Source organism: Urbifossiella limnaea, assembly GCF_007747215.1.
GTDB classification, from domain to species: Bacteria; Planctomycetota; Planctomycetia; order Gemmatales; family Gemmataceae; genus Urbifossiella; species Urbifossiella limnaea.
In genome coordinates this window covers 4,402,666-4,516,557 of record NZ_CP036273.1, presented here as the reverse complement: position 1 = coordinate 4,516,557, position 113,892 = coordinate 4,402,666, and the positions used below count along the sequence as shown (strand labels likewise).

The 113,892-nt window shown below is 69.6% G+C and carries 102 protein-coding genes and 2 pseudogenes (2 of these 104 cut by a window edge); 40 read left to right on the top strand and 64 right to left on the bottom strand.

Annotated features, from left to right (window positions below; translation table 11 throughout):
* The 4 genes from ETAA1_RS18570 to ETAA1_RS18550 form a co-directional block, all read right to left on the bottom strand.
* A protein-coding gene (locus ETAA1_RS18570) for a tyrosine-type recombinase/integrase (RefSeq protein WP_145241062.1) crosses the window boundary here: on the bottom strand, positions 1-1,149 show its 5' portion. The gene continues 93 nt to the left of window position 1, outside the view; 1,149 of the gene's 1,242 nt are visible here — the first part of the coding sequence; the start codon lies at positions 1,147-1,149; the stop codon falls past the left edge of the window.
* Positions 1,150-1,588: 439 nt separating this feature from the next.
* Entirely contained in the window at positions 1,589-3,811 is a 2,223-nt protein-coding gene (locus ETAA1_RS18560; protein WP_202920226.1) for a recombinase zinc beta ribbon domain-containing protein, read from the bottom strand.
* A 13-nt stretch (positions 3,812-3,824) separates the two neighbouring features.
* The gene (locus tag ETAA1_RS18555) at positions 3,825-4,097 is read right to left on the bottom strand and encodes a hypothetical protein (protein ID WP_145241058.1); all 273 of its coding nucleotides are present in this window, start codon (positions 4,095-4,097) and stop codon (positions 3,825-3,827) included.
* Positions 4,098-4,214: 117 nt separating this feature from the next.
* Entirely contained in the window at positions 4,215-5,582 is a 1,368-nt protein-coding gene (locus tag ETAA1_RS18550; protein ID WP_145241056.1) for a hypothetical protein, read from the bottom strand.
* A 139-nt stretch (positions 5,583-5,721) separates the two neighbouring features.
* Between ETAA1_RS18550 and ETAA1_RS18545 the strand changes: the two genes are divergently transcribed.
* Entirely contained in the window at positions 5,722-7,215 is a 1,494-nt protein-coding gene (locus ETAA1_RS18545; RefSeq protein ID WP_145241054.1) for a site-specific integrase, read from the top strand.
* A 395-nt stretch (positions 7,216-7,610) separates the two neighbouring features.
* Here ETAA1_RS18545 and ETAA1_RS18540 read toward each other — a convergent pair whose 3' ends face one another.
* The 6 genes from ETAA1_RS18540 to ETAA1_RS18515 form a co-directional block, all read right to left on the bottom strand.
* Complete coding sequence (locus tag ETAA1_RS18540) at positions 7,611-8,210, bottom strand: hypothetical protein (protein WP_145241052.1); 600 nt, start codon at positions 8,208-8,210, stop codon at positions 7,611-7,613.
* A 174-nt stretch (positions 8,211-8,384) separates the two neighbouring features.
* Positions 8,385-8,936: a hypothetical protein gene (locus ETAA1_RS18535; RefSeq protein WP_145241050.1), complete on the bottom strand. Its 552-nt coding sequence runs from the start codon at positions 8,934-8,936 to the stop codon at positions 8,385-8,387.
* On the bottom strand, positions 8,933-9,148 hold the full coding sequence (locus ETAA1_RS18530) for a hypothetical protein (RefSeq protein ID WP_145241048.1): 216 nt from the start codon (positions 9,146-9,148) through the stop codon (positions 8,933-8,935). The genes ETAA1_RS18535 and ETAA1_RS18530 overlap by 4 nt, the downstream gene beginning before the upstream one ends.
* Positions 9,149-9,197: 49 nt before the next feature.
* Complete coding sequence (locus ETAA1_RS18525) at positions 9,198-9,908, bottom strand: GP88 family protein (protein ID WP_145241046.1); 711 nt, start codon at positions 9,906-9,908, stop codon at positions 9,198-9,200.
* Between the two features lie 103 nt (positions 9,909-10,011).
* Complete coding sequence (locus tag ETAA1_RS18520) at positions 10,012-10,773, bottom strand: 3'-5' exonuclease (protein ID WP_145241044.1); 762 nt, start codon at positions 10,771-10,773, stop codon at positions 10,012-10,014.
* Between the two features lie 75 nt (positions 10,774-10,848).
* Positions 10,849-11,427 carry a hypothetical protein gene (locus ETAA1_RS18515; RefSeq protein ID WP_145241042.1) on the bottom strand — a complete coding sequence of 193 codons (579 nt, stop codon included), beginning with the start codon at positions 11,425-11,427 and terminating at the stop codon, positions 10,849-10,851.
* A 479-nt stretch (positions 11,428-11,906) separates the two neighbouring features.
* Here ETAA1_RS18515 and ETAA1_RS18510 point away from each other — a divergent pair, with 479 nt between their 5' ends.
* Positions 11,907-12,368: a site-specific integrase gene (locus ETAA1_RS18510; protein ID WP_145241041.1), complete on the top strand. Its 462-nt coding sequence runs from the start codon at positions 11,907-11,909 to the stop codon at positions 12,366-12,368.
* Between the two features lie 334 nt (positions 12,369-12,702).
* Here the strand turns inward: ETAA1_RS18510 and ETAA1_RS18505 are convergent, their stop codons facing one another.
* From ETAA1_RS18505 to ETAA1_RS18490, 4 genes are all read right to left on the bottom strand, one after another.
* A complete protein-coding gene (locus tag ETAA1_RS18505; protein WP_145241039.1) occupies positions 12,703-14,064 on the bottom strand; it encodes a tyrosine-type recombinase/integrase in 1,362 nt (453 codons plus the stop codon).
* 420 nt (positions 14,065-14,484) lie between these two features.
* A complete protein-coding gene (locus tag ETAA1_RS18500) occupies positions 14,485-14,805 on the bottom strand; it encodes a hypothetical protein (protein WP_145241037.1) in 321 nt (106 codons plus the stop codon).
* A 155-nt stretch (positions 14,806-14,960) separates the two neighbouring features.
* Positions 14,961-16,373 (bottom strand): hypothetical protein, encoded by a 1,413-nt coding sequence (locus tag ETAA1_RS18495; protein WP_145241035.1) that lies wholly within the window; start codon positions 16,371-16,373, stop codon positions 14,961-14,963.
* Between the two features lie 218 nt (positions 16,374-16,591).
* Positions 16,592-16,822: a helix-turn-helix domain-containing protein gene (locus ETAA1_RS18490; RefSeq protein ID WP_145241033.1), complete on the bottom strand. Its 231-nt coding sequence runs from the start codon at positions 16,820-16,822 to the stop codon at positions 16,592-16,594.
* Between the two features lie 108 nt (positions 16,823-16,930).
* Here ETAA1_RS18490 and ETAA1_RS18485 point away from each other — a divergent pair, with 108 nt between their 5' ends.
* The 5 genes from ETAA1_RS18485 to ETAA1_RS18465 all read left to right on the top strand — a co-directional run bounded on the left by ETAA1_RS18485 (position 16,931) and on the right by ETAA1_RS18465 (position 21,904).
* Complete coding sequence (locus tag ETAA1_RS18485) at positions 16,931-17,764, top strand: hypothetical protein (protein WP_145241031.1); 834 nt, start codon at positions 16,931-16,933, stop codon at positions 17,762-17,764.
* 213 nt (positions 17,765-17,977) lie between these two features.
* Positions 17,978-19,144, top strand: coding sequence for an AAA family ATPase (locus ETAA1_RS18480; RefSeq protein ID WP_202920225.1), 1,167 nt, complete (start codon positions 17,978-17,980; stop codon positions 19,142-19,144).
* 153 nt (positions 19,145-19,297) lie between these two features.
* Entirely contained in the window at positions 19,298-19,576 is a 279-nt protein-coding gene (locus ETAA1_RS18475) for a hypothetical protein (RefSeq protein WP_145241027.1), read from the top strand.
* A 228-nt stretch (positions 19,577-19,804) separates the two neighbouring features.
* A complete protein-coding gene (locus tag ETAA1_RS18470) occupies positions 19,805-20,689 on the top strand; it encodes a hypothetical protein (RefSeq protein WP_145241025.1) in 885 nt (294 codons plus the stop codon).
* 402 nt (positions 20,690-21,091) lie between these two features.
* Positions 21,092-21,904, top strand: a complete 813-nt coding sequence (locus ETAA1_RS18465) for a hypothetical protein (protein ID WP_145241023.1) — start codon at positions 21,092-21,094, stop codon at positions 21,902-21,904.
* A gap of 363 nt (positions 21,905-22,267) precedes the next feature.
* On the opposite strand, the gene ETAA1_RS18460 is transcribed toward ETAA1_RS18465, so the two are convergent.
* Positions 22,268-22,975, bottom strand: a complete 708-nt coding sequence (locus ETAA1_RS18460) for a hypothetical protein (RefSeq protein WP_145241021.1) — start codon at positions 22,973-22,975, stop codon at positions 22,268-22,270.
* Between the two features lie 334 nt (positions 22,976-23,309).
* On the opposite strand from ETAA1_RS18460, the gene ETAA1_RS18455 reads away from it, so the two are divergent.
* Positions 23,310-24,221 carry a WD40 repeat domain-containing protein gene (locus tag ETAA1_RS18455; protein ID WP_202920224.1) on the top strand — a complete coding sequence of 304 codons (912 nt, stop codon included), beginning with the start codon at positions 23,310-23,312 and terminating at the stop codon, positions 24,219-24,221.
* A 214-nt stretch (positions 24,222-24,435) separates the two neighbouring features.
* Here the strand turns inward: ETAA1_RS18455 and ETAA1_RS18450 are convergent, their stop codons facing one another.
* Positions 24,436-24,996, bottom strand: coding sequence for a hypothetical protein (locus ETAA1_RS18450; RefSeq protein ID WP_202920223.1), 561 nt, complete (start codon positions 24,994-24,996; stop codon positions 24,436-24,438).
* Positions 24,989-25,303 carry a hypothetical protein gene (locus tag ETAA1_RS18445; RefSeq protein WP_145241015.1) on the bottom strand — a complete coding sequence of 105 codons (315 nt, stop codon included), beginning with the start codon at positions 25,301-25,303 and terminating at the stop codon, positions 24,989-24,991. The genes ETAA1_RS18450 and ETAA1_RS18445 overlap by 8 nt, the downstream gene beginning before the upstream one ends.
* Positions 25,304-25,545: 242 nt before the next feature.
* On the opposite strand from ETAA1_RS18445, the gene ETAA1_RS18440 reads away from it, so the two are divergent.
* The 5 genes from ETAA1_RS18440 (at position 25,546) to ETAA1_RS18420 (ending at position 28,196) form a co-directional block, all read left to right on the top strand.
* Positions 25,546-26,547, top strand: coding sequence for a hypothetical protein (locus ETAA1_RS18440; protein WP_145241013.1), 1,002 nt, complete (start codon positions 25,546-25,548; stop codon positions 26,545-26,547).
* 83 nt (positions 26,548-26,630) lie between these two features.
* Positions 26,631-26,873 (top strand): hypothetical protein, encoded by a 243-nt coding sequence (locus tag ETAA1_RS18435; RefSeq protein WP_145241010.1) that lies wholly within the window; start codon positions 26,631-26,633, stop codon positions 26,871-26,873.
* Positions 26,874-27,013: 140 nt separating this feature from the next.
* The gene (locus ETAA1_RS32110) at positions 27,014-27,175 is read left to right on the top strand and encodes a DUF5670 family protein (protein WP_202920222.1); all 162 of its coding nucleotides are present in this window, start codon (positions 27,014-27,016) and stop codon (positions 27,173-27,175) included.
* A 61-nt stretch (positions 27,176-27,236) separates the two neighbouring features.
* A complete protein-coding gene (locus tag ETAA1_RS18430; protein ID WP_145241008.1) occupies positions 27,237-27,434 on the top strand; it encodes a hypothetical protein in 198 nt (65 codons plus the stop codon).
* A gap of 75 nt (positions 27,435-27,509) precedes the next feature.
* Positions 27,510-28,196: a hypothetical protein gene (locus ETAA1_RS18420; RefSeq protein ID WP_202920221.1), complete on the top strand. Its 687-nt coding sequence runs from the start codon at positions 27,510-27,512 to the stop codon at positions 28,194-28,196.
* 17 nt (positions 28,197-28,213) lie between these two features.
* Here the strand turns inward: ETAA1_RS18420 and ETAA1_RS32945 are convergent, their stop codons facing one another.
* The gene (locus ETAA1_RS32945) at positions 28,214-28,432 is read right to left on the bottom strand and encodes a DUF417 family protein (RefSeq protein ID WP_238389251.1); all 219 of its coding nucleotides are present in this window, start codon (positions 28,430-28,432) and stop codon (positions 28,214-28,216) included.
* Positions 28,433-29,140: 708 nt separating this feature from the next.
* Here ETAA1_RS32945 and ETAA1_RS18410 point away from each other — a divergent pair.
* The 4 genes from ETAA1_RS18410 to ETAA1_RS32105 all read left to right on the top strand — a co-directional run bounded on the left by ETAA1_RS18410 (position 29,141) and on the right by ETAA1_RS32105 (position 31,388).
* Positions 29,141-29,554 carry a DUF3024 domain-containing protein gene (locus ETAA1_RS18410; protein ID WP_202920220.1) on the top strand — a complete coding sequence of 138 codons (414 nt, stop codon included), beginning with the start codon at positions 29,141-29,143 and terminating at the stop codon, positions 29,552-29,554.
* A 48-nt stretch (positions 29,555-29,602) separates the two neighbouring features.
* Positions 29,603-29,986: a group I truncated hemoglobin gene (locus ETAA1_RS18405; RefSeq protein ID WP_202920219.1), complete on the top strand. Its 384-nt coding sequence runs from the start codon at positions 29,603-29,605 to the stop codon at positions 29,984-29,986.
* Between the two features lie 50 nt (positions 29,987-30,036).
* On the top strand, positions 30,037-30,417 hold the full coding sequence (locus ETAA1_RS18400) for a hypothetical protein (protein WP_145241002.1): 381 nt from the start codon (positions 30,037-30,039) through the stop codon (positions 30,415-30,417).
* Positions 30,418-30,803: 386 nt separating this feature from the next.
* Positions 30,804-31,388, top strand: coding sequence for a hypothetical protein (locus tag ETAA1_RS32105; RefSeq protein ID WP_202920218.1), 585 nt, complete (start codon positions 30,804-30,806; stop codon positions 31,386-31,388).
* A gap of 123 nt (positions 31,389-31,511) precedes the next feature.
* Here ETAA1_RS32105 and ETAA1_RS18390 read toward each other — a convergent pair whose 3' ends face one another.
* Together ETAA1_RS18390 and ETAA1_RS18385 are read right to left on the bottom strand one after the other, a co-directional pair.
* On the bottom strand, positions 31,512-31,856 hold the full coding sequence (locus tag ETAA1_RS18390; protein ID WP_145241000.1) for a cupin domain-containing protein: 345 nt from the start codon (positions 31,854-31,856) through the stop codon (positions 31,512-31,514).
* A gap of 17 nt (positions 31,857-31,873) precedes the next feature.
* On the bottom strand, positions 31,874-32,857 hold the full coding sequence (locus tag ETAA1_RS18385) for an aldo/keto reductase (RefSeq protein ID WP_145240998.1): 984 nt from the start codon (positions 32,855-32,857) through the stop codon (positions 31,874-31,876).
* Between the two features lie 184 nt (positions 32,858-33,041).
* On the opposite strand from ETAA1_RS18385, the gene ETAA1_RS18380 reads away from it, so the two are divergent.
* Positions 33,042-33,938, top strand: a complete 897-nt coding sequence (locus ETAA1_RS18380) for an alpha/beta hydrolase (RefSeq protein ID WP_145240996.1) — start codon at positions 33,042-33,044, stop codon at positions 33,936-33,938.
* A 133-nt stretch (positions 33,939-34,071) separates the two neighbouring features.
* Positions 34,072-35,460: a DUF1501 domain-containing protein gene (locus ETAA1_RS18375; protein ID WP_145240994.1), complete on the top strand. Its 1,389-nt coding sequence runs from the start codon at positions 34,072-34,074 to the stop codon at positions 35,458-35,460.
* A 6-nt stretch (positions 35,461-35,466) separates the two neighbouring features.
* Here ETAA1_RS18375 and ETAA1_RS18370 read toward each other — a convergent pair whose 3' ends face one another.
* The 4 genes from ETAA1_RS18370 to ETAA1_RS18355 form a co-directional block, all read right to left on the bottom strand.
* Positions 35,467-36,864 carry a PKD domain-containing protein gene (locus ETAA1_RS18370; protein WP_202920217.1) on the bottom strand — a complete coding sequence of 466 codons (1,398 nt, stop codon included), beginning with the start codon at positions 36,862-36,864 and terminating at the stop codon, positions 35,467-35,469.
* 257 nt (positions 36,865-37,121) lie between these two features.
* Positions 37,122-37,466 (bottom strand): cupin domain-containing protein, encoded by a 345-nt coding sequence (locus ETAA1_RS18365; RefSeq protein ID WP_145240989.1) that lies wholly within the window; start codon positions 37,464-37,466, stop codon positions 37,122-37,124.
* A gap of 259 nt (positions 37,467-37,725) precedes the next feature.
* On the bottom strand, positions 37,726-38,010 hold the full coding sequence (locus ETAA1_RS18360) for a hypothetical protein (RefSeq protein ID WP_145240988.1): 285 nt from the start codon (positions 38,008-38,010) through the stop codon (positions 37,726-37,728).
* A gap of 614 nt (positions 38,011-38,624) precedes the next feature.
* Positions 38,625-38,990, bottom strand: a complete 366-nt coding sequence (locus ETAA1_RS18355; RefSeq protein WP_145240986.1) for a hypothetical protein — start codon at positions 38,988-38,990, stop codon at positions 38,625-38,627.
* A gap of 118 nt (positions 38,991-39,108) precedes the next feature.
* Here ETAA1_RS18355 and ETAA1_RS18350 point away from each other — a divergent pair, with 118 nt between their 5' ends.
* Positions 39,109-39,543 (top strand): hypothetical protein, encoded by a 435-nt coding sequence (locus tag ETAA1_RS18350; RefSeq protein WP_145240984.1) that lies wholly within the window; start codon positions 39,109-39,111, stop codon positions 39,541-39,543.
* A gap of 12 nt (positions 39,544-39,555) precedes the next feature.
* Here the strand turns inward: ETAA1_RS18350 and gloA2 are convergent.
* The 12 genes and pseudogenes from gloA2 to ETAA1_RS18295 all read right to left on the bottom strand — a co-directional run.
* Positions 39,556-39,939: pseudogene (gene gloA2, locus ETAA1_RS33865) on the bottom strand (SMU1112c/YaeR family gloxylase I-like metalloprotein); the annotation flags it as partial.
* A gap of 195 nt (positions 39,940-40,134) precedes the next feature.
* Positions 40,135-40,881 (bottom strand): DUF4405 domain-containing protein, encoded by a 747-nt coding sequence (locus ETAA1_RS18340; RefSeq protein WP_145240982.1) that lies wholly within the window; start codon positions 40,879-40,881, stop codon positions 40,135-40,137.
* 112 nt (positions 40,882-40,993) lie between these two features.
* Positions 40,994-41,584 (bottom strand): urease accessory protein UreH domain-containing protein, encoded by a 591-nt coding sequence (locus ETAA1_RS18335; RefSeq protein WP_202920216.1) that lies wholly within the window; start codon positions 41,582-41,584, stop codon positions 40,994-40,996.
* Positions 41,581-42,042, bottom strand: coding sequence for a nitrophenyl compound nitroreductase subunit ArsF family protein (locus ETAA1_RS32100; RefSeq protein ID WP_202920215.1), 462 nt, complete (start codon positions 42,040-42,042; stop codon positions 41,581-41,583). Before ETAA1_RS32100 ends, ETAA1_RS18335 begins: the two co-directional genes overlap by 4 nt.
* Before the next feature lie 12 nt (positions 42,043-42,054).
* Positions 42,055-42,288: a thioredoxin family protein gene (locus ETAA1_RS18330; RefSeq protein ID WP_145240978.1), complete on the bottom strand. Its 234-nt coding sequence runs from the start codon at positions 42,286-42,288 to the stop codon at positions 42,055-42,057.
* Positions 42,285-43,007, bottom strand: coding sequence for an ABC transporter ATP-binding protein (locus tag ETAA1_RS18325; protein WP_145240976.1), 723 nt, complete (start codon positions 43,005-43,007; stop codon positions 42,285-42,287). Before ETAA1_RS18325 ends, ETAA1_RS18330 begins: the two co-directional genes overlap by 4 nt.
* 9 nt (positions 43,008-43,016) lie before the next feature.
* Positions 43,017-44,231 carry an ABC transporter permease gene (locus ETAA1_RS18320; RefSeq protein ID WP_145240974.1) on the bottom strand — a complete coding sequence of 405 codons (1,215 nt, stop codon included), beginning with the start codon at positions 44,229-44,231 and terminating at the stop codon, positions 43,017-43,019.
* A complete protein-coding gene (locus tag ETAA1_RS18315; RefSeq protein WP_145240972.1) occupies positions 44,228-45,403 on the bottom strand; it encodes an efflux RND transporter periplasmic adaptor subunit in 1,176 nt (391 codons plus the stop codon). Before ETAA1_RS18315 ends, ETAA1_RS18320 begins: the two co-directional genes overlap by 4 nt.
* The gene (arsA, locus tag ETAA1_RS18310; protein ID WP_145240970.1) at positions 45,403-47,187 is read right to left on the bottom strand and encodes an arsenical pump-driving ATPase; all 1,785 of its coding nucleotides are present in this window, start codon (positions 47,185-47,187) and stop codon (positions 45,403-45,405) included. Before arsA ends, ETAA1_RS18315 begins: the two co-directional genes overlap by 1 nt.
* 27 nt (positions 47,188-47,214) lie before the next feature.
* On the bottom strand, positions 47,215-47,568 hold the full coding sequence (gene arsD, locus ETAA1_RS18305) for an arsenite efflux transporter metallochaperone ArsD (protein ID WP_145240968.1): 354 nt from the start codon (positions 47,566-47,568) through the stop codon (positions 47,215-47,217).
* A 40-nt stretch (positions 47,569-47,608) separates the two neighbouring features.
* A complete protein-coding gene (gene arsM / locus ETAA1_RS18300) occupies positions 47,609-48,466 on the bottom strand; it encodes an arsenite methyltransferase (protein WP_145240966.1) in 858 nt (285 codons plus the stop codon).
* Between the two features lie 60 nt (positions 48,467-48,526).
* The gene (locus ETAA1_RS18295; protein WP_145240964.1) at positions 48,527-48,859 is read right to left on the bottom strand and encodes an ArsR/SmtB family transcription factor; all 333 of its coding nucleotides are present in this window, start codon (positions 48,857-48,859) and stop codon (positions 48,527-48,529) included.
* A gap of 172 nt (positions 48,860-49,031) precedes the next feature.
* On the opposite strand from ETAA1_RS18295, the pseudogene ETAA1_RS33860 reads away from it, so the two are divergent.
* The 6 genes and pseudogenes from ETAA1_RS33860 to ETAA1_RS18260 form a co-directional block, all read left to right on the top strand.
* Positions 49,032-49,721, top strand: a pseudogene (locus ETAA1_RS33860) (hypothetical protein); the annotation flags it as partial.
* 7 nt (positions 49,722-49,728) lie between these two features.
* On the top strand, positions 49,729-50,352 hold the full coding sequence (locus ETAA1_RS18280) for an RNA polymerase sigma factor (protein ID WP_145240962.1): 624 nt from the start codon (positions 49,729-49,731) through the stop codon (positions 50,350-50,352).
* The gene (locus ETAA1_RS18275; protein WP_145240960.1) at positions 50,349-52,088 is read left to right on the top strand and encodes a serine/threonine-protein kinase; all 1,740 of its coding nucleotides are present in this window, start codon (positions 50,349-50,351) and stop codon (positions 52,086-52,088) included. The genes ETAA1_RS18280 and ETAA1_RS18275 overlap by 4 nt, the downstream gene beginning before the upstream one ends.
* 576 nt (positions 52,089-52,664) lie before the next feature.
* Positions 52,665-53,186: a hypothetical protein gene (locus ETAA1_RS18270; protein WP_145240958.1), complete on the top strand. Its 522-nt coding sequence runs from the start codon at positions 52,665-52,667 to the stop codon at positions 53,184-53,186.
* Positions 53,187-53,324: 138 nt separating this feature from the next.
* The gene (locus tag ETAA1_RS18265) at positions 53,325-54,926 is read left to right on the top strand and encodes a hypothetical protein (RefSeq protein ID WP_145240956.1); all 1,602 of its coding nucleotides are present in this window, start codon (positions 53,325-53,327) and stop codon (positions 54,924-54,926) included.
* 18 nt (positions 54,927-54,944) lie between these two features.
* Complete coding sequence (locus ETAA1_RS18260; protein ID WP_145240954.1) at positions 54,945-58,385, top strand: CHAT domain-containing tetratricopeptide repeat protein; 3,441 nt, start codon at positions 54,945-54,947, stop codon at positions 58,383-58,385.
* A 139-nt stretch (positions 58,386-58,524) separates the two neighbouring features.
* On the opposite strand, the gene ETAA1_RS18255 is transcribed toward ETAA1_RS18260, so the two are convergent.
* Positions 58,525-59,499: a DUF6807 family protein gene (locus tag ETAA1_RS18255; protein ID WP_145240952.1), complete on the bottom strand. Its 975-nt coding sequence runs from the start codon at positions 59,497-59,499 to the stop codon at positions 58,525-58,527.
* A gap of 1,124 nt (positions 59,500-60,623) precedes the next feature.
* Between ETAA1_RS18255 and ETAA1_RS18250 the strand changes: the two genes are divergently transcribed.
* The 5 genes from ETAA1_RS18250 (at position 60,624) to ETAA1_RS18230 (ending at position 65,394) form a co-directional block, all read left to right on the top strand.
* Positions 60,624-60,818 (top strand): carbon storage regulator, encoded by a 195-nt coding sequence (locus ETAA1_RS18250; protein WP_145240950.1) that lies wholly within the window; start codon positions 60,624-60,626, stop codon positions 60,816-60,818.
* Between the two features lie 171 nt (positions 60,819-60,989).
* A complete protein-coding gene (locus ETAA1_RS18245) occupies positions 60,990-61,601 on the top strand; it encodes a HEAT repeat domain-containing protein (RefSeq protein ID WP_202920214.1) in 612 nt (203 codons plus the stop codon).
* A gap of 55 nt (positions 61,602-61,656) precedes the next feature.
* The gene (locus tag ETAA1_RS18240; protein WP_145240946.1) at positions 61,657-62,400 is read left to right on the top strand and encodes a hypothetical protein; all 744 of its coding nucleotides are present in this window, start codon (positions 61,657-61,659) and stop codon (positions 62,398-62,400) included.
* 133 nt (positions 62,401-62,533) lie between these two features.
* A complete protein-coding gene (locus tag ETAA1_RS18235; protein ID WP_145240944.1) occupies positions 62,534-65,017 on the top strand; it encodes a DUF4838 domain-containing protein in 2,484 nt (827 codons plus the stop codon).
* A 74-nt stretch (positions 65,018-65,091) separates the two neighbouring features.
* Positions 65,092-65,394, top strand: a complete 303-nt coding sequence (locus ETAA1_RS18230; protein ID WP_145240942.1) for a hypothetical protein — start codon at positions 65,092-65,094, stop codon at positions 65,392-65,394.
* Between the two features lie 7 nt (positions 65,395-65,401).
* On the opposite strand, the gene ETAA1_RS18225 is transcribed toward ETAA1_RS18230, so the two are convergent.
* The 5 genes from ETAA1_RS18225 to ETAA1_RS18205 all read right to left on the bottom strand — a co-directional run bounded on the left by ETAA1_RS18225 (position 65,402) and on the right by ETAA1_RS18205 (position 70,676).
* Complete coding sequence (locus tag ETAA1_RS18225; RefSeq protein ID WP_145240940.1) at positions 65,402-65,755, bottom strand: hypothetical protein; 354 nt, start codon at positions 65,753-65,755, stop codon at positions 65,402-65,404.
* A 165-nt stretch (positions 65,756-65,920) separates the two neighbouring features.
* Positions 65,921-66,631, bottom strand: coding sequence for a transposase (locus ETAA1_RS18220; RefSeq protein ID WP_238389249.1), 711 nt, complete (start codon positions 66,629-66,631; stop codon positions 65,921-65,923).
* A 12-nt stretch (positions 66,632-66,643) separates the two neighbouring features.
* On the bottom strand, positions 66,644-67,072 hold the full coding sequence (locus ETAA1_RS18215) for a hypothetical protein (RefSeq protein ID WP_145240938.1): 429 nt from the start codon (positions 67,070-67,072) through the stop codon (positions 66,644-66,646).
* 97 nt (positions 67,073-67,169) lie between these two features.
* Positions 67,170-68,204 (bottom strand): hypothetical protein, encoded by a 1,035-nt coding sequence (locus tag ETAA1_RS18210; RefSeq protein WP_145240936.1) that lies wholly within the window; start codon positions 68,202-68,204, stop codon positions 67,170-67,172.
* Between the two features lie 12 nt (positions 68,205-68,216).
* Positions 68,217-70,676 (bottom strand): hypothetical protein, encoded by a 2,460-nt coding sequence (locus ETAA1_RS18205; protein ID WP_145240934.1) that lies wholly within the window; start codon positions 70,674-70,676, stop codon positions 68,217-68,219.
* 74 nt (positions 70,677-70,750) lie between these two features.
* Here ETAA1_RS18205 and ETAA1_RS18200 point away from each other — a divergent pair, with 74 nt between their 5' ends.
* From ETAA1_RS18200 to ETAA1_RS18190, 3 genes are all read left to right on the top strand, one after another.
* Positions 70,751-71,053, top strand: coding sequence for a hypothetical protein (locus ETAA1_RS18200; protein ID WP_145240932.1), 303 nt, complete (start codon positions 70,751-70,753; stop codon positions 71,051-71,053).
* Positions 71,054-71,140: 87 nt separating this feature from the next.
* Positions 71,141-71,716, top strand: coding sequence for an ECF-type sigma factor (locus tag ETAA1_RS18195; protein WP_145240930.1), 576 nt, complete (start codon positions 71,141-71,143; stop codon positions 71,714-71,716).
* 55 nt (positions 71,717-71,771) lie between these two features.
* Positions 71,772-76,229: a protein kinase domain-containing protein gene (locus ETAA1_RS18190; RefSeq protein ID WP_145240928.1), complete on the top strand. Its 4,458-nt coding sequence runs from the start codon at positions 71,772-71,774 to the stop codon at positions 76,227-76,229.
* Positions 76,230-76,372: 143 nt separating this feature from the next.
* Here ETAA1_RS18190 and tnpC read toward each other — a convergent pair whose 3' ends face one another.
* The 3 genes from tnpC to tnpA are packed head-to-tail and all read right to left on the bottom strand — an operon-like array spanning position 76,373 to position 78,644.
* Positions 76,373-77,944: an IS66 family transposase gene (gene tnpC / locus ETAA1_RS18185; RefSeq protein ID WP_202920213.1), complete on the bottom strand. Its 1,572-nt coding sequence runs from the start codon at positions 77,942-77,944 to the stop codon at positions 76,373-76,375.
* 38 nt (positions 77,945-77,982) lie between these two features.
* Positions 77,983-78,330, bottom strand: a complete 348-nt coding sequence (gene tnpB / locus ETAA1_RS32095; RefSeq protein WP_202920212.1) for an IS66 family insertion sequence element accessory protein TnpB — start codon at positions 78,328-78,330, stop codon at positions 77,983-77,985.
* Complete coding sequence (gene tnpA / locus ETAA1_RS32090) at positions 78,324-78,644, bottom strand: IS66 family insertion sequence element accessory protein TnpA (RefSeq protein WP_202920211.1); 321 nt, start codon at positions 78,642-78,644, stop codon at positions 78,324-78,326. Before tnpA ends, tnpB begins: the two co-directional genes overlap by 7 nt.
* Positions 78,645-79,382: 738 nt before the next feature.
* Here tnpA and ETAA1_RS18175 point away from each other — a divergent pair.
* The gene (locus ETAA1_RS18175) at positions 79,383-80,699 is read left to right on the top strand and encodes a GIY-YIG nuclease family protein (protein WP_145240911.1); all 1,317 of its coding nucleotides are present in this window, start codon (positions 79,383-79,385) and stop codon (positions 80,697-80,699) included.
* 169 nt (positions 80,700-80,868) lie between these two features.
* The gene (locus ETAA1_RS18170; RefSeq protein ID WP_145240909.1) at positions 80,869-81,402 is read left to right on the top strand and encodes a hypothetical protein; all 534 of its coding nucleotides are present in this window, start codon (positions 80,869-80,871) and stop codon (positions 81,400-81,402) included.
* A gap of 115 nt (positions 81,403-81,517) precedes the next feature.
* Here ETAA1_RS18170 and ETAA1_RS18165 read toward each other — a convergent pair whose 3' ends face one another.
* A complete protein-coding gene (locus ETAA1_RS18165) occupies positions 81,518-81,784 on the bottom strand; it encodes a helix-turn-helix domain-containing protein (RefSeq protein WP_145240907.1) in 267 nt (88 codons plus the stop codon).
* Between the two features lie 229 nt (positions 81,785-82,013).
* On the opposite strand from ETAA1_RS18165, the gene ETAA1_RS18160 reads away from it, so the two are divergent.
* Positions 82,014-85,520 carry a protein kinase domain-containing protein gene (locus ETAA1_RS18160; protein WP_145240905.1) on the top strand — a complete coding sequence of 1,169 codons (3,507 nt, stop codon included), beginning with the start codon at positions 82,014-82,016 and terminating at the stop codon, positions 85,518-85,520.
* A gap of 272 nt (positions 85,521-85,792) precedes the next feature.
* Here ETAA1_RS18160 and ETAA1_RS18155 read toward each other — a convergent pair whose 3' ends face one another.
* Complete coding sequence (locus tag ETAA1_RS18155) at positions 85,793-86,047, bottom strand: helix-turn-helix domain-containing protein (RefSeq protein WP_145240903.1); 255 nt, start codon at positions 86,045-86,047, stop codon at positions 85,793-85,795.
* Between the two features lie 112 nt (positions 86,048-86,159).
* Between ETAA1_RS18155 and ETAA1_RS18150 the strand changes: the two genes are divergently transcribed.
* Positions 86,160-87,041, top strand: coding sequence for a hypothetical protein (locus ETAA1_RS18150; protein WP_145240901.1), 882 nt, complete (start codon positions 86,160-86,162; stop codon positions 87,039-87,041).
* A complete protein-coding gene (locus ETAA1_RS18145) occupies positions 87,041-88,402 on the top strand; it encodes a DUF4339 domain-containing protein (RefSeq protein WP_145240899.1) in 1,362 nt (453 codons plus the stop codon). Before ETAA1_RS18150 ends, ETAA1_RS18145 begins: the two co-directional genes overlap by 1 nt.
* Before the next feature lie 183 nt (positions 88,403-88,585).
* Here the strand turns inward: ETAA1_RS18145 and ETAA1_RS18140 are convergent, their stop codons facing one another.
* The 8 genes from ETAA1_RS18140 to ETAA1_RS18105 form a co-directional block, all read right to left on the bottom strand.
* The gene (locus tag ETAA1_RS18140; protein ID WP_145240897.1) at positions 88,586-88,780 is read right to left on the bottom strand and encodes a hypothetical protein; all 195 of its coding nucleotides are present in this window, start codon (positions 88,778-88,780) and stop codon (positions 88,586-88,588) included.
* A 41-nt stretch (positions 88,781-88,821) separates the two neighbouring features.
* A complete protein-coding gene (locus tag ETAA1_RS18135; RefSeq protein WP_145240895.1) occupies positions 88,822-89,160 on the bottom strand; it encodes a hypothetical protein in 339 nt (112 codons plus the stop codon).
* 255 nt (positions 89,161-89,415) lie between these two features.
* A complete protein-coding gene (locus ETAA1_RS18130) occupies positions 89,416-89,985 on the bottom strand; it encodes a hypothetical protein (RefSeq protein ID WP_145240893.1) in 570 nt (189 codons plus the stop codon).
* A gap of 157 nt (positions 89,986-90,142) precedes the next feature.
* Positions 90,143-90,700 carry a hypothetical protein gene (locus ETAA1_RS18125; RefSeq protein ID WP_145240891.1) on the bottom strand — a complete coding sequence of 186 codons (558 nt, stop codon included), beginning with the start codon at positions 90,698-90,700 and terminating at the stop codon, positions 90,143-90,145.
* A complete protein-coding gene (locus ETAA1_RS18120) occupies positions 90,697-92,085 on the bottom strand; it encodes a hypothetical protein (protein WP_145240889.1) in 1,389 nt (462 codons plus the stop codon). The genes ETAA1_RS18125 and ETAA1_RS18120 overlap by 4 nt, the downstream gene beginning before the upstream one ends.
* A 30-nt stretch (positions 92,086-92,115) precedes the next feature.
* Positions 92,116-92,415: a hypothetical protein gene (locus ETAA1_RS18115; RefSeq protein ID WP_145240887.1), complete on the bottom strand. Its 300-nt coding sequence runs from the start codon at positions 92,413-92,415 to the stop codon at positions 92,116-92,118.
* A gap of 21 nt (positions 92,416-92,436) precedes the next feature.
* Positions 92,437-93,300, bottom strand: coding sequence for a DUF6744 family protein (locus ETAA1_RS18110; protein WP_145240885.1), 864 nt, complete (start codon positions 93,298-93,300; stop codon positions 92,437-92,439).
* A gap of 99 nt (positions 93,301-93,399) precedes the next feature.
* The gene (locus ETAA1_RS18105) at positions 93,400-94,791 is read right to left on the bottom strand and encodes a hypothetical protein (protein ID WP_145240883.1); all 1,392 of its coding nucleotides are present in this window, start codon (positions 94,789-94,791) and stop codon (positions 93,400-93,402) included.
* A 66-nt stretch (positions 94,792-94,857) separates the two neighbouring features.
* Here ETAA1_RS18105 and ETAA1_RS18100 point away from each other — a divergent pair, with 66 nt between their 5' ends.
* Positions 94,858-95,124: a hypothetical protein gene (locus ETAA1_RS18100; RefSeq protein WP_145240880.1), complete on the top strand. Its 267-nt coding sequence runs from the start codon at positions 94,858-94,860 to the stop codon at positions 95,122-95,124.
* A 175-nt stretch (positions 95,125-95,299) separates the two neighbouring features.
* On the opposite strand, the gene ETAA1_RS18095 is transcribed toward ETAA1_RS18100, so the two are convergent.
* The 9 genes from ETAA1_RS18095 to ETAA1_RS18055 form a co-directional block, all read right to left on the bottom strand.
* Positions 95,300-95,800, bottom strand: coding sequence for a hypothetical protein (locus ETAA1_RS18095; protein WP_145240878.1), 501 nt, complete (start codon positions 95,798-95,800; stop codon positions 95,300-95,302).
* A 305-nt stretch (positions 95,801-96,105) separates the two neighbouring features.
* Positions 96,106-97,275, bottom strand: coding sequence for an AAA family ATPase (locus ETAA1_RS18090; RefSeq protein ID WP_145240876.1), 1,170 nt, complete (start codon positions 97,273-97,275; stop codon positions 96,106-96,108).
* Positions 97,276-97,502: 227 nt separating this feature from the next.
* Positions 97,503-98,306, bottom strand: a complete 804-nt coding sequence (gene drmC / locus ETAA1_RS18085; protein ID WP_145240874.1) for a DISARM system phospholipase D-like protein DrmC — start codon at positions 98,304-98,306, stop codon at positions 97,503-97,505.
* Between the two features lie 5 nt (positions 98,307-98,311).
* A complete protein-coding gene (drmB, locus tag ETAA1_RS18080; protein ID WP_145240872.1) occupies positions 98,312-100,192 on the bottom strand; it encodes a DUF1998 domain-containing protein in 1,881 nt (626 codons plus the stop codon).
* Positions 100,189-103,794, bottom strand: coding sequence for a DISARM system helicase DrmA (gene drmA, locus ETAA1_RS18075; protein ID WP_145240870.1), 3,606 nt, complete (start codon positions 103,792-103,794; stop codon positions 100,189-100,191). The genes drmB and drmA overlap by 4 nt, the downstream gene beginning before the upstream one ends.
* Positions 103,791-107,837, bottom strand: a complete 4,047-nt coding sequence (locus ETAA1_RS18070) for an Eco57I restriction-modification methylase domain-containing protein (RefSeq protein WP_145240868.1) — start codon at positions 107,835-107,837, stop codon at positions 103,791-103,793. The genes drmA and ETAA1_RS18070 overlap by 4 nt, the downstream gene beginning before the upstream one ends.
* Positions 107,838-107,843: 6 nt before the next feature.
* Positions 107,844-108,569 (bottom strand): hypothetical protein, encoded by a 726-nt coding sequence (locus ETAA1_RS18065; RefSeq protein ID WP_145240866.1) that lies wholly within the window; start codon positions 108,567-108,569, stop codon positions 107,844-107,846.
* A gap of 134 nt (positions 108,570-108,703) precedes the next feature.
* The gene (gene drmD, locus ETAA1_RS18060; RefSeq protein ID WP_238389248.1) at positions 108,704-111,889 is read right to left on the bottom strand and encodes a DISARM system SNF2-like helicase DrmD; all 3,186 of its coding nucleotides are present in this window, start codon (positions 111,887-111,889) and stop codon (positions 108,704-108,706) included.
* Positions 111,886-113,892, bottom strand: partial view of an ATP-binding protein gene (locus ETAA1_RS18055; RefSeq protein WP_145240864.1) — the 3' portion only. It continues 18 nt past the right edge of the window; 2,007 of the gene's 2,025 nt are visible here — the last part of the coding sequence; the start codon falls outside the window, past its right edge — the gene reads right to left on this strand; it ends in the stop codon at positions 111,886-111,888. The genes drmD and ETAA1_RS18055 overlap by 4 nt, the downstream gene beginning before the upstream one ends.

The following is a 113,892-nucleotide window of genomic DNA, read 5'->3' as shown; positions in this document are numbered from 1 at the left end:
CTGGGCCGCCTCCAACCCGAAGCGGTGGCGGACCGCGGTCCCGTGGGCGTGCCGGAGCTGGTTCGGGTGCCAGTGCGGCACCGCATCGAAGTTCCCCGCCCCGGCCAGCCGCTCCCGCCGCCGGTTCGCCCGCTCGACCGCGCGGGCGACCGCGTGCCCGTAGCTGCTGACCGTGTACCGGTCCGCCGGCTCTCGCTTCGGAGTCGCCACCCTCACGGCTGTGTTCCGCGCCATGTGCGAGGCGTACCGCGGGGTCTTGCGGCCGGCCGACCGCGCCGCGCGGAACTCCGCGACCGTCCGCCGCGGGTCGAAGTAGTGCGCCGTCGGCTCGGCCGGCGTCAGGGCCTCCAGGACCGCCCGCGCCCGCGGCCCGATGGCCACGGCGCGGGCCTTGCCCCGGTGCCGGGTCTTGAACTGCCGGGGGCGGAACACCCACACGTCCGTGGCCGTGTCGATGTCGCACGGCCGGAGCTGGCACACCTCGCCCGGCCGCATCCCGGTCAACAACTGCACCTCGACCATCCCCCGCACCACCTGCCCCAGGAACGGCAGCGTCGCCCGGACGGCCTCGTCGTCCACGGGGAGGACGGGGTCGGGCTCCCGCGCGTCCGTCCGTCCCGCCTGGAGCCCGGACACGGTCTTGAGCGCCTGGTGGACGGCGACCGGGACGAGTTCGTTCTCGACGGCCCACCGGAACGCCCGGCGGACGCGGCCGACCCGCTGGTTGACGAGCTTCCGGTTCCACCCCGTGTCGATCATCTTCTGCCGGACCGCCTTCAGCGCGAGCGGGCCGAACTCCCGGGCCGGGGTGTGGCCGTACAACTCGCGGACGAGGCGGAACGTCTGGCGGAACTGGGGGAGCTCGTTCGTCGGGGTGCCGTCCGCCCGGCGGTAGTGGCGGTCGGCGTAGGCCCAGAACCCGAGGAGCAACTCGTTGACGCTCACCTGGTGACGGCCCGGCGTGAGGGGCGTGGGGTCCGCGGGCGTCGGGTGGACGGCCAGTTCGGCGACGACGCGGGCGTACTCGGCCCGGCTCTCGGGCGAGTCGTAGACGCCGAGGTAAACGTCGCGGCCGTTGATGCGGACGCGGGCCTGACCGGTCGGTTTGTGGAGGAGGTACGAGGGGACGGTCTGCTTGCCACGGGCCATGTGTCGCGGCTCCGGAAGGGAATCGTGGTAGTACTACCACGAAACCAAGGGCTTCCGGCCGCGCCCGGGACCGTCCCGGGGTAAGCGTAAGTGCTTCAGCCGAGGTGCTTTACCGACAGTGGGCAGTCCCAGGGTTGAACTGGGGACCTAGCGATTTTCAGCCGCTTGCTCTACTCACCAGCGATCAATCTCCGCCAGTTCGAACTCTGACACCAACTGTTTTCGCATCCCGGTGGGTACATGACCATGTATCTGGAGGAAAACGTGATGTCTTTCTGCTTCAGTTGTCTTTCTGCAACACTGTGCAGCAGTAGCACTTATGCCCGATTCTGTACGTGGTTGTCTCATGGCTAAAAAAGACCGGAGGTGTGGGGCCGCCTGTTGGCGGCCCCACACCACAACATGGTTGAGAAAGTGCGAATTGCGCGTTACTCGCGGGTCATGCGTCCGCAGCCTTGGCGAGGCGCAGAGCCGTGCGGATCAGTGGTTCGCACTTCTCGAAGTGGGCGCAGAGTTCCGTTAGGGACTTCCCCGCACGCCGCAGCAGGGCCACTTCACGGTAGTTCTGTTCCGGCCATCGTGCTCTCGGTTGCTTCCTCGGCAAGTCCCCGAGCGACCCGTCGAAAGCGGCAGCGAACTTGAGCGCCTTGCGTACCGTCGGCACGGTTTTCTTGAAGTGACTCGCGAGCCGTTCGTGGGTCCATCCCTCCTTTCTCAGGGTTGCCACCTCGGCCGCGTGGCGTTCGGACCAACACTTGGTACCCTCCAGGGTGACGGGTTCGGACCAGAAGAAGCCGTCGCGCAGGCCGTCGAAGCGGCCCGGGTCCAGTGACGTGTCTCCGTCTCCTGCCGCGTCCTGGGAGGACGCAGACAACGAAGGGACGCGAAGTCGCCCGCGGCGCCGCGGGTTCACTGCCGGGAACGCGCTACAAGTTTCCGGGGGCGCCGGAGCGGCAGCGGAGCGAGTGAGCAGTTCGGTCGCCCCGGCGAACAGCCCGAGCCACGTGCCGCGCAGTTCGACGCGGCCGTCGCGGTGGCAGGTGATGCGGTCGATGTGATTCGCCAACTCCAGGTTCGTCAGTGTCGGGTTGTGCGTCCCCAACACGTCGTGAAGCGTCCGGAGTTGGGCGAGCACGGTTTCGGGGCCCACGGCCGCCTGCAAGCTCGACTCGACGAGAGCCGCGGTTTCCGAGTCGCGATACAGTTCTTCCAGGCGAAGCTTGCCCGAGGCGTAGCGAGCCTCGAGGTCGGATCGAACGATTCCCGGTAAGGCCGGGTTTCCGAGCGACTGACCCCAACCCGCGAGGTTCTTTTCGATCTGCTCTCTTTCCTTTCGTACCTCGGCGGTCCGGTCCGGCTCCAGCAGCCGGTAGTGGTCGAGCTCGCGGCGAACCTCGGCCATTAGCTCGGGCAACCAGTCGGGGACCTCGCCGGCCCGGTCCGGAGGCGGGAACAGGCGAGCCCGGAGTCGTTCGACGACCGCACGGCGGAGCGGGACTTCGGGAACGTGATACGCGTTGTCGCAGGACCCGTCGTAGTGCCGGGGGCAAGTGTAGTAGGTGTAGGTCTTACCCGCCTTGCTCTTGCGCCCGGACAACACCGGCCGCATGCTGGCCCGGCAGCCGCCGCAGCGGACCAGCCCCGTGAGGGGGTACTTGAGGGTCAAGCCGCGGACCTGCGGCGCGATGCGCTTGACGTCTTCGCCACACTCCATCGTCCGTGCCCGCGCACTCGCCGCGGCTTGCCGGCGCGCGTTCCGGACCGTCATGAACCGATCGAAAATCTCTCGTTCGATCAAGGGCGGGCAGAAGTCGTCAATGACCTTGGGACCGTCCGGGTTCCGCTCGACCACGCGTACGTCGCTGACGATGCCGGTGCGATTCACGCCCCACTTCAGGACCCCGATCGAGATCGGGTTGCGGAGGCGATAACCCATCGTGAACGGGCTGACCGGCTTGAACTCCGCGGGAATACCAGGGGAGGCGTTCCACCATCGGGCCAGAAGGAGGTCGCCCTCGCCCGTGTCCACCGCGCGGTGGTACGCGAGCCGCAGGGCGTCGGCCTGGGGCGGGTCGATCTCGAGGACGGAGTACACCTCGGGCGGGTCGGCCGAGTCGTCCACGATCGACTTGAGCCGGTACCCGAACGGGGGCGGCCCGCCCGGCCAGCGCTTGAGCGAGGCCGCGAACTTCTTGCCGCGGAGTACGTTGTGCCGCGAGATTCGCGTGTGTTCAGTCGATCGCATCTGCTCGACCATGCCGACGGCGGCGCCGACGACGCCCGTCGGGTCGCAGAAGTCGTTGTCGGCGGCGACGACCATGACGCCGTGTTCGACCAGGAGCTTGCGGCGGATCTCGGCGATCTCCCCGGCGCGCCCCAGCCGCTCCATGGTGTCCACGGCGATCAGGTCCACCCTCACGAGACCGAGTTCGATCTCCTGCAACATCGTCTGAAGCCCGCGCCGGCGGCGGATGAGTCGCCCGGTAATGGCGTCATCCCGGTAGGTCTTCACGAGCACCCAGGGGTAACGGCTCCGGGTGCGAACGTCCTCGATCGTCTCGAACTGTTGCTCGGGTGACTTGGGGTTCTGCGACTTCCCCGACATGCGGCCGTACCGGACGTACCGGTACGGCTGAGTCGGGTCGTACTTGCGATCGAGCATCGTGGGCCTCCTGTTAGATCGCCTCCACGCCCGAGGCATGAAGACGCCCGGCGATCGCCCGCGCGACCAGCCGGACCAGTCGCCGGCGGAGCCGCAGCCGGACCGCGTACTCAAGCGCGGCACGGTCGGCTCCGACCACTTGGGCGGGGAACTCGTCGCGACCGTCCGCGATTCGGTCGGCCCAGCGGGCCACGTGCTCGGCGGTCAGACGCGGCAGCGTCGAGTCGGAGCAATCTCCTCCGCTCGCCACGCTCCCATTACCAGGGTCCGGGTTACGGCGGGACATGCGGCCTCCGTTCGGGGGCACGCGGTCACGCCACGTGCATGAAGAGTAACGATGAGGACTCACGCCGCGATCACACGGGGCGGTGAGCGGCGTGAGAATTCAGGGGCGGTGGGTTCGTCAAGGGAACTGGCGACGCGAGTGGGGATCGGAAACGTCTACGAGGTGCACGAGTCGGGGCGGCAAATCCAGGCGGTAGGACCGCGGTTCGGGGCCGGGTACGATGGCCTTCCTCAACTCGGGTGGGAGGAGCTTTTTCAGCCGTCCGAGGAGCGTCGCCATGGCCGACTCGGAGACGTCATCTTCGTAGACGTCCAGTTCGACGACGTGCGTGTGAAACCGCGCCTTGCGAGCCAGCAGGAGGAGCAACTTCCAAGGCATCGGGTGTCGGTGCCACGCGACGGTCAGCGGCTTTCCCGACCAGAACGCCTGCGGCAAAGCTTCGGCGACGACAAGCCCTCCGCTGGCGACAGCTTCGTCCAAGGCCGACTGGCCCGGCGGCTCCTCGGCATACATGCGTCGCAGGTCGGCCAGCGCCGCGGCCACGCGGTCGGTGACTTCCAACTTCCGGGCGTGGGACACATTGTGCCGGAAGACGTGTCCTCCCAGGGCCGATTCCGCCGACGCGTCACCCAGCCATTCGACGTGCGGATCGGGATGGTAGGCCACGTACGCCTGGACCAGGGTGACGCACGAATCCCGGTAGGCCCCCTCCGGTTCCGGCCAGCAGGACGCGTATAAGGCGCGGACGCGGGCCTCAAGCTGGGCGAGAGTTGAGGGGATGAGGGCGGTTGCTTTCGGAGCCCGGGGGCCCAACGGGCGCGACGCGGCCAGGATCGCGTGTCCGGCGCCTCGTAATTCCTCTACGAGAAGCGTCACTCTTCGCTCGAGACATCGCGTGATGAAGTCGCCGACCCGGTGGAGTTCCGGGTTGAGCGAGGCCACCAGTTCCCCGCTCGAGACGGTCTGGAGGCCCTCCGCCAGCAGCCACCGGGGGCTGGGCCGCCAGTAATCCTCCGGGTTGACCAGGTCGGCCCAAAAGCGCCGGGCGACGCCTTCCACCTGGGCCTCCATGACGGGGAGCGGGTGAATCCGCTCTGTCTGCCGCAAAAGCGGATGAGTCCCGTCTCCACCGACGAGGCTCGTTTGACTCGTCACCACCGGCTCCGGAAGAACGCCGTGCTCCAGGGCGCGCCGGACGCGGGTGGATCGGAGTGCTGTCTGAACCGTTTTCGCACACCCCACCAGGCTCTCGTCGACCGCTTCGAGGGCCGCGCGCGCGGGAGACCCCGAACCCGGGCGAAGGGCTCGCAGCGGCCAGGCCGCGAGGTCCTGGAACCGCGTACGACGCACGTACTCGGCCACGAGCGGGGCCACGGCATCCCTCAGCCACACCTCCAGCCTCCGAACCGGCACCTCGGCCCACCCGGCGTCCGGGGCAGGGACAATCTGTCGGTAGCTTCGCTCGGCCCACTCGATTCGGTCCATCGCGCGACTCATTCGGACGTGGTTCCGTTACCCCCGAAGTCTCACACGCCGAGGCCGCAGGTGTGAGTGCGGCGTGAGGCCCACCGGTTACCCTGCCGTCATTCGCTCGCAAGTCAAGGCGAGGTCAGGCAGGACGGCCATGGATTCGGCAGGCTCCCACGAGCGGGTCGGCGACACGACGCCGTCCGGTCAGCACTCCTGGACGGACCGCTACGGTGAGAAGCACCGCTGGGAGCGGTTGGACTCCTTCCCCCCGGGTTTGAGCCCCCCGCGGAAGGTCCGGATCTACCGCCGGGGGACCCACCACATCCTGAACTGGTGGGACCCGGCGGCCCGGAAGAACCTCTCCGAACGCGTCGAGGGCGACTTGCTGGCGGTCCTCGTGCGGGCCCGGCAGGTCGACGATCGCGTTACGGGTCTGCGGTCCGGGGGGGTGCCGAAGCCGCGTCGCCTCGGCCACGACGAACTCGTCGCGCGCTACCTCGACGACCTTCGCCGCCGCGCCGACGCCGGCGTAGTCGATCCGGCCACGGTGGCCCGGTACCGCGCCGCCCTCGGTCACTACCGTGCCTTCTGCGAGCAAACCACGATCGACAGAGTCTACCCGAGTCCGGCGCTGGTCAATCGCGACTTCCAGCTTTCTTTCACGGCGTTTCTGGCGAACCGCGAGGTCGGCGGGAACGGTCGGGCGGGCGCCGCGGGGAGGCCGCTGCGGAGCCACCGGTACGTGCTCGACGTCGTTCGCGGCGTCTACGAATGGGCGCTCGACCCGGCCCGCGGCGGCCTTCTGCCCGAGGGGTTTCGCTCTCCGTTCCTCAAGGGGGGTGCGAGGACACCACCCCCCCACGGCGACCCGCTCGCCGAACCGGACATTACCAGCCCCATGGCCGTGGAGTTCATCAACGCGTGCGATCACCATCAACTTCGACTCTTCGTGCCGCTGCTGCTCTTCGGCCTCCGCGCCGCCGAGCCCTGCACGCTCTTCGCCGAACACCTTACGGCGGACTGGCTGAAGGTCCCTTGCATTCCCGAACTCGACGTGCTCACGAAGGGGCGGCGCGACAAGCGCTTCCCGCTGCTCGCCGACCTCGGGCCGTTCTGGGCCGACCTCCGCGGCGGGCGCGGTCACGGCCTGCTCCTCGAACGACGTCGCGTCGTGCACGGGGTGGTCGACGCTCCCCTGTACCGTGCTCCGCTTCCGGAACTAATCGCCGAGTACCGCCGGAGGTGCGAGAAGTTGAACGAGCAGTCGGCGGCCGAGCGAGCCCGGACTCGGGACCGGCTTCTCCGTGACGCCGGCGGTATCGGATACGACGACGTGCGGGGCGAGTTTGCCGGTCTCGCGACACGCCTCGGGTGGCCCCGGGCGGCCACCGTGAAGGACCTGCGGCACCTCTTCGCCACGACGATGAATAACGCGGCCGTGCCCGAGTCCTACACGCGGTATCTCATGGGCCACGCCCCGGGCCGGGGTGTCGCATTAAACTCATACTTGCATTTAAATAATCTCGCCGGGCACTACACCGAAGCCGTTCGGAAGGAGTGGGGCGGTCTCGTGGAGGCTGTACTCGGCAGGGTGAAGCAAGTCGCTCCGCTCTCCAGCCAGACCGGTGAACCCTCCACCGGAGTGTGACCCGCCCCGTTCTGCGGCGATGCGTCCAGGGGTACGAAAGCGGGCGACACCCGACGGGGCGTCCCTCCCGCGGGTCGGGGAGCGGGTCGGGCGTGGGCGGGGGACTTCGAGGGCAGGCCGCACGCGGACGGGCGGAGGGTCCGGGTACCCGGGACGTCACGGGCGGTTCGGGAGCCCGTTTCCGCCATGGTGGTTCCTCGGGGTTGTGCCGACGGCCCTCGGACCCGTGACGTGGGAGCCGCGGGGCGGAAGGCGGTAGTCAGGCCGAGGTCGAGGGGCAGAAGGTGGTTCGGGTGGTCGCACGGGCTGAGGCGCTCGCCCGCGGGCGAACACGTTGACCGGCCGACGCCGTCGTCACACGTCCGACACGAATCCCGCCCGCTCGCCGCACGCGGTCAGCCCGCCAGGCCGAACCGGCGGGCGGCGCGCCCCAGCCAGGTGCCGGCCTGAACGGCGACGGCCGTGGCGCCGGCGCTGGCGGCGCCGGCGGCCGCGGCGACGGTCTGGGGCACGACCAGGCAGGCCACTCCGACCGCCAGCCCGACGCCGCCGCTGACCCACAGCATGCGCCTCCAGGGGAGCGCCTCCCCGGCGGCCTGGCCGAGCGCCGCCACGGCGTCGCCGGCCGCCCGGTACCGCGACGCCACCGCCCCCGTCGCCCGGGCGGCCGCGCCGGTCACGGCGTCGCGGGCGGCGGCGAGTTTCGCCTTCAGCCGGCCCCACGGGCCGGGCGTCTTCGGCCCGGGCTCGGGGGCGGGCGCCGCGGCGACCGGGGAGGGCGCCGCCGGGGCGAGCAGGGCGCGGAGTTCGGGGTCGGTGAAGATCTGGATGATCGCGTCCTTGACGGCCGCCCGGGCGCCCTCGCGGCACGCGTCGGTGACGGCCCCGGGCAGGCCCTCGGCGATCACGTCGAGGATCGCGTCGAGCCGGTCGAGCTGTTCGCACAGTTGCTTGCGCTGGGGTCTGCCGTTGGTGGCGGTCGTGGTCGCGGACATGGTTCGTTCCTCCTGTTGTTGCGTTTAGGGGGTCTCGGGTCGTCGTAATGTGTTCAGTGCAGCGGGGCGCCAGTCCCGATCCCCGATCACGCAACACTCGGCTGACCCGCGGCGAGCGCCGGGCGGGTATACGGGCGGTGTCGCGGGTTCGGGGAGCGGGTCTGGCGAGACTGGTCAGAACGGGCGGTGGCGGGCGAGGGCGGCCTCGGCGGTAAGGACGTCGGTCGCGGCGGCGAGGACGGCCAGCGCCGCGCGGACGCCGGGCCCGCCCGCCCGCCCCAGGGCCGTCGCGAGCACCCCGAACCCGACGGCCGCGACGCCCGTTCCCCCGCGCCCCAGCCACCACCGCCCCACGCTCAAGCCGAGCGCGACGGCCGCGGCCGGCGCCACCGGCGCCGGCCCGGGTGCGTCACGTTCGTCGCCGGCGTAGTGGGCAGGGACCTGCGAGGGATCGTCGCCGGAATCGTCCCACATGGCGGGAGCCGGGTCCCACGGGTTCGGCTCGCGGTCGGACCCGTCCCCCCACCAGCCGCCCCGGAGCGGCGCCGGAGTCGAGGCGCGCGGCGGTGCGCTGAGGCGGTCGACGAGCGCGACGAGCAGGACGTCGCGGACGGCGATGCCCACGGCGCCGGCTAGCTCGGTCGCCAGAGTCGCGCGGACCTTCACCTTCAGGTCCGTGAGTGCGTCGGACAGTCGGCGGGCCCGGGCCGAGACGACGGCGGTCATCGTGGTTCCTCCGTGCCCTGGCGAAGGCGCTTGAGGCTGCCCGGCACGACCCACAGCGCCTTCTTCTGCCTTCTCGACCGGTGCGGCACCCACACCTGTCGGCTCGCCTTCGCGGCCGCTCCGGCGGGGGTGTCGCGCCGGGCCCCGGCGATCCCCGAGGGGTCCGTCGGGTCGCCGCGCGCCGGTGCGCGGCCGTCGGTCTCGGGCGTCATGGTCGTTCTCCGTTCGGGAAGAATGGGATCGGCACGAGCGAGTCGTTGACTACCGCGGTTCGGTGGGGTCGATCACCGGGAGCGGTGTGCGGTGCGTCCCGGGCGCCGGGTGCCAGCACCGGCCGCACCCGTCGCACGTCGCCCGGCGCGGGCGGGGCACGCCGTCCTCGGCGGGACAGACCGGCGGGCCGCCGGGCGCGACGGGGCGCCGCCGGAGCGCGCGGGCCCGGAACACCAGGTCGACGCCGGCGGGCGCCACGTCGCCGGCTGCGGCCGAGAGCCAGGCCAGGCGCACGCCGGCCGGGACGTCCGCCGGCACGCCGGTGTCTCGGTCACACGAGTACCACACGACGAAGTTCGGCAGCGCGGCGAGCCGGTTGACGACCGCCTTGATCGCCGGGACGCGCCAGCCGCGGGTGTAGCCGAAGAAGGTGACGCCGGGCGCGCGCCGCGCGACCGCCAGCCACTTCCTCGCGTACCGCGGCGAGTAGAAGTCGCCGCCGGTGTGGACCCGGACGACGCGGATCCGGTGGGCGACCAGGAACGCGACGAGCCGGCGGACGAACCCGCGGCGGCGTGACGCCCGCAGGTTGCGCCGGTATTTGGCCGCGGCGGCCGGGCGGTACCGCTCGACGGCCGCGGCGTAGCAGCAGCCCGAGCAGGTCGGCGACATGCCGGGGCAGACTGCGGGCGTGCCCGAGGGGAGCGCGAACCCCCAGATGCGCCGGCCGCCCAGCTTGAGGTTGCCGGGTGTGAGCATCACAACCTTCCGGGAACGGTCGTGGCGCCCGCCGGCCGGTCGGCCGGCGGGCGCCGCGATTCGGGGAATGAAAACCGTGGGGCAGGGGCGCCACCGCCGCGACTCACCCGCCGGCCAGCGCGCGGCGGACGAGGCCGAGGGCGTCGTCGAGGAACGGGCGGCCGAGCATCCACCTCAGGTATCCGGGGTCGCGGGCGGCGACCTCCCCGAGCCGCCGCCCGCCGTACTTCCCGAACGCGAACACGACGTGCCCGGCCGCGTCGCGCCGGAACCGGCCGGCGACGTCCACCTCGACCAGCGAAGCGTGCAGGCCGGCCGGGGTGGGCGGCAGCGCGTGCCGCCCCACCTGCCGGTCGAGCACCTCGGCGGTGGCCCGCACGTCGGCGGCCGCCGAGTGCGCGCCGGCGTGGTCGCGGCCGAGGTACTCGCGGACGGCGCCGGAAAGGTCCCGCGGGTGACACCGCCGGTACAGCGCCAGCACGTCGATCACCCGCCGCCCGGCCACCCGGAACGGGACCCCGGCGCGGGCGAACTCGGCGGCCAGCAGCGGCAGGTCGAACGTGCCGATCCCGAACCCGGCCAAGTCCGACCCGTGCAGGGCCGCGAACAGCTCGGGCGCGACCGCGGCGAACGGCGGGGCGCCAGCCACCGCCGCGTCGGTGATGCCGTGCACCGCGGTCGCCGCGGGCGGGATCGGCCCGCCCGGATCGACGCGGCGGTGGAAAAGCTCTTGCCCGCCGCCCGGCAGGAGGGTCAGGACGGCCACCTCGACGACCCGGTCGGCCGCCGGGTCGACGCCGGTCGTTTCGACGTCGAGGACCGCCAGGGGGCGGTCGAGAACCAGGTGGGACAGCGGTACAGACATGGGCCCTCCGGGTCGGTCACCTCCCGACGTCCGCCGAAGCCGGTCCGGGTGGGGCGGCGTCGGGACGGACCGGTGTCAGAAACCCGCGTGGAAGTCGACCCACGAGTCGGCGAGCTCGCGCCGCAGTTGCGACACGCGGCCGGCGCTGAGCCCGGTCGCGCCGGCGGCCTCGCCGGTGCCGTGGCCCCGCGCCAGCAGCTCGGCGACGGTTCGCTTGACGGCCGGCAGGGTGGCGAGCCAGGCGGGGAAGTCGAGGTTGAACGCCGCCTGGTCGGCAACCCGGCCCCGCCGGTCCGGGGCCGCGTCCCGCCACCACCCGCCGCCGGGCGCCGGGCCCTCGAGGCGGTGGACCGCGGCCCGGCCCTTGCGGTACCCGGCCGTGACGTCCCGGGCGGAGAGCCGGCGGACCACGCTCCGCCCGTTGGCCACCGCCCGCGCGACGAAGTGCGCGAACACCGCGGGGAACGCGGCCGGGTGTTTCCCGCGCGCCGTGAGCCGCAGGAACGAGGCGAAGCCGTAGGCCACGGTGTCGGCAACCGCCTCCTCGCGGTCGCTCCAGTTGAGGTGTCGGAACCGGACGCGGGCGTGCGTCCGGAGCCGGGGCAGGAGGGACAGGAAGGCGGCGTGTGCGTGCGTGGGCGCGTGTTCGGTCATCGGAGTGGTCTCCGGAACGGGTAGAAGACCGCCCCCGACGGGGCGGTCTTGCGGGGACGCAAAACCACCCCGGCCGCGGGGAGAGCACGGGCAGCCAGGTGGTGACCGGGAGGGGACCGTCGAGACGGGCGCCGGCCCCGGACCGGCGGACGCTGCTACGTCCGGGCTGGTGACCGGACTGGCGCGGCGACGGCGGCGCACGCCAGGGGGCGCGGATCGGAATCGGAGAAGCCGGTTCGGCCGGGCGGGCGAGGCGGAAACGCACACGACCGCCGGGACTGGCTGTCGTATGGGGAGTCGAAACCAGAACCGACCGGCCCGGCCTGGTCGGCGCTCCGGCCCCGGGAGCGGAGGTCCGCCTCCCGGATCACGACGGGAACCTCCCGGCGGCACACGCGGACCTGGTCGGCGAGTACCGGGCGCGGTGCGACCGGGCGGGAGCGAGGACGGCCGCGGAGCGGGCCCGCGTCCGGGTCGGGGTGTTCGCCGACGCGGGCGGGCTGGACCACGACCACGTGCGGGGGGTCGCGATGTTGTCAACCATGATGAAGTGGCCGTCGGCCGCGACCCTGAAGGACCTGCGCCACCTGTTCGCCACGACGCTCAACAACGCGGGCGTGCCGGAGGGGTACGTCCGCTACTTCCTGAGCCACGCGCCCGGGAAGGCGGCGGTCGTCGCGTATACCCACCTCGGCCAGCTCCGCCGCCGTTCCTCCGCGGTGCTCGAACGGGAGCAGGCGCCGCTGCTCGACGCCGTCGACCGGCGCGCCGCCGCGGCGCCGGCGGCTGACTCCGATCCGCGTTCACCCCTGCCGCCACTCGGTCCGGTCACCCCTGCCGGCGACTCTTTCCCCGCGAACACCCTCGGCACCCGCACCCGCCGGCTCGCAGGGGAGAGGCAAGAGGTAAGCCGCTCTTCAAGTAATTGTGACACGATTTGATAATATATTTAGAATATTAATAGCATAATTCGTTCGCCCCGCTCGCGAGCGGCAGGGGCTGCCGGACGGTCGGGGGGTGAGATCACGCCGCGTCCCGGCCCCCACCCCGGCGTGGTCGAGGACCACGACCGGGCAAGTGCACTGACTCCCGGGATAACCGTCCGGGAGTCAGGCCCCTCGCGGCAGGACCACCGGCATTGGGTGTGAGCGACGCCGGCGGTGATCCCCAGGAGTGGTGAGCAGGCCGCCTGGTGGGGCGGGGCAGGGCGACCACGAGGGTTTGCGATTGCTATCCGATCCCACACAAGTATCTTGACACGATTATGCCAGATATTTAGACGAGTAACTGGTTGTGTCGGGAGACCCACTCCCGCGCGGCCGCGGCGGCCGCTCGGTCGGCGAGCGCGGCGAGCAGTTGCTCGCGGACGGTCTCGGGCCGGGTGTGCGTGTACACCGCGGTCATCCCGAGGCCGTGCCCCGCCGACCGCACGCCCGCCGCCGCGTGCCCCATGAGGATGTTCCGGACCAGCGGGTCCACCCGCCCCTCCTGGAGGGCGGTCGCGAACTGGTGGCGGAGCACCTTCGGCGCCGTCTGCCCGGCCAGCCCGGCGGCCCCCGCCGCCCGGATGAACTCGACCCGGACCCGGCCCTCGTCCACCGCCCCGGCGTCCCGCCAGAGCCGCCGGGCCAGGCGCCGCCGGACGTCCCGGTCCGACTCGCCCCGGGTCGCGTCCCGGCTGGCGAGCCGCCGCGACAGTTCCGCCTCCAGGGCCGCGGGCGAGGACGCATCGAACCGCGGGCCGTCGGCCGTCCACGTCCGCCGCAGGAACACGGGCCCGGAGGTGCGGCCCGCCAGATGAACCCGCAGCACGTCCGCCAGCGCGGGCACGAGCGGCATGTCGCGCTGGTTCCGCGTCTTCACCTGCCAGCCGAGTCGCGGCTTGTTCCGCACCCGGACGAGGCCGGCCGCCAGGTCGAGGTCGTCGGGCAGCAGGAGGTGGCACAACTCGCCCGGCCGCAGCCCGGTCAGGATTAGGGTCAGGAACACCGGGAACTGCCAGTCGTCGCACGCGCCGAGGAACTCGCGTTCCTGGTCCGCGGTGAGGAGCGTGATCGGCCGCGCGGACTCGACGGGGATGCGGTCGATCTCGACCGCCGCGAACGGGTTCCCGGCGTACGGCGGCAGGTGCCGCCGCCGGGCGGCGTGGTTGAACAGCGCCCGGCAGCACTCCAGGACGTACCGCACGCCCTTGTCCAGCAGCGGCCGCGTGGGGGTGTTCGGGTGGCCGTTCGGGGACACCCGGGCGGCCCGCAGGTGGCGGACGAAGTCCGCGGCGTGGGAGGCCGAGAACATTCCCGCGTGCCTCAAGGGGTGGTCGCTCAGGAAGCGGAGGAGGTGCTCGGTGGCCGTCCGGTACCGGTTGATCGACTGGACCGAGGACCGGCGGACCTGCTCATGGTGGTCGAGCCAGTCGCGCCGCAGGGCGGGGATGCCGATCGGCTCGAACCCGAGTGCGGAGGGCGCCCCGGTCTCGAGCTGGGCGTTGACCTGGGCGGCGAGCTGCCGGGCGGCGTCCCGGTCGGCCCCGGCGCGGGGGCGGCGGCGCTTGCCGTGCTCGAAGTAGCAGAGGTACCAGACGCGGCCGCGGAGGTAGCCGGTCACCTTGCCGACGCGGAACGAGCGGGCCTTGGCCATGTCATCCTCGGAGAACCCTCCCGCCACAAAGTGCCACAAACACTGCCACAAATCGGGGGTTCCGAGGTCGGCCCGGAAAGGCAAAGGCCCCGGTGACAACCACTTGTGTCACCGGGGCCGACAGGACAGCGGAGAGGGAGGGAATCTCCCAGACCCACTTTTAGCCCCCCTCGACGACTGCCGCCTGATCGCACAAATTCCCTGGAAAAACTAGGCGTTCGCAACATCTCATCGGCCGGGCCACGCGCCCGGCTTGAGGGGCATTATAGGGGGTCTTGTGCACCAAACGTGCACCAGTCATGCACCGCAGAATCGCGGAGAAGGGTCGGAGGGAGAAACCCTCCCCATTACGTTCGGAGAGGGCAATGGGTGAGCCGAGGGGGCCGCGGAAGGGCTGCTCAGTTCGGTGGCGTCCTACTCTTATCGCTCGCTCGGCTGGGCTGCCGACGCGGCCTTCCGCCGGACCGTTTTCTCCTTGCCTTCAGCGCTTGGGGTTCTCGCCTGTTCCCGATGTTCAAAGAGGCGTTTGATCGCGTCGTATTCGTGATGCAGCCGGGTGAAGAAGTCTCGCATCCTCTTTTGTGACATATCACCCCAGCCCTGTTCGCAGAGTGCGTTCAGATTCCCGAATAGGTGCTCCGCCGAGTCCTGCTCTTCGACCAGCACACCGGGGCACAGCTCCACTGACTCCCCCGTGACATTCGATTCGGCGAAAATGCTGAGGACTAACTTGCAGCGCATCGGTCTCTCCTTCGCGTTGATGGTGGGCGAGGCTTGGACGCTTTCGCGCCAGACACTACCAGTCCCTGCTCCGTTCTTTGGTGCCGTACGCGGTCGCTACGCTGCGGCACCCCGACTCCTCGAAGATCGTGACCGTCCCCGGATCATGGTTTCTGTCACGATTCGTAAGACCCCGCTTCCTTACGTCCGATCCCCAACTCGTCGCTCCGCCGGGTGACCGCGTCGAGCAGCGGGCGGACGTGGTCGAAATACCTCCGCATCTCGCCGTGTACGTCCAGGCTCGTGTACCGGGTGAGGATGTCCCGGGTGCTGTGGCTGGTCAGGTACGTGAGTTCCAGGTGGGGGAGCTTCGCCCCCGTGCTCATCGTCGTCGTCACCGACGACCGGAGGGTGTAGAGCGATGCTCCAGGGGCAACACCGGCCGCCGCGAGCAGCGCCTTGAACTCCCGATTCATGGCATCCGCGCTCACGCCGCCGAGTTCCCGTAGGAGTCGGCGGAACAGGATCTTCCGGTCGTGGTCGGTCTGAACCCGGCCCGGCTTCTCGGAGAGCACCCGCTGGTCGAACTGGGCCTTCAAATCCGCCAGGGTGTCGACCCCCAGCGGCGTGGCTCTGGTGTACGCCCGGCGTGTCCGCAGCAGCGGCCCGCTCGTGCGGTCCCCGACCGCGGATTCTAGAATCGCCCGCAACTCGCTCGGGAAGGGGAGCCGGAACGCGACCTTCTTCTTGGTGAAGTTCACGTCCGGCAGGTTGATCCCGAACAACAACTCGGCGTACTCGAAGTCCACGTCGTCGGTGAGCAGCCCGCACGCCTCGTCGGGCCGCATCGGCAGGATCAGTGAGGGAACGAGCGTGCAGAGCTGCCACGCGTCCATCAGCCCCACGATCCTGGCCCGGACTTCCAACGGCAGCGGGTCGCGCCGGAATGGGTCTTTGGCCGGCGGGGTGCCTACCGAGCCGCGGGTGACCGGGTTCAACCACCCCGGTGGTAGCTTGTTGTTCCGGGGGTCGGCGGCCCACGCGAGCATCGCTCGCAGGGTCTCCATCACGTTCACGATCTGTCGCGGGGACAGCGGCCGGGGCTGCCCGGCGGCCCGGCCGTTTCGGCTCGTGCGACAGGCGTAGAGGTGCGCCCGCGCATCCGTCACGAACCCCGCGTCCACGTCCGCGGCTAGCGGCCACCGCTTGCGGTTCGCTGGGAGTTCTGCGAACACTAGCAAGGGGACGAGCCGGGCACGGTAGTCCGTAGCCGTCTGGATTCCAACTTGCTTCCGCTTTGCCGCGAGAAACACCTCGGCCAGCTGCCGGAACGTCAGTCGCGGCACGGTGCCGTCGGCGAGCTGCCTCCGGTGCGCCTCACTGGGCGGCCTGTACGCGCCGTCCTCGATAGCGGTGAGCAGTCGCCGCAACTTCGTCGTGGCGGACGACTCATCACCGAGGGTCTCCCCGAAGTGCCGCCCCTGGAACCGGCCGCGGGCGATGAACTTGGTCCCCCGCCGCCAGATGTGGATTCGCTTCCCACCGGCCGTCTCGTGGACGTGGCCGCCCATTAACTCGGCCGGGACCATTCTTCTGCGATCGTCTCGTTCGCCTATAACCCGGACTTCCGGGTGGGGTGTGTCGTGGTGCATGTGGTCGTCCGCATCTCAGCTTCCGCTCGGGGCGGGTCCGCGATCTGGCGGTTCCGAACCCCGTCTTCATCGGGGTCAATCGACCCCGGATCTACTCGCCGCTTGCTTCCAGGATGAAAGTCAGAGCGGCCGTGTCGTTCACCATCAGTCCATCATCATGCGACTGAGCGGTTGTTCGGGGCGGACGGGTCGTCGCACGCCCCCGCCTCGACCCTGGCCGCCGCCAGGAATGCCTCCAGGTCAACCTCCTCGATCAGGATCTTGCCACGCTTCCCCTCGCGGCCCAGCCGGAAGTGCGGCAGCCGCCGCTCCGCACAGATCTGGTAGAGCAGACTGGTCGAAAGGCCCGTCCGCTCTGCCGCCTGCTTGATCGTCACCTTCGCCATCCGTCACCCCCGAAGAACCGGGTTGCTGCGCCCTTGCAACCCGCCGCAGCACATCTATTATTATCGACAATAATGGACGGTGTCCATCCTCTCAATGGAAAACATCCGATGGGGAAAAAACCGACGCCGGAACAGGTCGAGTGGCAGAAGGTCGCCCGCGGGCGACTCGTTCTCGTCCTCGACCGGCTCTTCGATGGGAACCAAACCAGGCTGGCCCGCGCGCTGGGCGTCACGCAGGCACTCGTGAACATCGTCGTCCGCGAGGTGCAGCCGCCGACCCGGAACCTGATCGCCCGGCTCGGGGCGGTCGAGCGGGTGAACCCGCACTGGGCAGCGACCGGTGAGGGCGAGCCGTTCCTGCCCGACACTCACGGCACCCTGCCGGTTAGCGAAGTGCCGCTCCCCGGCCCACCGGCGGACCACGCGGCACTGATGACCAGGAAGCGGTTCGCCGTCGCTGCGGCCTTCGACCGGCCGTCCTGCTACATGTGGCGGCTGCCCGCCGGGCACCCGGCGACGGCTGTGGACGCGTGGCGGCTGCTACCCGGCGACCTGCTGCTCCTGGAAACCTCGCTGGCGGTGGTCGAGGCTCCCGGCGGGCTGCACCGAAAGTGGTGCGTGCTGGACGGCAGCTGCCTCGGGCGAGCCGAGCCCGTGTACGGGTTGGTCGCCGCCGACGAGAAGCGGCGGCTGGTCTTCAGCGACGACCGGACCCGGGTGCGGTTCCGAGACCCCCTCCACTCCAACTTCGCCCCGCGTGACAACCCGTCCCCAAAGAAGCCCAGAGACCCGAACAAGCCGCGCCTACGCCGGACGGGGCTGAAAACCATGCAGGAACTCGACCGCCGCGCGGCCGAGCGGGAGACCGACCCGTGGCATCAAATGCCCGCGTTCGGGATGGCGCACGTACTCGCCGTGCAGTTGTTGATGATCCGCCCGTGACGTTGGCAAGTCGGGGCTCGGGTTGGTGGCCCCAGGTTGGCCCTCTGCCCGAGTGTGTCCGCGTACCTGCCACGACAGTGAAGCCCACATCGGACGGATGGACGGCCGCGACGTGTGGGAGCCGGAATGCAGTGCCGAAGGTCGCCAACGTCGCCCGCCCGGACGTTGGCGACGTTGGCGACCTTCGGCCTGGTCGGAGACGGAGGTGTTCCCATGAGCAGTGATCGGCGTCTGGTTCCGCTGAACGACATTCCTGAGGAACGGCTCGACTGGGTGTGGCCGAACCGCATCCCGCGGAAGGCCGTCACCACCCTCGACGGCGACCCCGGCCAGGCGAAGAGCACCGTCGCCTACGACCTGATCGCCCGGGTCACCGGCGGGCGGCCGATGCCCAACTGTACCGGGTCATCGCCCCCGGCCGGGGCGGTACTCATCGGGGCCGAGGACGGCCTCGGGAACACGGTCAGGCCGCGGCTCCAGGCGGCCGGGGCGGACCTGCGCAAGGTGTACGTGTACGACCGGCGGCAGTTCGCGGACCGGCCCCTGGTCTTCCCCGACGACATCGGCGTGGTTGAGGACGCCGCCCGAGAGGTCGGGGCCGGGCTGGTCGTGATCGACCCGTTCACCGCGTTCTTGTCAGGCCCGGCGAACTCGGAGCGGGCGGTCCGGGCGGCCGTCGGGTCGCTGGTCGGGTTGGCCGAGCGGCTGGACCTCGGCGTCCTCCTCCTGCGACACCTGAGCAAGGGCGGCGGGTCAAACCCCCTGTACCGGGGGCTCGGCAGCATCGGGGTGGTCGCCGCCGCCCGCTCGGCGCTGCTGGCAGCGCCCGACCCGAACGCCGACGACCCGTTCCAGCACGTGCTGACCCAGGTGAAAACCAACCTGTCCGCCGCCCCCGGCCTGGTGTACCGGACCGTCAAGCGGGACGGCGTGGTGACCGTCGAGTGGCTGGGCGAGAGCCCCAGCACCGCCGGCGATCTAACCGGCGGGCGGGCCGCGCACTCTCTCCTAAGGGAGGGGGCGTACGTCCTTTACTCACTCCTGGCCGACGGCCCGGTGTGGGCGGCCGACGTCTACAAGCTCGCGGCGCGGGGCGGGGTGGCGCGGCGGACCGTCGAGCGGGCGAAGGCCCTGCTCCGGGTGCGGTCGCGGAAGGACGGGAGCGGGCGGGGGTCGCGGTGGTACTGGGAGCTGGGCGACGACGACCGCGTCCACCGGCCGTTCAAGGACCGCGACCTGGAGGAGTTGATGGACCGGCTCCTGTACGACGGCGACGGCCCGCCGCTGCCGGGCGACGAGTGGAAGCGCGGGCTTCCCCCGGCTGACACGGACGGCGCGGACGATCCGTCCGATGACGGGGGGCTGCTCCCCCCGCAGTAGGCGGCGGGGGGAGGCATGGGACGGCCGTGTCGGCGAATTACGCCCGTGCGGCAGGATCGAACTGCGAGCGTGAGCTGGGGTTTGCCATCACCGCAAATGTGGGGCTGCGTGGGTACACCGCGACGGCGGGACGTGAGCCCAGGATCGCTGCCCATGCAGTTGTTCAACGCCGCCCGCTACAGGTGGGCCTGCCCCGCCCGGCCGGGGCTGGTGCTCGCCGGGTGCAACCACCGCATCGCCCTGGTCGACGCCCACAAGGAGGACGTCGTCGGCCTGCTGAAGGCCGAGGGCGTGCCGCTCACCACCGAGTTCGTGCGGCTGCTGCGTACCCGGCGGAACGAATTGCGGCCGATGAGGGTGATGGTGATGCCGAACCAGGTCGGCCGGTGGGCAGCGACCGGCTGGTATGGGGCACCGTTCGAGTCCGCCTAGGTCGCAGCTTCGCGGCATTGACCAAATGAGCCAGATCCGCCACAGTCGTGGGCGGTATTGACCACAAACGGGAACCGCCAGCCGAGCTGTTTTGCGGACAGCGACTCGACTGGCGGTTCGGGGGTGAACGCAATGAGCCTACCAAAGGGCAAGGCCCGTGTCCATGCGTCCGCGGCCAGTATTCAAAAACCACTTTTGAAACTGCCGCCGCTGTCGGCTCTCAGCGGCATGTCCGCTGCCGAGCGGGCCAAGCTCGACAAACGGGTCGAACGCAACCGGGAAGCCACGGAAGCCCACTTCGCCGCCAAGGACGCGGCCAAAACGCACGCGGGGCGACTGCCTCCCAGGAAGAAACAGCGGCGAACAAAAGTCAAAGTCGTCGCTTCCGACGCGGACGAAGACGAGGTTCCCGACACGTCGGATGGAACGAACAAGGCATCACGGAAGCTCCGTCGCAAGGCGAAGTCGGCCAGCGGGCAAGCGGCGGCCCCGTCGGCGGTGTCCGACCTGCCGGAGGTGCTCCGGGACGATCGAACGCGGACGGCCGGCGGCGCGGGCATCTCCAGTACCAACGGGCTGGAGGAGGAAGACGATGAGGAGCCGGAGGACGAAGATGACGACGATGATGACGATGATGACGACGACGACGACGAGGTGGACGACGCGGCCTACACCGCCAAGTCCCATAAGCGGAGCGACCTCCAGCACGGCTACTCGAAGACGCCGCTCCTCTGCAAACTGCCCGAGTGGGTCGCCATCACAGACGACTTCCTGGAGCGGGCCGTCCTGGGGACGGTGGATTTCATGCTCGGGTTGCACAAGTCCCGCAAGCGGCTGAACGCCCACCGGGGGTTCCTCCACGTCGACCCGGACGGCGCGCAGTGGTACGTCGTGACCCGGGACCAGCTCCGGGCGTGGCTCCGCGTCAACAAGACGACCACGGTCCGGTACGCGGTCGAGCGGCTGGTGAAGAAGAAGTTCCTGTGTTCGACGCGGCACACCAGGAGAGGAAGGCGCAACACGGTCGCCATGCGACTGCGGATCAACTGGCCGGTCGTGGAGGCGGCCTACGAGGCGTGGCTGTCGAAGTGGGATGGCGAGACCGAGGGGTAGCCCCCCGCGGATTCGCGTCATGGGGTCGGCTGTCGGGCCACCGACGTCGGTGGCCCGACAGCCGAGGGTCGGTTGCCACACAGCCGAGGGTCGGCTGTGTGGCAACCACCATGAGGAATAATGAGGGGTAGTGAGGAGTCGGTCAATGAGGTGTTTGCCTGCGTTGCGGTCGAGCCCGCAACGCAAGAAGCAATTTCTATCAGTCGTGAAGGTGGATGCTGTTACTACGCCTGCGACCCCGAGCATCCGACGGGCGGCCCATCGCGCCACGACTATGTTGTGCGCCGCCGGCCGGCCGCGTGGGGCGATCACGACGCCAACGACCGTGCACCGACGGGGACGAAGTCGGACGGCGAAGATCTCTGTCCGACGCGAACCAAAAACCACTTTTGAGGTTTCTCGATGCAAAGCCTGACACTGGTTCAGGAAGAGATGGCGCACCTCCGGCACGCCAGGTTCGAGCACCGTCGGGTGAAGGACATGGTGGTCGCGCTCGGGAGCCCGGCCGACCTGGGGCGGCAGATCTCGGCTACGGCCGCAGACCTGGGGCGGTCGCTCTGGCGGTTCGGCGACCTGTACGACCCTGCGACCCCGCTCCCGGCCGGTTTCCGGTTCGTGGTGCGCGCGAGTTCGGACATACTTGCCTCGCTCGTCTGGCTACGGGCCTCGGGCGTACTACTCAACGACTTGCTCGCCGGGGACGGCGAGGAACTCGGCGGCCACCGGCTCCCGGCCCTGTGCTTCCGGGGGGCGGACATCCGGGGCGGGCTCGTCCTGTTCGCCGACGACGGGTCGCTCCCGCTTTACCCACACTGGCACACCTCCTGGCCGAAGAAGTCCTCGGACACCCGATACGAGGCGATCTGGTTGGCCAGTTGGGCCGAGTGGGTCCGCTGGGCGGCGGCACTACCACCCCGCGATCATCCCTCGGCCGCCCCGCCGGTCGGGTTGTCCACCCGCGACAGGCTGTTCCACGACTTCCTGGCGACCGCCCTGGGGCCGACCCCGACCACGACCCAGCAACGACTCCTACGGCAGGCGGGCGGTCGCCGGTGGGTTGTGGCCACCAACGTCGAGCTGGCGGATGCCACCAGGCTCACCGTCCGTCAGGTGCGGGCGGCGATCACCAGCCTCGTGTCAACCGGGTTGGCCGAGCGGCTGACCTGCCGGGGGGACGGGGCGGCGTGGGGCGTCCGGCTCGTCACCCCTTGTTGACGTTCACCATCCTCCTTGGACGGGGCTTGCCGTGCCGACCCCGAACACCGAACTCCGTCACGCCGCCGCCCGGAAGTGCATTCGCGGGGCGTTGCGGGTGTTGTGGCCAGCCCAGGGGCCGCGGGCGTTCATCTGCCGCGCCCACCTGGAGAAGGCCCTGGCCGCCCTGAGCGCCGTCGGGCCGACCGGCCCGCCCGTCGCGCCGCTCGACCCGGCGACGACACCGACCCCCGCTAAGAAGCCGAAGCAGAGGCCGGCGCATTTCACCGGAGGACATCATCCCCTTCCCGGAGGGGTGGGACCGGCGGGCCGACTTACGCCGGCGGGGTGGGGGTGCCCCGTCCGTCCCCCGCCCGTCCCGACCTACTCCAGGGCCTTGCGGAACTGGTGCCGGACGGCCCGCCCCGGCCGGCGGGCCTTGAGTTCCTCGGTGGCGGCCTCGTGGAGCTTCGCCAGGGCGGCGCCGGCTTCGCCCACCAGCCGCCGGACACGGGGCGGGAGGTCGTTCATCGACGGCCCCTTGGTCTTACCCACCTGCTGCTCCGGGTTCGCGGACACGAGTGCGACCCACCGCCGCCACCCCTCGCACAGCCGCTCGACCTGGGTCAGGAGCCCGAGCGCGTCGGCCGGGAGCCGCCGCCTCCGCCCGCCGTCCCGCCGGCTCCCGTACCTCGCAGCGATCTGGGCCTCCAGCTCGCCGGTCGACCACCCGCCCCGCACGGCCGCCTCCTGGAGGCCCGCGCGGTACTGCTTCTTCACGCTCAGCAGCCGGATCAGGTGCGTCCGCCCGAACACCGAGCGCTCGTCGTCCTGGTGGGGCTGCTCGGCGGTGATGAGCCGGCAGAGGTCGTTCACCTCGGCGGGGGTGTACCCGCCGACCGGGTCGGCGAACTGCCGGGCCTTGCGGACGGTGTCCGGGTTGACGCCGTGCTTCTGGGCCTCGGCGTCGACCGTGCCCTGGGCGTACGCCTCCTTCTGGGCCTGCTTCTTCGGCACCGACCGGCCGAGGGCGTGGAAGTCCTTGATGGCCTTCACCGCCGCCATCACCTTCGCCGTTCTCGCGGTTGTCACGGGCGACTCCCCTCGTTCCACGGCACCTGCGGGCCGACGGCCTGCAACGGCGGGTGCTGGTCTCCGCACCCGCCGAAGCGACCCAATACCCCTTTCTTGAATCCTATCCCGACTCGACAGGTGGGTGTCCCACCGACGAACCGCATCCGTCTCACACGTCGTCTCCGGGAAATTCTTTCCCGCTACTTGTTTCGCTCGCGGCAACGTGGATACTCGGGGTCGGCACCATTGCGCACCAACAGGTACAACCATGGGGACGACATCCTCGGGCTCGTCGGCCAAGCGCCCAAAACCGCCGGCCGCCTCGATTCCGGTCAGGGGTCTGGTTCACCGAATGCCCGCCACGAACGGCACGATTCACGCCCTCGTCTTCTCGCCGGACGGCACCTGCCTCGCGTCCGGCGCCCACGACGGCACGGCCCAACTCTGGAACGTCGGGTCCGGCAAAAGCGTGGGCGCCCAGGACAAGCGCAAAGACAAGTGGGCGGTCGTCGGGGTCGCGTTCGGGCCGGGATGGGGCGAGTTGGTCCTGCTGACGCAGGGCGGGAAGAAGGCTACCGACAACCAATTCAGAGTCTTCCGCTGGGACGCGGTTGCGAACACGGCGTCCTTGCTCGGGGGGGCAGCGGGTGTGCGGTTCTCCCGCAGATCCGTCGCCGCGTCGCCAAGAGGGGTCGCGCTCGCGGGCCATCCCGGGATCGACTGGTACGACTGCCCGACCGGGAAATGGGCCGAAGAAGCGTTCCCGGACGCCGGGCCGTGCGAGGGCGTGGCGTTCGACCGCGACATGCGGCATCTGGCGGTCGCGGGCAAGCCCGGCGAGGTGTTGGTGTACGAGGTCGGTGTGAAGAAGCCGTCCCGGCGTCTGAAGGGTGGGAAGGTTCCCGCGACGTGCGTCCGATTCTCGCCGGACGGGACGCGGGTGTTGGCGGGGGACGAGGCCGGCGGCGTTTGGGTGTGGGACGCCGCGACGGGAAAGCTGGTGCGGGAAGGGGAGGGCGGGCCGGACGAGGTACTTGACATCACGACCCTCGACAACGACGAAGTGGTGTCGGCGCACGGCCCGGGCGACGGTGGGGTCACGCTCCGGCGCTGGTCGAAGGCCGCAGTCCCGGCGGCCGAGGCGTCCCTGGACGGCAAGCTCCGGGCGGTCGCGTTCTCCCCGGACGGGCGGCACGTTGCGACCGGGGACTTGGAAGGCGAGCTCACCGTTTGGGACCTGGCGTTGCTCCTGGCCGACTCATAAGCCGTCTCGCAACCCACGCCTCCACCCCTTTTCGCGGCTGGTGAAAGTGGAGGGTCGTACGGCAACTTCAGAGGGGCTTCGTTCGGACATGGCACGCGGGCGTTCCGGCGGTGGAACGGGAGGCGTGTCGCCGGCTGGAGAAGTACGACCTCGACGGCATCGTCACCACGTCCGGCGGCATCACGATCTGGCGAGGCGAGCCGGCGGCCGGGTGCTACGCCACCGCCTCGGGCTCGAACAGCTTGAGTTTGCCCCGCGGGCGTAGCCCCCGGGCCTTCTTCCCGGCGTGTAGTTCCCAACCCCGCAGCGCGTCCTGGAGCCGCTTCTGGGCGCCCGACAAGAGCTTCTCCCGGGCGGCCCGCACCTCCGGCCTGTCCGTCGGCAGGGACGCGGCGAGGGCGGCGCGCTGGTAGCCCAGGTTGGCGACCAGGACGGTGCCCACCAGGATCTTGTCGGCGACCGACGGGGCGGGGCCGAGCAGCTCGGCCTTCATCGCCGCCAGGTCGTCCTCGACCGCCTTCCGCGACAGCTCGTCGGTCCCGCACAGCCGCTGCACCCAGGCCCGCTCGACCTTGGTGGCCAGGTCGTCCAGCTCGCGGACCAGAGCCCGCATGCCCGGGTACTTCTCCAGCCACAGGGACAGGTTCTCGACGGCCTCCTTGCTCCCGCCCTCGGCCCGCTTGGCCAGGTCAAGAATCGTGTTCCGGGCGTACATCGGACTGTTGACGAGCGATTCCTCCCACGCCCGCGACCCCACCCTCGGCTTCCTACCCACAGCTCGTCCTCCTCCACTGGCCGCGGCGCTTGCGGTGCCCGGTCACGATCAGCCACGTGCCGAGCAGCACTTCCGCCCATTCCCGCAGTTCGTTCGCCAGTTGATCGGCCTCGTCCGCGCCGTCACGGGCGTCTTGAAGGAGCGTTTTGGCTTCCAGGCGGCCCTTGCGCCTCAGCTCCAGCTCGGCCGCGGCCTCGTGCCCGGCCTGCCCGCGGCCGAAATAGACCTTCTTGACGCGGTCACCGACACGAACCGAAGTGTAGAAGTACCCCAACTTCGGCCCCTGCTGCCGCCGCTCCCACCCCATGACCGCCCTCCGCCGAATTGTGCTACATCCCACCGCGTCCCCGCGCATTGTCCCAAACCGGCAGGTAGCCGGGCCAGAGCAACAGGTCGTCCCGGCGCACAACGAGCGTAACAAAAGTCGTGGCCCGGCCTGCCTCTCTGGCGGCACACCCGCCTCATCTGGGACAATGGGTCAGGGTCGGATGGGCGTCGCCGAAGCGCAGGCCGACCGCCGGACCGGCCCGGCGTGCAAGGAGGCACGTGATGGTCACCGACCCCCTCCGATGGAGTCCGGGGAGCTTCTACCGCCGACCGGAGTGGCGGTGGCTGCGGGCCGAGTACCTGCTCGCCACCGGCCGCCGGCGTGACCGGCGGATCGACGACGCCTGGGTGTCCCACGCCCGCGCTGCGATCCAGAACCGCGGCGGTGCCGCGTCGAGGGCGGCGACGGTTCGAGCCGCCCACGAGATCTGGGCTGGCGATCCGGCGGTGAAGGGGGAACTGGAGGCCCGCCTCCTCACCGACGAGCCGCTCGACCGCGTCGCCGTGCGGCTCGCGCTGCCGGCCGCCCTGGTGGAGGCGTACGCCGCGGTGTTCTTCGCCGTCCGCCCGATGCGCGCGGCGACCGACTGGCTGCTGACCCACGCGGTCGGGTACAGCCCGCTCCGCGGGTTCACCGGCCCGCAGCCGGCCGCCGCGTGGAAGCTCGCGGCCCTCGCCGGCGGGCCGGTCCTCTTGGACGTGGTGATCGCCGCCACCACCGGCCGGCCGATGCCGGACGGGTTACTGACCGCGTCCGGCCAACAGCGGGCCTACAAGGAGGCCCGCATCCGGTTGCTTGCCGAGATCTGGGTGGCGTCGATGGCCGCCGTGACGGACGAGGACTTCGCCGGGGTGGTGAGAGACCGTCGGCGGCTCCGCGACCTCGACGCCCACAACGACGGTCGGGCCGCCACCCAGACGCCGAAAGCGGCGGCGGTGGAGGCGTTCCTGGCGGCCCTGCCGGAGACGACCCGGTCGGCCCGGCGGGGAGGAGCGACGAGCCACTCGCGGTCGATACCGCCGGCGCGGCCCGGCAGGGCCGGGCGGGCCGGCGACCCGGGACGTCTCGACCACGGGCGGCTCGATGACGAAATCGACGCCGGCCTCGTGGCCGGGCCGGACCCGTCGGGCGACCCGGCTCCGCACACGGGGACCGACAGGGCGGCGAGAGAGGTGAACCCGGGACGGCCGGCCAGAGATCAACCCCGGCGGCTGGCGGGATAGTCCGCGAGGTCGCCGTCGCGCTTGACGGCAGTTCTTCCTCCCCCTATCTCGTTCCGTTTCCTGTCCAGCGGAGGTGGGCGGCGATGACGTTCGCGGAGACGGTTGCGGAGTTGTGGGCCAAGCACCCGAAGGCGGATCTGAGCCCGTCGGTGAAACGCGGCACGGCCTTCACACGGGCCGCACGAATCGACTTCAAGCCGGAGAAGGGCGGGATGCACTCCGGGAAGGACGCGGACGGGACCGAGGTGCTGGTGTACTTCAACGACACCGCGAACGTGATCAGCTGCACCGAGATCGAGTCCGACCTCGGCCCCGACGAGTCGTAATCGCGGTTCGCTCACGCAATCGCCGCCGCCCGGTTGGACGAGACCCCCGCCGACCAGGAGCGGTCGCTAACAGGCGACGCACCCGTCCGGCGGGTGGGGCGGGTTGCTCGGATTCGCCCGGACCCCGCCCCGAGACCGCCATGTTCCGCTACCCGCTCGAAACAATCGTCCTGCTCTTCGTCCTCTTCTGGATTCTCGGGGCGTTCATCGTCCCGTTCGGCGGACCCTTCATCCACCTCATCCTCCTCCTCGTCCTGGTGGTGATCGTGCTCCGCGTGCTCGGTGGCCGCCGGCGACTCTGACCCGGTCGCCCGCCTCGACGATGCCCCCGCCTGCCGACATGAAGCTCCCGGAGTCCGCCGCATGACGCCGTTCGTTCGTCCCGACCGCTGCTGTCCGAAGTGCCAGCACAAGGGCTATCTGTTCCGGGCCAGAAGGACGGTCGAGGCCGCGGACGGCAAGTTCGTCGAGACCAAGTACCGGTGCCGGGTCTGCCCGCATCAGTGGTGGGAGCGGGTTCCGGCACCGCCCGTGCAGAAGCCGGCGGACGAGGCGGCGTGACATCGGGGTCATCGACCACGCCGGGAAGGCGACGACCTGCCACTACGGGGCGGTGGCCGCGAAGGAGCCGCGGGAATGGACGCCTGCCGGTTGCTGGGCCGGCGGGTGACCGAGTGGGTGGCGGTGGTGGCCGACGGGCGGAAGGACCAGCACCCGCTGAACGAGCCCGAGTCGCGGACGTTGCCGGGGTGTCGGCCGGCAGGGTGTGGAGGACCGACCATGCGTGCGGCGACTGCGGGCTTACTTCTCACGCTGTCTGTGGCGTCGCACGGGCTCGGCACTCTGCCTGGGGCGTCCGACGAGCCGCCGGCCCGGTTCACCGTCACCACCCGGAAGGCGGACGACACGGTGACGGTCGGCGGCGATCGGGAGCGCACCACGTTCGACGTCAGGAGCCCGTCGGGGATCAGCCGGGCGGTGATCGAGCGAACGGGCGACACGTGGCCGAAGGCCGTCGTCGTGCGGCTCTACCTGAAGGGGCTGGAGAACCTGAAGGTGTCGGCCGGCGCGGTCGCGGTCGGGGCCGCGGCGGGTGTCCGGGACGGCAAGGTCGAGGTCCGACAGTGGACGCCGGGCAAGGACGAGACGCCGCTGGCCGCGGACGACCCCTGCCGGCTGGCGATCCGGGTGCTCGGCAAGGACGGGAAGCTGGCCGCCGGCGTCCCGCTCGACGGCGGGCACTTCGAGGTCACGCTTCCGGCCGCGTTCCTCCGCGACAACCCGAAGTTGCTGACCGTCGAGTGGATCGACTTCTACCGCTGACCGGGAAGCCGCCCCGGTCACGCCGCGATCGCCTTCACCTGCCGGCGCACGGCTGGCGTCCGCGCCGCCTGCCGCAGGTATGCTATCGCGGAGTCGGTCATGGTGACCCGGGCGGCTCCCGCTATCATCCCGTCCTTGACCACCAGCCGCCCGGCCCCGGACAGGAGTGGGAACCCGTGCTCCGGCCCGCCCCGGTCGGGCACCCAGCTCCAGACGGCCAGATTCTGTACAGACATCCCGGCGTCCAGCTGCTCTGCTCCGCGGGTTGAGGCTCCGCCGTCCTTTTTCATCCCAGACAATAATCGCCCCAGGCGCTCGCATTCGGCCGGCCCCTCCAGGGGGACAGAAGTGCTCCCCAGCCCCCGATCGGCCCGCCACGGGCCTTCTCGGGGCCTTAAACGGCGTCCGGGTCCGCTGGCCGGACACCGTTCGCCGACTCCGCATTCGGATGTCATGCCGAGCGATCCGACTACTATCCCTGTGTCGGCCCGGCGTACGCCATTCAAAAACCACTTTTTGAATTGGGCGGGCACCTCTCCGGGGGTGACCGGCGTGTGGGTTCAACCCGGCACGAGGTCCGCCCGCACGGCCGCTCCGCCCGCGGCCCGAAACGTGGAGGCGGTCCGCGGCGGGCACGACCCCGCGGCTCACGACTCGACGCCCGCCTCCCGCTTCTCCCCCAGGTCCGTCAGGTGGGACGCCGCGTTCGCCGCCTTCCCGTTGCCCGCCGTCACCCCACGGTTACACTCGGCGGAGGGCCGCCCCAACTGTTCCACACCGGCTCGAAGGCCACGGACAACTTCGAGCGTATCAAGACCTCGTTGTCCCTCGGCGTTGTGCGCGGATCGGGCCTCCAGCCCGGCACGCGCCCGCTCCCCGTCGCTGATGAAATCGCGCGAAGGGCGGGGATGGGATGCCTGGGGGCAGGCGGAAGGAGCGAACCGGTGGCGACGCCGCGAGACCCGTGGAACATCCGCCCGGCCCGGAAGCGGGCCGCCGTACCCGCCGCCCTGAAGACCGAGGTGGAAGCGAAGGCCAGGGTACTGATCGAGGCCGTGTTGAAGCCCAGACACGTCCTGCCGCCCCCAACAGACGGGCCGTTCAACTACATCACCAACATCGGCGCGAAGTGGTACAGGAACTACTTCTACTTCTTCTCGACCTACGCCTGCCCGAGCCCGACCGCTCTTGCCCCCTCGTTCGAGTCGATGTTCGCCCGGATGGAACCGCTCGGGAACGGCACGTTCGCCCTGTACGCCATGCGGTACACGGGCAAGGAGTGGGTCGGGGTGCTCGACGCCCTGTCGGTGGACGAGTGCCTGGACGCCATCCGGGACGACCCGTGGTTCGTACCGTGAACAGTCCCCGAGAGAAGCGGCCGACAAATCCGCCAGGAGCCGATGACGATGACGCTCTACGAACGACTGGGCGGGGTGTATGCCATCGCCACCGTGGTGGACGACTTCATCGACCGGATCATGGACGACCCCCGGCTGAACGCCAACCCCAAGGTGGACGAGGCCCACCACAAGGTGGCACGGGCCGGGTTCAAGTTCCTGGTGACCGAGCAGGTGTGCGAGGCCACGGGCGGGCCGCAGCGGTACACGGGCCGGTCGATGCGTGACTCGCACGCCCACCTCGACATCACCGCCGGCGAGTGGGACGCCTTCCTCGACGACCTGCGGCAAACGCTCACGAAGTTCCACGTGCCGGACGCCGAGCAAGGCGAACTGTTCGCCATCGTGGAGGGCACGAAGCAGGATATCGTACTGCCCCGGTCCACGCGGTGACGGATCGAGGTTCCGACACCAAGAGAATTGGCGCACTGGGAGACACACCCATGCGATGGCTGGAGAAAGTCCTCGGCCGGCTGGACGAGGCCGTCGAATGGCACTCGCCCGGGGCGATGGCGTGGCGTGCGAACGAGGCCGAGAACTGGCTGCGGCTGGCTCCATCGACTGTCGAGCTGGTCGGAGGAGCCGACGACGGTGAGTCGGTGTTCCCCTTCTACTCCCTGCACGTCTCGCACCTGATCGAGATCTTCGACGAACCGCCCGAACTGCGGTGGGACACGATAAGCAACGAGTTCTCGGCGGAAGGCCGGATCGCCGGAGACGACGTTTGGGTCACGTTGTCGAGAGAACCGTTCGCGGACGAGGAGCCCGAGGACGTGATCGACCCCGACGGCGGGATCAGGAAAATGAAGCCGCCACCGGCGTGACGCTCACACCGTCGGGTCCGCCCGCGACGGGAAGGCTGTTGTCGGGGGTGGGCGGTGGGTGCTGTATCGGGGGGAGGACGGTTCGACCGGGGCCGGCTCTACGTCGGTCCCGTCCAGGCGTCCAAGAGCCTTGAGAGTGATGCGAGGAGGTGGACGAGCGGCGAGCGCAGGGTACGGATCGAGCTGCCTCCGAGCATCGAGACGAATTACTGGCATCCATCCGCATCAGCTCTCGACGACTCCTCACATCCCGTACCACCCGTACCACCCAATCAGCACAGGTGGCGGAACCCACAAAATCGTCAGACTCGGTGTTGCTTCACTTCGCCGCGTGGGTGACAACAAACCTACACGCCTACCTCACGACGCCTCCACCGGAGATCATCATGGCCGACCTATCCACCAGCGGGGTTGTCCGCGAGATCCTGACCGGCGACCCCGAGATGCCGACCGACGAAGTGATTCGCCGGGCGATGGCACAGGGGCTGCGGGTGACCGAGGAGCAGATCCGAAAGTCGATCAACAACCAGCGGAACCCGATACGAGCCAAGGTCGCGGCCGCGAAGGTGGCCCCGAAGGCGGCCCGCGAACCCGTCCCGGCGAAGGCCGCTCCGGCGAAGGCCGCTCCGGCGAAGGCCGCTCCGGCGAAGGCCGCTCCGGCGAAGGCCGCTCCGGCGAAGGCCGCTCCGGCGAAGGCCGCTCCGGCGAAGGCCGCTCCGGCGAAGGCCGCTCCGGCGAAGGCCGCTCCGGCGAAGGCCGCTCCGGCAGCCACGGCCCCGGCCCCCGAACCCCCTGGTTTGGCCGTTGTGCTCAACAACGTCGCCTTGGTGAACGAGGTCGTCGGGTTGTGCGCCGGCGTCGAGAACGCCCGCCGGACCGCCGAGGCGGTCCAGACGTGCGGCGGGCTGGAAGCGTTCCTCCAGCACCTCGCACTCGTGGCGACGATCCGCGGGGGCGAACCGGCGAAGTGACGGGACGAAACCGACGGGCGAAACCCACCGGGGGCAGCAGCCGGACTGCCGCCGATGCGTGGCCCACTACGGGCCGGCGTGCGGATTCGACTTCGCCACCGTGTACGGCCCGCTTGCCGCGGGTTACACCCACGTCCACCACCTCAAGCCGCTGTCGGAGGTCTCGACGCACAGGAAGTTGGCGTGGAACCGGACGGCCGTGACCCGGAGGTCGCCGTCGGGTTCGAGGCGGGCGGCCTGGTACGGGGTGAAGAACAGCACGCACGGGGCGGCGAACGGGTGGCGGGCGTCGTCGGGCCGGAACGCCCCGCGGCCGGCCCGGACCCAGTAGGCGGTGAAGTAGTTGGTCCGGTGCGGGCGCGTCAGATCGCCGGCGGCCGGGTCAGCCACCTCCAGGGCGAGGCGGCCGTCCCGCCGGTCGTACAGGGTTTGAGCGACGGCGGGCGGGGGCGGGTCGGTGTCGGTCATGGTCGGGCCGGATCGGGTCAGGAGTGCCCGAGGACCGGGTGAGGGCGGTACGGTTCTTCCATCGCGGCCACCTCCGCCGGCTCCAGCCTCAGCGCGACGGCTGCGAGCGCGTCGTCCAGGTGGTGCGGCTTCGACGCCCCCACGATCGGGGCCGTCACCCCCGGCCGGGACAGCAACCACGCCAGCGCGACCTGCGCGTTCGGCACTCCGCGGGGCTGGGCCACCCGGGTGACCGCGTCCACGACCGCGAAGTCGTCGTCCCGGTAATACAGCTTGTGGGCGAAGTCGTCGGTCTTCGCCCGGCTGGTGCCGCCGTGGTCGGCCTTCGTCCGGTTGCCGGCCAGGAACCCGCGGGCCAGCGGGCTCCACGGCAGCAGCCCGAGCCCCTCGTCCCGACAGAGCGGGTTCACCTCCCGCTCCTCCTCGCGGTAGACCAGGTTGTAGTGGTTCTGCATCGTCACGAACTTCGCCGCCCCGAGCCGGTCCGACGCGTGGAGCATCTTCGCCAGCTGCCACGCGAACATGCTCGACGCCCCGACGTGCAGCACCTTCCCGGCCTTCACCGCCGCGTCCAGCGCGGCGAGCGGCTCCTCGACCGGTGTGGTCGGGTCGAAGCGGTGGATCTGGTACAGGTCCACGTAGTCGAGTTGCAGCCGCCGCAGGCTGCGGTCCAGGGAGTGCCGGATGTGCTTGGCCGACAGCCCGCGCTCGTTCGGCGTCGGGCCGGTCGGGTGGAACACCTTCGTGGCGACCACCACCTCCTCCCGCGGCACGGCCAGTTCCTTCAGGGCACGGCCGAGAACCTCCTCGCTGACCCCGTCGGAGTACATGTCGGCGGTGTCGAAGAAGTTGACCCCGGCCTCCCACGCCCGGCGGAAGAACGGCCGGCTGGCGGCCTCGTCGAGCACCCACGGCCGCCACGCCGGGCTGCCGTAGGTCATGCACCCGAGGCAGACGCGGGACACCTTCAGGCCGGTGCGGCCGAGGGGGACGTACTCCATCGCGTGTCCTCGTGTCTCGCGGGCGGGGTGGGGGAAGGGAAGGCGGGGATACCCCGGGCGGCCCGTCGGCTTACGCGACCGATGTCACACTTGACCGGGGGTGACGGCGGGCCGAAGCAATGCCGGTAGCGACGACCCGCCCGCCGGGGCGTTGCGTGCCTCTTCGCCTGGTCGGAGGAAACTCATGCGTGGTGCCCTGCTCCTGTTCGCGGCCGTCGCCCTGCTCACGGTCGGCGTGGCGAGCCGGGCTGCCGACCCGCCGGCGAAGGCCGAGCGCATCGGGCTGTGGAACAAGCACGCCCCGCAGGGCGACGGCACGTTCGAGACGGCCGACGCCTTCATCACCGTCCACCGGCCCGAGAAGGCCAGCGGCGCCGCAGTCGTGAGCTGCCCGGGCGGCGGCTACGGCGGGCTGGTGACCGGCGCCGAGGGGCACGGCATCGCGGCGTGGCTGAACAAGCACGGCGTCACCGGGGTGGTGCTGGAGTACCGGCTGCCGAAGGGACGGCCGTACGTGCCGCTGCTCGACGCCCAGCGGGCGATCCGCACCGTCCGGGCGAACGCGAAGGCGTGGGGCGTCGACCCGGCGAAGGTCGGCATCATCGGGTTCTCGGCCGGCGGGCACCTGGCCTCGACCGCCGGGACGCACTTCGACGGCGGTAACCCGAAGGCCGACGATGCCGTCGAGAAGCAGAGCAGCCGTCCCGACTTCCTGATCCTGGTGTACCCGGTGGTCACGATGGGCGTGAAGGGGCACGGCGGCTCCCGCACCAGCCTGCTCGGCAAGCAGCCCGACGAGAAGCTGGTGACGCTGTTCTCGAACGAGACGCAGGTGACGGCGAAGACCCCGCCCGCGTTCCTGGCCCACGCGACCGACGACAAGGCGGTCGTGCCGGACAACAGCATGGCGTTCTACGACGCCCTGAAGGCCAGCAAGGTGCCGGCCGAGTACCTGGAGCTGGCGTCCGGCGGGCACGGCCTGAACGGGTACAGGGGGCCGATGTGGGACGCCTGGCAGGCCCGGTCGCTGGCGTGGCTCGGCGAGCGGCAGTTCCTCCCGGCGCACGCGGGCAAGAAGTAATCCGGGCACGTGGCATGATCCGTTCTCCCCCGGCGCCGACCCGATCCCGTACTTGACGCGTTACGGGGCGTAACGGAAACTCTGTGTACCGCTTGCGTTTGTCCACCCGCAATCTCCTCCCCCCGGTCCCAGCATGTCCCGTAGCACCCGGTGCGTCCGGCCCTCGCGCCGCCAGATCATGATCGGGGCAACGGGCTTTGCCGGGTTCGCCCTGGCCGACGTGTTGTGTGCGGAGGCCGCCCGCGGCAGCAGTTCGTCGGTGAAGTCGGTCATCAACGTCCACCTCGACGGCGGCCCGCCGCAACACGACACCATCGACCCGAAGCCGGACGCCCCGGAAGAAGTCCGCGGCGAGTTCAAACCGATCGCCACGAAGGTGACCGGGTTGCGGGTGTCCGAACTCATGCCGCGCGTCGCGGGACTGGCCGACCGCTTCGCGTTCATCCGCTCGCTGGTCGGCTCGGCCGGCGCCCACGACGCCTTCCAGTGCCAGTCCGGGTTCCCGGCGGCGAACCTTCAGCCGCTCGGCGGTCGGCCGGCGATGGGCTGCGTGGTGACGAAGTTGCAGGGTGCGGCCGAAGACCCGGTCCCGCCGTTCGTGGACCTGATGCAGGGCCGCCCGCTCGTGCGGAACAGCGCCCGCCCCGGGTTCCTCGGCCCGGCGTGCGGCGCGTTTCGCCCCGACATCTCAACGATGTTCGCCCGCGAACTAGAAGCCGGAATGAAGACCGAACTGGCGGCTCGCGGTGCCAATCACAGCATTCAGTTGACCCTGGCCGGAGGGTTGACTCTGGATCGACTCGACGACCGGAACAAGCTGCTCGCCGGGTTCGACGACACCCGCCGCGACCTGGACGCGAGCGGGACGATGGAGGCGATGGACAGGTTCAACCGGCAGGCGATCAACATCCTGACCTCCGGCCGGCTGGCCGAGGCTCTCGACCTCGACAAGGAGCCGGCGAAGTCGCACCAGCGGTACACCCCGCCCGCCGGCGCCGGCGAGAGGTTCGTCACGGCCGAGGACGGGAACGCGGCGAAGAAGTTGCTCCTCGCCCGGCGGCTCGTGGACGCCGGGGTGCGGTGCGTGAGCGTGTCGTTCAGCGACTTCGACACCCACTCCAGGAACTTCCCGCGGATGCGGAACCTCGTTCCCGTCGTGGATCACGCGCTCGCCGCCCTGGTTGCCGACCTTGAGGAGCGCGGGCTCCTGGGCGACGTGGCGATCGTCGTCTGGGGCGAGTTCGGGCGAACGCCGCGAGTTAACGCGAGCGGCGGACGCGACCACTGGCCCGAAGTCGGACCGGCGCTGCTGGCCGGCGGCGGCATCCGCGGCGGGCAGGTGATCGGGGCGACCGACCGCCTCGGGGGGCGGGCGGTTTCCCGACCCGTGTCGTACCAGGAAGTGTTCGCGACCTTGTACCATTGCCTCGGGATCACCGCCGGTCGGACCACATTGCTCGACCCGACCGGCCGCCCGCAGTACCTGCTCGATCGGGCCGAACCTCTTCGCGAACTGCTGTGACCGCGGTCATTCCGTCCCGACGCGGACGTGCAGCCGGGCGACGGCCGTCTCGCCCCGGCCGTTGGACCGCTCGACCCGCACGAGGTAGTGCCCGGCCTTGTCGTACCGGTGGACGGTACGGGCGTACCCGTCCTTCGCCAGCATTACCGCGTTCCCGTCGCTCCGCACCTCCACCTGCGGGCTGCCGTCCCCGAAATCCCAGACTTCCTTCCCCTCCACGGTGCGGAACGTGCGGACCAGGAACGTGACGTTGTCGCCGGGCTTGATGCCGGTGGTGGGGGCGTACGCGGCGTGGATCGACGGCGGCAGCTTGTCCGGGGTGTCCGTGTCGAGCACGTTCACCACCGCGAAGTCGTAATCGACCCGCCCGGCCGAGTCGGTGAACTTCAGCACCTCGCTGTACACGCCCGGCTTGCCGTACGTCCGCTCGACCCGCTCACCGGTCGCGGTCTTGCCGTCGGTGAAGGTCCACTCGAAGGTCTTCTTGCCGGGCTCCGCAGCCCACGACCGGCCGGCGTCGAGCGTGACCTTGTCCCCGACCTTCGCGAGTTGGTGCGGCCGGGCCGCGGCGAGCAGTTTCGGCTTGTGCTCGGCGATGTACGCTTCCCACAGGAAGGCGTAACCCTCGACGATGCCCCACTTGCCCGACGGCTGCCGGGCGGTGATGTCGAAGTGCAGGTGCGACCACCCGCCGCTGCCGCCCTCCTTGCCGAGCAGCCCGACCTTCTGGCCCATCTTCACCTTCGCGCCCCGCTTGATGGCCGGGTCGATGGTGTGCAGGTGGCTGTAGCGGTAGTACCAGCCGCGTGCATCGCGGAGGTAGACCACGTCGTACCGCGGACTGACCGGGGTCGCCTTGAAATCGGGGATGGCGTCCATGCCCGACGAGACGACCTCGCCGTCGGTCGCGGCGACGACCTCGACCAACCCCTCCGCGCCGCCGATGTCGAGCCCGTAGTGGTAGTAGATCGGCCTGTTGCCCGGGACTTCCCCGCCGTCCACGTGCACGGGCTCGTTGGCCATCTGCGTGCCGCTCGCGAACCACCGCTGTTTCGCCGGGTAGCGGAACGTGCTCGCGTTCATCAGCGGCGAGCCTTCCGGCCAGAGCCGCACGCGGGCGTCCTTCTCCAACCCCCAGACGTTGCCGGTCGAGGTCCGCTCGCGGAATCCCCTCGTGACGGAACAGTCGATCTGCACCCCGGCGACCGTCACCGGGAGGCGGTAGTTGCCGCTCACCAGCCTCACCGTCTTCCCGTTGACCTCGACCGTCACCTCCGCGACGCGGACGGCGCCGCGAATCTCGTCGCGAGTCTCCTTCAGATCGAGTAGCTTGACGACGGCCTTCTGGCCGGTGGCCAGTTCGACCTCCTGCGACTCGCCCAGGTTCAGGTCGGCCGTGCGCATCAGGGGCGTAACGGTGGGTCTGGGGTCCGCGGCTGTGAGGCCGACCGGACAAGGGAAGGCGAGGAGGCAGAGGATTCCCGCGCGCGTCATGGCTTCACCGTTTGAACTTGGGACCAGAAGGAAGGCCCAGGCGGCGACCGGAAGGGTGTGTCGGAGCCGCGCAGTGCCAGCCCGCGCACCCCAGTAGAACCGCTTCGTGCCGCCGTAGCCTGAGCAGCTGACTGCGCCGCGGTGCGGGCCTGCGACGTGCCCCCCGGTCACGCCCCGGGCCGAGGTCCGCCGTCGACGACCGTCAGCAGCAGCGATCCGGCCTCGACGCCGCGGACGGAGTGGGGCTCCCCGGCCGGCACGTAGAGCAGGTGTCCGGCGGCCAGGTCGTGCGTCTTCCCGCCGGCGGCGAACGCGACCCGCCCCTCCAGGCAGTGCACGACGAGTTCCCCCTTCGCCGCGTGCGTCGGGATCTCCTTCCCGGCCGGGACGACCAGGCGGACCACGGTCACGGCCCCGGCCTTCACCAGCGTCGCCGTCGCGGCCGACGCCAGGGCCGCCCCTAGCGGGCGCACGTCCACGACCTCCACGGGATCGGCGTGTGGGCCGGACATCTCGGGGCCTCCGTGTCGTGGGCGACGGTGGGAACGTAAAGGGTTACGACCCGGGCTTCGGCACCGCCGCCGCCCGGGGGGCGTTACCGGTCCCGCCCGTCAGCGTGTACTCCGTTTCCAGTCCGGCCTCGAACCACACCAGGGCGACGGCCCCGGGGCGAAAAGTGTGTCGCCCGGCCCCCTCCGTCGGCGTCTTCGGCACCGGCACGCCGGGGCGAGCGGAGGGGTTGACCCCAGACGGGGGGCTCGACGAATCGACTCATTCGACGAGTCGGAACCCCGACGCGCCGGCCCCGGCCAGGTCGTACACCTCCCGGGCAGTCGACTTGACCAGTCCCTTGTCGCCGGCCCAGCGGAGCACGTTGTCCATCGCGTCGAGCTTCGCGTCGTCCGGGGCCACCACCCGGACTTCCCGGCGTTCGGCCTCGTACACCCGGCCCGCGGCCGTGAACGTATGCCGCTGGGCGGCGGCGTCCCGGGCGAAGGACACGCCGACGGGGGCGTCCGCGATCGGGTACGAGCGGAGGTACAGGGTGATCTGCATGGTGCCCCCGGCCGCGGGCGGGCGACGGCGTGTCGCCCGGCGCGCCGCCCGTCGCATTGTAGCCGATTCGCCGGCCCGCCCCGCTGACCCGGGTGTCGACGGGGCCGGTGGTCGTCCCGCTCACCACAATCCACGTCCCGCGTCACGCCGCCGGCCTTCTGAGCCCCGTCGGCGGCCCGGCCCGGGATGCGCCCATAGACTTTCGTGAAAGTCTAATAAACAAAGATTCTACAACCCCGCTTCGCGGGGGTTTTTCTTGTAAAGCGAGCCCCGGGTTGTCGGCGCACCCGCCGACGGTTCCGACCTGTTGCGACTCCGGCGGCTGGTGCCGACCCTCGCCGACGACCCCGGGTCGGCGCACCCGCCGACGGTTCCGACCTGTTACGACGCCGACCGTCCGGGCCGGCCGCGGGATGCCCGGCCGACGATTTCAAAACCACTTTTTGGAATGCTGACACGCCACGACCGGCACCTCTGACCCCCGCGCGGTTATCATGCCCGACCGGCTGGAGCGGCGCAATGGGCGAGCCGCCGAAACCGGTTCGGCCGGTCACGTTGCCGCCAGTGTACCACTGGCTTTAGTGCGGACGGCAGAAACGCTCGACCGGCCGAGATCAGGCAGACGGGTCTCTGATCGAGGCTGTAAGCAGGTCCATCAACCCCGGGATGCCGCGGACCAGGGACAGGGCGAGGTCGGCGTGGCCCGGCCGGTAGCCGTTGCCGATGAGCATGTTCACCTGCCTCCCGACCCCCTCGGCCGTCGGCGCGGCCGACGTGAACGAGGTGCTCATCCCGAAGAAGCAGATCGTCCCCTCCGGCCGGGTGGCCAGGACGGCCGCCTGCTCCGCACCCGCGCACTTGACGCAGGATACCGTCACGTCGAACCGGCTCCCGCACTGTTCCAGGAACGCGAGCGGGTCGCGGGCGTCGGCCTCCACGACATGGGCGACCAGGCCGAGCCGCAGGGCGTCACCGAGCACCCGGCCCAGCCCATCGGTGCTAAGCGGGCGACATGAATCGGCCGGGAATCGGGGTCGGGTGGTGCGGGCGGAATTGATGTCCGGCAAGCCGGTCCGTGTTCGTATATCCGGGTGTCACGTGCCGCCGACGTTGGGCGTTCAACTCCCCGATGAGGTGCCAGTCATGCCAGATGATCCCGAGATAGATCGCCGCGAACACGAACTCCGCCTCCGGGAACGGCAGGTCGCGGTCAAGGAGCGACAGATCCGGCTGAAGGAGCTCGAACACGAGTTGGAGATGAAGAGGTTGAATGCCGACTTCGCCCGGTTCGGATTCACGGGCACGTTGGCCGCTGCCATCGTCGGGCTGCTGGTCGTCCTCGCCATGGTCATAACCAACGCCTTCGCCACGTCCAAGATCGAGACCTGGATCATCGCCATCGTGGCCGCCGCCGTGCTGTTGGGTGCGGTCGCATTCGGCTATTTCTCACTCTGGGAACTCCCGCGGATCACCGGCAAGATCGACAAGACTGGGGGCGGGATCTCGGCCGGGTCCGCGAATGACCCCAAGTGACCGGTCGCGCCACCGCTCGTACAGTTCGAGCGGCAGCCCGTCCGGGTCGGCGAAGAAGGTGAACCGCTTCCCGGTGTGCCCGTCCACCCGGACCGCCTCGACCGCGACGCCGTGACCCGTCAGGTGGGCGACGGCCGCGTCGAGGTCGGCGACGGCGAACGCCAGGTGCCGGAGCCCGCACGCCTCCGGGTAGCTCGGCCGCGGGGGCGGGTCCGGGAAGCTGAACAGCTCGACCTGCGTCCCGTCCGGCAGGCGCAGGTCGAGCTTGTACGAGCCGCGGGCGGCCCGGTACGCCTCCGACACGACCTCCAGCCCGAGCACCTCGGCGTAGAACCGCTTCGACCGGGCGTAGTCCGTGCAGATGACCGCGACGTGGTGCGTCCCCAGGATGTTCATGCCCCATCCCCTCGGCACCCGATCGTCTGACCTCGCCGCGGCCCCGTCGCCCGTGCCGGGAGGCTGCCCCGTGACGGGGCCGCTCGCGGCGAAGACCACGGCGAACACACCTGTGAACGAGCCCGCCGCCGGGATCGTAGCGCGTTTGAAAGCGGACATCGGGTGCTCCTCGTCAACAGGGTGTTTGTCGTTCACTCACTTGTCCGATACCGCATCCCCCCACGCGGCCCCCGCGTCGATCCACCTGGCGATGACCCCGACTTCGCCCTCCGGGAGCCGGTGGCGTCCCGGGAACGCGATGTCCGACCGACGGCCCGAGAGGAGTGCGATCAACGGGCTGTTGCGACTGTCCCCGGGGACCACGAGCGGCCGGCCCGGACCGCGGCCGGCGACGAAGTCGTCCCGGCGGTCGACGCGGAAGCCGCTACGCGCACGGCCCGGCCCGTGGCACGACAGGCACGACGCCCGCAGGATCTCGTCCACCTCGTTCCACTTCGGCGACTCCCCGGCGCCGGATGGCGAGGCCGCGTCGGTCTCCGCCGGCCCCGCGGGTTCGACGCAGCAGGGGTCGGGTCGCTCGCGGACCGACCACCGGGCCGCCCATGCGAACGCGACCAACACCGTGCCGATCACCGCGAGCGTGACGCCGGCGGCGCGCAGGTGGCGACCGTGGTCCGCCGTCGCGAGTCCGAACTGACGGCGGACCACGACCACCACCCACGGCCAGTGGAGCGCCACGTGGACGGTCAGGCTGGCCAGGAGGGCGAGGCTGATCCCGGTGTGGACCTCCCCCCACTGGTGGCGGGAGAGGCCCCAGAGGACGTGACTCTTGTTCGTCCCCGGCGGCAACGGCCCGTACAGGATGTAGCCCGTGGCCGTCATCCCGGCGAACAGGAGGGCGGCGGCGAGGTCGACGATCAGGTTCAGCGGTGGTCGTTTCATCACACTCCTCCCGTCTACGGCAGGACTCCCCAGACGTGGTGGAGGGTGAGGTAGACGCCGATGGCGAGGATCACCGCACCGGTCACCCGGCGGACGTACCACTCGACCGCGGTCACCCTCCGGAACGCCGCGCCGAGGCGGTTGGCCCCGAAGGCCAGCAACCCGGCGAACGCCAGCACCGGCAGGGCCGTGCCGACGCCGTAGGCGACGGGCAGCAGGACCGACGACCCTCCCGCACGGCGAGCGGGATCAGGCCGCCGAAGTAGAGCGCGGCCGTCACGGGGCAGAACGAGAGCGCGAACACGAGCCCCAGCAGCCCGGCCCCGGCGAGCCCGAGCCGGTCCACCCGGCGGCGGAGCCCCTCGCCGATCCCCGCCCCGCCCAACCCGAAGTCGAGCAGGCCCACGAGGACCATCCCCACCAGCACCAGGAGCGGCCCCAGGAAGCGGTTCAGGTGTTCCTGGAACCACAGCGACGCCGCGGGGGACGCGAGCACGCAGGTCACGAGGAGGCCGGCCAGCGCGGTGTAGGCGACGACCCGCCCGAGGGCGTACAGGAGCCCGGCCGCCGCCACGCGGGACGGGCGGCCGGCGCCCCGGCTGACGTAGGACACCGCGGCCAGATTGGTCGCCACCGGGCAGGGACTGACCGAGGTCAGTATCCCCAGCCAGAGGGCCGTCCCGAGGGCCAGAAAGGGTGTCACGGCCGGCCCCCGGTGAACGCGGCCAACTCGGCCTGAACGTACCGGGCGAACGCGGGCGGGTCGGCGTGCAGTCCCCAGACCCGGTCCAGGGTCTTCCGCCGCGGCGGCGATCCCCCGTCGGTCGCCACGAGCACCAGCGAGGCGAACGCCAGTTCGTAGTCTTCGGCGAAGTGCTTGTTCGCGGCCGCGTCGTAGTTGACGACGCGCCATTCGACCCGCCCGTCGCGGACGGCGTCGGCCAGAGCGGCCTGCCCGTTGGCCTCGATCGCACGGCACGTCGGGCAGCGGTGGTTCGAGTGGAAGTAGTACGCGACCACCGGGGCCGTCGCCGGCGGCGGCGGATCACCCACCGGCGTCGGGGTGGCCCGCAGGCCGGTCGCGTCCGCGACCGCGAGCCCGAGACTCGCCACCACGAAGGCGATTAACCCCGCCGTGGTGAGCCGCCGAATCCATTTCATGTGTGCGTCTCGTTACGTGGGAAAGTGCGCCCGGACCTCGTCGGCGGTCATGACGTGCCCGGCCGCCATGACCCGGCCGTCGATCGCCAGCGCGGGCAGCGCCCACGGCGAGTACTCGAGGATCTCGGCGATGTCCGTGACCTTCTCGACCGTGGCCGACACGCCGCTTTCCGTCACGGCCTGCTCGGCCGCCCGGAACAGGTAGTTGCACTTGGGACAGCCGGTGCCGAGAATCTGAATCTTCATGCCGGTCCTCCAGTCGAAGTCGCGCTCACGAGCCGGGGCCGGATGACGCCGTCCTCCATGTCGTACAGCGTGTCGAACACGTCCAGTGCCCGCTCGTCGTGGGTGACGACAATCACACCGGCCGCGTGGTCCCGCACGACGTCCCGGAACAGCTCCATCACCTGCCGGCCCCGCTCCCTGTCGAGGGCGGCGGTCGGCTCGTCCGCCAGGATCACGCTCGGCCCGTTGGCGAGGGCACGGGCGATGGCGACGCGCTGCTGCTCGCCGCCGGACAGGTCACTCGGCATGTTGTCCGCGCGGTCGGCCACCCCGAGCGTTTTCATCAGCGCCGTCGCCCGGTCGCGGGCCGTGCGCGACGGCCAGCCGGCCAGGTCGAGCGCGACCTGGATGTTCTCGCGGGCGGACAGGAACGGGATCAGATTCGCCTTCTGGAAGACGAACCCGATGTTGTTGCGGCGGAACGCCGTGACGTTCACCGCCGCCCGCGGCCCGTCCTGGACGAGCGTCCCGTTGATGCGGATTTCCCCCGACGACGGCGGGTTGATCAGCCCCACCGCGGTCAGGAACGTCGACTTCCCCGACCCGCTCGGGCCGAGCAGCGCGACGACCTCGCCCCGGGCCACGGCCACGGAGACGTCGCGCATGGCCACGACCTCCGTGTGCCCGCTGCCGTAGACCTTGGTCAGGTGGCGGGTTTCGACCGCCAGCGTGGTACTCATCGAACGCCCTCAGCCCATCAGCGCCTGGTTCGGCTTCACCCGCGCCGCCTTCCAGATCCCCAGGCCGCTCGACAGCAGCGAGATCGCGAGAACAATGCCCGCCAGCTGGAGCAGGTCGTCGTTGGCGATGACGACGCGGCGGGGGAAGCGGGGAAACAGCTGCAGCCCGATCAGGTAGGCGACGCCGTACCCGACCGCGCCCAGGATGAGGGCCTGCTGGAGGATCATCCACAGGACGACCCGGTTCGAGGCCCCCATCAGCTTGAGGAGCGCGATGGACGGAATCTTGTCCAGCGTCATCGTGTAGAGGATGAGCCCCATCACGACGGCCGAGATGATGCTCAACAGCACCCGGAACAGGCCGATCTGCAACCGGCTCTTCTCGACCGGGCCGGACAACAGGAGTTGTCGCGCCTGTTCACTGTCGTAAGCGGAGACGTCGCTCCACCCGGCGATGACCGCGGCGACGGCCGCCGGGTCCGCGCCCGGTGCGACCCGCACGAGCACCGCACTCGTCGCGGGCGGCGTCAGGGACGGGATTCTGTTGGACGGTCCCGACACGACGTCCAGCAGGGCCGGGTTCACGGCGCCGAGGTCCACGTCTCCGGTCCGGCGGCGGCGGGCGGCCTGCTCCAGCCGGACGGCCTCCCCCGGGAGGTCGAACTGGATGGCCAGGGCGTCGGGCACCGTGAAGAACGCCAGCCCGTCCCCGGCGGAGGAGATCATGCTGCTCGTGATGCCGACGACCGTGTACGTGTCCTTGCCGAGCTTGACCCGCTCGCCCCGGGCCAGCCGGAGGCTGCGGTCGGCGACCATTTCGTAGTGGTTCTGCCCGAGCGGGCGGCCCTCCACGAGCGGCAGCCATTCGCCCGTGTCGGTCGGCCAGTCCAGCCCGGTGACGGAGACGCGAAGCGGTCTGCCGTCCCGCTCGCGCTGGACGGTGTGGAACACGAACCGCCGCGCGCTGGCCACGCCGGGAACACCGGCCACCCGGTCGGCCAGGTTCTCCGGCACCCTCGAGACCTCCGCGAACGGCCCCCGGGTGCCGTGCTGCACGACCCAGAGGTCGGCCCCGACACTGTCCACCAGCAGCGTCGCGTCTTCGACGATGCCGCGGTAAATCCCGCCCATCCCCATCACGATCATCAGGAGCATGCCGATGCCGAGCGCGGTGAAGACGAACCGGCCCGGGCTGTGTCGAATGTCCCGGACGGCGAGGTTCATGGGTTGTGGACCCTCTGCCCGTCGGTCAGCTCGGTCCCGGCCCGTGCGGGGGCCACGACCGTCTCGCCCGCCGCGACCCCGTCCAGGACTTCCACCGCGTCCCGGCCCCGCAGACCGACCGTGACCGCGCGCCGCTCCGCCCGGCCCCGCGACTCGACGAAGACGAGCGGCCGGCGGTCGCGCCACACGAGGTAGTCCGGCGGAATGACGGCTGCCGCTCGCTTCCGGGCGGTTTCGATGTACACCTCCGCCCGCTGCCCGATCGACCAGTCCTCCGGCAGTTTCGCCGGGGCGACGTCCACGAGGAACTCGCGGGTCTCGCGGTCGGTCTCCCGGCCGGTGCGGACGACGGTTCCGGGGAGCGGTTGATCGGGGTGCGAGCGGAAGACCACTCGCGCGGGCTGGATGGGCCGCACCGCGGCCATCGCCGACTCGTCCACCCAGGCGCTCACCCACAACTCGTTGGTCGCCACGACCGCGAGAATCGAACTCCCCGGTACGACGACGTCGCCGACGTTCCGATCCCGGCGGACGACGACCGCGTCGAACGGCGCCCGGATCACCGCGTCCTCGAACCGCGACCGCCGGAACCCCAGCGTCTTCTCCGCGGTGACGATCTGCCGCTTCCCTTCCACGAGCGCGGCCTCGGTTCTCGCCAGGTTCGCCCTGGCGACGCCGAGCGACTCGACCGCCTTGTCCAGGTCGTCTTGTGACCCCCCGCCGGAGGCGAGCACACGCCGGACCCGGTCCTCGTTGCTGGTCGCCTGCGTGAGGACCACCTTGGTCTGCGTGACTTCGGCCTGGAGGCGGTCGACGGCCGCCTTCCTGGCGGCCACGTTGGCCTCCTCGACCTCGACCTCGTGTCCGAGGTCGAGGTCGTCCAGCCGGGCGACTTCTTGCCCCTCCTTCACCGTGTCGCCCTGGTCCACCAGCACCGTCTTTAGTCGGCCCGGGATCTTGGTGCTGACGGCGGCCTTCACGTGGGCGTCGAGGGTACCCGTGCCCATCACCTCCACGACGATTTCACCCGACTCGACCGTGTGCCGTTGAACGGAAACCGGGACGAACCACAGCCGGTAGACGACCACGCCCGTCGCGACGAGTGCGAGCGCGACCTTGCCGCCGAGCCACAGGTAGCGCCGCGTCGTCGTCTTGCCGGTATCGGTCGCCATTACCGCGTGCTCCCGCTCGCACCCGTGGTGGAACTCGCCAGGGCCGTGAGTTCGCGCAACTGCTCCGGCCCGATCGGGGGCTCGATTTGCCACGGGACGACCGCGACCCGGGTGGCCAGTTCGTCGGCGACCTCGCGCAGGAACCGGGCTTCGTACCCCCGCCGCGAGGCCAGCACCGGGTCGGTGACGGCGAGCGGCGCGAGCGACTGGTTCACCACCCAGGCGAACGGGACGATGCCGGCCCGCTTCAGGTCCTCCTGCAACCGGGCCGCCTCGTGGACCGGGGTGGCCTCGGGCAGCGTGACGATCACCACCCGCGTGAAGTCCGGGTCGCGGAGCCGGGGGAGCAGGTGCTCCACGGCCTCGGGCATGCCGCTCGCCTGCCGCGTGACCTCGCGGTGGTACGCGAGGGCCGAGTCGAGCAGGAGGACCGTGTGCCCGGTCGGGGCGGTGTCGAGCACGACGAACCCGCCCTCGCCCTTCGCCACGGCCGCGGCGAACGCGCGGAACACGGCGATCTCCTCGGTGCACGGCGACCGGAGGTCCTCCTCCAGCATCTCCCGCCCCTTGGCGTCCAGGTCCTTCCCGGCCGTCGCGAGAACCTCGGCCGAGTAGGTTTCGGTTTCCGCCTTCGGGTCGATCCGCGCGACCGTGAGGTTCGGCACGTCACCATTGAGGGTGGCGGCGACGTGGGCCGCCGGGTCGGTCGTGCTCAGGTGGACCTTGAACCCGCGGTCGGCCAGGGCCACGGCCACGGCCGCGGCCACCGTCGTCTTGCCGACGCCGCCCTTGCCCATCGTCAGGATCACGCCGTGCCGGGGACCGGCCAGTTCGTCGATCAGCTCCGCCAGCGGCGGGAGTTCCGGCGGGGCGTCGCCGGTGCCCGCGGCCGTGCCCGTGCGGGCGGCCGAGCCCATCGCCCGGATCGCTTCGATCCCCACCAGCCCGTTCGGGGCCAGCGGGATCACCGTCCGCGGCAGACGCGCGAGCCCCGCCGGGACGAGCGCCAGCGCCTGGTCGGCCCGCCGCGCCATCGTCCGCGCGACGGGGTCGTCGCGGTCGGTCGCCCGGAACACGCCGTTGACGACCAGGTGTTGGTTGCCGACGCCGAGCGCCGCCAGTTCCCCGCCCGTCCGCTCCGCCTCGCCGAGCGCCGACGCCTCCGGCCGGGCGACGAGGACCAGCGTCGTCGTCCTCGCGTCGCCGAGGGCCTTGACCGTGTCGGTATAGAGCTTCTGCTGGGCCTGGAGCCCGGCGAGCGGGCCGAGGCACGAGGTGCCGGTCGTGTTGGCGCTCAGGAACCCGTCCCACGCCGACGGCAGCGACAGCAGCCTCAGGGTGTGGCCGGTCGGCGCGGTGTCGAACAGGACGTGGTCGAACTCGGCGGTCGTGCCGGTCCCGCCGAGCAGTCGGGCGAACTCGTCGAACGCCGCGATCTCCAGGGTACACGACCCGGAAAACTGCTCCTCCATGCTCGCCACCGCGGCGTCCGGTAACACGCCGCGGTAAGGTGCAACCATGCCCTCCCGGTACGCCTTCGCCGACGCCTCCGGGTCGATGTTCATCGCCTTCAGGTTCGGCACCCCGGGCACCGCCGTCGGCGCGTTGCCGAGCCGCACCCCGAGCACCTCGTCGAGGTTCGACGCCGGGTCGGTGCTGACGAGCAGCACCCGCTTGCCGGCGTCGGCCAGTTTCACCGCGGCCGAACATGCGACCGACGTTTTCCCGACCCCGCCCTTGCCGGTGAAGAAGAGGACGCGGGTCGGGTTCTCCAGGAATTCCATCGGTCGGCTCCGTGGGTGGTGTGTCGGTCAGCAGCAGCCGGCCGGGCCGCAGCACGCACCGGACGCGGCCAACGGCTTCGACACTCCGCACCACGCGGCGAGCATCTCGCGGGCGGGGTAGACGCCCTTGCAGACGATCTGGCCGTCCACGCGGACCAGCGGGAGGGCGTGCTCGTGGTTCTCGCGGATGGCGTCCGTCACGTCCGCGTGGGCGACGAACGCCTGCGGCTGCTGGGCCAGGTTGTACCGCTCGACGGCGACGCCCTGGTCCTTGAGCCACGCCAAGTCGGAGGCGAACTTCGGCAGCACCGGATCGACCTGCGGGCCGCAGATCCCGGTCGAGCAGCACATCGGCTTGTCGAACACTTGCAGGGTGGCCACGGGTGTCTCCTCCTGTCACGGGGGTGTGCGGAAACGGAAGTCAGGACTTCACCGCGAACACGCGGACGCTCGCGGCGAACTCGTTTACGTCGAAGCGGGTCAACAGGTGTGTCAGGTCTGAATGCAAATCGGGGACCGCCGCCGCGCTTGCCCCGCAGCACGAGACGGTGGGGTCCGGGGCCGGCGTGCAGCAGCCCTCGCCGGCCTCCACCTTGGCGTAGGCGTTCAGGTCCGTCCCGGCGTCCACCACCTGGACGGCGTCGAACCCGGCGTCCCGCAGCATCCGCTCGTACTCCGGGACGGCGATCGCACCCGCCACGCAGCCGACGTACGCGGCCACGCTCCGCGCCAGCTCGCCCGGCAATGGCTTCTTCAGCGCGACGTCGGACACCGCGACCCGGCCGCCGGGCTTGAGCGCCCGGAACATCTCGCGGAACACGGCCGGCTTGTCCGGGGCCAGGTTGATGACGCAGTTCGAGATCACCACCTCAACCGAGGCGTCCGCGAGCGGCATCGCCTCCATCCGGGCGAGGTGGAACTCCGCGTTCGTCACGCCGGCCTTGAGGGCGTTCTGGGTCGCCCGGCCGATCATCTCGTGCGTCATGTCGATGCCGATCGCCCGACCGCCCGGTCCGACCTTCTTCGCGGCGAGCAGCACGTCGATGCCGCCGCCGCACCCGAGGTCGACGACGACCTCGCCGGGCTTGAGGTTGGCGGTGGCGGTCGGGTTGCCGCACGACAGCCCCATGTTCGCCTCGGCGGGGAGCGCGGCGAGGTCCGCGGGGGAGTAGCCGAACGCCTCGGCGACGGCCCGAACCCCCGCGTGGTCGTTCGACAGCCCACTCCGGGCGACCCCGGCGTACTTCTGGCGCACCTGCTCGACCAGCGACTCCGACATGACCGCCCTCCTTAATTATCTATCGTCGATAAACGATGATATTTCCCAAAAAACAACCCCTTACAACCCGGCGACCAGTTCCTTGAGCCGCGCGAGCCCGGCCGGGTTGACGCAGTAGCAGACCTTCGGCCCGTCGACCTCGCCCCGGACGAGGCCCGCCTCCTTGAGGATCTTCAGGTGCTGGGAGACGGTCGATTGCGCGAGCGGCATGAGTTCGACGAGTTCGCCGCACACGCACGCCGACCTGGCGATGAGCAGCCGCAGCAGCCGCACCCGGGCCGGGTGAGCGACGGCCCACGCAAGCTTCGCGAGTGCCTCGTCGCCTCCCGTCAAGACGGCCGTCGATGCCGGCTCCGCCGAACCCGGCTCACCCTTCTGCCGACGGGTCTTCATCATCGCCTCCGTTATCCATTATCGTCGATAGACGATAAGTTGTCTACCCCGACGCCCGAATTCGATCCTGAGCGGACCGGTGCGAACCGCAGCCTCGGTTTCAGTCTTGAACGACCCCCCAGTTTGGTCTGGTCATCGATAGCGCACCGAGGCATGCCGGGACCGGGCCACCGCGTACGCCATCGACTCCCGGCGCAGTGCGGCCGTCCTGGAGCGGGTCATCGGCACGGACTGGTCGGGCATCCTGAGCCACGACGGGTACGCCTCGTACGACCGGTTCGAGGGGGAGATCCATCAGCAGTGCGTGGCTCGAGCCGACGAACTGGCGGGCCGAGCAGGCGATCCGGCCGGCGGTGGTGAACCGGAAGGTGTGGGGCGGGAACCGGACGGCGGTCGGGGCGAAGGCTCAGGGCGCGTTGGTGTCGGTCCTGGGAATGTGCCGGCGACAGGGCCGTGCGGTGGTGGACTACGTCAGCCAGACGCTCCGCGCGGGCGGCAACGGGCTGGTCCCGCGACCGGTGCTACTGCCCACGGGCTAACCAAGTACGTAAACCGTAACAACCGGTTGACGGCAAGGCCTGAACTTTCTCCTTCACGCGGTCCCCAGGACCGACGTCCGTGGAGCGACCCGAGATGGCTAGCCCAAGCGTGTGCGAGTACATCCGGCAGCGGCTTGGGGGCGCTCCCACCGGGGCCGCCGCCCGGTCCGCCGTACTCCGAGTCATTGAAGCCGCCGGTGATCCGGACGCGACCAAGCTCAACGGTTCGGATCGGCTTCGGGACGATGATCGCCGCCCGGGATCGCGGAGACCCGCGAACTTTCCGCGTAACACCCCGCCGGGCCCTGCGTCTCTTCGTGTGAGGCCACGATGAGCGACGGACACGAACTGGGCGTCCTCCTGGGCCGCGCCCGCCGTGGCGACCAGGCGGCGCTAGACGAATTGCTAGCGAGGGTCCGCCCGTACCTGTACCTGCTCGTACGTCGCCAACTCCAGCCAGGCCTCCGGCAGAAGCTCGGCGAGTCGGACATCGTCCAGGAGACGTTGGTCAAGATCCACGCCGGCCTGAGCCCAACTACCCCGGTGGCGGGCGGGCACTTCGAGGGGGAAGGTCCACCTGCGTTCCTGAACTGGGTCAGCCAGATCGTCGCTCACCTCATCGTTGACCTCGGGCGTCGTGGCAAGGCCTTGAAACGAAACGAGGACCGTGAAGTGCCCGGCTCCAAGGTGTTCGAGACTCTGAGCGGGGGGAGTACGCCGGAGCAGGCCGCCGAGCGGGCGGAGAAGGCCCTCCAACTCGCGGCGGCCATGGAGCGCCTCCCCCGGCACCAGCGGGAGGTGCTCCAGTGGCGGGTCTTCGAGCAGTTCTCTTACGCCCAGATCAGTGCCCTGACGGGCAAGAGCGAGGGGGCGCTCCGCGTCGTGACCACCCGGGCGATGGAAGCCCTGCGGGCGGATGGAGAGTTGCGGCGGATCATGGGGGCCGGCGCGTGACCACTACCGTAGACCTTGCTGCCTGGGGCGAACCCCCCGCCACGCCCGCCGAAGAGGCTCTGGCGACGCTGCTCGACCGGGTGTTGGCCGAGATCGAGAGCGGGAACGACGCCCAGCCGGAGGCCCTTCGGCGGGGGGGGCGCCTCGAACTCAAGGAACGCGACTTGGGCCTGCTCAGTACGGTAAGCCTGGTCTACGAGTGTGCCGCCAACGTCTGGGAGAACTCTGTCATGGCGGCCGACGACCTCCGAACTGGCACCCGATATTCCCCCATCGATAAGCCAAGCGTGACGGGTGAAGTGCCATTTCTGCGGCTGGAGCAGGAGGAATTGTCTCCAGTCGAGGCCGGCGGCCCGCAAGAGCCGTTCCCCGGCGAGTACCGCGTCGTCCGGGTGCTGGGCGAGGGGGCGTTCGGTCGGGTGCTGCTGGCGGAAGACCTGAACCTGGGCTGGCAGGTGGCCCTGAAGACGCTGAAGCTCCCGGCCACGTCCACCCTCGGGCCGCAAGTCCTGACGGCCCTTCGGACGGAAGCCCAGCACCTCGCCCAACTCGACCACCCGAACATCGTCCGCGTCCATGCGTGGCGGGAGGCGAGGGGTGAATACTTCCTCGTGCTCCAGTTCGTCGCCGGGGGGTCGCTGGCGGATCGGCTGAAGACGGAGGGAGTGCTGCCCTGGCAGGACGCGGCCCGGTACGTCGCCGACGTGGGCGAGGCCCTGGTCGCAGTCCACAAGCGCGACGTCATCCACCGCGACATCAAGCCGGACAACATCCTCTGGGACGCGACTAGGAACGAGGCGGTCCTGACCGACTTCGGGGTGTCCGCCCGCCTGGCCGAGCCGGGCACGGTGGCCGGCACGCCGATGTACATGGCCCCCGAGGCGTTCGAGGGTCGGGTGTCGCCGGCCCTCGACGTGTACAGCCTGGCGGCGACCTTGTACCGGCTCGTCACCGGGGAGCATCCGTTCGCGAAGGCCCTGTTGCCCGGCCTGGTGTACCAGAAGCTCCAGGGTCTGCCCGACCCCGACCCCGAGCCGCGACTCAGGGCCGTCCCGGAGGCCCTGGAGCGGGTCATCCGGGCGGGGATGGCGGGGAGGCCGGAGAACCGCCCGAGCATGGCGGAGTTCGCGGCCCAGTTGCGCGCCACGCTCAACCAACTGCTGACCGACGATTTGGTGACGCCCGCCGCCGGCGCGGGGAGTAAGACCCCCGTCGACCTGCGGCTCATGGTGGGCCGGCAGGTGCAAGGCGAGACCTACGAGCCGCTGGCGACGACGAGGCCGGCGTCGTTCGGCCTATCGCGGGACATGAAGAAGGTGCCCCGTCCGCCCGAGCAGGTCCGCGTGCGGACGGGCGAGCGGGTACGGATCGAGGTCGTGGCGGACAAGTCCGGGTACGTGACGGTCTTCAACGTCGGGCCGACCGGGAACCTGAACCTGCTCTACCCCGACGACCCGACCGCGACCCCCTCGCCGGTCGAGGCGAACCGGCCGCTGCACGTCGTCGACGTGGAGATGACGCCGCCCGCCGGACGCGAGCGGGTATTCGCCGTGTGGAGCAAGGAGCCGTCGCCGCTGAGTACGGAACGCCTAGCCGGATTCGTGGAACATCATCACGGGCTCTGCTCGGCGCCGTACCGAGCGTCTCGTGACATGAAGCGCATCAAAGAAGCCATCGAGCAGTTGCCAACATCAGACCGGTTCCTCACTGTACTGGAGCTAGATCACATCGAGTAGGGATGTCAAACTGGCGCATGGTAAGGGTGGATTCCATAACACCAATGCGGTTCTTTATAAGCATCGACTCGGCCCCACCGATCGAGGACGCCTCATGTTCGGATTTCTAAAGCGTCTCTTTTCCGGCCAGTCCGAGTCCGAGCCTGTTGACCCCAGCCGGACGGTCGTCAGCGTGGACCGGGAGAAGACAAGAGCCGTCCTGCAGGCCGTTCGTCAGCAGTTGCCGGACGCCAGCTGGCGAGAGGTCGCGAGTACACTCCTGGCCGCATTACGCGGATCCCCTGCTCATGTACTCCGCCGGCCCGACGGGGGGGCGGTGCTCAGTGAGTCCGGGAAGGAGTTCGTCGAGGACCTGTACGTCTGGGAAGTCGGGGGCGGGGTCGTAGTCACGAGAGGTTCAAGTCCTCCCCAAGCCCGTGCGACTCCGCACGGACCGCTCGACGCGGTAGCTTACGTGTCTGCCGCGGCAAACCTGCGAGCCCGCTGACTCGGATTCCGATCGACTGCCGGGTTCGCCCAACCGGGTGTCGCATCGCGGATGCCGGCGATAGTTCTGAACTGATGGAGGAGCAGGATATGGCCAACGAACTCCGTGACAACTTCATCCAGGCAATTAAGGCAATGCTCGACTTAAAGATACAAGTTTTAGTTCGGGGCGGGAACTGGGACAAAGCGGCGGATCGGCCCGAAGGCCTCATGCAGCGCTGGGCGTACTGGGGCGTGTGGAAAAGGGCGCGGGCCGCGGCGCGGGCCTACGTCAGGTCAGGACTGGTAGCCCCAAGAGACTGGGAGTCGCTCACCAAGTATTTTCCTGACGAGGCCTTCGCCAAGTCACCGGCGATGCCCAACTACCAGAGTCTCGCAAGGGAATACAACGACCGACTCAACAACCACAAAGAATACAACGCGCTCGTGCTGGAGTTGGCGAACCGGTCCGGAACTCTGTCGGAACCGCGAGCCGTACAGGTGCGGGAAGCCGCTGACAAAATCTCGACCAACATCATGGGGCAACTCCTGACCGATTTCGGCCTCGACAACGACGACTTGGTTCGCCACGCGGTGAAGATTACAGAGGAAGCAACGAAGTTGCTGCGCTGACCTGGAACTCAGATCGATGATGGTGCTTCCTGTACCCGGCAAGCCGAGCGGGTGTCGATTCAGCCGTCGGTGTGCGAAACTGTCTGGTGGGCAGCCTGGTCGCTCGACCACGAACACGGAATGCATCGGGGTGCTGTCGTGATGCAGTTCGCCGCCCTGTTCAACGAGATGACGACCGCGGGTGCGGAGGAGTTCGCCAAGTTCCTCAACACGGCGAGTTCTTCTGACGCTTCGCAGGCCGGCCGGTGGTTCGGCTCCGCAACCGCCAGCCAGGTGAAATCGGCTGCGGCGCTCTTGAACGACGGGAAACTCGACGACTTCCGGGAGCTCATCGGCATCGGGAAGGGTTTTTGGGCGTGGCTGTTCGGCAAGCGCAAGCTGCGGCCCCCCTCCCCGGCGTCAGTAACAGCGACGGCACAGCCGCCTGAGGTAGCCAAGCCGGCGGGGAAGCCCACGTCGGTCACCCAGGCGGCGGCATGCGGCAAGTGCAACCGGCCGGTGGGAAGTCAGCCGTGCTCTACCCCACGGTGGTTCGACGCGGACCAGGTCGATTACGTCTGCCTGAAGTGTAACGCAGGCTTCTGCGGTATCTGCTCCACTTCGGAACCGGCTAACCTCCAGTCGCTCAAGACCAAGTACGAGTGTGACGGCCCTGAACTGCTGGCGGCAATCAACAACGACCCGATGGCACTCTACATGAAGGGCGAGTTGGACCCGTATTGCCCGCGGTGCCAGGGGAACCTGTTTCAACACGGGCAGACGTGTCATCCGGCTCCCAGGCCTGCCGCACAGCCGCCGTTGATCGCAGCGCCTCCGCCGCCAGTGCCCCCCCCTCCGCCGGTACCCTCATCACGCGCGTCTCGGCCTGCCGAAGCAGAGGAGTCAGCGGCACAACCAACGTTCTTCCGCTTCCGGTGCCCACAGTGCTCGAAGTTGTTGAAGGCCACCCCCGAACAAGCCGGTCGAAAGGCGAAATGTACAGGGTGCAAGACTGTCTTCGTTGTCCCGGCCCAGCCCTCCACAAATCCACCTGGGGTAGCCGATGAGTCGTCTCCCCTCGGCTTATGGTCGGTGGTGGCTGGATACGAGGCGAAGCGGCTTGCAATCCAGCACCGGGTCATCGGCGAGTCGCAGAATTTCGACGCAGTCACGCTGACCTACTCGGCCAAGCCGGTGCCGGGCAAGATTCGCATCACCGGGGCCGCCCAGTGCCACGCCTGCGGTCGGGAGGTGAAATATGAAAGCGAGTTCTTTACGGCGGGTCTGTCTTCCAGCCGCGTAACCTGCTCTGGATGCAGGTCGGAACTCGATCTCATGTGCACCGCCGGCGAGAAAGACGTCGGCTGTTTCTTGGTCGCCTCCCCGGGCACGCAGCCAGTTGGCAGCGTGGCCGCACCCATCGTCTTCCGTGTGACGCGGGTGGACGCCCAGGCGATCAACTCGCTGCCACTCCCGCCACCGCCCCCGCCGCCTCCGCCGCCTCCGCCGCCCGCACCAGAGCTCAAGGTGGGACAGCGGCACTGTTCGAGGTGCGAGGCCGGACTTTCATGGTGGTCTAGAAAAATGCTTTCCGGCTCACTCAGCCGGCCCGGCGTACAGGTTTTCGGTTCGTTCAGCGCGCCGGGCGGCCGCCCGTCTGACTTCGCGGGTGTCTGCGCCAGGTGCCAGGATGGTTACTGTGCCTCTCACGGCGGCTCCGGCGTGTGCCCGGTTTGTCGTGGCAGCCTTCAACGGGAGTGACCCTCCGGACTGCGACCCATGAGCGACGATCCCTTGCGGCGGAAGCGCGAAGAGGTCACCCGGCACGCGATGTCGATGTGCGACCACGTCCGCGATCTGTACGCCCGCGGACAGAACCGTGAAGCTCTCCAACTGGCCGGCCTCGTCCCGGACGTTGTGAGGACGTACTTTGGGGCGAACCACTCGCTTTACGCGGACGCCCTCGAACTCGTTGGCATGTGCCGCCACGCCCTCGATCAAGAGGCCGAATCCCTCTTCCGGCAAGTGCTCGATGTCCGCCGAGGAAGCGGCGACCGACTCCGGGTGGCCACCGCGTTGGTCAATCTAGGCGGCGTGCTGTCCGACGCCGCCCGGTACGCCGACGCCGAGGTGCTGTTCGGCGAAGCCGTCGAGCTGCGCCGCTCCGAACTCGGGGCTGACGACGCGGCGTACGCCGTGGCTGCCCACGGCCTTGCGGAGGTATACCGTCTCACCGGGCGACAAGCCGAGGCCGCACCGCTGTTCGAACAGGTCGAGCGAGTGTTCGAGGGCGAACTCGGGTCGGACCACCCGAACCGGATCGCGTGCCTCTCCAACTACGCCTCGTCGCTGCTGGCGGCGGGCGATCCAATCCGCGCGACCGAGTTGTTGCGGAAGACCGCCACACTGGCGCACGGCCGCTTCGGCAGTGACCACCCCGCGACAGCGGCGATCCGCGTGAACCTCGCCGCCGCGCTGATCGGGAGCGGCGATCTTGATGAGGCAGAGCGGACTTACCAGGAGGTTATTCCGCAACTCGAGTCACTCGTCGGAGAGTCGGACCCGCACCACACGAAGGCACTCGTCGCATTCGCGAGCCTCCACCAGTCGCGGGCAAACTACCCGGCGGCTGAGCAGCTTTGCGAGCGGGCACTCCGCATCGAACGGGCTGCTGGACGGGCGACATTGTCACAGTACGCAGGCATGCTCTCAACCTTGTCGGAAGTCTGCCGGCAAAACGGCAACTTGGCAAGGGCCCGGGAGTTACTCCAGGAAGCAATCGACGTCAGGCGGCGGACCGTCGGCACGGGACACGCGGACTACGCTGCCGCACTTCACAATCTGGCCCGGCACCTCTGGTACGACTGTCAACTCTTTGACCAGGCCGAGCGCTTGTACCGCGAGAGCCTGCTGATTCTCGCCGCGACGGTCGGGACATCGTCGTCGATGTACGCCACCGGGCTGGATAACTTGGCCGAGTTGTACCGAGCGACGCGACGCTACACGGAGGCCGAACCGCTATACCGGCAGGTCCTCGCCATCCGGGAGGCCGCCCCGGTCCCGAACCCCGCAGCCGTGGCCAGCGTCTGCAACAACCTGGGGTGCCTGTACGACGACCTCGGCCGCCACGCGGAGGCAGAGCAGTACTACCGCGAATCACTCGACGTTCGGGTGGCGGTACTCGGCGAAACCCACCCGCTCACTGTGATCACGGTGCAAAACCTGGCGTGCGTGCTGGCCGCCCGCGGCGAGTCGTCCGCTGCCCTCGACCTCCTCCGTCGCGCTGCCCGGTCCGACGACAGCACGATCGGGCTCGTCTTCTCGGCTAGTTCGGAGCGGCAGAAGCTAGAGTTCATGTCGTCGCTCGCCGGGAAGCTGGATGGTTACCTGTCGCTCGTACTCGACCGCTTCCCCGAGTCGCCAGCGGTCGTACGGGACGCACTGGAACTCGTGTTCCGTCGCAAGGGGTTGGTCGAGGAGGCAATCGCCGCACAGCAGGACGTAGTGGAGGCGCTCCCCCCCGAACTCGCCGGGAAGGTGAGCGAGTTGCGGCAACTCCGGATGCGTATCGCCGAGATGGCTCTGGCCGGCCCGACTCACGGTCCCGTGCGTCACGACCTGCAACTGGCGGAGTTGACGCGGGGGGCCGAGGGTCTGGAAGCGGAGATCGCCCGCGCCCGGCCGGACCTCCTCCGCGGCCGCCTGTCCGCTTTGGACCTACGCGCTGTGGCTGCGGCCTTACCCAACGAAGCGGTGCTGGTCGAATATGTCCGCTTCCGGCCGTACCACTTCGCTGCCGTCCCGACCCGTGGCGAATCACGGTGGGGAGCGGATCGTTACGTCGCGTTCACGCTCGCGACAGACCCCCCGGGTGATGTCCGATTGATCGACCTGGGCGAAGCCGAGGCCATCGACGGCCTCGTCGCCGGCTTCCGAGCCGCAATCACCGGGGAGTCGGAGGGAGAGACGGACCGCGACATGGTGAAGGCGAAGAAGCCCACCACTCCCGCGGATGACGCCGTCGGGCGGGCGCTGAGGGCGGCAGTGTTTGACAAACTCGCGCCTGCGCTGCGCGGCCGTACCCGGCTCGTCCTCGCCCCGGATGGCGACCTGTCCCGCCTGCCGTTCGAGGTGCTTCCGGCGGACGGCGGTCGCCGCGTGATCGACACCTATTCCATCAGTTACATCGGTTGCGGTCGCGACCTCCTTCGCCATCATCCCATGTTCCCTCAATGGTCGGGAGAGGCGGTAGTCGTCGCCGATCCCGACTTCGACCTGAGTGACGACGGAAGAAGTCCCGCCGTCGAACCGGGCGATCAGGCCGGCCGTCAGTCCCATGACCTCAGGGAGGGCCAACCATCCTTCGACCGACTGCCCGGAACACGGGACGAGGGCGTGCACATCGCCGAGTTGCTCAAGGCGCGGCCGTACCTCCAGGCGGGGGTGCTGAAGCGGCGGCTTAAAAGGATTCGCTCGCCCTGGGTACTCCACCTCGCCACCCACGGTTTCTTCCTAACCGACCAAGACCTCGGCCCTGACCGGGCTGGCCGGGACGACCGGGCAGCGCGCGGTGACATGGGCCGCCTCTCGGGGTTGAGGCTGGAGAACCCGCTGTTGCGCTCCGGGTTGGCCCTGGCCGGGGGCAACACCTGGCTGCGGAAGGGGCGGCTGCCCCCGGAAGCCGAGGACGGGCTGCTGACGGCCGAGGACGTGACCGGCATGGACCTGCTCGGCACCGAGCTGGTCGTGCTCTCGGCGTGCGACACCGGCCTCGGGGTGGTCCGCACCGGGGAGGGCGTCTTCGGCCTCCGCCGCGCGTTCGCCCTGGCCGGGGCGAGGACCCTGGTGATGAGCCTGTGGAAGGTGCCGGACGGCGAGACGCGGGAGCTGATGGAGGACTTCTACCGCCGCGTCCTCGCCGGCGAGCCGCGGGCCGAGGCGCTGCGGGGCGCCCAGCTGGCCATGAAAGCCAGGTACCCGCACCCGTTCTTCTGGGGTGCGTTCATCTGCCAGGGTAGCCCCGGCCCCCTCCCGGCCCGGCGGCGGTGCTACTACAGCCCCGACGGCAAGGAGAGCCACGGCCCCGTCAGCGACGCCGAGTTAAAGGACCTGATCGGTACGGGCAAGCTGACCCAGAGCGGCAGGGTCTCCCTCGACGGCAAGACGTGGCGCGAGGCGTACCACCTCAAGGGCATCACGTGGCCCTCGTCAACAACCTGATCCGCGGAGTACGGAAGGCGATTGCCGCAGTGCTGGGCGGTTTGCCGCGGCCCTTGCACCGCCGTATGATCCACCCCGGCACTGGGGGCGACCCGTCAAGTTGACTTTTGTTCACAACGCCCCCCGACCCCGGCCCCAGTTACCGGGTCCGGCCGGCCGCCCGCCACGCCGCGTACGCGGCCCCGACGTCGGTCTTCCCGGAGTGGACGAGGACGCCGAACCGCAGTCGGAACGTCTCGCCCGCCTTCACGACGATCCGGCTCTCTTCCCCCTTGGTGAACGCCCGCCGGCCGAACGGGTTGGCGACGAGCACCCCGTAGTCGCGGGCGTGGAACCACGCCCGGCGGGCGGTCCCCGGGTCGGCCATCAGCGCCACCCCCACCTCCTCCCCGCCGACCGTCCCCCGGTAGTCGCACCAGTCCGCCTGCTTGCCCCACACCTGCTTCTCGTCCTTGAGCCCGTCACTGTTGACGATCCGCCCGCCGTTTTTGACCGTCATCGGCGTCGCCACGCGGACCCCCAGGCCCATCTCCTCCTGGTCGCCGAAGTGGAAGTCGGCCGGGCCGGTGAACTCCGAGGTCCAGTCGAGGAGGTAGCCGGCCGGGGTGGCCGACACCCCGATCCGGCACACCTCCTCGCACACCGTCCGGTCGCCCGCCCGGTAGCGGTTGCGGACCGCGAACGTGCCGCCGGTCCTGGTGACCTGGGGCCGGCCGACGAACCCGGCGTGCTCGACGGCCCCCATGTTGCGCCAGAAGTCGGCCCCGCCGAGGTCGCCGAACGCCAGCCACAGGCCGGGGTGCATGTCGGCGTGGTCGGCCGAGTCCGTCCCCGCGACGGGCGGGTGGGTGCGGGTCACCCGGGCGCCGTTCGGGGCGTGCAGGTGGGCGAAGTACGGCCGGCGGACCTTCGGGTCGTTCCAGACGTAGGTGGCGACCGGCCGGCCGCCGACGCGGACGTGGAGTTCGCCGTCCTTCTGCGAAAGCGCGACGGGCTCCGGCCGCGGGGGGTGGGCCGCAACGGTCGTCGCAGGCGGGTGGAGGCCCGCGGCGGCGAGGGCGAGCAGGCCGAGCGTCGGCACCAGGGTTCGGCCAACGGGGGCCGGGCGGGTCATGTCGGCCTCGCGGGCGGGGTCGGAGTGGTCGAAAAGGTGGTTGTAGCCGGCCGAACCCGGTCGGCGGGGCCGGCCGCCGGTCGTGCGCCCATAGACTTTCGTGAAAGTCTAATAAACAGAGATTCTACAACCCCGCTTCGCGGGGGTTTTTCTTGTAATGCGAGCCCCGGGTTGTCGGCGCACCCGCCGACGATTCTGAACTGTTACGCCCTTCGACCTACCGGACCGACACCGTCTCGACCGCCGCGACAAGCAACGCGGTCGCGGCGTCCCGCCCAAGTTGTCAAAACCACTTTTTGAAGCCGCGTTACCTTGCGATCGACACTTCCGACGCCGCCGGCCGGATTACCGGCGAGCGGGTCGAGTTCCTTGGATGGCTGCCGACGGTCGAGGTGAACGCCGATGCGACCCCCACCGGTGCGACCTCTCGGCGACGGGCCGGTCACTCGATGCCCCGACCCGACGGGCCGCCCGGGACTCGCAGCGATCCCGGCCCGGGACGCGCCATAGACTTTCGTGAAAGTCTAATAAACAGAGATTCTACAACCCCGCTTCGCGGGGGTTTTTCTTGTAATGCGAGCCCGCGATTTCGGCGCACCCGCCGACCGCCCGACGCTTCCGACCAGTCACCCATGGCGGCGACGCTCGGATCGGCCCCGCCGCTCGACTCTGAAACCAAAAACCACTTTTTGGGAGACTGTCGCGCCGCGACCGGCCCTTCTCGCACCCCGGCGCGCGTTCCCCGCAATCGGGCCTCGACGTTCGCGGGGATGAGTTCTAGGAGGCCACGCCGCGGCGGGCGCTAGGTACAGCACCGGATGCTCGCCGAATCGGCGTCCAGGGATGTGGGCGTGAAAGGGTTACCGGCCGAGGTGGTCGCCGAAACCGGGCGGATGGTACGCAAGTTACTCCGCCGTGGGAAGCCGAGGTCGCTTCTCGGCCAACCGACATCGTGACTTGAGGGAAAAAGTGGACACTTCGGAGGCGTTGGGTTCGTGTTCCTCGGTGAACTGCGAGTAGCCGGTGCCGTCGGTTCCGGGACCGGCGGACTTGAGTGATTCCGGCTCGGCGGTTGCAAGGACTCGGACAGACCACCCCGCCACCCCCTCACGGACGAGGCCGCCATGCTCGTACTCACCCGCAAGACCGGCCAGGAAATCATCATCGACGGCGACATCCGCGTCACCGTGACGTCGATCGGCGACGGCCGGGTGAAGATCGGCATCTCCGCCCCGCCCCACATCAAGGTCGACCGCGCCGAGGTCGCCGCCCGCATCGCCGCCGAAGAGGCGGATGCCGACGTGCTCGTCTGTGGTTGACACCCCCCGCGGGTGCCGCCTACCCTCCCGCCAACTCGGACGCTGGCCAGGACGGCGCACGGCGTAGCGCAGGCATGACGTCTCCGCCCTGAGTGGACACCCCGCCGCTCGGCCTCCGGGTCGGTCGGCGGGGTTGTTTCGTACATGGGTACTGATGGAGGTGGGGCGTCGATGGCGGTGCCACAGAAGATGCTCGCCGAGTTCGCACACGTTACCGATCCGGCCCGCGACCCGCCGTCACTGGTCGGGCTGGATCAGGTGGACTGGGCCGCCGTGGACCACGCCCACGGGCCGGCGACCGACTTCCCGGTCCTGCTCCGCGCCCTCGTGTCCGACGACCCGGACGCCCGGGGGTTCGCACTCCAGCTGCTGTACGAGACGGTCTGGCACCAGGGGACCGTCTGGGAGGCGACCGCCCACACCGTCCCGTTCCTGTACCGGGTGCTGGCGGCGGACGGGACGCCGGACAAGCAGTCGGTCGTCCACCTGCTTTCGACCATCGCCGACTGCCAGACAGGGGCGTCCGGTCACATGGACGCATCGCGGCGGGCGGTGGGCGAGCGGCTGGACCTGCTCTACCCGTACCTCCGCGACCCGAACCCGGAGATCCGCCAAGCGGTCGCATGGGCGGTCGGCCACTACCCCGAGGTCGTGGCGCGGCGGCTCCCGGACCTGGAGGCGGCCCTCCGCGACGAGCCGGACGAGTACACCCGCGGGGCGCTGCGCGAGGCCATTGCCTGCTGCACTTCGGCAGCACCTGATCGCGGCCTTAACGTCGAGTAGCATGGGGGCCGCTGCCGAGTTAGTGGTTCGGCAACAGACGAAAGGCGGCTACCCGATGAGCGCGTTTCTCGCCCAGTTCCAGCCCGACCCCGAGTTCGGCCGGCGGCTCTGGCGCGCGCCCAAGCCACTGCTGCGGGCCGCGGTGGTGACCGTGGCCCCGCCGTATCCCGAGTACCCCACCCTTACGGTGAACGAGTCCGTCGGGTCGGCCGACGACCCGAGCTCCCCGTCGGCCCGGGAGGTGGGCTCCGACGTCGCGGTGTCGCTGTACGAGGACAGCGGGAACGGGTCCGGCAGCCTTCAGGAGCGGGCGTGGGAGTACATCCTCGCCCACCCCGCGGCGGTCGAGGCGGCCCTCCGCCGCAAGCTGTTCGCCTGGCACGGCAAGCGGATGGCCCAGTTCCGCGACGAGGAGCTGCCGCACGACCCGGAGTACCAGGCGTACTGGAAGGTGGTGGAGGAGCAGGTGGCCCTGGGGGAGCCGGCGGCGGTGGACCACCTGTTCAAGCTGGTGGGCGTCGGGCTGGCGGACAGCGGGCTGGACGAGTGCGGGGTTCACGTCGTTCGAGTTCCAGGCCGGGTGGGACCGGGACCACGGCCTGGGCCTCCTGATGCACAAGGACCGGGTGCTGGCGGCCGGGGGGATGGGCGAGATGATCTGCGGGTCCGAGTTGCTGGCGGGGGCGAGGGTGGTGCAGGGGTACGACCTGGACGACGGCGACTTCGTACTCGGAAGCCCGTAGCTGGAGACGCCCCACCCCCTGGCGTGGGCAGCCGCCGAACCGCGCGCCGCATCTGACGCCGGCCGCTGATCCGCTTCGCGGGACTCGATGCGCGTCGGGCGGCCGGCGCAGGCCAACCGCCGCCCGCGGCCGGTTGCCACCCCACGCCCGTCGGGTACAATCGGCGGACCCACCCCGCCGGGCCACGTCATGCGCCACCTCGCCGCCGCTGCTGCGCTGCTCGCCGCCACGGCCCCCGCCGCCGCGCAGCCCGCCTGCGTGGTGGCGAAGGACGGGGCGGCACTTCAGCGCGTCGTCGTCGGGGGGACGGCGACCGACCGCACGAAGGCCGCCGCGAAGGCGCTCGCCGACCAGCTCGGCCGGATCACCGGCGGCCGGTTCGCGGTCGCCGACGGGGACGGCACCGCCGGCCTCGCCGTCGGCCGCGCCGCCGACTTCCCGGCGCTCAAGCTCGCCGCCCGCTTCGCCCCCGCCGACATCACCCGCCGCGAGGAGTACGTCCTGCGGACGCACGCCGACGGCGCCTGGCTCGTCGGCGCCACCGACCTCGCCGTCGAGCACGCCGTCTGGGATTTTCTTCACCGCGCCGGCTACCGCCAGTTCTTCCCCGGCCGCAACTGGGAGGTCGTGCCGCCGCGGCCGAGCCTGACGCTCGCCGCGGACACGTTCGAGGCGCCGGACTACCACGCCCGCCGCATCTGGTACGGGTTCGGCGCCGCCGACTACGCCGCCGGGCCGTACGCCGACTGGTGCGCGAAGAACCGCGCCGGCTCGGGCGTGGTGCTGAGCACCGGCCACGCCTACGACGGCATCATCGGCCGCAACCGCGCCGCGTTCCTGGCGCACCCCGAGTACCTCGGCCTCCTCGGCGGGGAGCGGAAGTCGTCGAAGTTTTGTATCTCGAACCCCGAGCTGCGGGCGTTGGTCGCGGCCGACGCGTTGGCGCAGCTCGACAAGAACCCCGCGGCCGACTCCGTATCCGTGGACCCGAGCGACGGCGGCGGGTGGTGCGAGTGCCCGGAGTGCAGGAAGCTCGGCAGCGTCTCCGACCGGGCGCTGACGCTCGCCAACGCCGTGGCCGCGGCCGTGCAGGCCGAACACCCCGGGAAGCTGGTCGGCATGTACGCCTACAGCGAGCACTCGCCGCCGCCGGCGGTCCCGGCGCACCCGAACGTGGTCGTCAGCGTGGCGACCGGGTTCATCCGCGGCGGGCACACGGTGGACCAGCTCCTTGCCGGCTGGGGGGCGAAGGCGAAGACGCTCGGCGTCCGCGAATACTACTCGGTGAACACCTGGGACCGCGACCTCCCCGGCGCCGCCCGCGGCGGCCGGCTCGGCTACCTGAAGCAGACGATCCCGCACTTCCACGCCACCGGCGCCCGCTTCATGTCGGCCGAGTCCAGCGACAACTGGGGGCCGAACGGGCTGGGCTACTTCGTCGCCGCCCGCCTGCTGTGGGACGTGACGGAAGCCGGCCAGGTGGACGCCCACGTCGCCGACTTCCTCGACAAGTGCTTCGGGTCCGCGAAGGCGCCGATGGGCGACTTCTACAAGCTCCTCACCGGCGATAAGGCGCCGCTGTTGTGCGACGACACCGTCGGCCGGATGTACCGCCTCCTCGCCGACGCCCGCGGCAAGACCACCGACCCGGCGGTTCACGCCCGGCTCGACGACCTCACGGGGTACGTCCGTTACGTCGAGCTGTGGCTCGACTACTCCACGGCGACGGGGCCGGCCCGGCAGGCGGCGTTCGAGCAGCTGATCCGCCACAGCTGGGCGATGCGGGCGTCCGAGATGGTCCACACGAAGGGGCTCTACCGCGACCTGCCGAGCCGCGACAAGAGCGTGACCGTGCCCACGGAGGCCGCGTGGGGCGCGCCCGAAAAGGCGAACCCGTGGAAGGCCGGCCAGCCGCTCACCCGCGCCGACTACGAGCGGATGACCGCCGCCGGCATCGCGTCGCGCAAGCTCCTCGACTTCACGCCAGTTGCGTTCTCGACCACACTCGTCCCTGCGGCGTCGCTGAACCTCCGGGACGCGAAGGCCGGCACCTTCGGCCTCTACAGCCGCGGCGTGCGCACCTACTACGCCTGGGCCGACGCGGAGCCGGCGACGTTCGACCTGAAGGCGAAGGCCGGCATCGTCTACGACTCGCGCGGGCCGGCGAAGATCGACCTGTTCCCGGTCACCGAGCCCGAGGGGAAGGCGGTCGCCCACGCGGACGTGGCGCCGGACAAGGCCGAGCACCCGGTCACGCTGAAGACGCCGTTCGCCGGGCTCCACCGCGTCGAGGTGACGGACGCGGGGCAGGGGACGAACGTGCTCTGGCCGGCGGGCCGGCCGGTGACGGTGGTGTCGAGCCCGGACGCGCCCGCCGACCTGCACGGCCGCTGGACGCTGTACTTCTACGTGCCGAAGGGGACGAAGCAGATCGGCGGCTTCGCGACCGGCCCGGGGGCGATCCTCGACCCGGCAGGGAAGAAGGTCCACGAATTCGGCGCGAAGCCCGGCTACTTCCGCATCCCGGTGCCGCCCGGGGCCGACGGCACGGCGTGGGCGTTCGCAGACACCGCCGGCCGCCGGCTGCTGATGACGGTGCCGCCGTGCCTGGCCCGGTCGCCGCGCGAGCTGCTGCTGCCGGCCGAGGTCGTGGCGGCGGACCGTCGGCCGTGACCCGCCCGCCTCGCCCTTCCCGTGGGTGTCGCGGACCGGCGGACGGCGTGCGCCTCGCAAGCGGGGGTGACCGCGTGAAGCAGCCGTACGACGCGATCCGGCTGGTCATCTCCAACATCGGGGCGGGCGACGACGCCGAGGCGTGGCGGGCGTTCCTGGCCGCAGAGGGGTGGACGGTGGGCGCCGGGTGGGGGACGGACGACGTCGTCGCCTGGGCGGACCGGCGGAACACCCGTACCGTCCCGACCCGACGGACGCTGCTCCAGGTGCTCCGGGACCGGCACGCGGCGGCCGGGCACGACCCGGCCGCGGTCGTCCTCAGCAAGGGGGAGGCCGTCGTCGACCTGACCTACTACCGGGCGGTCGACCGGAAGTGACCCGTCGTCACCGACCCGCGGCCTCCCGGAGGGCGTCCAGGAACCCGCGGCCCTCGCCGGCGAGTTTGGCTTCCAGGCGGGCGGTGCAGTCGCACCCGCAGCACGCCCACGGCTCGGCCCCGGTCAGGTCGCGGCACCGCGACCGGGCGTGGGCGACCCGCACCCTCACGAGGTCGAAGAACGCCTCCCAGAACGGCCGCTCCTCGGCCAGCGGCTCGGCGCAGAAGCAGACCTCGACCCACTTCATCCGGCCGTCGTCGTAAACACGGGCGTCGGCCATGTTCCGCAGGTACTCGCCGCCGGCGACCGACCCGGCCCCGAGGGTGCCGGCCTCGACCGCGGCGAGCAAGCCGATTACCATTCCTTGCCCCGCTTGACCCGGGCGGTGACCAGATAGCGCATGACGGCCCGGGTCGGTAGGAAGGGGCGGTAGCCCATTCTACCGCCGGGGGCGTCCCGGACCTCGGCGTTCCGGTGGGTGTCCCCAGACGGGTCGGGGGTGACCCGGGAGGCGAATCCAGTACTTTCAAGTTTGCCGAGTCGGTGATGGCGGGTGACTCGGCCCATCGGGGCGGACCCGGGTGAACGCCACCAGCACATCGAGCAGCAGGACGAGGCGGGCGGCCGCCAGGGTCCACCGGGGGCCGGCGATTCCCCCGGCCCACACCCAGGCGTTGCGGATTACCAACCCGATCGCCACCCAGAGCAGCCGGACCACCCCGTCCGGGGACGACGTCCGGGGCCGGGCCTCCCCGAGCTGCCGGTAGCTGCTCTCCACCCCGAACCGCTGCCGGTACAGGTCCCGAACCGCGACCGGGGCGCCGGGCACCCGCCACGCCACGAACAGCAGCTTCCGCGTCCGCCGCCGCCCGGTCCGGCAGTGCCGGTACGTCCTGTGGGCCACCACCACGTCGGCCCGGACGGCCCGACCCCGGTCGGCGTGGGTGTACGCGTACCGCCCGGCCGCCCGCCGGCGGATGCCTCGCAGGCCGGCGGCCGGCACCCCGGGCCGGGGCTTCCGCCCGCGGATCACCACCGGGACCACGAACGGCACCCGGCGGGCCTGGAGGAGTTGCATCACCGCGATCGTGAAGAACGCCCGGTCGAGCAGGACCACCCGGACCGGGACCCGCGCCGCGGCCACCTGATCCAGCAGCCGGGCCAGGACCGCGGTCAGGGCCTCCTTCTCGCCGACCGCGGTCAGCCCGACCGTATACCGCCCCGGCCCGCCGACCACGCAGGCGGTCGCTTACGTGTGGAAGTTGTGCGTCCCGGCGGTCGCCTTGGCCCGGGTGGTGTGCCGGTCCGGCTCGCCGTAGTACGGGATGCGGTGGTAGTCGATCGCCACCCGGGCGGCCGTCGGCCGGGCCGGGAGCGGGGCGTGGAGGGCGCGCAGGAGTCGCTCCTCCAGGGTCCGGCGTCGCTTCGGGAGGGCCGCCCGGAGGGCGTCCCAGACTGTCTGCCCAGATGGGGCGGCGGGCACGGCGGCGCACGCGGCGGCGACCGACCGGGCGAACGCGGCGGCCCACAGGAGGACGGCCCAGACCGTGCCCGGGGTGCACGTGCGGCGGCGACGGGGGAGGCAGACGGCGGCCGACAGCCAGGCGGTCAGGGTCGGCCGGAGGTGACGGGTCGCGGCGGCCGGGGTGCGGGGGATGAGCTGGCGGGCGGGACGCATGGGGCTCCTCCCGGTGGAAGTGTGGCTACCTCCATCTCACTGGAGTCTCGTGCGTCCCGCTACGTCAGCACCCCGAACTTGAAAGTACTGGAATCAGTTAGCTACTAGATCCGTGTCTAGTCTCGACCGCTTGGGCCGCAGTCCTAACGGCCTGAGCCACATCCGAAATGACACTCCGAACCAGTACAAGCGGGTAGAACGGGTACTCGTCCGTGTGCGCCGCAACCGAGTAGAGTCGGTGGGCAGTGTACGCCGCTTGCAGTACGGTCTGGCCGAACAGCCCGGCCTTGTTCTTCTTGTCTGTCGGGTTGGTCGTTTCTTCGAGGAGCGCGGTCAGGGGGCGGTGGACCGTCGGCGGGTCGATCGCCATCCCCAACGCGTCCGCGAACTTCTTACCTATTCCGGTGAGCGAATCCGGTGTAGATCGGCCGACGAGCAAGACACCGGCAGCAACCGGAGTCAGAGGATGGCGAGGATCAAGAGCCATCCGGTATTTGGCCTGGTTGGTTACCGCTGCCAGGGTGGTCATGCCGCGGTCGATGGCCTCGGCGAATGTCGCCGGCTTCGTCTTGTAGACCTCTCGCGCGAGTTGGAACCAGGGGTCGCCAGCAGCGTGCTGCGCGGCATTCACCTCCCGTAGCCGCCTACCGACAGCGAGGTCCAGCCGGTACACCTCGGCGTGGAGTTCCGACGGCTGGATGCTCGGGTGGTCCCAGGCGACCGCTGCCGACCTCGAAAGGTCTTCGATCCACACCGCCACCTCCGTCCCTCCCAGCCCCGGAAACCAGTCCGGGAGCCGCGCGGCGGATGCCGTCTGCGGAAGACGAAACTCCTCCCGGCTGAGCAGGAGAAGAATCAGCGGGTGATCCGGCGTGGGTGGCTCGCGGTGGCGAAGTTCCGGTTCGTGTTCGGCGATGAGCTTACTGAGATCGGCGATGAGATTATTCGCCACCTGGAACCCGCCGCTGACGACCAACGGCACCAGATCCCGAGTGGTGGCGGTGACGGCGGTGGCGTATTCCTTCCGCGGCCCGTCCGGGCAGAACCAGTATGCCAGGACAAGAGAGTCGGGCTGGCGGGACTGGGAACGGCGGGTGATGTCTGCCACCAAGTCGGCGGGAGATAGGCCCATTGAACCCTCCGGTTATGGGGACAACCTGCTCGCCGCTGCGAGTCGGGCGAGAAGGGGGATACGGGGTCGTACCAGGTCGCCATCGGACTTCACGAAATTCGCGTCCTCAGCCGCCCGCAGTAAGTGATCGGGGTCGTCGGTCGCGTCTCCCTCCAGGCCCAAGCGGCGAATCCCGTCGATCAGGTCGCCACGCGGAAGAGCCAACTCCTGAGGGGCTTCGACGGGGAACCTGCAGAGCGCGGTGAGTACCGCGAACAGCCACGGCTGGTCTCGCCGGGCGTCGGGGGTCAGGCTCCCGCGCACGAATGGCCGCATGGTCCGGTAGCCGGTCGTTTCCCGTAGCGCGGCCGGCGTGAGTCGGTTAGCCATGAACAGCAAGAAGTCGTCCGCCCGGAGCCGAACCGGGTCCGCCGGGTGCTTGCGTTCGATGAGCCACTTGAACAATTCCGTTAGCACGTTGACCGTCAGGGTCGGGTGCCCTGCCGTTTCAGAATAGACGGCGTCGACAAACCCCGGGTCGAACTCGCAGCGGCGACTGACAGTCTTCTGGAGGAGTTCGTGGAACTCGGTCGCTCCCGCGGCGTGGGTGAATAGTGGAAAACGGTCCTGAGTGACGTAAGGCATCAACTGGTTCTGGTCCGTCAGGATCAGGTGGGCGTCGGGCCGCAGGCCGATAAAGACCAGGAGGTTCTCGCGTGAAAAGTGGACCATCTGGTTGAGCATCGGCTGCACGACGGAGTAGCGGCGGAACTTGTCCTGCCGAGCGATCTCCCCGAGTTGCCCGAACAGCGTCTCGTACTCGTCCAGAACGAAGACGATCTTGGCACCGGCCTGCCGCTGGTCACGACCCAGGCAGTCGGTAACTGCCTCGATGAAGAACCGTTCGGAGAGCCGCCGATTGCTGTCGATGGCTCTTACGAAACGGGTGTAGAATCGGTGGTCATCCGGGCGGTCGCCCGTCGTGTCGCACGTCTGGCACACGACTTGGGTGCCACCAGTGGCCGAACTGAGTTCGAGGCCGGCCGTGGTCTTTCCGCTGCGGCGGACGCTACACCACAGCCGCACGCCCGTTCCGTGTTCGAAAGAGTGGAGGAGATCCCGAACGCTCGGCCGCTGGACGAAGTAGTACTTCTTCCACGATGGCTTCTCCAGCGGAAAGTCCGCCGGGTAGTTGTGGACCAGCACCGCCCCGCCCGACACCTGGCGGCGTCGGGTGACTTCTGCCGCAAGCCGTTCGCTCAACCGAGTGGCGATCTGCCGGCTCCTCCCGCTCGCGTCCTCTACGACCGTACGTAGTAGGTCGTGGCCCTCGACCCACGCCTCCAGGTCGGCCTTCAACGGCACGACGACCAACCCGGCGCGACGGCCGGAATCCTCAAGCTGTTGCCGGGTCACCGAGAGGCCGCTGAAGTAGACGTGCATTTCGAGTTTAGGGTTCCCGGCCGCGTGCGGCAGGTCGATCACCAGTTCCAGCCGGCGGTAGTCCCACGGCTCTGGGATGTACTCGCTGATCGAGGGGTACGCGAACAGCCCTGGGGTGATGGCCACCCGGTCGATAGCCTCGACCACCGGGGCGACGACCGCGTCCAACTGGGACGCGAACTCCCCTCGTCCAATTCGCCCGCTGAGTCCCCGAACTTGGTTGTGGAGCAGAAATGGGAGGCAGTGCGCCCACCTGCGGGTGTGTCTTGTGAGCAGATACGAGCCAGAATACCCCCCGATCTCGTTCTGCCCGAACCCGGTCAGGACGCCGGACAACATCGCCGACCCGACCTGCCGTGCGGCCCAAACCTCCTCCTGGTCGTTCGACGGCCTGGCGGTGAGCAGGAACAGGGATAGTGGCAGGTCGATGAACCGCTCCAAGCCGTTCAGAGCCTTCTGGATGGCCGTCTCGCGGTCGTTCTCTTTCAATTGCTGGTGCACGTAGCCGCGATGGAAGACGTACCCCGAGTGTTCGGCAACCACCGACTCCAGTCCGGCCAGCAGTTCGGCCGAGTCTTCCCCCACCCGAACAGCCCGAAGGTAGTCGGCGAAGATCTCCCGGAGGGTGTCCCGGTAGAAGGTGGCCCATTGGAAGATGTGGTGATTCGCCAGGTTGTCGAGGAGACGGTGAGCTTTCGCCCGGAGCATCCCGTTCACCTGGATTGTCGACGGTGGTGATGCAGAGGGCGGCGGGATCGGCTGTGGCTCGGGGGGGACTGGCGCGGGGCTTGGCTGGCTGACTTCTAGCACCAACATCGGGGCTACCAGCGGGCTGGCAACCTGGACTATAGGCATCCTGGAATCGAGAGCAGCAGCCAACGGTACGCGTAGCTTAGAAGGGAACCGCGATAGCAGCGGCCGTAGGCGAGGTTCGATGGCCTTCAGTTGATCGACGGGTGCCTCAAGGATCAGGTCCAGGGCCTTGTCAGCGGCAGGTGTCCACCTGCCGCGCTCGAACAGTTCGGCGATCTCGTCAAACGTCGAGGCCACGTCATAACCTCAGCTTGTCACACAGTTGCTGCCTAGTGTCCTTGCCCGCTCGGTAGAATCAAGAGGCTATGGTCATGTGCGCGGGGATTCGGCCGGCGGTGTTCGACTTGGTCGGGCGGGAGGTGGTCTGGGCCGACGTCGCTCTCAGCAAGCACCCGCGGTTCGCCAACAACGTCCGCAACAACCTGAGCGGCGTGTCGGGCATGCTCCGGGCGGTCACGCAGTTGCGGAAGACGGACCTGCACACTCTGTTCGGGCTGCACGTGCGTGCCCGCGGGGAGGCGGTGGACGACCTTGACAGGGCCGACGCCGTGTTCGCCGTCGACCGCGGGCTGACCCCGTTCGACCTCGACCGGATCGCGGCCGACTACCTCTGAGCATCGTAGCCGTCCGGTGGCGATGTTGATTGCCACTCCCTCGCTTTCGAGTCGTCCCATCGTCACCCCGCGGTTACACTCGGCTGAATGTCCGATGTGACCCGTCTCCTGGTAGCCGCCCAGGCCGGTGATCGCCAGGCCGCCGCGGAGTTGCTCCCGCTCGTCTACGACGAGTTGCGGAGGCTCGCGGCCGCCCGCATGGCGGCCGAAGCCCCCGGCCACACGCTCGACGCCACGGCCCTCGTCCACGAGGCCTACCTGCGGCTCGTCGGCGGGGAGAACCGGCCGACGTGGGAGCACCGCCGGCAGTTCGTCGCGGCCGCCGCCGAGGCCATGCGCCGCATCCTCGTCGATCACGCCCGCCGCGCCCGGGCCGAGAAGCGTGGCGGGGACCGCGGCCGTGTCCCGATCGACGGCCTCCCGGCAGCCGCCACCGACCCGACCGACTGGGCGGAGGTGGACGACGCCCTGGGCCGGCTCGCCGCTCTCGACGCCGGTGCCGCCGCGGTCGTGCGGCTGAAGGTGTTCGGTGGGGCGTCGGTCGAAGAAGCGGCCGACCTGCTCGGGGTCTCGCGGGCCACGGCGTACCGCGACTGGGCGTTCGCCCGGGCCTGGCTCCGCGACGCACTCGGGCGGTCGGAACAGATCTCAGAAAAAAGCTGAGACGAATCCGGGGCCGTTTCCGCGATATGATCGTCGCAAGAACCCGGAGGCCGCCATGCCCGTCGATCCCAGCCGTTTGAAAGGCGTGTTCACCGAGGCACTCGCGCGAACTGGCCCGGCCGACCGAGCCGCGTACCTCGCAGCGGCGTGCGCCGGCGACGCGGAACTGAGGGTTCGGGTCGAGGCGCTATTGCGGGCCAGCGAAGAGCCGGACTCCTTGCTCGACGCCCCACCGCCCCAAGGCCCAGCCGACGCCACCGGCGCATACGACTCGGGCACTCAGCACCCGGCGTCTCTGGCGACCGCCGACTTCGGTCCGGATGGGGCGACCGGCACGTTCGACGACACAATCCGCCGTGAACATTCGTCGGCCGCAACGGTGGGAACGGTCATCGCCGGCCGTTACACCCTCGTCGAAGTCATCGGCGAGGGCGGCATGGGCTCGGTCTACCTCGCCACCCAGACCGAACCGGTCAAGCGCCAGGTGGCATTGAAGCTCATCAAGACGGGGATGGACTCGAAGGGCGTACTGGCGCGGTTCGACGCCGAGCGGCAGGCGCTGGCCCTGATGGATCACCCGAACATCGCCCGCATCTACGACGGCGGCCTCACGCCCTCCGGACAGCCGTTCTTCGTCATGGAGCTGGTGAAGGGCGTGCCGATCACACAGTTCTGCGACCAGCGCCGGCTGCCCATTGCCGCGCGCCTGGAGTTGTGCGTGCATGTGTGCCACGCGGTGCAGCACGCGCACCAGAAGGGGGTCATCCACCGGGACCTAAAGCCCGGCAACGTGCTGGTGATTGAGGTGGACGGGCGCCCAATCCCGAAGGTGATCGACTTCGGGGTGGCCAAGGCGACCGAGAGCCAGCTCACGGACCTGAGTTGCGCGGACACCGGCGCGATCGTGGGCACGCCCGCGTACATGAGCCCGGAGCAGGCCGACCCGTCGTCCGCGGACATCGACACCCGGACCGACGTGTACGCCCTCGGGGTCATCCTGTACGAGCTGCTGACCGGTTCGCCGCCGCTCGACGCCCGGCAGTTCAAGCGGGGGGCGATCCTGGAGATGTTGCGGATGGTGCGCGAGGTGGAGCCTCCGCGGGCGAGCACGAAGTTGAGTACGTTGGACGACCTGCCGAACATCGCGGCGAACCGGGACATCGAGCCGGGGAAGTTGGCGAAGTTGCTGCGGGGCGAACTCGACTGGGTGGTGATGAAGGCGCTGGAGAAGGACCGCGCCCGGCGGTACGACACGGCCAACGGCCTGGCCCGGGACATCCAGCGGTATCTCGCCGACGAGATGGTCGAGGCCCGGCCGCCGAGCCGCGGCTACCGGCTGAAGAAGTTCGTCAAGCGGAACAAAGGGCAGGTGATCGCCGCGAGTGTCATTGTGCTGACACTGGTGGCCGGCATCATCGGCACCGGCATCGGCATGCAGCGTGCCGATCTCGAGAGAAACGTAGCCCGAGAACAGAAGAAGCGAGCCGACGAGGAAGCAATCCGAGCTGGCCAGGAGTCAGTCCGAGCTGGCCAGGAGTCAGTTGCAGCCCGCAAGGCGGAGAAGGAGGCTCTCGACGCCAAGCAGAGGGCGGACGACTCCGCGCTGGACGCCCTCAAGCAGAAGGGGCGGGCTGAAGACCAGTTGAGCCGGGCGGAGTGGGCGGTCTACGCGAGCAAACTCCTGCTGGCCCAGGCCGCCTACAACGAGAACAACATGCCCGATGCCTTCCGCTATCTGGAGGAATGCCGGTGGGACCTGCGCGGCTGGGAGCATGCTCATCTGCGCTGGCGATTCGACTCCAGCAAGCAGACCCTCAAGGGGCACCTCCATGAAGTGACCAGCGTGGCGTTCAGCCCGGACGGCCAGCGCATCCTCAGCGGCAGCCAAGACAGCACGGCGAAGGTGTGGGACGCCGCGAAGGGCGCCGAGGTGCTCGCCCTCAGTGGCCACAGAGGCTGGGTGAGCAGTGTGGCGTTCAGCCCGGACGGCAAACGCATCCTCACGGGAAGCGGGGACAAGACGGCGAAGGTGTGGGACGCCGCGACGGGCACCGAGGTGCTCGCCCTCAAGGGGCACACCGGTGCGGTGACCAGCGTGGCGTTCAGCCCGGACGGCAAACGCATCCTCACGGGCAGCCGGGACAGCACGGCGAAGGTGTGGGACGCCGCGACGGGCACCGAGGTGTTCGCCCTCAAGGGACACACCGATGCGGTGACCAGCGTGGCGTTCAGCCCGGACGGCAAACGCATCCTCACGGGAAGCTGGGACAACACGGCGAAGGTGTGGGACGCCGCGAAGGGCACCGAGGTGCTCGCCCTCAAAGGGCACACACACTGGGTGACGAGCGTGGCGTTCAACCAGGATGGGAAACGCATCGTCACGGGGAGTTGGGACAGCACGGCGAAGGTATGGGACGCCGTGAAGGGCACCGAGGTGCTCGCCCTCAAGGGGCACACCGGTGGAGTGAGCAGCGTGGCGTTCAGCCCGGACGGCCTGCGCCTCCTCACCGGCAGCCAAGACAGCACGGCGAAGGTGTGGGACGCCGCGAAGGGCACCGAGGTACTCGCCCTCAAGGGGCACACCGGTGCGGTAAGGAGCGTGGCGTTCAGCCCGGACGGCAAACGCATCCTCACGGGAAGCGGGGACAAGACGGCGAAGGTGTGGGACGCTGCGAAGGGCACCGAGGTGCTCGCCCTCAAGGGGCACACCGGTGCGGTAAGGAGCGTGGCGTTCAGCCCGGACGGCTTGCGCATAGTCACGGGCAGCATGGACGGCACGGCGAAGGTGTGGGACGCCGCGAAGGGCGCCGAGGTGCTCGCCCTCAGTGGCCACAGAGCCTGGGTGAGCAGTGTGGCGTTCAGCCCGGACGGCAAACGCATCCTCACGGGAAGCGGGGACAAGACGGCGAAGGTGTGGGACGCCGCGACGGGCACCGAGGTGCTCGCCCTCAAGGAGCACACCAGTGGAGTGACCAGCGTGGCGTTCAGCCCGGACGGCAAACGCATCCTTACGGGAAGCGGGGACAAGACGGCGAAGGTGTGGGACGCCGCGACGGGCACCGAGGTGCTCGCCCTCAAGGGGCACACCGGTGCGGTGACCAGCGTGGCGTTCAGCCCGGACGGCAAACGCATCCTCACGGGAAGCTGGGACAACACGGCGAAGGTGTGGGATGCCGAGAAGGGCCAGGAAGTCCTCACCCTCAAGGGGCACACCCAACCGGTGGACAGCGTGTCCTGTAGTCCCGACGGCAAACGCATCCTCACGGGCAGCCGGGACGGCACGGCGAAGGTGTGGGACGCCGCGACGGGCACCGAGGTGCTCGCCCTCAAGGGGCACACCGGTGATGTGGGCAGCGTGGCGTTCAGCCCGGACGGCTTGCGCATAGTCACGGGCAGCATGGACGGCACGGCGAAGGTGTGGGACGCCGTGAAGGGCACCGAGGTGCTCGCCCTCAAGGGGCACACCAGCCTTGTGAGCAGCTTGGCGTTCAGCCCGGACGGCCTGCGCCTCCTCACCGGCAGCCAAGACAGAACGGCGAAGGTGTGGGACGCCGCGAAGGGCACCGAGGTGCTCGCCCTCAAGGGGCACACAGGCGGGGTGACGAGTGTGGCGTTCAGCCCGGACGGCCAGCGCATCCTCAGCGGCGGCCAAGACAGCACGGCGAAGGTGTGGGACGCCGCGACGGGCACCGAGGTGCTCGCCCTCAAAGGGCACACACACTGGGTGACGAGCGTGGCGTTCAACCAGGATGGGAAACGCATCGTCACGGGAAGCGGGGACAAGACGGCGAAGGTGTGGGACGCTGCGACGGGCACCGAGGTGCTCGCCCTCAAGGGGCACACCAGTGCGGTGACCAGCGTGGCGTTCAGCCCGGACGGCAAACGCATCCTCACGGGAAGCGGGGACAAGACGGCGAAGGTGTGGGACGCTGCGAAGGGCACCGAGGTGCTCGCCCTCAAGGGGCACACACACTGGGTGACGAGCGTGGCGTTCAGCCCGGACGGCCAGCGCATCCTCAGCGGCGGCCAAGACAGCACGGCGAAGGTGTGGGACGCCGCGACGGGCACCGAGGTGCTCGCCCTCAAGGGGCACACCGGTGCGGTGACCTGCGTGGCGTTCAACCAGGATGGGAGACGCCTGTTCGCCTGGGATGCGGCCGGCAAGGTTCTCGCCTGGGACACTGCCACGGGCCAACCCGTCGCTGCCGAGAATCCGCCTCCGAAGCCCGCATCCGGTCCAGCGACCTCGCCCAATGGCCGATTCTCCGCCAAGCCCGACCTCAGGAACGTAGCGTTGGTCGATCTGCTGAAGCCCGCTCCTGTTGGCTCGCCCTGGCCCTTCCCCGATGCAGCCGAGCGCAGACGCTACCATAGCGAACAGGCCGCGCTGGCCGAGAAGGAGCAAGAATGGTTCGCCGTCGCGTTCCACGTTGGTCGGTTGCTCCTCGACGACCCCAACAACGCCGAGTTGAAAAAGCGACATGCGACCGTAAGGGAGCAACTCAACAAGTGACCATCGGATTCGGTGGTCGAGCTTTCCACTGCCACGAAGTACCAGAACGAGTGAAGTAGTACCAGGAACTGCGGGCGAAGCACCCCGAGGCGAAGCAGGAGGTCGCCCCGCCCCCGGGAAAGAGGCGAGCGGGACTTATCGCGTCAGGCGATCCGCTGTCGCACCCGAGCGTGTGCCTTCGCCCACACGTCCGGCAGCAGGTCGGTCAAGTCGGCCCCGGTGGAACGGGTGGGCAACTCGGACAGGACGTGCGTCAGGTACGCCCACGGGTCGAGTCGGTGCCGGGTCGCGCCGGCGCAGACGCTCAACAGGACCGAGGCAGTCTTCAACCCGCTGTCACCGCCGACGTGCAGCCAGTTGCCGCGGCCGATCGCCAGCGGCCGGATGGCCCGCTCGGCGGCCCCGTTATCGATGGCGAACCTCGCGTCGTCGAGGTAACGAACCAAACTCGCCCACTGGTTCCGAGCATACCCGACGGCCTGTCCGAACAGGCTCTTCGGCGTCGCGGATCTCTGTTGCTCGTCGAGCCAGTCACGGAACTGGGCGAGGATCGGCCCGGCCCGCGTGCGTCGGATCCGCACCACGTCGGCGGCGGTGAACGTCTCGCCCGGCTTCTCCCGTTCCACCTGGATCTCGCGCTCGACGGCGTACAGGGTGCGGATGAACGCCAGCGCTTCAACCGCCCTCGGGTCGGTCGGCTCGGCGTCCACGAAGTATCTTCTCGCGTGCATCCAGCAGCCGAGGTGCCGCACGTCGTTGTGGACGGCGTTGTACCCGTCGTAGGCGTCGGCGTGGACGAACCCGCGGTAGCCGGCGAGGAACGCCTGCGGGAACTCCTGGCGGCGGCCGGCGGTCAGGTCGAAGAGGGTGTATGGGTTCGCGGCGTCGCCCAGGTACACCCACGCGTAGGCGGTCCGCAGTGGCCGCAACAGCACCAGGGGCGTGTCGTCGGCGTGGATCGCGAACGACCGGAGTAGGCGGCGGCGCATCAGGTCGTAGAGCGGGGTCAGGAGGTGGCCACACGCCCGCAGGTGGTCGCACAAGGTGGACCGTCGCACGTCCCACCCGTGGCGGGCGAGGATCGCCTCCTGGCGGTGGAGCGGCAGGTGATCGACGAGCTTCGAGACGATGACGTGGGCGAGCAGACCGCTGCCGATCCCGCTCCGGGGAATCGGCTCCGGCGGCAGCGACGCCCGAGCGATCTGCGGGTCGTGGCCCTGCGATTCACAAGACCGACAGGCGTAAGTCGGGCGGACCAACTCCCGGACGAAGAGGGCCATCGGCTGGTAGTCGAGGCGTTCACTGACGACCTGCCCGATACGGATCTTGAGTGTGCCGCAACAGGCGCAGACCTTCTCGGCGGCGGTCAGGTCGATGTCCTCCCGGCGGCGCGGCAGATCCGCCGGCTTCCGCCGCCGGCCGTGCCCCTTCCGCTTCGCCGCGGGAGGCACTTCGGGGACCGTTTCGGGGGTGGACGACTCGACCGGCGGCGGTGGCTGCTCGGCGTCGGGCAGATCCAGCCCGTCGAACAGGGTCGGCCCTTCGACCCGCTCCCCGCCCCGGCCGAAGGTGATCTTCACCAGGCGGTGGATGTGGGCCTGCTGCGCCTCGACCTGCTTGCGGAGGTCGGCCACGACGCCGCGGAGTTCGGCGATCACGGCGTCGGCGTGGGCCAACTTCCGGCGGAGATCGTCGATGTCGTCGGTCGGCGGCATGTCGGATTCAACACCGGCGGAGTGGTCGCGGTAGCGCATCACGCCGGCGTTTTGTACCGGCGGCGCTCGCGAGTCTTGGCCGGGTCGAGGCCGCCGAGGATCATGGCCAACTGCGTCGGCGTGACGGCCACGCCGGCGTCCGTGGCGGCGGGGAAGGCGAACGTGCCGCGTTCCAGCCGGCGCAGGTACAGGGCGAACCCGTCACCCATCCAGGCCAGGATCTTGAGCTTGTCGGCGCGGCGGGTTCTGAAGACGAACAGGTCGCCCGACATGGGGTCGCCCTTCAGGACCGCCCGCACCACGCCGGCGAGGGAGTCGATCCCCTTGCGGCCGTCCACCGGCTCGACGGCGACGAGGATGCGGCCGCCGGGGAGCAGGCTCAGCATGACGCCGCCCCCACCGCGGTCACCAGCCGGGTGACGGCGTCGGCCGCGGCCCCCAGCGGCACCCGCACCACGACCCCGGAGCGGAGCACCACCTCCGCCATCGGTTCGGCGACGACGCGGACGGGTACGAACGCCGGCGGCGGGGTTGACGCTGACTCGCCCGGTCGGGTGGCCAGAATCCGCCGCCAGCGGTCGAAGTTCGACCGAGTGAGTTGCCGGGCGCGACAGAACGCGTTGACCGTCTGCCCGGACCGCTTCCAGGCGTCGATGGTGGCCCGCCAGGCGCGGACCTTCTCGGGGCGGTGTGCGGACATGCCGGAGTTCTCCCTCGGGGAAAACTCGCAGTCTACCCGACCACGCAAGGCGCTTTTTCACCGGACGGGTACTGAGCATCGGCCTGGCGGGGCGATCGCCCTCCGCGGTCAGGCGGCGGGGCGAGTCTGTCGAATTCCTTTCTGCAAATGGGGGCTTGATCCGTCGAGGCGTCGGGTTATGATCATCTGACCGGGGCGTGGGCGTTCAACGCCCCGGGGACGATCGCCCGACGAGAGGCGACCGCCGTTCAGGCGTGCCCGCCCGCGATTCTGCGGTGCGGACGGGCGGGAGAAGAGGGATCTCGCACCCGGCCATGACGAGCCCGGGGCGGGGGACAGGATCGACCGGACGGTCGGAGTGACGGTCGGCCCCGGGGTACGGGGCCGACCATCACTCCGACCGACATCCCGATCCACGACGGCTAGTACGGAGCCATTTTTTGCGACGGGGTCAAACTCCCCCACCGCGGTCCCCGGGATAGGGATCGCGGCTGACCGCACCCCGGCCTCGGGCCGGGGAAGTACACACCAACGTGACCGAGAAGACGAGGCCGGGCTCACCCCACAACGGGTGGGAGCGGCGCACGCCGGCGCGTCCGGCGTCGCTACCGGCCTGCGGTAGGCGTCGCGGCACACTCTTCATGGGTGGCCGCACGACGCATGACGAGCGAGAGGGCGACGCGAACGGGTAATGACCGCTGCCACAGCGGCCCCGGGCGTCGGCCGGAGACACCGAAGATGACCCCTGAACCGACACCACCGAACGCCGACCTGTACCGGGCCGGCCAGCAGTACATCGCCGACCGCGCACGGCTCTCGGCCGGGCGCAAGCAGACGGCCACCTGGGTGACCGTCGCCGCCGAGTGCGGCGTGGACCGGAAGGCGGTCGTGACCGCCGCCAATTTCACCAGTGCCGTGGACCGGATCGCCGCCAACTGCGGCCGGGGTGCCCGGCGGCTCCTCCTGTCAGACCACCCGCGGCTCCCGGCGCGGGTGCTGATGAAGATCGGCCGCACCCACGCGGAGCGGCAGCGGTTCGCGCTGGCGCAGGCCCGCGCCGGCCGGAACCCGCTCGGCAAGCCGCCGGCCGGCGTCGACCCGCCCTTCGACACCCACGGCTACACCGAGGTGGCGAGCCGGCTGGCCCGGAACGCCGGGCTACTCGACCATGTCGCCGACGGGCTGCTCGCCACGCGTCCGCGGGCGTGGCCGGCGGCCGGCCGGACCGACGGCGTCCTCCATGACGTCCGCACCATCCGGGCACACTGGCGGCGGATCGACGCCCTGATGAAGCGGGCCGGCGGCCGGCTCGCGGACGAGCGGGGGCACCAGCCGTGGAAGCCGCGGGGGCGGCCCGCGGCGTACGCCCCCACAACGACGCGGGCGAAGGTGGCCTCGGTCCGCGGCATCGCCGAGAAGAACGCCCGCGAGCTGCCGCGTGTGGTGCGGGAGACGCCGCCGACGCGGGCCGAGGCGGACGCGGTCCGGGAAGCGGCGCGGGTGCTGCGGCGGGCGGCCGAGCGGCTGGCCGCGGTCGTCCGGTCGCGGGGCCACGACCCGCTGACGGGACCGCCCGCGGTGCCGGGCACTTATGTGGCGTTCTGCCGTCTGCCCGAGGCGGCCACGGCCGTCAGGATCGGCAAGCTGGGGACGTTCGACTTCCCGGCCGGGTACTACGCCTATGCCGGGAGTGCGTTCGGGCCGGGTGGGGTACGAAAGCGGACCCATCGTCACCTCACGACGGTCACTCCCCGGATGTGGAACCTCGACCACCTCAAGCCGCTCGGCACGCCCGTCGCGGTGTGGTGGACACTCGACCGCGTCAAGGTGGAGTTCGCCTGGGCGGCGATCCTGGCGGCGTTACCGGGGGCGTCGTACCCGGCCCGGGGGTTCGGGGCCGCCGACAACCCGAAGGCGAAGGCCCACCTGATCCGCTTCGACCGGATGCCGTCCGTGACCGCCTTCCGGCGGCGCGTCGCGGCGGCCCTGACGGGGCACGCCCCGATCCACGAGAAGACGGTCGCGGGCTGGACCGGGGCCGGCTGGCCCGGCTGACCGACACGGCCGCTGCCGCCCCGGCGTGGGGCCGCAGCGGCCCTCGTCGGCGTGCGCACCGTCGCACAGGTGCGCGGACGTAACTGTGCCGACCGCCCCTCATCGTGGGTCCGGTCGTAGTGCTGACAGCGCGACGAAATCACAGCCTCAATTGAAACAGGAGTACGTGATGAACACGACGAACCGGGCGACCGCGAAGCTGGTCCGAGAGATCGCCGCCCACTTCAAGGACTTCGACCGACGACCCCCGGCCGAGCAGATGGCCACCTACTTCGCCGTCGGGCTCGACCTGGGGCCGGTGGTAATGGACCAGGTGACGTACGGCCCGCGGGGGATCGCGGACATCGCGTCGCGGGTGTCCCACCTGGGGACCGAGGAGCGCGCGTCCTGGGTCATGAGCCTCGGTCACATCGACGAGGAGGATCGCGCCTTCATTCTGGAGGAGGCGGCAACCCCGATGGACAACGGGCAGCCCCTCACCCTGGGGCACTGGAGGTGGGTGTTCCGGGCCTGCTCGCCCGAGCGCCCGGCCGGGAACGAAGAGCAGTTCCGCCGCGAACTGGCGTGGCTCCGCCGCGAGTCGCCGTCCGAGGAGGTCTTGGAGCACATCGAGGAGGTGCTCGACCGCGAGCACGAGCGGGAACAGGACGAACTCCGCGAACAGGTCCGGGAGGCGGCGAGCCACCTGCTCGGCGCGCTCTAACCGCCGAACGCGGCCCGGCCGCGGACGACGGACAAGCTGGCGATCGGACGTGAGCCGCGGCCGGCGGCGGCCCGGCCGACCTCCGGCGGCGTAATTGAGCCGTCTCGTGCGGGCGTCATTCGTCCACACGAGCCGGTTCGACGTCCCGGACGGCGTCGAACCGGAGGAGTTCTGATGGCGGCACCCCGAGCCCGGCGGCGATGAGGCAGATGTTGTCGAGGCTGACGTTCCGCTCCCCCCGCTCGATGCTCCCGAAGTAGCTCCGGTCGATCTGGATCTGGTGGGCGAACGCCTCCTGGCTCACGCCCTTCTCCTTGCGGAGTTGGTGACCGGGCAGCGCCGTGCTGGCCCGCGGGCCGTATACGGAGGGCGCCACAGCCATCGAGCAGGTCGAGGTGACGCCCCCGTCCGCCGGTCGCCCGCACCACCGGGTTCGCTAACGTGCTGCCGCCCGTCGACTCTGCGCCACTCGTGTGAATTGTCGGGACTTCGCTTCGGGGTCCGTGATAATCTGATAACCATCTACTTCCGTGTGACTCAACCGCCCTTCGCCCACGACATCGAATCGTCCAGCGCGACAGGGGCAGTCGCGTCGTATCGAGAGCACCTTGATGGTTCATCACGAATCGGACCCCAGCGCCGCGGCGTCTGTCCTGAGGGTCTTCCTATTCACCGACCTGGCAGACTCGACCGCCTGGAAGAAGACCCTCGGTGACCGCGATTACGCGCTCCAGGTGTTGAAGCCCCACGACCGGCTGTTCCGCACCCTGCTGGGCGACTACCCCGGGGCGGCGGTCAACAATGACATGGGCGACGGCTACCTTGCCACCTTCCCGGCGCCCGGGGGGGCGGTCCAGTTCGCCCTGCGGTTCCACGCCGCCCTTACCGCCGAGCCGTGGGGCCATGCCGTGCGGCGGTCAGGCCGGCTACCGGCCACTCGCGTCGGCATCCACCTCGGTGAGCACGTCGAACTTGCCCAGTCCGGCACGCCCAAGTTGGCGGGGCAGGCCGTGGACCTGGCCGCCCGCGTCATGGGCCTCGCCCGGCCGGGGCAGACTCTCCTCACGCGCCACGCGTTCGACAGCGCCCGCCAGTACGTCCGGGTGAACCCGACCGACCCCGCCCGCCCGTTGACGTTTGTCGCTCACGGCCAGTACCGGTTCAAGGGTAACGACGACGACCCGCTGGAGGTGTTCGGCGTCGGCCCGGAGGGCGCACCGGAACTCGCCCCCCCACCGGACTCGGAAAAGGCGCGGCGCGTCCGGGTGGACGACGCGGACGACACCGGAGCGTGGCGGCCGGGGGTCGGCCTGGTGATCCCCGGTCGGGAGGGGTGGCGGCTGGAACGGCCACTCGGGGAGGGCGGGTTCGGCGAGGTGTGGCTGGCCTGCCAACCGCGGACCAAGGACCAGCGGGTGTTCAAGTTCTGCTTCGCCGCCGAGCGCCTCCGGTCGTTCAAGCGAGAGCTTACTTTGTTTCGGCTCCTCAAGTCGGAGTTCGGGGAGCGACCGGACTTCGTGCGGCTCAACGACGTGCAGTTCGATCGCCCGCCGTACTTCATCGAAAGCGAGTACGTCGCCGGCGGCAACCTGTGTGACTGGGTGACGGCGCGGGGATTCGACTCGTGGCCGGTCGACGACCGCGTCCGGTTCGTAGCCGCGGTCGCGCGGACGGTGGCCGCCGCCCACCAGCTGGGGATCATTCACAAAGACCTGAAGCCGGCGAACCTGCTCGTGCGGGAGGTGAACGGTCGCCCGCACCCGGTCGTCGCCGACTTCGGGATCGGTGTGTTGACCGACCGGTCGATCCTGAACCAGCGTCACATCACCGCGACCGGCGGCACACAGGCGCTAGCCGGCAACGAAAGCAACCGGACGGGCACCCGGCTGTACGCCCCGCCGGAAGCGCTGGTGGGGAAGCCGGCGACGACGGGGTACGACGTGTACGCCCTGGGGGTGGTGCTGTACCAGACGCTTGTCGGAGACTTCGGGCAGCCGCTGGGCACGGGGTGGGAGGAGAACCTGAGGGGGTTACCGCACGCGGACCTCCTCGCCGACGACATCCGCACCGCGACGCTACCGGCCGACCGTCGGCTGGCCACGGTGACCGTCCTCGCCGATCGACTCGAGTCACTGTCCGAGCGAGAACGCCTCCGCGGGCTGGAGCGGCGGGCGGCTTCCCAGGCTCGGCGGGTACTAGTGCTGAGGCGGGCACTGGTCGGGTCGGCGGTGGTGCTTTTGATGGTCGGCGGCCTCGGGGCATACGCGTGGCAGCAGGCCGAGACAGCGCGGGCACGGACAAAAGACGCCGAGGACGCGGTAGCGCGGGAGAAGGCGGCTGCGGAACGGGCGGCGGGAGAGGCAGCGCGTGCCGATCGTGAGAAGGGGGAGGCGGTGCGTGCGCGCGGCGATCTCCAGCTGGCCCTCTCGCGGGCCTTACTCGGCCCCATGCAGGCCGGGCAGCGGAACGCCGCACCGACGCCTTACGAGCAAGAGGCATTCTGCGGACTTGCTTCCCTCCGTGGTTCGGCTGCGTGTACGTTTTTCCTTGAGGAGATTACTCGCACGCCGCACGCCTGCCGGCAACTCGAATGCCGGGCAGAGTTCGTGTGGCACGCACTTGTGGGCCTCGACCCGCGTTGTCGAGAAGACGTAATTCGGCGATTCGCCGTTATGAGGGATACGGACTGCCCGCCAGAACAAAGGCGAAGCCTTGCCCTCGCATGTTCGCGGTGGGACGCGACCCCCCCGGACACGGCGGCTGTTGCGGCCCGTGTACTACTCGATGAACTGAAGCGCGAGGCGGACCCCGCGCGGCAGATCGAACTTGCAGCCGGTCTCATCGTCCTCTGCCGCCGGATGGCGGATGCGGACGCGACGGACGTGGGAACGCAGGCGGCAGAGCTGATCTCCGGCGCCGCTTCCAAGGCCCGTGTCCGTGAGACTCGGATCGCGCTGGTGGTATGCCTGGCGGGCGTTTCGTCACGCATTCCGTCGGACGACGCGGCCCACGTCCTGGCGAACTTGGCGTCCCACCCTTCCGACCCGGATTCGTTGGGTGCGTTGGCTCTTGCTGTTTCGGCTGCCGCGGTACGCCAGTCGCCAGACCAGGCTGCGAACACCTGCCGGCCGGTAGCGGCGGTCGTCGCCGAAGCCGTGAGCATGCAACGGCGGCCTGAGTTTCTTTGGGAGTTGGGAGACGGCCTCGGTGCGCTTGTGGGTCACTTGCCCGCAGCCGAGGGGGCGGCCCTCTGCACCGAGGGGATCACCCGGGCGCAGAGCCGGTACGCGGCACGTGTCCTGGCGGAGTGCCTCGCCGGGGTGGCCGACCTCATGGAGCGGGCCACGGCCGAACAGGTCTGCCTTCCGGCCGCCACTCATCTGGCCGACCGGGTGGCACCCCGGGTCACTCCCGTCGCGGCCGAGCGATACGAGGCCGCGCTCGGGGTAGCCGCGCTGGCACGACACCTGGACAAGACGAAGGCAAACGAACTCTGCCTCCGCGTGCTGACCACACTGCAAAACGCGCCAGTGATCGAAACCACATTACGCCGCTTGGACGATCGCACGGGTGACGACGTGGAGGCAACGCTCTCCGGGTTCGTCGACAAAACGAGTGCCGTGAAGGGGCGAGACCGACTTACAGTGTCAAGCGGCACCCCGATCAAGCCCGGGAACTGGTTGAGCACCGGGCGACTTGCTCAGCGGAACTTCTACCGCAACAAGGTCGAACGGCACGTGACCGCTTCGGCTGTCAACACGCTTGCGCTAGGTTGGCTGGCCGGTGATCTTTCGAGGCTCATGTCCGCTCGCACACCCCCGCACTACACGTACCGCCCCTTTCTCCTTGCCCTTGGATCCTTTACAGCCCCTCCAACTCTACCCGCACCGATACTGACATGCCGCCTGTCAGACGGCGTGTTCTGGCTCCCGCCGCAGGAACTCGTCGAGTTACTCAAGCACCCGTTCTGTGTCGGCGAAGCGCAACGGGCCGTACTCGATGCGATGGAATTCACCCACCAGCGGCGGTTCCGCGACCTGTGGGACTTCGTTGACTACGCTCGCGCCCACCAGCCGCAGCTCGATCTTCTTACGCCGCCCCCTCGACTCCAGCCGTAAGTCGGGCGGTCCCAGACCGCGCCTTCCCGTTTACCTCGCGCCGGGTTGGTCCGCTAGCGGTGCGGCGCAGCTGGATAGCATTGGCTGGGATCAAGGCGGCGGAAGATGATCCGGGGCACGGGCCGCGTCGTCGACTCGATCGGGCAGGACCGCTCCGCGGCCCACCTCGACCACGGGCGGGAGCCGCCCGTAGGATGACGTACTTCGACGTCAACTTCGGCACCGTGCAGGTCGACTACAGGGCGGCCGACCTGGTGGTTCTCGTGCGGGCGTCAGTCGTCCACACGAGACGGCCCGACATCCCGGACGGCCTCGAACCGGAGGAGTTCCAACGGCGGCACCCCGAGCCCGGCGGCGATGAGGCAGATGTTGTCGAGGCTGACGTTCCGCTCTCCGCGCTCGATGCTGCCGAAGTAGCTCCGGTCGATCTGGATCTCGTGGGCGAACGCCTCTTGGCTCACGCCCTTCGCCCTGCGGAGCTGGCGCACCCGCCGGCCGAACAGCACCTTCACGTCTTCGTCCGCCATCCCCTGACAGTGGCCATTTGCGTTCTCCTGATCCACGGCTTATAACAACACCGCCTTTATCTCTCATTCGTCGGCGGCCGGTCACCCCGCTCCGGCCGAGCGAGACGCGCCCATGCCCGACGTACCACCCGCCCCGGACCAGTTCTGGCTGCTGACCGGCGAGGTGCCGACCGGGCCGTTCACTGTCGCCCAGATCCACGCCGAGTTGGCCGTAGGCCGTGCGAGCTGGCAGACACCGGCGTGCCTGGTGGGAGGGACCACCTGGCTGCCGCTCGTGCAGACCCCGGGGGTGGGGCCGGAGCGACCACCTTCCGCACCGTGCGTATCCACCCCACCGCCCGCCCCGGCGGCGGGCGGTGTCCGCCGGGAAGTCGTGCCGGCCCTGGCGACGGTCGTGCTGATCGTCGTCACCGCTACGCTCGTGTACGGGCTCTACGAGTGGGTCCGCCCGTTCACTCCGACGGAGGTGTGCAAGCGTCTCGAACGGGCCAAGACGGCGGCCGATGCGAAGAAGTACGCCACCCCCCGGATGCACCCGCTGCTCGACTCCATGTTCGCCGACCAGTCGGTCCTCGACCCGAACGACACGTTCGAGTGGACCCAGGAGGCGGACGGCCCCCGCCCGCGGACCCGGCGAGTCGGGTTCCGGGGGTCGTGGCTGTCTCCCGAGGCCGGCCACCGGGTGCGGATGGAGGGGTACATGCTGGTGATCCAGGACGGCGGGTGGAAGGCCGACGACATGTTCATCACGGTGGTCGAGGGGCAGGCTCTGCCCGCGCCGGGCTCGCTGGTCGAGGAGCACCACCGCAACCCGCCACGCTCGGCGGCCGGGGCGGTCCAATTGCCGCCGCGAGAGGGCGTCGGGTTCTGGGCCTTCCTGGAGCGGAACTGGAAAGGGACCGCGATGGTCGCGTTCTTCGTGCTCGCGGGTGCGTGGAACGCCTTCCGGCCTCGGCCGGCCGCCCGCCGGGCCGGGTCCGGGGGGGCCGGGTGATGGGCGGACTCTCTTGCCCGGGGTGCGGGTCGGACCGGCTGGACCGGCTGGCCCGCAACGACATCTCCCCGTTCCGCGGCTACCGGTGCGCGGGGTGCGGCCGGCGGCTCCGCGACCGGGGGTCGCTCCCCGTCTACCTGACCATCCTGGTCGTCAGCACGGCCGTGGCCGCGGCAGGCGGGGCGGCTACCGGGGAGGAAGCCGGCGTCGGAAGGGGGGTCGCGGTCGGGACCATCGGCGTGGTTTGCGCCGGGTACGCGGCGGTCGAGTTGACCCGCCGGACGCCGTCGACGGCGCGGCCCGTCGCCCCCGCCCCGGCCGGCGACTGGTACGTCGCCCGGGACGGCGGGAAGGTCGGGCCGTTCGCCGTCGACCGGCTGCGGGCGATGGCCGCGACCGGGGCACTGACCCCGGCCGACATGGTCCTCGACCCGTGCGGCGGGCGGTGGGTGTCGGCCGGGGCCGTCGCCAGTCTGTTCGAGCCCACCGCAACAGCCCCGCCGAACCCGGGCGGGGCCGCCCCGACCGTACCACCGCCTCCGCCGGGGAACGGCCGACGGGTGGCCTTCGCAGCTGCTGCGGTCGCGGTCGGGGGGCTGGGGCTCGCCCTCGCAGTCCGGGGCGGCGGGGCGGGAGATAAGGGCGGGCCGCTCCCGGCCCCGGCGGGCGAGGCCCTGGTGCCGCCGGCCCCCGCTGTCGAACGGCTCACGGTCGGCCCCGGTCGGGAGATCTTGTATTCGGCGGGGCTCGGGGCGGACGCGGAGCGGCTGGTCCGGGCACTGGGCGAGGCCGGGTACGGGGAGGGCAAGTGGCCCGCTCGGGTGCAGCTGGGCCGCCGGGGCGACACCTGGGTCGTGGAGCTGGACCTCCGGCCGGCGGTGTTCGACGACCCGACGACCCCGGCCGCCATGGAGCGGTGGGTCGGCGTCCGGGTGGCCGCCTCGGCGTTCCCCGGGGGGCGGGTGGAGATGCGGCTCGGCGAGACCGGGGGCAGGGAGCGGGCGGCCGTCCGGGTCGAGGGGGCCGGCCGGAGCCCGGTCGGCGGGTCGGCCGCCGCAGTCTTCTCGCTCGGCGGGGCCAAGGCCGAGGGGGACCGGCTGGCGGACCTGCTCGCCCGCGGGGGGCTCGACACCCGGGTCGGCTGGGTCATCCTGCTCGCCCGCGAGCCCGGCGGGTGGGTCATCACCCCGCTCAACCTGCGGCCGGCGGAACTCGTCCCGGGCGTCCGCCGGCGGTGGGCCGGGTTGGCCCGTGCCGCGACCGCAGCCCTCGCCGCTCCCGCCCGGGTCGAGGTGCTGGGTGACGACTACCGGCCGGCCGCGACCCTGACCGCCGCGGACGAGACCGAGCCGCCGAGGTAGCCTCGCCCGCAGGGCCGGGGCGGTGACCCTCCGTGCAGCGACAACCCGCCGAAGGCCGACGCCGGCGGAACCGGGGAATAGGTAAGAAAAAGGTCCACTGACACGGCGGGTTTGGGCACCCGCCGCTCACCGCCCCGCCCCCGCATCGCCCCGTGTGGGCCGACGGGGGCGGGGCGTCGCCGTTCAGCGGGACGCGGTCACAGCGACCGGGGCGAGGGTCGGGTACTCCCGGACGACGGCGAGGACGGCGGCCCGCACGTGGTCCAGGAACGCAAGCTCGGCGAGGGTCCGGCGGACCGCCTCGGCCTCGCCCGCCGGCAGGTCCGCCGGCATGCGGACGGTCAGGTGCAACTCGTCGACAACGACGGTCGGCGGCATGGGGTACTCCCGCGGGGACCGGGTGGGGGAGCCTGCGCCCGTCAACTCCCCATCATCTCCATCACCCCGCCCACGACCAGCCGGGCGGCGTAGGAACTCGCCGCCAAGTAGCCGAACAGGACGGCCGCCCGGCCGGCGGTCAGCCCGAGGCCGGTGAACGCGGCGACCGCCCACCCCACCAGCCCGAGTAGGTAGCCGGCCGGGAACGGGATGAACGAGGTCAGGACCGCGGCGCCGATCGCGGCGGCGGCGGTCGTGCGGTAGTGCGGGGCGGCGGCCGGGTCGGGGCCGGCGCCTGTGCCCTGGGCGCAGGCGACGGACACGAACCAGCACGCCGACGACAGCGCGACGAAGATCAGCAGGGCGAGCAGGTACGCCATGGCGGGTGCCTTCAGGTTTGGGGCGGGGTCAGCCGGCCAGGTAGCCGGCGGCCAGGAGGATGAACAGCAACGCGAACAGGACGGGCATGGGACGGCTCCGAGGGGGTCGTGGGAAGCTGGGGGCGGGGCGGGGCGGGGAGGCGGTCAGGCGGCGTCGCGTGATCGGTGTCGCACGGGCTGACGCGTTCCCCGGGGGAACGCTCGACCGGCCAACCCCTCTCCGTCGATGCAGTGTTCCGCTCTCCGCGCCGGCGGTCAGCCCGTGCCGCCGAACCCGAGCGACCGGGCCGAGCGGCGGAACCAGGTGCCGACCTGGACGCCGACCGCGGTGCACATCCCGCCGACACCGCCGACCACGGCCGACAGGCCGTGCGGGCACAGGTACGAGGCGACGCCGACGGCCACTCCGACGCCGGCCCCGACCGCCAGGATCTTCCGCACCGGCATCAGCGCCGCCACCGTGCGGGTAGCGACGGCGACCTTCGCCGCCGCGACGTGGAACCGCTCGGCCGCGGCGGCCCGGACGGCCGCGAGCTTGGCCTTCGTGCGGGTCCAGATGCCGGGCGCCGCGGGGGCGTACTCGTCCGGGGCCGTCGGCGGGGGCGGCGCGACCCGGGCGGCGGTCACGCCGGAGATCAGGGCGCGGAGGTCGGGGTTGGTGAGCACCTCGGCGAGCACCTCGCGGACGGCCTGCCGGGCACCCTCCCGGACGGCGTCGGTCACCGCCTCGGGCAGGGCCTCGGCCAGGGCGTCGACGATCGAGTCCATCCTGTCGAGCTGCTCGGACAATTGCTTGCGGGGTCGGCCGTTCGTGGTCGCGGTCATAGTCGGTCTCCGTCGGGAGTGTGAGTAGATTCGGGATCGGGATCGGGCGACCGGTCGGCGCCCCCGTCGGCCGCGGGCGCACCCCGGCTACGACCCGCGGGCCGAGGCCCCGGGGCTGGTACGGGCGAGCGGGCGGAACTAAGCGGGGGCGGAACGGTCAGAGGTGTTCGAGGCGGGCGGCGCCGTCGCCGAGGGCGTCGGCGGCGGCCAGGAGGTCGGCGGCGGCGGCCAGGACGGCGACGGCGGTGCGGGCGACCGGGCCGCCGAGGACGCCGAGCAGCCCGACGCCCAGGCCGAGCCCGGCGGCGGCGAGGAGGGTGCCCTTGCGACCGACCCACCACTTGGCGGCGTACAGCCCGGCGGCGACGGCGGTCGTCACGGCCGGGATGGCGTCCGGCGATTCGTCGGGCCGCACGGGTGTAGCTCGTTGGCGCTCCCGGTCGTACCCGTCGTCCTCGTCCCGGTCCTCGTCCCAGGCGTCGCGGGGGCGGCCCCAGCGGGCGTCATCTTCCTCGGCATCGTCCCACCCCCGCTGGGGGGCGTGGCGGGACGGCGGCGGGTCGGCCCGGCCGGACACGACGGCCTGGACGACCTGCTGGACGGCCCCGCTCACCGCCCGGCCGAGCTCCCCGGCGACGGCGACGCGGACCCGCTCCTTCAACCCGGCGATGGTCGCGGCCAGGCCGGTCAGCTGAGTGCGGACGACGCCGGTCACGGTTGGCCCCCGGGCGCGAGGTTGAGGGCCTTCAGGCTCGACCACACCTGGGTCAACGCCCGCTGCTCCTTCTTGCGACACTTTAGCGCCGCGACCAGCCGCCCCGCCTTCGCCAGGGCGTCGCCCAGCGCGAGCCGCAGCTCCTCGGCCGCGGCCAGCGGGTCCGGCGCGTCCGCGGCCGGCGGGTCGTGCCGGCCGTTCGGGGCGTGACCGTTCGTCTCGTGCCTCAAGGCGATTCTCCTGTCGGTGATGGTGGTGTTGGTGACGTCGGTGACGGTGGCGAGGTCGGCCGCGGTGTCGGCCGCGACCGCGAGGGACGGGTCGAGGGCGACCGTGATGAACGTCCTGCCGCCCCCCTCGAACACGACCGGCTTGTCGCCGGCGACGCGGACGGTGTGGCACCCGAGGGCCAGGGCGCGGGCCAGCACGCGGCGGTCGATCACGACCCGGGCGCGGGGGCCGGCCGACGGCGAGCCCTCCAGTCGGACCCGCTCGACCGCCCCGGTCTTGTCGTCGCGGGCGAGGACCACGACCCCGCGGTCGAGGGCGAGGGTGACCGGCCGGCACTCGGCGTCGGCCCCGGGCAGGTCGGGCAGCCGGTCGGCCAGCGCCGCCGCGTCCGCCTCGTCGATCCCCGCCACGGTGGGCGCGTCCCGCGGCACGATCCCGGCGACGTCCGGGTAGCGGCCCGCGGTGTCGACCGCCAGGAACACCCGCCACGGGCCGGACTCGACGACCAGGTGCGTCGCGGTCCGGCCGACCCGCACCTCGACGCCGCTGGCGAGTTCCCGGGCGCCGAAAACCGGGACGGCCGGGACCAGCAGGTCGGCGGCGAAGGGGAACGAGAACCCGCCCCAGACGAGGGCCGTGCGGCCGTCGGTGGCGACGACCTGCCCGGCCTTGCCGCGGAGTTGCAGGCGGGTCAACGCGAACCGGGTTGCGTCCTTGGCCGCCGTCCGCCCGCACTCGTGCAGGGCGGCGGGGAAGTCCGGCCCGACCGGGTGCCACGCGTCCGGCGGCTCGGGCAACTGGTGTTGCCGGCCGGGCAGGATCGCCTCGAACGGGTGGGCCGTCGGGACGCCGCGGTCGGAGAAGCGGGCTTCGCCCACCAACCCCGGCCCGACGGCCAGCTCGACGGGCTCGGTCCCCGGCCCCCCGACGGCGGCGAGCACTGTCATCGGGACCACCACCCGCTCTTCACCGGTGGCGCCGCCGCACGGGGCCGAGTAGGCGAGGACCGCGTCGGCGGTCCGCGCCCACACCGCCAGGGTGCCGGCCGTCACTTCGCACACAACCATCGGGGCCGGGCCGCGGGGCCGGCCGGAGAGGCACTTGCGGGCCAGGGCCGGGAACGCCCGGCACACCCCGCGGGGGATCACGATCACGGATGTCACCTCCGGTTCGGGGGGGTCGGGTCAATCCACCGCCCAGCCGCTCGCCAGCAGCTCCTCCCCGGAGTCGAACGACTCCCGCGGGAGAGCGAGGAGGGCGTCGACGGTCGGCGGGAGGGCGAACAGGTTCGTCTTGAACACGGTCGAGCTAAACCCAGTCCGCCCGCACACGGTCCGGGCGTCGAACATCACCCCCAGCTCCTCGGCCCCACGCGTGCGGCGGACGACAGGCAAGAACGGCCACGCCGGCCATAGGGCCGGCGTGGTGACGAACAGCAGGTGCCGGGCGAGGTCGCCCGGCTTCGACGACACGAGCGTGGTCACGGCGTCCTCCCGTTGCTGGGGTCAGGCGACGGCCGGGGCGGCGAGCTGGTCGACCTTCCGCCGCAGCTCGTCCCGGGCGGCGGCAAGCTCCCGGTCGAGCCGCCCCTTCTCGTCGAGCAGGTACTCGGCGTAGGCGGAGATCTTGAACTGGGTCGAGCGGATCTTGTCGGCCGCCCGCTTCAGCGTGTCCTCGCGGGTGTCCTCCCCGAACTGGGCGACCGCGCGGCGGTGGTCGTCGATCAGGGCGGCGAGGCCGGCGGCCACCGCGTCCTTGACCGACCGGTCCCCCTCGGCCGTCCCGGCGGGGACCGGGAAGCGGAGGATCTGGCCGTTCAGCCGGCCGAGCATGGCCTGCACCTTGTCCACGAAGGCCGTGTGCCGGATCGGCGTGAAGTAGCAGCCGCCCTGCGGCCGGATCGGGAACAGGTCGGCGTGCCGGTCGAACAGCTTCTGGATCACCCGCGTCACGTCGCTTCCCGTCCGGGCGTCGGTCGCCCGGTCGAGTTCCTCCTGGGCGAGGGTGGCGAGGCCGGGCAGGTCGCACGTCACCGTGCCGGTCTTCTTGTCGAGGGTGAGCATCGTCTCCAGGGCATACTCGAACCGGTCCCCGTCCCGGCTCTCGGCCGTGAACTGGAACTTCACGGCCGCCTCGTCCTCGGCCACCTGGCGGATGATGCGTCGGTCGCACAGCTTCTTGCACGCCCGGGTGAAGGCGTGCTTGGCGGCCAGCTCGCGGGCGACGTTCTCGTCGAGGCCGGCGTCGCGGAGCGCGGTCAGCAGGGCCGGGTGGGTGACGGCCACCCCGGAGCAGGTCCACGAGATCACCTCCCCGAGCAGCCGGGTGCCGGCGGCGACGGGGAACGGGAGGGCGGCGGTGGCGGACACGGAATCACCTCCTTCGGAGCGGGGGACGGGGAAACGACGCGGCCCGGTCGTGACCCGCCGGTGGGGCGGGCCGCGGCCGGGCCACGAACGCGGGGGCGGCTACAGGGAAAGCACCCGGCCGACGGCGTCGGCGTCGGGTGTGAGCGAGCGGACGGCGTGGGCCTCGTCGCTGACGTGGGCGAGGTCGCCGGGGTCGTTGCCGACGACGAGCGTCACGAGCCGGGCCTTCGCGCCGGCCTTCCATTTCAAAAAGTGGTTTTTAACTTCTACCGGGAGGCGGCACTTCGCGTCGGTCACGAACACCAGGTCGGTCACCCCCGGCGGGGCCTTCAGGTCGGCGTACATCCGGGGCATTTCGCGGACCGGCACGTCGATGTCGGACCCGCGGCCGATGAACGCCGCGAGCCAGTCCATGAGGCTGCTCTCGTCCCACCGGCCGGGCGGCAGGGCCAGCAGCCGTTCGCCTGAATCGCCGCTGTACGCCACCAGGGCGCACCACCGCCGCTGGTGCCGGGCGACCCACGCGAGGGCCAGGGCCAGGGCCTTCGCGGTGTGGGCCTTCTCCCCCTCCATGCTCCCACTCTCGTCGATGGCAATAATGACCGGCCCCTTCCCGACCGGCTCGACGGCGTGGTGCTCGCGGCACGCCGCCTGGCGTTCGACGATCCGGCGGAGGGTGTCGAGTTCCAGCTCGGGGACCATGAGCCGCGACAATTCGACCGGCAGCAGGCGGCCGACCTCGCCCCCCGGCTCGACGCCGACGACGTCGTCGAGCCCGTGCGTCTGCTTCACCCGCTGCTTCGACTGCGCGACCCGCCGGAACCGCCCGGCCAGCTCGCAGATCCGCCGCAGCGTCGGGTCGCCGCGCACGCGCCGGAACAGGTCGGCGACGGCCCGCGGGTCGTTGCTGCCGGGCGAGCCCGGCCCCAGCCCGAGTGCCCCCGCCGCCTCGTGCAACTCGCTCACCTCCGTGCCGGCCGCGGCGACCGCCCGGCCGACGGCCCGCAGGGTCGCCATCTCGTCGCCGGGCGTGCCACCGGCCGTCACACCATCAGTGTGGCCCGTCCCGTCCTCCTTCTTCAGGTTGGCGAACTGCTCGGCGAAGTGGGTCGCCGCGATCGCCGCGGCGGTGTCGTCCAGGTGGGTAGCGGCGTGCAGGGCGCGGTACTCGGGCGAGTCGAGCAACTGGGCGACGAACTGGTGCCGCCGCGGGTCTGCGCACGCCTCGACCAGCCGGGGGTCCGGGTCGAACCCGGCCGCGAAGAAGTCGGCGGCGGCGAACTCGTCGGTGACCGCCCCCTTCAGCCGGTCGCTCTCGGCGACGAGATCCCGCCCCCGCCGCAGGCCCCAGGCGTCCACGGCGAGGGCCGTCGGGCTGGCGTTGCCCGGCGTGTCGGAACGCGCGGCGTCCGTAACGATCACGCCGGTGTCCGCCGTGTCGGGCGGCTTGCCATCCAGGTCGAGCATCTTGAGCAGGTCGTTCGGGTCCATTCCTCCCCCAGTGGGTGTAGTGGTGAGTCGCCAGCCCGCGGCGGGCAGGTGTCCGCGAGGTTCGAGATGATCTCGGAGAGCTTCGACGTCCGCGACGAATCGGGAATCGAAGAAGACAGCGAGTTGCTAGCGGGCGAACGAGCCGAGGAGTACCACGAGAAGGCAGACCGTGCCAGGGAACTGCTGAACCGGATCGACGTGATGATCGCCGTCGGCGCGCTGCGGCGAGACGGACTGCACGAGGAGGCCGAGATGTTCGAGGTGGATGAACACGCGTTCGGCGAGTTGACGAGTCGCGGTTACCGCACGCTCAAGGACGGGACTGGCGCTTGAGGTGCGGCCCGGAACCCGCCCGGACGCTCCGGGCTATTCCCGACGCCCGACCGGAATCATCGGCACAACTACTGCACAATTCTGTCCCATCACACCACCAACCGGGCCGGGTTCTCCCAGCCCCCAGACATCTTCCCCCGCACGTTCCTACCCAGTTCAACGAAGGCCGGTGGCATCAGCCGCCGGCCTCGACTTTTGGTACGGCCTTCTTGATGAGCGGCGCGAACGCCTTCTTGACCCCGGCGTGCCCCTCGTAGGCCATGAGCCACTTCACGTTCGGCTCGAACTCCAGCGTGTGGCGGCCGTCCCGCAGCGTCGCCTTGGCGAGGAACCTGTCGATCGGCAGGTAGAACCGCTCCCGGTCGTCGGGCTCGCCCAGCAGGAACGCGATCACCCCGCCGGCCTCCGACAGCAGTTTCGCGTCGTCGGGCTTGAGCTTCAGCTTCTTCCCTTCGGTATCGGCCACGATCCGCACCGGCATGGTGGCCTTGAGCGTCATGCCGGCGGCGAGCAGGTTGATCCCCTTCCCGGCGACGGACAGGAAGACCGTCATCCCGCCCAGGGTCAGGTCGCTGGCGACCTCCTGCCCGCATTCCTCCCGGTCGTGCATCGTCTCCGGCACGGCCCTGGGCTTCTCGTCGTCACGCACCCGCGGCTTGGGTTCGACTTGCAGCAAGGAACTGGCTCCGGGCGAGGTGGGAACCTCTTGGTATAGGCATCGTTTCGAGCACCGGCCACGGCGGATGCCGGCACCCCGCGATCGCTTTCTGTAGTGCCGGGTCACCCCGCTCCTCTCCCGCCCGACCGCATCATCCCGCCTGTCTGCCGGGGCCTGAACCCGCATCCGGCTCAGGCAAGCAGAATGACGGTTTCCGCAAGCGGACCCTCCGCAATTCTGCTTGCCTGACCGCCACGCTGCCGGCTTGAGCGAGTTCTCCTCGACCCCATCAGGCGGCCATGACGCCGCGGGTGAGCAGGTGGTCAGACGGCCTCGATCGAGGCGAGCTTGAGCTGCCGGAGCTGGTCCTTCAGGTATGCACGAGCCTTCTCGACCCGACCGTTGCCCTTGAGCGTCGAGAACTGCCGGTCGATCTCGGCCAGCTTGGCGGCGGCCTTGGCGGCGTCGGCGAGGTTCCGCACGTCGGCCGCGGCCAGCACCTGCTCGACCTCCAGGAGCAACTGCGTGACCCGCATGCCGGCGGGGTTGGCGACCCGTGCGATCACTTGGGCGGCCTTCCGGGGCTGCTCCTCGGGCGCGTCCCACAGGCAGTGCTGGGCGACCTCCAGGTGCTCGGGGAGCACCTCATCGGCGCCGCTCAGGTAGGCGAACGCCCGCACCGCCCCGACCGTCTTGAACTGCCGCCGGTCGCCCGGCTGGATGCCCTCCCGGGCCAGCTCCTTCAGGATCACCTCCAGGGCGTCCTTCGCCTCGTCCGACCACGGCAGCGCCAGGGCCTGCCGCCGGGCCTGCTCGACCTCGGCCGGGGTCACCGTCGTGGACAGCCGCGGGGCGTGGTCGCGGGTCCAGAGGAGCTTCTGCCGCCCCGCCTGCGACCGGATGGGGGAGACGGCCTTCCGCAGCACGAAGCGATCGAACAGCGCCGACAACTCCTTGCCCGTGTCCGGCGACGGCCATTCGTTCGACGCCGCCACGCAGAGTCTCAGCGGCACCCGGCGGGCGACCCCGTCCCCGGCGTCGTAGACCCGCTCGTTGAGGATCTTCAGCAGGGTGTTCAGGATCGCGCTCGACGCCTTCATCACCTCGTCGACGAACGCGAAGTCGGCCTCCGGCAGCTTGCCGGTCGTCACCCGCAGGTACTTGTCCACCTTGAGGGCCGCGAGGCTCACCGGCCCCATCACCTCCTCGACGGTCGTGAACTTGGTGAGCAGGATCGAGAACTTCGTCCCGCCGGTCCACGACAGGACGCTGTCGAGCAGCAGCGACTTGCCGCACCCGGGCGGGCCGACGAGCAGCACGTGCTCGTTGGCGACCAGGGCGGCGAGGACGAGGTCCACCTCGTCTTCCCGCTCGATGAGTGCGGCCGACAGCTCCTTGCGGGCCTGAGCGAACTTCTCGCGGACGGGGTCGTAGTCGGACCGGACCAGCTTCATCTCGACGTCCTCCAGGAACGAGAAAAGCCTCGTCCACACGATAAAAGTGCGGGGCGGGGCCGTGGGGGTGGAAGGGGCCGACGGGTAATCGGCTCCCCTACTTATTCTGACTCGTATTTGTTGTTTCTTTAGCTCGGGATCGACTTGCACCGGGTCGCCGGCGGATGCCTCGCATGCCACAGCGGGCTGCCATCGGCCTCGTCCTACTCCACGTCGTCCTCGTCCTGCGACGACTGCGGACGGTCGGGAGGTACCAGCCGCCAACTTCAAACCCTTGACAGTTGACCAGCCTCGACTAGCCGCTCGAAATGCCGCTCCACCTGCCCCGGCAACTTCCCGCCCGTCACCAGGAGGCCCAACTCCATATTGATGGTGAAAGCGTACTCGGTGAGGTTGGCGCTCGACAGGAACAACCGGTGTCCGTCGGCCACAGCGCACTTGACATGCAAGATGCCGACCTTCCCGTTGTCGTCCCTGGAGCGGTTGGCCTGGGGCCAGTAGTACACCGAGCAGGCCGAGGCCACGTTGTCGCCCAGGGCCAGCAGGCAATCGTACTCGCCCTGGCCCTCGATCCGGTTCGGGGTTTCCACGACTAGCCGGATGCGGACGCCACGGCCGGCGGCGGCGACCAGGGCGTCCCGGATGCGGGGGATGCGGTAGACGGCGTAGCTCACCACTGTCAGCCGCCCCGCCGCCGAGTCGATCACTTCGAGAACGGCCTGCTCGGTCTGCCGGAACCGGGTGTCGGCGGTTTCCGGGCCGGTCCACACGACCTCGACCGTCTCGTCGTGCCGGTGGTCGTGTTCGCACTTCGCCGCCGTCACCAGGGCGACGGCGACCGCCTCAGCCCCGACGCCGCCAGCCGTGGCGTGCCAGAGGTCGATGAACTCGGCCGTCGCCTCCCGGAAGTCCGGGGTCGGCAGGTGGTGCAGGATCGCCTGCCGTGCCGCCGCCCGGTCGAGGCTGCCGTACCGGGTCACGGAGTCGGCCACGCCCACCGCCAGAGAGTGTGGCAGGCGTGCCGCCAGCCGGGCCGCCCCCGCCCCGATCCGGTGGTGTTCGTGGGTCATGGCTCTCACCGGAAGAACGCCAACTCGCTCCCCTCGCCGGTTTCCACGGTGGGGACCAGCACGGCCCGGTCGAGGTACTTGTTGCCCCGCTCGCACGACGTTTCCGGGGCGAACAGGCAGGCGTGGCACGAGGCGGCGTGCAGCGTCGTCCCGTCCCGGTACGGGTGGTGCTCGGCGCACAGCGGGTCGCTGGCGCACAGCCGCACGTTGTCGAGCGCCTGGTCCAGATGCCGCTCAAGCGTCCCCGGCCTGCCGAGCGACACCAGCCCGCCGAGCGTCCCTTCGCTGTCCGGGGCTGCCGTGTAGATCAGCACCCCCGCCATCTCCGGCTCGTCCACGCCGGGGTTGCGGGAGTAAATCCGCTCCCGGAGCGAGGCCGTCGTGTACCCGCACTCGACCGACAGTTGGCGGATCAGGGCGTGGGCGAACGAGTGGAGTAGCACGAACCGTAGGCCGGGGTAGAACTCGTCGGGCGGCTCCAACTTGCGGGCGATCCGCCACCGCCGGTGGGCCTCCAGGAACACGCCGTCGAGTGCCTTGTTCTCCTTCACCCACTTCTGGATCAGATCTTCCTTGAAGTGGAAGAACAGCCCCTCGCCCCGAATCTCCGAGGCGGGAACCCACGTCGGCTGCGTGCGGGACAGTCTGGCCCGCTGGTTCTCCGGGAACGCCGTCGGGTTGTCGTAATCGGACGGCGACTCGATCCGGGAGAAGCCGACCAGCGCCCGCACTTCCCGCAGCCGCTCGGCGAGGACGACCGTCTCGAAATACTTGGCGTACCGCTTCGGCGGCGGGACCGCCCGCAACTGGAAGTCTCGCCCTTTTTCCGCCGAGTCGGGGTCGGTGAAGACCTCCCACTCCGGCGTCTTGAGGTCGGACGGGTCGCCGCCCTCGTCCGGCGGAGCAGTCTTCTTGGCCTGGACCGCCTGCCAGATGTCGGTGGCGGTGTATTCCGACAGGTCACGCAACTGCGTCGTCACCGTCTGAAGAAGCTCGATGTTCTGCTCGCTCTGGACCTTCTCTAGAACGGTCCAGTGGTCCTCTACGAGCTGCTTCAATTTGCCCGACGCCTGTGGGATCGCCAGGGCCGTCAGGGTGATGCCGAACCACGAGTTCGACGCCCCCTGAAGCATCGGCTCCATGCGCATGTCCAGGCCGAGGGGCGTCTTGCACCCGCACTCGTCGTGGTCCCGCAGGTGGGGGCGGCGGGCCTTGCACACGGGCAGCGCCTTGAGGTCCATCTTGAAGGCGTCCGACATGGGCCGGATCGCTCCGCAGTTCGCCCCCTCGCACTGCACGAAGATGCTCGCCGCCTCGCCCGTGGCCGAGGGTTCGAGCAGCTTCATCCCGCCCGTGCAGGTCGTCGGCCCGTTGTGGGCGAAGTCCCGCCACGGGAAGTCGTCCAGGTGGCCGTTCTTGCACGCCACGACGAACCGGGCGGGGACCACGGTCGGGGGCTTGCCCGGCTTCGTGCAGTTGGCGTGGACGTACCGAATCTGGTCGGTGCGGTACGGCGTCTCCAGCTTGAACAGGCCGCTGCCGAGCGGGGCCAGCCGCCGACAGTAAGGGCACACCATCCATCGGGGGAACGGGGCGACCGGGATGCCGACCAGCGCCGACGGGTCGAACGGGTTGACCTGACGGGTGTCCGGCACGACCGGGGCCGACCGCAGCGCCGCCACCTGCGCCCCCAACACGTCCCTGACGGAGTCCAGAAGTCGCTGCAACCCGATCTCCACCGTGTCCTTGAGCGGCCAGTCGTTCAGCCCCATCACCATGACCGACAGGTTCGGCAGGTCGATGATGGCCCCGACGCCGAACGTGGTGAGCGCCTGGCTGGGCCGCAGTTCGCCGACCTTGAAGCGTTTTTGGTCCTTGGGAGTCACGGGGAGGCTCCTTCCTCGGATTCGTCGCCGCCCTCGTCGTCCATGCCGAAGGTGTCGAGGATCAGGTTCGCCGTCGGCTCCACGTCCCGCAGCGAGTTCAGGCAGGTGAACTCGTCCCACGACTCGATGCTCGGCTTGCGGAGCAGCCCGACCGTCACCCCGTCCTTCTTCGTCTCGTACCCGAGCTGGTTCCCCTGGGCCGTCCGCTGCGCCCGCTTCTGCCACAGGTCCATCTTCCGCTTGAGTTGCTGCCGGACCTCCTCGGCGGCTTCCACCCCGGCGATCAGTTCGGCCCGCCTCGTGATGGCCTCGACGGCGGCGGTGACGTACTGGTGGCCCCGCTGGGTCGCCATCAGCATCGCCTTGTCGTTCGAGTTGAAGGCGGCCCCCGGCTGCCGGACCATCGCCACCAGGAGCGCCGCCAGCCCACGGGCCGTCGCCCCCGCCGAGAACGGCGTCACGGACAACGCCTCGACGTGCTTGTAAAAGGTCGAGTGGTAGTGCTCAAAGGTTTCGTAGTGGGACAAGTCCCGTGGCCTCGCCCAATTGAACACGGTGCAGACGAGGCCGGGGAACTTCCGCCCGACCCGGCTGCTGGCCTGGATGTACTCCGCCGTCGTCTTCGGCTGGCCACCCACCACCATCAGGCCCAACCGGGGCACGTCCACCCCGACCGAGATCATGTTCGTGGCGAGCAGCACGTCGAGGGGCCGGTGGACGAACCCGTCGCCCTTCTTCCGATCCTTGATCCCGTCCAGGATCGCCGGGTCGAACCGGCCTTCGAGGAGGTCGAGCGTTTCGGGGATCGCCGTCGAACCCAGGCGGGAGGTCAGTTCCTTCACCGTGTCGGGCGTGAACAACTTCCGCTTCGCCAGCCCCCGGTCCTGCATCTTGCCGAGGCGGGTGCGCACGTCGTCGTCCACCAGCCGCTTCATGCCGCCGAGTTCTCGCAGGCTGTTGAAGTAGCCCACCAGCGTCATCCACGGGTCGGCGTCCAGGCCGTACTTCTCGAACAACACCTGCCCGGCGGATAGGAGGGCGACGTACACCCGGATGAGTGCCGCCTTGAGCCGCCGACCGGGGGCACAGATGCCGATGTACTTCCGACCCGGCGTCGTCTCGCTCGACGGGCGCTGGAGGGAGAAGAAGTTGTCCCGGATGTCGAGACCGTTCGGGGGGAACGTCTCCAGCCGCCGCAGGAACAGGGCGTGGAGTTGGTCCTTCGCATTCCGAATGGTCGCCGTCGAGGCCACGACCTTGGGCCGCACCCTCGTGCCGTTCACGTCCCAGGTACACAGGTGGTCGACGGCCGTCTCGTACAGACCGACCAACGTGCCGAGAGGCCCGCTGATGAGGTGCAACTCGTCCTGGATGATAAGGTCGGGCGGGCGCAGCGGGTTCTGGGGGATTGTCTTCGCCGCTGGAAGGTCGCCCTTTTTATTGTGGCTGTTGGCGTCTTCGATCTCCGGCGACCGGAACCCGTGCCGCTCGCAGTACCCGTCCACCTGCCCGAACAGCATCTGCACCGCCCCGTTCCACGGCATCTGGGCGAACTTGTCCACCGTCGTGATGAGCAACGACGGCAGGCGGCGGTAAATCTCCTCGTCCACCACCATCACCGGCAGCCCCTCGCCGGGCGCTTCCTTCATCGAGAACTTGCACTGGCCAAACTTGGCCCCGCAGAAGACGAGCGTCCGCCCCACCTCCTTGTCGACCTTAATGTGCTTGCCGGGGTCGATCTTCGTGCCGCACCACGGGCAGTTGGTCAGTTGGTGGGGCGACCCGACGCCGCCCATCGCCCCCGACCTCGGCTTGCCGCCGTGGGCCGACTTCACCGCTTCGTCCGCATCGCTGGTCCAGTTCGGGGTCGTGCTGCCGCCGACCCAAAGGCCGATGCGGAACGGCGTCTTCCCCCAGCGGGTGTCGCCGTTGCTCAGGGCCGTGCGGCGGATGTCCTCGGAGGCGCAGATGAGTGTCGCCGCCCGCTGGAACTGTTGAAGCGTCAGGAGCCGCAGGGTGTACCGCATCAGCACGGTGACGCCGTTCTCGCCGGAGCGCCCCTCGATCACCCCTTGCAGGCGGCGAAGGCCGAGGGTGTAGGCCGTCAGGCCCAAGTACGCTTCAGTCTTCCCGCCGCCGGTCGGGAACCACAGCAGGTCGGCGATGGCGTCGGGCGACTCGCTCCGTTCGGGGTGGTCGAACTTGGTGATCCCCGGCAGGTTCAGCAGGACGAAGGCAAGCTGGAACGGATACCAGGAGCGGTTGTCCGGGTTGTCGATGGCCCCCATATCGGGCTTCTCGTCGCCCCGCCGCACCCGCTCGGCGAACAGGGAGTGCGTCCGCTGGAGCCACATCGCCCGGTTCATGAACTGGAACGCCTGCGCCGCCTTGTCGTCCGTGTCGAGCAGGTCCAGCCCCTCCTCGATCCGCTTCAGCGTCGTGCGGCAGCGGGCGATGGTGTGCTGGGCGGCGTGCTGGAAGTGGGCCAGCCCCTCGGCGGGGTCGGCGATCCGCCCCTCCTCTCGCTCGATCCAGTCCCGATAGGCGTCCACAAGCGGCTTGAGTTTCGGGCGGAACTGCTTCGGGTTGGACTCGGCCAGCGCCTTCATGTCAAGGACCATGCCCTCCAGTTTGGCGAAGGCCGGGTTGATCTCGGCGTCGGCGGGCCGGGGCGGGGTCGTCTTGGGAACCTCGTAGGTCGGCACGACCTTGGTGCGCACCCGGACGGCGTGGTTCGGGTCGGCGGACCCATCGACGTGGACGCCGATCCCGTGCCCCACGGCGAACTCGACGTGCCGCCGGTAGATCATCGCCAGCAGGTCGTTCTCCCCCTTCACGGCGGGGTCCGTGCCGGTCAGTTCCAGGACGGTGTGCCGCTTGTGGATGACCGCCGCCCCGCCGACGCCCTCGGCCATCAGTTCCGGCTGGAACGCCCAGCCGGTGTCCTTCTGTTTCTCCGGCTCCTGCTGCTCGTTCACCAGGAAGAGGGTGACGCACCAGTGGTCGGTGCGCCTGCGGACGAGTCCCTGGACGACGACCTCCGGGCAGTTGGCATCGACCACAATCGGGGCGAGCGGGCCTGCGACGAGGGGCAGCCGGTGCTTGCCGCCACGGGGATACCGCCGCCACACCAGCCGGGGGTTGCCGGTCTTCTCGCTGACGAGGTATTCGCTCTTCTCCCGGAGGTACTGGCCCCAGGCGGCGGACACGTCGATCTCCGTGGCCTCCGGGTTCACCGAGAAGGTCATCCCGAAGGAGGACGGGATGAGCGCCTTGGCCTGTTCCTGGGAGGCCGTCTGGTCGGTCGTGCCGTCCTGGGTCGTGTCCTTGCCCCCCAAGGCCAGTTCGTCGCCGTCGAGGATTTCCCCGTCCGTCTCCCCGTCATCGTCGTCGGGCGGGGGCAGGACGGCGGCAGGTTTGGGCGGGGCGGCGGGGGTGGCCCGCCTGCGGGGGGCCAGCACGCCGACGAAGTAGCGAGTGCCGGGCGACTCGATGATCTCCTCCTCGGCGCTACCGGGGCCGAGCAGTTCCTTGAGGACCATCATTTCCAGTTCGTCCCGCAGATGCAGCGGTGAGACGGAGGGCTTCAGGGTGAGGTTCATTCGTCCTCCGCAGCGGCGAAGAGGGACGGCTTGACTGCGGCACTTTGCTGGGTAGTCGTCGCTTTTGGCTTGTTCGTGGCGGGACGCTTGGCCTTTGCCTCGTGCAGACCTTGCCTCACTTCAGCGGTGTACCGCTCGTGATTCAATGACAGTAGCCGGGCCAAAACTTCTCGCCGGGCTGCTTCGCTAATCGTGTAACGGATGCCATGCTTCGTCTCATGGAAAGCGTGATCGAGGTTGAGGTCGGCCCAGCCGTAGGCGGCGGCTGCCGCTCGATCTATCTCGACGTGCAGCTCTCGGAAATTCTGGATGTCGTCGCTGGCTTCTTCAGGATTGTGGAAGCGATTGTAGGTCGTTGTCAGGCCATCTTTCCGGGAGAGCATGATCCGCTTGCGATGGGCGTGGTAATGCTCGCCGATAGCTTCCAGCCCATTTAGAGAAATCGGGAATGGAAACGTCTCAAAGGTGTCCGCCAAGCTGTAAGCCGGATCACCTTTCAATCGAGATGCCGTCTTCTCGGCCCACTCAGTATGAAAACACGAACTCAGCACCGCAAAGTTGCCATTGCCACAGAGGGCAAAAACCACCACTTTGCCTGCAAAAACCTGATGTGGTGACACCCAGGATACACTCCAATACTTTGAGACTTCACCGCAGGTCAAAGCAACAGGAAAGCCCTTGATGGCCTCGTACAGCTTCTCCTGGCGACCGATATATCGCCACCAGTATTTTTCACGCTGGGGTATCTTGTTGCCCTGCCGCTGTATTCTAACAGTCGCAGACAGGCGGCTCCAACAAGCCGTGTACTTTGAAGCTTCCGATTCTGCCCGATCGGCAAAATCGATTGCGAATCTATCTGAAGATTGCTGGTAGTCTTGATTGATATCTTGTCCTGTCAGGAACGGAAAAATGACATCGCTCGATCTCGGATCGAGCGAGACTATCCGATCACGTTCTTCCGAGGTCAAGATAAATCCCTCTCCGCCAACTGTCGGACCACGGAATACTAACCCATGATTTTGGGCGAGACGGTACGGCAAAAAAGGCGCTGCATGTGCGTCAAGGAAAGAAGAAATGCCCGACACATCGCTTCCATCCAAGACGCACGTTCCCTTCCACGGCCCGAAATAGAAGTGGATTTCACTTATGAACACATTGGCCGTCCCCGGCCAAGGTCGTGAGCGTGTCGCACGAATGAGTTGGCCGCCTGAATCAAGGAGGCACTGGAGGCCACTTGTTCTTGTCTCCCCCTTCGCAACTGAATTTGTTGCAATAAATCCTGAGCATCCTTGAGCTGAAATGAGATTCGCAGCACGACGAAGAAAGAATGAACAAATATCGGCGTTTCCGTTTGATTTCTCGAACTGCGAGAGAAGTATCGCCAGATAGCGATCCCCAAACGTGCCGGAGATTCTGGAACCCCCCAAAAACGGCGGATTGCCCACGAACGCATCGAAGCCACCACGCTTCACGATTACCTCAGGGAATTCTAGCGGCCAATGAAACATTAACTGTCCACGGCATTCCTTGGCGGCGACTTGCTCGAACTCCTCAATTGGCCCATTTTCGACGTAGTGCCCCGAGCGGACGGCGTTGTGTCCCACTCGTTCGGCCTTGTCCTTGTAGTTCTCGCCCCAGAACTCCCCGGCCACGAGCAAGTCCGCCGCACACCGCAACCGGGCAATCTTCTCGTTGGCTTCCTTAAGTAGCTTCTCCTGCCGCTCGACATCTTCGACCGTGTTCGACGGCAGGTCTCCGAGCTTGAGCCGCAGGCTGATCGTCTCGTCCACGGCGGCATCAAGCGGGCCGGAAAACTTGATCGAGTTCGGCTCGTCGGGTTGGAGGCTGTACGAACGAAGTTGCTCGATGTTGCTCAGGCCGACGAGCGAATCGCCGCACCGGATGTTGTGATCCAGAAACTCGAACGGCTTGTCTTTGGCGAGCGTGAGCAACCAGAGCGACAGCTTCGCCATCTCGACAGCAAGCGGATTCTTGTCCACGCCGTACAAGCAGCGTTGGGCGACAATCCGCATGGCGTAGGTCATCCGCTCATCGGGATCGTCGGGGATCAACATCTCGCCGGGTTTGCCGTTCGAGGCTTCACCCTCAGGCGTGATGTGTACCGTGCCGGGATTGGCCCGCTGCACGGCGTCCCAGGCTTCGAGCAACCGAGCGGCCATGTAGCGGCAGGTTTGCACGAGGAACGCCCCGGAACCGCAGGCCATGTCGCAGATTTTCAGAGCGAGCAGTTCCTTGGCCGGGCGTAGTGTCCACTGCTCCTTGGGCAACCCTTCTGCGGGACCGACAAACACTAGCGGCTCCAGCGTGTACTGCACGATGGGTACTGTCAGCGGCTTCGGCGTATAGTGCGTGCCGGTGCTACGGCGGTCGCTCCCCGCCGTGACGAAGACGCTCCCCGTCGTAATGACGACCGGGTAGCCGACCGTATCGAACCGCACCAGCCCGGCATACGGCTTCACCCGACTCCACAAGGTCGAGTCCTGACAGGCGGTGCGGAACCGGCTGGCGGGTTGGTCGCCTAGTTCGGCTGCAAGCGCCTTCTTTAGCGCCGGCTCCGAGCGGCCCATCTCGTCCTTGAGGAAGCGGAGCAGTTCCCTCTCCCCACTGGCGGCGATCTTCTCCAGGTCGGCCAGGGCGATCTCCGGTTCCCGGTCCCTTGTCCCGGCCAGCCCCAGCATCGGCTCGCTGGCACGCTTGGCGGTGTGATCGAGCAACCCTTCGTAGACGTGGCCGATCTGCTCGATGTCGAGGGACCGGAAACTGAGCGATCGGGCTTCGATGGTCTTGCCGACTTTCGTTTGCAGTACTTGCAACGCTTCGAGCAGGTGCAGCACCGTCCGGTTACTCACCGGCAGCGGCGTGGCCGGGGTGGTCCTCCAACTCGTCCCCGCCTTGCGGCCTTCGAGGAACGGGAAGCGGTCGGGGTTGAACAGGCTGCCGCCGTAGGCCGGGAGCCTGAGCCGGTCGTGCTTGGCCCCGGCATAGACGGCCCGGAAGGTGGTCAGCAGCCGGGTCCAGGCGTCGTACCGCAGGCCGAGGATTTCCTCGCCGAACTCGTCCGCCGTGAGCCGCAATTGCTCCCGCAGGGTGCTGACGGCGTAGTTCTTGTCGTACAGTTCGTCGCCCAGCAGCAGCAGTTCCCGCTCCTCGGCACAGAACAGGAACACCAGCCGCATCATGACGGTGAGGGCGGATTCGTAAAGCACCTTTTCGTTCACGTCGGCGAGCAGCTCCCGCCCGTGGTCCTGGTCGGCCTTGTCGAGCGCCTGGATCACGACCTCGACGGCCTTGCGGACTTGGTAGCCGAGCTGGTCGGTGACTTCCTGCTGGTCCTTCTGGCTCTGGTCGAGCAACCCGCCCTTGAGGTCGAGCGTTTCGGCGTCCGGCACGCTGAAGAAGCGGTCGGCGGACAACAGTGTGCGGAAGGCCCGGAGCGTGACCGGCTCTTCCAGCCAGAGGTCCGCCCGCCAGCTGGCGTACCCGGTCGTCTCGTTCTTCGGAGCGTTCACCAGCATCCAGTCGTGGCCGTTGGTGACGAGGCCGAGGCGGATGCCGGTGTCGTTGAGCAGTTGCGTCATCCGGGTGTCGGGCGAAGTTTTCCACCGGGACGTTGCCACTGGCTTCGTGAGCGGCTGTGTCCGGGGGTAGAACTGCACGAGCAACCGGGCCTTCTTCGTGGCCGGGTCGGTGACGATCCAGTCGGGGCGCAGCGTCTCGCCGTATTGGGCCTCTTCGCTCTGGAGCGATTGCGGTATCTCCTGCCCCTCGGCGAGCAGTTCGTCGTAGCCCAGCGTCTCCCCCAACACGAACCGGACCCACGCCCGGTGCAAGACCGGATCGGGCCGCTGCCCCAACTGGTCATCGTCCCACTCGCCGAACGCCTGCCGCAGCCGCCGGGCGTGTTCGGCGTCGTGGGCGTTCAGCCCTTGTGGGAACGTCAGTGCCAGCACCGGCAGGCTCAGGAACGGGCCTGAGTTCGGCACGAGGCGTAGCCAGTCGTTGTGGTGGCGGGTGACGGACAAGGGCAATTACTCCACGAAGCCGTCCATGATCCGAGTGGCGATGGCGTTACCCATCACCTGCCAGTAGAGGTCTCCTACATCGACTTTGCCCTTCGCCAGACGGACGAAATGCCCCTGGGCGTTCCCTGTCGGATTCGTCCCGTCCTGATACCCTTCGTTGTGGAGCAGGGGCACCGTGGCACGCATTACCTCGCTGATCCGAGTCAACGAGAAGGGGCCGACCGGATTGAGTTTCGAGACGGCGGCCTCCAGCGTCAAGCGGGTGTCGGCCCCCGTGCAGAGGCGATGGAGCAACCCGATCCGGCTCGACAGTTGTCCGTAGCCGCCCCCAGCGTGGGCGGGCGAGCAATCGCAGACGGCATTTACGAACTGCTCGGAGAACTTCTTGATCTGGACCTTGGTCGGCTTATCGGCCGCCGCCTTGTCCACGAGCCACCAGAGCAGGCCGAAGTTCGTCTGGTGACCAAAGACCAGCCAGAGCGTGTTGAGGGTGTCGAACGACTTGATCCGTACCGTCATGTCCTCGTCGGGGACGGCGAATTGATCCGTCCCGAGGTTTTCGGGTGCAGCCTCTTTTCCCCGCCCCTTGGGCCGGGTCGGGCGGTTGTCAAAGAAGTTGAACCGTCTTCCTGAATGGTCGGACACGACCTCCTTCATCTCCTGAAAGAAGTTCAGCAGTTGGTCGGCGTGGCTCTGGGACAGGGCGTACCCGGCGGCGAACAACGGCTTCATCACGAGATTCGGGAAGACGCCGTGACGGGGGTCGAGGGGCACTAAGGTCGGCGGTAGCCCAGCGGCTTCACGGGCCTTGCGCTGTGTTCCGTCTTCCTTCAGGGGCAGCGATTCCCCGACGAGCCAAAGTCTTCTCATCGGTCTGCCCTCGCTAACCGTTCCGGCACGAGGAACGTTACTGCCACGGGGAACATCCGGGGCTGCGGGTCGGCGAAGCGGGACTTGACCGCCGCCGTCTCCCGCTCGATCTCGGCGGGGATCGTCTTCGACCTCGCCCGCAGGAAGTCCCTGTTCCGCTCGAATTGGTCGGTTTCCAAGTCATCGAACAGGGTGGGCTGGTGGCTCGCCTGCTCTGCGAGTTCGGCGTCGATGGCCTTCTTCAGTTCGAGCAGGATCGCCCGGATGTCGTCGGCCTCCTTGTCGGCCCGCTCGCCGAGCTTTTTCTGGAGGCCGGTGGTCCGGTCCCTCATTCGTGCTTCGAGGGCGGTCGCCAGCGGCGGGGCGAACTTGTCCCACAGGTCGAGCAGGTGGGTCCGCATCGGCTCGGCGGGTTCGTCGCCCGTGGCCGCCGCCAGCACGTTGTCCAACTCGCTGAGGTTCATGCGGGAGAAGCGGCCCTCCTTGAGCAGCCCGCCCGCCGTGATGATCTCCTCGTGCAGCCGGTGGCTGTCGCCGCCGATCACGACCAGCCGGGCGTGGGCCACCACCGCAGGCACGTTGAGGGCGTGGTCCGGCACGGTGCGGGCGGTGATCCGGTGCAGCCGCTTCCGACCCTTCAACGACCAGACTTCCGCCCGCAGCAGCCGCAGGCTCATCTGCACGAGCCGGTGGTTCAGGTGGACCAACACGAGGTCGTCGCGCCCGTCGGCGGCGGCGTGGTCGAACGTGATCGGGCGGACGGCCTTCGTGTGCGGATGCTCCAGCCCCTCGGCGCACGCCGCCCAACTGTGCTTCAGGTCGGGGAGGGTGAAGACCGGCTTGCCGGACGGGTGGGTCAGCGGGATCAAGGCGGGTTGCTCGGCGAGGGCCAGCCCGACCTCGACCACCTTGCGGACGTTCTCCGGGGACAACCGAAGCTCCCGCTGCGTCTCCCGGTACTGCTCCAGCAGGTCGCCGATCTGCTTCGCCAAATCCCGCTCGAACTTCAGCATCTTCCGCACGGGTTCGACCTTGGCGTCGGCCCGGCCCACGCCCGGCATCGAGTACCCCCGGCCGAGCATCGCCTGCTCGACGTCATCGGCCAGCACCGTGCCGTAGCTGCCCAGGTCTTCCCGAATCGTCTCGACCTTCTTCGCCACCCGCATCAGGAACTCCAGGTCGGCGTCCAGGTCCGCCGCCTTCGCCGAGAAGGCCGAGTGCTGCCGCTGCTTGTAGCCCTGGCCGACGAAGTGGTATACGAACACCTGCCGCTCGCCGGTGTCGGCGAGGAAGCCCTTCTGCCCGTGCCGGTCGATCCGCCCGTTCCGCTGCTCCAGCCGGTTCGGGTTCCACGGGATTTCGTAGTGGATCAGCCGACAGCAGTGGTTCTGGAGGTTCAGCCCCTCGGCGGCGGCGTCGGTGGCGAGCAGGATGCGCACCGGGCTGATGTCCGGGGCCGACTGGAAGGCGGCTTTGACCTCCTCCCGCTCCTCGGAGTCCATGCCGCCGTACATGGTCAGCAGCCGCTCGCCGCCCGTGAACCCCCGCTGGGCGAGGATTTCCAGCAGCCAGTTCTGCGTGGCCCGGTACTCGGTGAAGATGATGACCCGCTCGTGGCCCCACTTCTTGCCGGGGCGCAGGTGGGCGTTCAGCCAGTCGATCAGGCAGTTCACCTTCGAGTCGAGTTGCCCGCTCGCCTTTTCCGCCCAGGTTCGCATCTGCCGGAGGAGGGCCAGTTCGTCCGGGGACGGCTCGGTGAACAGCAGCGAGGCGGCGTCCACGGCGTCGGTCATCGCCTCGTCGTACTCGCCGTCGTCGGCGTAGTCCTCGTCCACCCGGTCGAGTTCCTGCTTCAAGATGCCGACGGACGGCTTGCGGACGGCCTTGCCCCGCTTCGCCATCCGCAGCGACTTCTCGTGCTGGTCGAGGGTCGTCAGGAACGCCGCCGGGCTGGAGAAGAGGCGCTTCTTGAGGGTCTTCAGGACGAACTCGGTCGCCAGCTTCTCGGCGTTGTCCTGGGACCGCTCCACCCGGAGGTCGGCGTACTGACGCAACGCAGCGTGAACGGCCCGCTCCTCGTCGGTGTAGGGGACTTCGATGGGGTCCAGCACCCGCTTCGGGAACCGGGGCGAGCCGTCCCACTTCGGCGGCAACTCCGACTTCATGCGGCGGACCATCACCGCATTGAGTTGCTTGCGGTCGGGCGGCGTGCTGCGGGCGAACCGCTGGTTGTCGAGCAGTTCGAGCAGGGCCGAAAAGCTCTCTGGGTAGCCGTTGTGGGGGGTGGCCGTAAGGAACAGCTTGTGTTCAAAGTGCGGGACGAGCAGCCGGAGCGCCTGGGTCCGCTGCGAGTCCGTGGCGTACCGGCCCACGCCGGACGGGGCACAGTTGTGCGCCTCGTCAAGAATCATCAGGTCGAACTTACGAGGGAAGGCCGGCTCGTCCGGCCCCGGCAACAGTTCCCGGAACCGCCGCAGCGGGCGCTCCCGCTTGAGGAAATCGATGCTGGTGATGAGCCGGGGGAAGTGATTCCACGGGTTCACGTGGATGCCCCGGCTGCGGCGCAGCACGCCCATCAGGGCCGAGTTCACGATGCGGAAGTCGAGGCCGAACTTGTCCCGCATCTGCTCCTGCCACTGCACCTGGAGCGGGGCCGGGCAGACGATGAGGATTTTCCGGGTGCGGTGGCGGATGATGAGTTCGAGCGCCACCATGCCCGCCTCGATGGTCTTGCCGAGGCCCACGTCGTCGGCGACCAGGAGGTTGACCCGTGGCATCTGGATGGCCCGCACCACCGGGTCGAGTTGGTAGTCCTCAATGTCGATGCCGGAGCGGAACGGGGCTTGGATCGTCCGCACGTCCGCCGACGAGGACGCGCCCCAGCGGACGGCATCGAGGAAGGCGTCGAGGCGGTCGGGCGCGTCGAACCCGGTGGGGTCGGGCAGGGCCACCTTCTCGATGACCCTGGCCCCCGGCTCAAGCTCCCAAATGACGTTGAGTTCTTCGCCCAAGCCGTCGTCCTCGACCGACGAGAGCGTGAGGAGATGCTGGGGCGACTCCAGGCCGGCTTGAAGGCGTTCGGGTGGCAGCGTGCTGGCAGAAACGTCCGTGACCATCCAGTTGCGGGACCGGACGCTGACCATCTGCCCCAGTTCGGGGTGCGGGGAGGTTGCCGTCGTCATGCGCCGCCCCCTGGCTCAACGGTTGCCGGAGCGGGCCGGTCAACTCCGTTCGGCGTCGGCATGTGATGCTTCGGCACCGAGCCATCGAATAACTTCTGTTGTGCATCGACCCGCAGCACTTCATCCACTTCCGGGTCCGACGCCAATGATGGCAGGGCTTCCAGCAGTCGCTTCTGGAGGTTGAACGTCCGCTGGTGCGCTTTGCGGAGGACGGTCTGGTAGATCATCGGGATGATGTGGGTGGTGTCGCCGTAGTCCGCCGATTCGAGGCCGTCCTCCAGCGTAGCGCCGAGGACGTAGGCCACAATCTCTGTCGCCGCCTGGACACGACCGGCCTTGCGAATCTCCTTGGCGTAGTCACGGGCTTGGTCCGCTTCCTTCTGCGTGACGCAGTAGCCGCCCTTCTTGAGTTCCAGAATGGCGACCTTTCGGATGCCGCAAATTTCGCCCCCCGTGTCGTAGGCGTCGGCGCAGTAAGCCCCGATGGTGCTTTCCGGCAGGGCCACGAAATCTGGCCTGCGCTTCGGCGGCTTGTAGTCCGCCCCGCCGAGAAACCTGCCGATGACTTCCGCCAACCCTCGGTTCGAGCGAAAATCGACCGACTCGAACTCCGGGCCGAATATCCACAGCCCCCGCTCGAAAAGCGGCTGGAGGTCGTGGAGTTCGTCCGCCAGCGGGTTCTCGACCAACTTCTCCATGCGGCCAATCAGCTTCAACCGACGATCAAGCTCGTCCAGCACGATCTCGGCGTTACTGGCCGTCCACCGCTGCATCAACGAGTTCCAGGTGTCGAGGTCGTCCGGCGAGCAGGCGGCCAACTGCGTCAACAGGTCGTAACCGGAACGGCTTTGCTCCAGCTTCGCCAAGACCTGCACGGTGCGTGACAGGTCACGGTCGGACATGGTAGGACACTTCTCTTGAACTTCGTCAATGAACTGGCCGATGGTGTTCTTCGAGATCGTGGGGAGTTCCCCCATCAACTCCCGGCTGTTCTCGATGGCCGACTTCTTCCGCTCCTTTCGGGTCGTCGCCAACTGCGCCTGAATCTCCTTGATGACGTACCGATGCACGGCGTCACGGACGGCGTTCGTCCGCTGGTTGGCGTGGAAGTCGGACCAGTCTGCCTTCACATCCTGCCCGGGGGTCAGGAAGTCGGCCATCACGATGAAGCTGAACTTTTTTGCATGTTCCGTCCGCCCGTCGAGGTAAGCGCCCTCGTCGTCAAGCCGGTCCCAGTTTGGTTCGCCGACCCGCCGCTGGTTGACCCACCAAGAGATCCCACGGAGCCTGGCGCTCCGGTAATGCTCGATGGAATCAATGAAGTGGATCGTGACCGCACCGTGGCCCTCGACAATGATCTCGGTCGTCTTCAGTCCTTCGAGGGACATCAGTTCGACCGACTGCTGGTTCACCCGGATGCAGAGCGACGGGTCCACGATGAACTTCGAGCCGATCAACTGCTTCAGTTCATCGACGCCGAGCAGGTGTTTTTCGAGGACGGCGGAGATTTCCGTGCCGTGTCCCCGCTTCTTCGACTCTGCGAGCAGTGTGATCTCGAACGGCGTCGTCCCGGAACTCGCCAGACCGACTCGAACCTGGATCAGATCGCCGTCCTTCATGGTGGCGATTTCATACGAGTCGGCAAAGCAGAACGGGGCGTGACGGCCCTTGCCACTGCGCCCGAACGCCGTCCGTTTGATCCCCCTGACGCCTTTCGGGAAGACGACTGCGTTCCCCTGCTCGGCCTCCCGATCGTAGCAGAGGGTGCGCCACCGTCTCTCGAACTCGGCCTTGGTCATCCCGATGCCGTCGTCCGTGACCGAGAACTTCTGGCCCTTCTCGTTCGGCCATACGAGGTCGATTTTCGTTGCCCCGGCGTCGTAGGAGTTGGCTATCAGTTCGAGGATCGCCGTGCGGGGTTCGCTAATGATCTGCCCGGCGTGGTCCTGCAAGAAGCGGTCGGCGAACGCAAACGGGGCATCGGCGAACAGGCCGGATTGTGC

Bases quoted from the DNA above. Each gene is read 5' to 3' on its own strand.
- ETAA1_RS18330 (WP_145240978.1), bottom strand. From the start codon at position 42,288: ATGAAGATTCAGATTCTCGGCACCGGCTGTCCCAAGTGCAACTACCTG.
- ETAA1_RS18475 (WP_145241027.1), top strand. From the start codon at position 19,298: ATGCAGTTGTTCAACGCCGCCCGCTACAGGTGGGCCTGCCCCGCCCGG.
- ETAA1_RS18170 (WP_145240909.1), top strand. From the start codon at position 80,869: ATGAACACGACGAACCGGGCGACCGCGAAGCTGGTCCGAGAGATCGCC.
- ETAA1_RS18515 (WP_145241042.1), bottom strand. From the start codon at position 11,427: ATGACCGAACACGCGCCCACGCACGCACACGCCGCCTTCCTGTCCCTC.
- ETAA1_RS18485 (WP_145241031.1), top strand. From the start codon at position 16,931: ATGGGGAAAAAACCGACGCCGGAACAGGTCGAGTGGCAGAAGGTCGCC.
- ETAA1_RS18215 (WP_145240938.1), bottom strand. From the start codon at position 67,072: ATGCGTCCCGCCCGCCAGCTCATCCCCCGCACCCCGGCCGCCGCGACC.
- ETAA1_RS18260 (WP_145240954.1), top strand. From the start codon at position 54,945: ATGAGCGACGATCCCTTGCGGCGGAAGCGCGAAGAGGTCACCCGGCAC.
- ETAA1_RS18505 (WP_145241039.1), bottom strand. From the start codon at position 14,064: ATGGCCAAGGCCCGCTCGTTCCGCGTCGGCAAGGTGACCGGCTACCTC.
- ETAA1_RS18500 (WP_145241037.1), bottom strand. From the start codon at position 14,805: ATGCGCTGCAAGTTAGTCCTCAGCATTTTCGCCGAATCGAATGTCACG.
- ETAA1_RS18200 (WP_145240932.1), top strand. From the start codon at position 70,751: ATGTGCGCGGGGATTCGGCCGGCGGTGTTCGACTTGGTCGGGCGGGAG.
- ETAA1_RS18245 (WP_202920214.1), top strand. From the start codon at position 60,990: ATGGCGGTGCCACAGAAGATGCTCGCCGAGTTCGCACACGTTACCGAT.
- ETAA1_RS32100 (WP_202920215.1), bottom strand. From the start codon at position 42,042: ATGAAATGGATTCGGCGGCTCACCACGGCGGGGTTAATCGCCTTCGTG.
- ETAA1_RS18235 (WP_145240944.1), top strand. From the start codon at position 62,534: ATGCGCCACCTCGCCGCCGCTGCTGCGCTGCTCGCCGCCACGGCCCCC.
- ETAA1_RS18465 (WP_145241023.1), top strand. From the start codon at position 21,092: ATGCAAAGCCTGACACTGGTTCAGGAAGAGATGGCGCACCTCCGGCAC.
- ETAA1_RS18105 (WP_145240883.1), bottom strand. From the start codon at position 94,791: ATGGACCCGAACGACCTGCTCAAGATGCTCGACCTGGATGGCAAGCCG.
- arsM (WP_145240966.1), bottom strand. From the start codon at position 48,466: ATGTCGGAGTCGCTGGTCGAGCAGGTGCGCCAGAAGTACGCCGGGGTC.
- ETAA1_RS18530 (WP_145241048.1), bottom strand. From the start codon at position 9,148: ATGACGCCCGAGACCGACGGCCGCGCACCGGCGCGCGGCGACCCGACG.
- ETAA1_RS18480 (WP_202920225.1), top strand. From the start codon at position 17,978: ATGAGCAGTGATCGGCGTCTGGTTCCGCTGAACGACATTCCTGAGGAA.
- ETAA1_RS18135 (WP_145240895.1), bottom strand. From the start codon at position 89,160: ATGGCGTACCTGCTCGCCCTGCTGATCTTCGTCGCGCTGTCGTCGGCG.
- ETAA1_RS18520 (WP_145241044.1), bottom strand. From the start codon at position 10,773: ATGTCTGTACCGCTGTCCCACCTGGTTCTCGACCGCCCCCTGGCGGTC.
- ETAA1_RS18225 (WP_145240940.1), bottom strand. From the start codon at position 65,755: ATGGTAATCGGCTTGCTCGCCGCGGTCGAGGCCGGCACCCTCGGGGCC.
- drmD (WP_238389248.1), bottom strand. From the start codon at position 111,889: ATGACGACGGCAACCTCCCCGCACCCCGAACTGGGGCAGATGGTCAGC.
- ETAA1_RS18190 (WP_145240928.1), top strand. From the start codon at position 71,772: ATGCCCGTCGATCCCAGCCGTTTGAAAGGCGTGTTCACCGAGGCACTC.
- ETAA1_RS18130 (WP_145240893.1), bottom strand. From the start codon at position 89,985: ATGACCGCGACCACGAACGGCCGACCCCGCAAGCAATTGTCCGAGCAG.
- ETAA1_RS18160 (WP_145240905.1), top strand. From the start codon at position 82,014: ATGGTTCATCACGAATCGGACCCCAGCGCCGCGGCGTCTGTCCTGAGG.
- ETAA1_RS18165 (WP_145240907.1), bottom strand. From the start codon at position 81,784: ATGGCTGTGGCGCCCTCCGTATACGGCCCGCGGGCCAGCACGGCGCTG.
- ETAA1_RS18375 (WP_145240994.1), top strand. From the start codon at position 34,072: ATGTCCCGTAGCACCCGGTGCGTCCGGCCCTCGCGCCGCCAGATCATG.
- ETAA1_RS32110 (WP_202920222.1), top strand. From the start codon at position 27,014: ATGTTCCGCTACCCGCTCGAAACAATCGTCCTGCTCTTCGTCCTCTTC.
- ETAA1_RS18555 (WP_145241058.1), bottom strand. From the start codon at position 4,097: ATGTCCCGCCGTAACCCGGACCCTGGTAATGGGAGCGTGGCGAGCGGA.
- ETAA1_RS18175 (WP_145240911.1), top strand. From the start codon at position 79,383: ATGACCCCTGAACCGACACCACCGAACGCCGACCTGTACCGGGCCGGC.
- ETAA1_RS18340 (WP_145240982.1), bottom strand. From the start codon at position 40,881: ATGAAACGACCACCGCTGAACCTGATCGTCGACCTCGCCGCCGCCCTC.
- ETAA1_RS18405 (WP_202920219.1), top strand. From the start codon at position 29,603: ATGACGCTCTACGAACGACTGGGCGGGGTGTATGCCATCGCCACCGTG.
- ETAA1_RS18325 (WP_145240976.1), bottom strand. From the start codon at position 43,007: ATGAGTACCACGCTGGCGGTCGAAACCCGCCACCTGACCAAGGTCTAC.
- ETAA1_RS18100 (WP_145240880.1), top strand. From the start codon at position 94,858: ATGATCTCGGAGAGCTTCGACGTCCGCGACGAATCGGGAATCGAAGAA.
- drmC (WP_145240874.1), bottom strand. From the start codon at position 98,306: ATGACCCACGAACACCACCGGATCGGGGCGGGGGCGGCCCGGCTGGCG.
- ETAA1_RS18140 (WP_145240897.1), bottom strand. From the start codon at position 88,780: ATGCCGCCGACCGTCGTTGTCGACGAGTTGCACCTGACCGTCCGCATG.
- ETAA1_RS18155 (WP_145240903.1), bottom strand. From the start codon at position 86,047: ATGGCGGACGAAGACGTGAAGGTGCTGTTCGGCCGGCGGGTGCGCCAG.
- tnpA (WP_202920211.1), bottom strand. From the start codon at position 78,644: ATGTCCGCACACCGCCCCGAGAAGGTCCGCGCCTGGCGGGCCACCATC.
- ETAA1_RS18470 (WP_145241025.1), top strand. From the start codon at position 19,805: ATGTCCGCTGCCGAGCGGGCCAAGCTCGACAAACGGGTCGAACGCAAC.
- ETAA1_RS32945 (WP_238389251.1), bottom strand. From the start codon at position 28,432: ATGTCTGTACAGAATCTGGCCGTCTGGAGCTGGGTGCCCGACCGGGGC.
- arsA (WP_145240970.1), bottom strand. From the start codon at position 47,187: ATGGAATTCCTGGAGAACCCGACCCGCGTCCTCTTCTTCACCGGCAAG.
- ETAA1_RS18490 (WP_145241033.1), bottom strand. From the start codon at position 16,822: ATGGCGAAGGTGACGATCAAGCAGGCGGCAGAGCGGACGGGCCTTTCG.
- ETAA1_RS18385 (WP_145240998.1), bottom strand. From the start codon at position 32,857: ATGGAGTACGTCCCCCTCGGCCGCACCGGCCTGAAGGTGTCCCGCGTC.
- ETAA1_RS18420 (WP_202920221.1), top strand. From the start codon at position 27,510: ATGGACGCCTGCCGGTTGCTGGGCCGGCGGGTGACCGAGTGGGTGGCG.
- ETAA1_RS18360 (WP_145240988.1), bottom strand. From the start codon at position 38,010: ATGCAGATCACCCTGTACCTCCGCTCGTACCCGATCGCGGACGCCCCC.
- ETAA1_RS18365 (WP_145240989.1), bottom strand. From the start codon at position 37,466: ATGTCCGGCCCACACGCCGATCCCGTGGAGGTCGTGGACGTGCGCCCG.
- ETAA1_RS18525 (WP_145241046.1), bottom strand. From the start codon at position 9,908: ATGCTCACACCCGGCAACCTCAAGCTGGGCGGCCGGCGCATCTGGGGG.
- ETAA1_RS18445 (WP_145241015.1), bottom strand. From the start codon at position 25,303: ATGGGGTGGGAGCGGCGGCAGCAGGGGCCGAAGTTGGGGTACTTCTAC.
- ETAA1_RS18390 (WP_145241000.1), bottom strand. From the start codon at position 31,856: ATGACCGACACCGACCCGCCCCCGCCCGCCGTCGCTCAAACCCTGTAC.
- ETAA1_RS18295 (WP_145240964.1), bottom strand. From the start codon at position 48,859: ATGAAGACCCGTCGGCAGAAGGGTGAGCCGGGTTCGGCGGAGCCGGCA.
- ETAA1_RS18280 (WP_145240962.1), top strand. From the start codon at position 49,729: ATGAGCGACGGACACGAACTGGGCGTCCTCCTGGGCCGCGCCCGCCGT.
- ETAA1_RS18240 (WP_145240946.1), top strand. From the start codon at position 61,657: ATGAGCGCGTTTCTCGCCCAGTTCCAGCCCGACCCCGAGTTCGGCCGG.
- ETAA1_RS18545 (WP_145241054.1), top strand. From the start codon at position 5,722: ATGGATTCGGCAGGCTCCCACGAGCGGGTCGGCGACACGACGCCGTCC.
- ETAA1_RS18430 (WP_145241008.1), top strand. From the start codon at position 27,237: ATGACGCCGTTCGTTCGTCCCGACCGCTGCTGTCCGAAGTGCCAGCAC.
- ETAA1_RS18210 (WP_145240936.1), bottom strand. From the start codon at position 68,204: ATGGGCCTATCTCCCGCCGACTTGGTGGCAGACATCACCCGCCGTTCC.
- tnpC (WP_202920213.1), bottom strand. From the start codon at position 77,944: ATGCCGCCGACCGACGACATCGACGATCTCCGCCGGAAGTTGGCCCAC.
- ETAA1_RS32105 (WP_202920218.1), top strand. From the start codon at position 30,804: ATGGCCGACCTATCCACCAGCGGGGTTGTCCGCGAGATCCTGACCGGC.
- drmA (WP_145240870.1), bottom strand. From the start codon at position 103,794: ATGAACCTCACCCTGAAGCCCTCCGTCTCACCGCTGCATCTGCGGGAC.
- ETAA1_RS18440 (WP_145241013.1), top strand. From the start codon at position 25,546: ATGGTCACCGACCCCCTCCGATGGAGTCCGGGGAGCTTCTACCGCCGA.
- ETAA1_RS18370 (WP_202920217.1), bottom strand. From the start codon at position 36,864: ATGCGCACGGCCGACCTGAACCTGGGCGAGTCGCAGGAGGTCGAACTG.
- ETAA1_RS18270 (WP_145240958.1), top strand. From the start codon at position 52,665: ATGGCCAACGAACTCCGTGACAACTTCATCCAGGCAATTAAGGCAATG.
- ETAA1_RS18380 (WP_145240996.1), top strand. From the start codon at position 33,042: ATGCGTGGTGCCCTGCTCCTGTTCGCGGCCGTCGCCCTGCTCACGGTC.
- ETAA1_RS18145 (WP_145240899.1), top strand. From the start codon at position 87,041: ATGGGCGGACTCTCTTGCCCGGGGTGCGGGTCGGACCGGCTGGACCGG.
- ETAA1_RS18455 (WP_202920224.1), top strand. From the start codon at position 23,310: ATGCCCGCCACGAACGGCACGATTCACGCCCTCGTCTTCTCGCCGGAC.
- tnpB (WP_202920212.1), bottom strand. From the start codon at position 78,330: ATGCTGAGCCTGCTCCCCGGCGGCCGCATCCTCGTCGCCGTCGAGCCG.
- ETAA1_RS18315 (WP_145240972.1), bottom strand. From the start codon at position 45,403: ATGGCGACCGATACCGGCAAGACGACGACGCGGCGCTACCTGTGGCTC.
- ETAA1_RS18255 (WP_145240952.1), bottom strand. From the start codon at position 59,499: ATGACCCGCCCGGCCCCCGTTGGCCGAACCCTGGTGCCGACGCTCGGC.
- ETAA1_RS18065 (WP_145240866.1), bottom strand. From the start codon at position 108,569: ATGAAGCCGTTGTTCGCCGCCGGGTACGCCCTGTCCCAGAGCCACGCC.
- ETAA1_RS18495 (WP_145241035.1), bottom strand. From the start codon at position 16,373: ATGGTCCCGGCCGAGTTAATGGGCGGCCACGTCCACGAGACGGCCGGT.
- ETAA1_RS18320 (WP_145240974.1), bottom strand. From the start codon at position 44,231: ATGAACCTCGCCGTCCGGGACATTCGACACAGCCCGGGCCGGTTCGTC.
- ETAA1_RS18195 (WP_145240930.1), top strand. From the start codon at position 71,141: ATGTCCGATGTGACCCGTCTCCTGGTAGCCGCCCAGGCCGGTGATCGC.
- ETAA1_RS18150 (WP_145240901.1), top strand. From the start codon at position 86,160: ATGCCCGACGTACCACCCGCCCCGGACCAGTTCTGGCTGCTGACCGGC.
- ETAA1_RS18560 (WP_202920226.1), bottom strand. From the start codon at position 3,811: ATGCTCGATCGCAAGTACGACCCGACTCAGCCGTACCGGTACGTCCGG.
- ETAA1_RS18435 (WP_145241010.1), top strand. From the start codon at position 26,631: ATGACGTTCGCGGAGACGGTTGCGGAGTTGTGGGCCAAGCACCCGAAG.
- ETAA1_RS18540 (WP_145241052.1), bottom strand. From the start codon at position 8,210: ATGTCCGCGACCACGACCGCCACCAACGGCAGACCCCAGCGCAAGCAA.
- ETAA1_RS18400 (WP_145241002.1), top strand. From the start codon at position 30,037: ATGCGATGGCTGGAGAAAGTCCTCGGCCGGCTGGACGAGGCCGTCGAA.
- ETAA1_RS18250 (WP_145240950.1), top strand. From the start codon at position 60,624: ATGCTCGTACTCACCCGCAAGACCGGCCAGGAAATCATCATCGACGGC.
- ETAA1_RS18550 (WP_145241056.1), bottom strand. From the start codon at position 5,582: ATGGACCGAATCGAGTGGGCCGAGCGAAGCTACCGACAGATTGTCCCT.
- ETAA1_RS18535 (WP_145241050.1), bottom strand. From the start codon at position 8,936: ATGACCGCCGTCGTCTCGGCCCGGGCCCGCCGACTGTCCGACGCACTC.